Genomic DNA, 112,840 nt, shown 5'->3' with positions numbered 1-112,840 from the left:
CGATCAGGGTCGAAGGCATGAAATGCCCCGGACGGTGGGCCACGCGATCGGCGGCCACTTGTGGTGTCAATTGCAGGAAAACGAAGCCCAGGCCGGGCGTGGCGCTGCGCAGGCGGTCGCGGTACTTGCGCTTGAGCGCCGAGCAGGTCAGCACCGGACGTTGTCCGGCGGCCAGGGCGCGACGCAACTCGTCGCACAGGCTGTCGAGCCAGCCGGCACGGTCGTCATCGTTCAGGGGAATACCGGCACTCATCTTGGCGATATTGGCGGCAGGGTGGAACGTATCGCCTTCAATGGCCGTGGCGCCGCTGCGCTGGCACAGCGCTTCACTGACGCTGGACTTGCCGCAGCCGGCAACGCCCATGATGACCAGGGCGGTGATGGGTTGACTCATGAAACACCTCAGCGCGCAGACAGCGCTACCTTCGCTCTTCGAAACTCTAGTGCAAAAATAGTTTCTGCCGACGCCTTCTTGTCATTTTTGTGGGTTGCCGCGTATATAGGCCGCGAAACCAAAGAGTGCGGGTCAGGCCGACCGCGCTCACGCATTGCAGCTGTTTCGAGACAGCGCTACCTTAGTGACTTGAATTTTGTTTGGCAAGCCGTCTGATGACCTCCTCCAAGAACGATAAAAATACCCGCACCACGGGGCGCCCTACCCTCAACGAAGTCGCGCGCCTGGCCGGCGTCAGCCCGATCACCGCCTCGCGAGCCCTGCGCGGCATCGACACGGTGGCCACTGAACTGGTGGAAAAGGTGCAGAAGGCCGCCCGCGAACTCAACTACGTGGTCAACCCCGCCGCCCGCGCCCTGGCCTCGGCCCAGAGCCATTCGGTGGTGGTGCTGGTGCCGTCGCTGTCCAACCTGCTGTTCATCGATACCCTGGAAGCCATTCATCAGGTTCTGCGGCCCAAGGGCTTCGAAGTGCTGATCGGCAACTTCCACTATTCCCCCGACGAAGAAGAAAACCTGCTGCGCAACTACATGGCCTACCAGCCCCGCGGCCTGCTGCTGACCGGCTTCGACCGGACCGAAAGCGCCCGACGGATGGTCGAAGCCAGCAACGTTCCCTGCGTCTACATGATGGACCTCAACCCCGAGGCCGGCCTGAACTGCGTGGGTTTCTCCCAGCACAACGCCGGGGAAACCGCCGCCGAGCACCTGATCTCCCGCGGCCGCAAGCGCCTGGCCTATATCGGTGCCCAGCTCGACCAGCGCACCCTGATGCGCGGCGAAGGTTTCCGCCGCGGCCTGGAGAAAGCCGGCCTCTACGACCCGAAACTGGAAGTCCTCACCCCGCGCCCCTCGTCGGTGGGCCTGGGCGGCGAACTCTTCCTGCAGTTGATGCACAGCCACCCGGACGTGGACGCGATCTTCTTCGGCAACGATGACCTGGCCCACGGCGCCCTGCTGGAAGCCATGCGTTGCGGCATCAGGATCCCCGAGCAAGTGGCGGTGATGGGCTTCAACGACCTGCCCGCCTCGGCGCACATGGTGCCGCGCCTGAGCAGCATTAGCACCCCGCGCGAAGCCATCGGCCGCCGCGCCGCGGAACAGCTGCTGACCCTGATGGCCGGCAACAGCGTGGCCAAGCCGGTGGTGGACATGGGCTTCGAGCTGATGGTGCGCGAGAGCACCTGAGCCGCGCTCAGGAACGCAGGCTCAGGGCGCTGAGCAGCACGCCGAAGCCCACCAGCAGAACGCCGAACAACTGGTCGATACGCCGTTTGTAAGCCATGAGCCGGGCCCGGATGCCCGGCGCCGAAAAGAACAGCGCCACCGCCACGAACCACAGCACATGGGCCAGGACAATGATCGCGCCATAGCCGATCTGCACACCCGGCGCGGTACCTGGCTGCATCACCTGCATGAACAGGCTGACCACGAAAATCATGGTCTTGGGGTTCAGCGCATTGGTCAAAAACCCCGTACGCAATGCCACCCACGCCGAGACCCGCGGCGCATCGACCGCTACCTCTTCCTCGACCGCGCGGCTGCGCAGCATGCCGATACCGAGATAAACCAGGTACAGCGCCCCGGCGATTTTCAGCACGCTGAACAGCAGCAGCGATTCCTTGACCAGCAGGCCGACGCCCAACAGCGTGTAGCCGATATGCAGCATCACCCCGAGCCCGATCCCCAGCGCCGTGAACACCCCATGCCGACGCGACAGCACCAGGCTGTTACGCGTGACCATGGCGAAATCCGGCCCCGGGCTGAGCACCGCCAGGATGGTGATGGTGATTACTACTAACAGTTCAGTCATTTTCAAGCGCCTTCGCTATAGAATCCGGCCCATACTTTATGGGCACGAACCGTCACAGAGCGAACGATGAAAACTGACATTCCCGGTGATAAAAACTCACAGACAACCCATCGCCGCCTGCCGCCCCTGAGCGCCCTGCGCTGTTTCGAGGCCGCCGCTCGCCTGGAAAGCTTCACCCGCGCCGGCGAAGCCCTGCACCTGACCCACGGCGCCATCAGCCGTGCCGTCCGCACCCTGGAAGAAGACCTCGGCACACGGCTGTTCGAGCGTCGCAGCCATCGGGTCTTTCTCACCGAGGCCGGCCGCGAATTGCTGCACAGCGTGGAGCATGCCTTCGACCTGATCGACGCCACCGCACGCAAACTGCGAACGCCCGACAAGGCCGCGGCCCTGGTGCTGTCCTGCGAACCGACTCTGCTGATGCGCTGGCTGATTCCACGGATCCCGGCCTTCTTCGCCGCTCATCCGGATATCCCCCTGCAACTGGTGGCCGGCGGCGGGCCCTTCGCCTTTGCTCAAGGCATCGACCTGGCGATCCGCCGCAACGACTTTCCCTGGCCGCCCCACACCCATGCGCAGTGGCTGTTCGATGAAGCCATCGGCCCGGTGTGTCGCCCGGACCAGGCCGTCGGCTGGACCCGCGACGCAAGCGGCAGAGTGCGGCTATCGGATACGGCGCCACGCCTGCACAGCGCGACCCGGGCAGCGGCCTGGGAGCAATGGTTGAACCTCAAGGGAATGCAACAGGCGCCGGGCACGGAGCAGGTCTTCGAGCATTTCTACTTCAGCCTACAAGCGGCGGTGGCTGGGTTGGGGCTGGCCATCGCGCCCTGGCAACTGGTGCGCGACGACCTGGAGTCGGGCCTGCTGGTCGCGCCTTTCGGTTTTATCGCCGACGGCAGCGCCTACTACCTGTTGTCGCCCGAGGCAGTCGACCCGGACTCGCCCGTCGCCCGCTTGCTCGACTGGCTGCGTCACCAGGCGCTGGGCAGCGAGCAGCACGACGCCACCCGCCCGGCCCCATAAGCGGACAGGCTTACGGCCTCACCTCGGCATGAACCTGCGGGGCCAGCGCCGGGTCCTGCCCACCCAGCAACTGCACAAAAGCCTGGGCGGCCTTTTGCAGGGGCTGGTTCTTCAGCCATACCGCGTGCACCGGCAGCAGCAGGCCGTTGTCGATGTTCTTGAAGGTCAGGCGCTTGAGCCGCCCGGCCTTGAGCAAGGGCGCGATCACCGACAGCGGGAAATTGCCCCAGCCAATGCCGGACTCGACCATGTCCAGGGCCATGGCCAGGCTGTCGGTGCGCCAGTAGGACTCGGCGATCAGCGGCCGGGTGTCGCGGATCGGCAGGTCGCGGCTGGCAACCACCACCTGACGCACGTTGACCAGCTCTTCCAGATAGAGGGTGGCGTCCGGCGCCTCGGGTAACGGATGGCGCGCGGAAATGCAGGCGATCATCCGCTCGCTGCCGACGTACTGGAAATACTCCAGGACATTCAGGCTGAGCCCGGCGAAGGCCACGCCGACCGCGATCCGGCCAGTGTGCAGCAGTTGCAACAGATCGTCCTGGGGCGCGCTCAGTACCTCGATGTCGAGCAACGGATGACGCTCGGCGATCAGCTTGATCGCCGCCAGCACCCGGGACTTGTCGATGTCCTCGACCACGCCGATGGACAGCCGGCTTTCCAGCCCCAGGGACAACTCCACCGCATGCACCTGCAGGTGCTTGAGCTGCTCGGCGATCAGCCGCGCGTGGGGCGCCAGGGCATTGGCCATGGCGGTGGGCTCCGGCTCGCGATGGCTGCGATCGAACAGGGGGTAGCCCAGCTCCGCCTCAAGGTTGGCGATACCCATGCTCACCGCCGAAGGCACCTTGCCCAGGGCCCGGGCCGCCGCGGAAAACGAACCGCGCTCGAGCACGGCGAGAAACAACTGGATGCTGTCGCTGGAGAAATTCATGCAGACGCCTGTCTAGAATGTCGACCTATCAATAAACCTGAAAGCTACTGACTTTTTCTGTCAGGGATATTGAAGCTATCTTGCGCCGCATTCGCCAGCCCTTCCTGCAAAAGGAGCGGCCCGGGCCAACGAACGCGGAGGAAAAAAAGCATGCAAGGCATCAAGCGCAAACTGGTTTACGTGTCACTGTTCGAGGTGTTCGGCATGACCTTCTCGGCCCTGGGCCTGGCCTTGCTGTCCGGCACCTCGCCGAGCAGCACCGGCCCGCTGGCAGTGGTGATCACCAGCATCGCGGTGACCTGGAACTTCATCTACACCAGCCTGTTCGAGCGTTGGGAAAGCCGCCAGGTCTCGCGGACCCGCACGGTCAAGCGGCGGATAGCCCATGCCGTGGGTTTCCAACTGACGCTGATCCTGTTCCTGATTCCGTTGATCGCCTGGTGGATGCACATCAGCCTGGTGCAGGCCTTCCTGCTCGACCTGGCACTGATCCTGTTCATCCCCTGCTACACCTTCGTCTTCAACTGGCTGTTCGACCGGGTCTTTGGCCTGCCGGCGTCGGCGCTGCCAGATCCTGTCTGAGGCCAGAGTGCAAATCGGTATCGCCTAAGACCGGCGCCGCTGTTAGATTTCCAGGGCCCTTCACCCGCCAAGGAAAGCTTGCATGGGAACCCTGAGAATTCTCGGTAAAGCCTCGTCGATCAACGTCCGAAAAGTGCTGTGGACCTGCGAGGAACTGGGCTTGCCCTACGAACGCGAGGATTGGGGCAGCGACTTCCAGTCGACCCACACACCGGAGTTTCTCAGGCTCAACCCCAACGCCCAGGTGCCGGTGCTGGTCGATGACGCTGGCGCGCTGTGGGAATCCAACAGCATCTGCCGGTACCTGACCGGCAAGGTCGCCGGGCAACGGCTACTGCCCAGTGAACCCCGAGCTCGGGCCTTGGTTGAACAATGGATGGACTGGCAGGCCACGGAGCTCAATCCGGCGTGGAGCTACGCCTTCGTCGCCCTGGTCCGGCAGAACCCGGACTTTCAGGACCCGCAGCGGATCGCCGCCGGCCTTCGCGGCTGGAACGCCAAGATGGCCCTGCTCGAACAGCAACTGGCGAGCAGCGGCGACTATGTGCTCGGCGAGCAGTTCAGCCTGGCCGATATCGTCCTCGGGCTGTCGGTGCATCGCTGGATGATGACGCCCATGGAGCGCCCCGACTTCCCCGCCATCGCCGCCTATTACGCACGGCTCAGCGAACGCCCGGCCTTCCTGCTGCATGGACGCAATGGCATTCCCTGAATCGTCCTTTTCTTCTGCAGGAGCGAGGCTTGCCCGCGATAAGGCCATGACAGGCGCCACCCAACTCGATCCCTGAATCGGTGTTGCGATCAAGGGCGCTTTCGCGGGCAAGCCTCGCTCCTACGGAAGCTGGATGCCGCTTCGGCTGCAGCAGCGGCATAAAACCGCAAGATGTAACGAAATACGACAATAAATCAGCGCACAGCCCGACTTCCGAGCCCGCATTCACAATCATTGATTTCCGTTAGCCAGCTAAGATTCCTCCTCACCGAAACCTGGAATCCCGCCCATGTCGTCCCTCGCCCCCACTGTCGCCACCGACGGCCTCGACCCGGTCCGCGCCGCCGATATCTCCGCCCGCATCGATCGCCTGCCCGCCGTCACCACGGTCTGGCGCCTGGTGGCGCTGCTGTCGATTGGCGGTTTCTTCGAGCTGTATGACCTGTTCCAGACTGCCTATATCAGCCCCGGCCTGATCCGCGACGGGATCTTCGCCACCGGCAGCCAGGGCGTGTTCGGTTTTTCCGACCAGGCGGCCTTCGCCTCGGCGACCTTTCTCGGGCTGTTCCTCGGCGCCAGCCTGCTGAGCCCGATCGCCGACCGCTTCGGGCGCCGGGCGATCTTCACCTTCGCCCTGATCTGGTACACCGTGGCCACGGTGCTGATGGGCGTGCAGACCTCGGCCCTGGGGATCATCGGCATGCGCTTTCTGGTGGGCATCGGCCTGGGCATCGAACTGGTGACCATCGACGCCTACCTCTCCGAGCTGGTGCCCAAGCACATGCGCAGCTCGGCCTTCGCCTTTGCCTTTTTCGTGCAGTTTCTCTCGGTGCCGGCGGTGGCGCTGATGTCCTGGTGGCTGGTGCCGCAGGACCCGTTCGGCATCGCCGGCTGGCGCTGGGTGGTGTTGGCCAGCGCGGTGTTCGCGCTGTTTATCTGGTGGTTGCGTTCACGCCTGCCCGAGTCGCCGCGCTGGCTGGCCCAGCATGGGCGCTTCGCCGAGGCCGAGCGGATCATGGACAGCATCGAGGCGCGCTGCGCCAAGGACCACGGCAAGCCGCTGGACACCCCGCAACCCGAGGCCCTCGGCGTCCAGGGCTCGGGGCGTTTCGCCGATATCTGGCAACCGCCCTATCGGCGCCGGGCGCTGATGCTGATCGTGTTCCATGTGTTCCAGGCCATCGGTTTCTTCGGTTTCGGCAACTGGCTACCGGCGCTGCTCTCGGGCCAGGGTGTGAGCGTCACCCACAGTCTGATGTACGCCTTTATCATCACCCTCGCCTATCCGCTGGGGCCGCTGCTGTTCGTCAAGTTCGCCAACCGCTTCGAGAACAAGTGGCAGATCGTCGGCTCGGCCCTCGGCGCCATGACCTTCGGCACCCTGTTCGCCTGGCAGAGCACGGCCCTGGGGCTGATCGTCTGCGGGGTAATGATCACCTTCTGCAACGCCTGGCTGAGCTTCAGTTACCACTCCTATCAAAGCGAGTTGTTCCCCACCAACATCCGCGCCCGGGCGGTGGGTTTCTGCTACTCGTTCAGCCGCCTGTCGACGGTGTTCAGCAGCCTGCTGATCGGCTTTTTCCTCGATCACTTCGGCACGCCCGGGGTCCTGGCGTTCATTGTCGGCAGCATGCTGATCGTGATGTTCACCATCGGCCGTTTCGGCCCGCGTACCCGCAACCTGGCCCTGGAGAACATCGCCCAGCGTTGACCGGTCGCCGCTGGCCGCAAGCGGCAAGGCTTATCCGCCGCGTGCCGCCAGCCTTGCCGGGTAATCGGCGCAACGCCCTGGCAAAGAGCCCCGTCCCGGGGCGCTGCGCGGTGGCGGCATGCAAATTGCTGCGCAGCCTTCGACAGCCCTTACACACAGGTACCCAATCATGTTGGTCAGTGCCCAGAAAACCACGGCGATCCAGCCCACCCAGCGGTCCGACATGGACCCGAGCACCGCGGCCGCCAGCGCGCTGTACAGCGGTTTGATGCAGAACGTGCAGAACACCGCGACCCTGCAAGCGTCCCAGGCCGTGCAGCAGGCCAGCAACACGGTCAGCGACAATGTCGCCGCAGCCTTCGCCAAGACCCGCGTGCTGTTGCAGGCCACCCCGCCGACCGCCAGCACCGCGCAGGCCAACAGCGCCACCCAGAGCTCGGCCCTGGATGAGTTCAAGGACTACATGAGCAAGTCCCCTGAGCAGCGCATGCGCGACCGCATCCTCGAAGAGATGGGCATTACCGAGGAAGACCTGAAAAACATGCCGCCGGAGAAACAGCAGGCGGTGGCTCAGGAAATTGCCCAGCGGGTCCAGGACAAACTGAAACTGGCGCAAGTCGAGAAGGACGCCAGCGGCGTCGATAAGCAAGTCACCGACAAGTTCCTCGCGGCGCTTTAAAAGCGGCCAGCCGAAACAGGGTTCCCCACGGGAACCCTTTTTTATGAGTCGGCTTGAGCGGCTGCGCTCAGCCCTGGGCCAGCATATCGAGCAAGGCCCGCAGCGCCGGCGACGGCTCGCTGCCCTCGGCCAGCACCAGGGCAAAGGTGCGCGGGATCGGCTCGCTCAATGGCAGTACGCACAACCCGTGGCGTTGCTCCGGCAAGGTCATCTGCGGCACCAGGGTCACCCCCACTTGCTCGCGAACCAGGGTGAAGGCGCTGCTCCACTCCCGCACCTCGACCCGCACATCCGCCAGCTCCAGGCCGGCATCCGCCGCCAGGCTGCGGGCATTCACCGAACAGCCGCCGGTGGCCAGTACGAAGGGTTGGCTCACCAGTTCCTGCAAGGTCACCCCCTGCTCCTGACCGCGGCGCGCCAGGGCATGCCCCGTCGGCAGCACCGCCACCCAGGTATCGCGTCCCAGCAGGCCGACGCTGCGCTCGGGCGCAGGGTTGAGCAGTACCCCGACATCGATCAAGCGCGCCTCGAGCAAGGCCTCGACCTCGTCGTCGCTGACCTCCAGCGCCACCACCTGGATGCCCGGATACAGCTGCTTGAAACGGCGCAGCAAGGGCGGCAGGAAAGTCGCCAGCACCATGGGGAAACTCGCCAGGCGAATGGTGCCGCGCTGAATGTCCCGGCAGGCGTCCGCGGTGTCGCGGATGTTCTGCAACGCCGCGAGCATCAGCCGCGCCTGTTCGACCACCTGTTCGCCAATGGCGGTGGGCAGGGTCTGGCGGTTCTCCCGGGTAAACAGCTGCACGCCCAGGTTGTCTTCGAGCAGCGCCAGGGCCTGGCTGGCGCCGGACTGGGTCATGCCGACCCGCTCGGCGGCGCGGGTGATGTTGCCGGTATCCGCCACGGCCACCAGCATGCGCCAGTGCATCAGGTTCATCATGGCAGTAGCTGTCCTTATGGGGTTTTTCTGAAAGATTAATTTTACTGAGAGCAGCGCGGACTATGACACTGATCTCCCCCCTCTGGAGAGCCCTCGATGAACCTGTATTTCTCGCCCCACGCCTGCTCGCTGGCCCCGCATATCGTGCTGCGCGAACTGGCCCTGCCGTTCAACCTGGTCCGGGTCGACAACCGCAATAAAACCACGGCCGACGGCGGCGACTTCCTGGCGATCAACCCCAAGGGTTATGTGGCAGCGCTGGAACTGGAGGACGGCCAGGTGCTGACCGAAGGCCCGGCGATCCTGCAATACCTGGCCGACCTCAAGCCGCAGGCGGGCCTGGCGCCGGCCAATGGCAGCTGGCAACGGGTGAGGTTGCAGGAGATGCTCAACTTCGTCTCCAGCGAGATCCATGGCGGCCTCGGCTGGCTGTTCAACCCTGAGTTTCCCGAAGCGACCCAGGCGCTGATCCGGCAGAAACTGTTCAAGCGCCTGGCGCTGCTGGACCGCACGCTGGAGCAGCAGAGTTACCTGCTGGGCGAATCCTTCGGTGTCGCCGACGCCTACCTGTTCACCGTGCTGCGCTGGACCGCCGGCTTCGCCATCGACCTGGAACAATGGCCGGCGCTGGCGCGCTTCCAGGCGCGAATCGCCCAGCGCGAAGCGGTGCAAGCGGCGCTCGCAGCCGAGATTGTTCTGTAGGAGCGGCCGACGCTCGATTGCCCGCGTCGCCAGCAAGCTTCTGTAGGAGCGAGCGGGCGGCGATCCGACTTGCCCGCGAAAGCGGTGCCCCTGACACACTGCACCGCCCGCATCGCCAGCAAGCTTGGCTCCTACAGAAGCCGCTCGCCTGCTCAGCCCAGCCCTCCCCGTTGAATAAATTCAGTCAGGGCCAGCACATCCACCGAGCCCGGCCGATCCTGATCGAGAAACGTCACCTGGCTGCGCACCGCGCGGTGGATGCGGGCGCTGCCGACACCCAGCCGCAAGGGCCCGCGCAGGTCGATGGACTGGGCCGCGACTATCAGCTCAATGCTCGCCAGCCAGGCCAGGCGCTGGCTCAGTTGCCGGGTTTTCTCGATCACCGCCAGGGCCTGGCCGGCGTAGTCTTCGACCCGATCGGCCACCGGCACGCAGACCGCCGGCAGCGGATTGGCCAGATGGCCGATCTCCGCCAGCAGCGCCGCGGCACTGCGTTGCAAGGCGGCCATGCCGACATGCCCGGGCCGCTCGATAAGAAAGCGCGGCAGCTCGCTGGAAGTTGGAGACAGCAGCTTGGCGATGCGCTCGGCGCAACAGGCCGCGACCCGGCTCAAAGCCAACCCCAGGCCTTCCCCGGCCAGTGCCAGATGCGTGCTGTCGAAATTGGCGGTGGCCAGGACCTGGCGCTGCTCGTCGATCAAGGCCGGGTTGTCGGCGCCGCTGGCCAGCTCCAGTTGCAGATATTCGCGCAGTTGTGCCCAGGCCTGTCGCGCCGCGCCCTGCACCACGCCGGCACAGCGAAAGCTCAAGGGATCCTGCAAGCGTTGGGCGCTGCCGGGCTGGCGCAACTGACCACCCTCCAGCAACTCCAGCAGCGCCGCCGATTGCTCGGCCTGGCCCGCCGCCGGCCGCAAGCGCGACGCCCAGGGCTGGAAGGGGCTGAGGTTGGCCCGATAGCCTTCGCAAGACAGCGCCAGCGCCGCCAGCAGGCTGTCCAGGGCCTGGTCGGCCTCGGCCAGCAACAGGACACCCAAACCAATGCTCGCGGCATTCGCCGAGACCAGCGCCAGACCGTCCTTGTCCACCAGCCGCGCCGGTTGCAGGCCGCTGCGCTGCAAGGCTTCCCCCGCCGGCAGCCGCTCGCCGCGCCAGTGCACCCAACCTTCGCCGATCAGCGCCAGGCTCAGGTGCGCCAATGGCGCCAGGTCGCTTTCCCCCAGGGAACCAAGCAACGGCACCTCGGGTTCGATCCCGGCGTTGAGCAAGGCCAGCAGGCTGTCGGCGCTGGCCAGGGAAATACCCGAGCGGCCCTGGGCCAGCCCGGCCAGGCGCGCGGCAATCATCGCCCGCAGTTCAGGCCGCGTGGCCAGGCGCCCAAGCCCAACGGCCCGGCCCAGGGGAATGCGCCGTTGCAGGTCGTCATCCGGCTGGGTCAGGGCCACATCCACCGCCGCGCCCAGGCCCGTGGTCACGCCGTAGATGGCATCGCCCGCAGCCATCCGCTCCCGCAACAGCCCATGGCCGGCGGCGATCCGTTGCCGGGTGGCCGGGGTGAATTGCAGCGCCGCCTCCTCGCGGGCAACGCGCAGCAGGTCAGTCAGCGCCAGGCCTTCCGGGCCCAGGCCGATCATGCGAAACGCAGCCGCTGGCCGATGCCCAGGCGCCGGGCTTTTTGCAGCAGGGCGTGGCCCAGGGCGATATCGCTGAGGCTCAGGCCGCGGTGCCAGAACAGGATGTTCTCCTCGGCGTGCTGCCGGCCGCTTCTATGGCCTGCGACTATCTGCCCAAGCTCGGCGTGCAGGGTCTGCTCACTGAGTTTGCCGGCCTCGACATGGGCCCGCAGCGAACCGAACAGGCCGCCCTTGCACTGGCCCCAGTCGTCCACCACCAGCTTGTCCATGATGTCGGTCAGCGACAGCTCCACCGCGCTCATGGTGCCGTAGGGCACGACAAAGGCGCCGGGCTTGATCCATTCGGTGCGCAGCAAAGGTTCGGGCTGGTTCAGCCGCGAGGCCTCGACCACGATGTCCGCGCCGCGCACCGCGCTCTCCCAGTCGTGGGCGACAATCACCGGCTTGCCCAGGTCGCGGCGCAGGCGTTCGGCAAAGGCCTCGCGGCTGTCCTCGCGGCGCGAGTGCACGCGGATTTCCTCGAAGTCGAACAGGTAGTCCAGCAGCCGCACGTTCCAATACGCCGTGCCGCGGGCGCCGATATGCGCCAGCACCTTGCTGTCCGGGCGCGCCAGGTACTTGGCGCCGATGGCGGTGATCGCGCCGGTGCGCATATCGGTGATCGCCGAGGCGTCGAGGATCGCCTGGGGTACGCCGGTGGCCGGGTCCAGCAGGTTGAGGATCGCCAGTTCCGAGGGCAGGCCCTGGCGGTAGTTGTCGACGAAGTCGCCCACCACCTTGACCCCGGCGTGGCCGATGTCGCCACCGAGCACCCCGCGCAGCACGTTGAAATGGCCGTTGATAACGCCCCCGGGAATCAGGTGGGTGCGCGGCTCGATCACCGCCTCGCCACGGCCCTGGAGCGCCAGGCTGGCTTCGATGGCGGTGAGGATTTCGTCGTTGCTCAGGGCCAGCTCGGCGATGTCCAGGCCGTTGAGAAAATCGATATAGATAGGTTGCATGGGGCTCACTCGCTCTTGAACACGATCTGCTCGATCCGCACGGCCTTGGGGATCAAGTGGTTGGCGAGGAACAGGTCGGCGGTGCGCTGCTGGCTGGCCACGACCCGGGCATCGATGCCCTGCAGCGGCGAGCGCGAACGATGGCTGAAGTAGCTTTCCACCACCGGCCGTTGCAGGCCGAGGATGCGCGCCATGCTGTCGATGCTGGCGTCGCGCTGGTCAAAGGACAGCTGCTGGGCCGCGCCGAAGGCCTTGAGGATGGGGGCGACGGCAGCGCCGTGCTGGCGCACGAAGGCACCGCTGGCGATGTAGAAGCTGCCGCCGGAATCCAGGCCCTGGCCATCGCTGAGCAGGCGGGCGCTGCCGTCGAGCAGGGCCGCCGAATAGTAAGGGTCCCAGATCACCCAGGCGTCCAGCTTGCCCTGCTCGAACGCCGCGCGGGCGTCGGCCGGCGACAGGTACACCAGGTTCAGGTCACTGAGTTTCAGGCCGGCGCGCTGCAGGCTCTTGAGGAAAAAATTGTGCGCACTGGAGCCCTTGAGCAACGCCACCCGCTTGCCCTTGAGGTCGGCCAGGCTCTGCGTCTGGCTGTTCCTGGGTAGCAGGATGGCTTCGGTCTTGCCGTCGCTGGGCTCGACGCCGATGTACTGCAAGTCGATCCCCGCGGCCTGGGCGAAGATCGGCGGGATGTCGCCGATATTGCCCACATCGACGCTGCCGCCGTTCAGCGCCTCGATCAGCTGTGGCCCGCCGGGGAATTCAATCCATTGCACCTGGGTGCCCGGCAAGGCTTTCTCCAGCAACTGGTGCTCGCGGGCCAGGACCATGCTCACCGAGCTTTTCTGATAGCCGATACGCAATTGCCCAGGCTCGGCGGCCAGGGCCAGCGCAGCGCAGAGCGTGAGACACAGGGTGACGATAAAACCTTTGAACATCGGTGACTCCCAAACGAATTGAAAACACTGTCGGCCATGACGGCCTCATCGCCGGCAAGCCTGGCTCCTACAGAAGCCAGAAACGCCGCCGGCCAATGTAGGAGCGAGGCTTGCCCGCGAAAGCGATCCCCCTGACACACCCCGCCGCCTGCATCGCGCGCAAGCTGCGCTCCTACAGAGGCGCTGCCGCGCCAGGCGCAAGCGACTTACAGCGCGGCGCTGACGCGGCTGGCGACTTCGCTCGGCACCCAGCCTTGCCAGACCTGCGGCTGCTCGCGCAGGAAGGCCTCGGCGACCTGGCGCGGTGGCTGGCGGGTTTCACTCATCCGGCCCAGGGTGCGGTTCAGCAGGTCGATCGGCAGGTCGACCTTTTCAAAGAAACTCACCAGTTCCGGGTACTGCGCCTTGAACGGCGCGGACACGCCGATGGCCAGATGCGCCGGCATCGACCGGGTACCCCGCGGATGGGGGTTGCCGGCATCGGCCAGGGTCTTCCAGGCCTCGGCATCGAAGGCCGGTTCTTCGAGCTTCACCAGCTTGAACTTGCCCAGCAGCGGCGTCGGCGACCAGTAGTAGAACAGCACCGGTTTGCCGCGGCGGATCGACGAGCTGACCTCGGCATCCAGGGCCGCGCCGGAACCGGTGCGGAAGTTCACGAAGCTGTCGCTCAGCCCATAGGCCTTGAGCTTCTGACTGTTGACGATTTCCGAGGTCCAGCCGGTGGGGCTGTTGAGAAAGCGCCCACGGCCCGGGTCTTCCGGATCGCGGAACACCTCCTTGTAGCGTGCCAGGTCGGCCACCGATTTCAGCTCCGGCGCCAACGGCTTGATACCGCGCTCGGCGTCGCCCTTGATCACGTATTCCGGCACCCACCAGCCTTCGGTGGCGCCCTTGACCGTATCGCCCAGGCCGAACACCTTGCCCTCGGCTTCGGCCTTGACCCAGGCCGGACTGCGCCCGGCCCATTCTTCGCCGATCACCTGGATATCGTTCTTGGCCAGCGCCGCTTCGAGGCTGACGGTGCTGCCGGGCAGGGTCTCGGTCGGATAGCCGTAGCCCTTCTCGACGATCAGCCGCAGCACCTCGGTGATCAGGCTGCCGCTTTCCCAGGTGATGTCGCCGAAGTGGATCGGCACCGGCTTGTCCGCCGCCGGTGCCTGCTGGGCCAGCAGGCTGAAGGTCAGCAGCGAGGTGCCGAGCAGGTGTTTGATGATCTTCATGGTGAGCCTCTTGCTGATTGTTCGTGGGTTTCAAGACCGCCCGCCGGGAAGGTCCTGCGGACCTTGGCGCAGCCTTCGGCAGCGGCTACAGGGTTAAAAGTCGTAGCTGAGCCTGGTGTAATAGAACGCCCCCTCCGGCGCCGACGGCGACAGGTAGCTGTACTGCTGCCCCGGGGTCTGGCGCAGGCGGCTGTTGAAGTCGTCGGGCTTGCTGTCGAACAGGTTGTTGGCGCCCACCGACAGGCGCAGTTGCCGCGTGAAGGCGTAGTTGACGTCCAGGTCGGTGTTCCACTGCGCGGAGAAGGTCTGGTCGTACTGCGCGTTGGCCGCCGACGCCGCGTATTTGCGGTACTCGCCGTAGCGGGTCTCGGACAGCGCGATGGTCCAGGGGCCGTAGCGATGGATCGCCCCCAGCACCAGCTTGTCCTCGGGGTAGCCATGTTCGAGGAAACCCTGGGCTTCGCGGGTCAGCACGTCGAAGCCGAACGGGTTGGAATGGATCTTCTCGATGGTGGTGCGCGCCTTGGTGTAGCCGGCCGACAGGCTCAGGGCGCCGTAGCGTTGCAGGTCGAGGTTGTACTTGCCGACGATGTCGACGCCGCGGGTGCGGGTGTCGGCGGCGTTGGTCATGAACTGCGCCCAGGTGTACTGGCCGAACCCGGCCTCGCTGAGAATCCGTTCGGCGTCCGGCCCGGAAATCCCACCGCTGTAGAGCAGGCGGTCGCGGATGGAGATCTGGTAGGCGTCGATGGTCAGCGACGCCTGCTCGCTCGGCCGCAGCACCAGGCCCAGGGAATAGTTGGTGGACTTCTCCGGCTTCAGCGACTGCGCGCCCAGGGCGCGGGCTGCCGGGTGGTCGGCCGGGAGCATGCGGGTCAGCACCGGGTTGCCGTTGATATCGACGTTGGTGGTGGTGGTCCAGGAAGTGCCGATCTGCCCCAGGGTCGGCGCGCGATAGGCGTTGTTGACCGTGGCCCGCAGGCCTACCTGCGGGGTGAAGTCGTAGCGCGCCGAGAGCTTGCCGGTGGTGGCCGAGCCGAAGTCGGAATAATGCTCGGTGCGCCCGGCAAGGCCGAGCTGGAACTTGTCGGTGACCTGGTTTTCCAGGCCGAAATACACCCCGCCGACATGCCGTTTGTAGGTCCCGGCATCGTCCGGGGTCAGGCCGGACGCCTGCACCGCGCCGACCTGCACGCCATCGATGCCGCCGAAGGAATAGGAGGCATAGTCGCCCTCCTCCAGCCGGTACTGCTCGTCACGATAGGCCACCCCCGCCGAGACGGTGAGCGGATGCTCCGACCAGGCGACGTCCAGGTCCTTGGCGTAATCCAGGGTCAGGTTGGTCTGTTCGTTGACCAGCGTCGCCACGTCGAACTTGGTCGGGCTGTTGGCGCCGTAACTCGGGTTGAGCGTGTTGAAGGCCAGTTCGTCGTGCTTGTCGCGGCCGTAGGTGGCGCTGAGGTCGAAGCGCCCGATGCGCTCGTCCTCGTAGCGGCTGCCCACGGTCAGCGCGCCATCCTCATAGCGGTAGCGGTACTTGGGAATGGTGCCGTTGGGGTAGATCGAGGCGACGTTGTTGGGGTTGCTGGCCAGCAGCGGCGGCGTGTTATTGACCGACTTGTCCTGGCCGAAGGTGGCAAAGCTGTAGAGCCGCCATTGATCGCTGAGGCCGACTTCGGCGTTGGCCGCCAGGTTGTATTTGTCGCGACTGGCGCCGCCCCAGCGCGGGTCCTGCAACTGGCCGCCGGCTTCATATTTGTCGCCGATGTCGGTGGGCTTGTTGTTCAGGCCATTGAAGCTCAGGGTCAGGAAACCATCCCCCGGCAGGCCCAGGCCATACCAGCCGTCGGCGCTCTTGCTGAAGCCGTCGCCCTGGGCGTACTGGCCCAATTGGCTGTTGAGCTGGCCACCGCTGTCACGTTCCTTGAGCACGATATTAACCACCCCGGCCACCGCGTCGGAACCGTACTGCGCCGAGGCGCCGTCGCGCAGCACTTCGACATGGTCGATGGCGCTGATGGGGATCATGTCCAGGTCCACCGGCTGCGCGCCAATGAACGGCACGCCGCCGGAGATGTTGACCACCGCCGAGGCATGCCGACGCTTGCCGTTGATCAGCACCAGGGTCTGGTCCGGCGACAGCCCGCGCAGGGAAGCGCCCTTGGGGTTCTGCCCGCGGGTGGCGCTCTGGTTCTGCGGAAAGTTGAACGACGGCAGCAGTTGGAACAGCGCCTGGTTGAGGCTGGTGGCGCCGGTCTGCACCAGCTCTTCGCTGTTGATCACGTCCACCGGCGCCGCGCTGGTCAGGGCCGTGGCGTCGCTGCGCCGGGTACCGATGGCCACCACCCGGTCGAGGGTCGGCGCCGCGGCTTCGCTGGCCTCGGCCTTGACCCTGCTGCCAGCCGAGCTCGCCGGTTGCGGGCCTTCCTTGATGATGAACGCGCCATCCGGGCTGACTTGCAGTTGCAGGCCGGTGCCGCGCAAGGCGGCCGCCACCGCCTGCTCGGCGGACAACGAACCGTCGACCGTGGCCGAAGAGTAGCTGCCCAGCTGCGGGGTAAAGGAAATCACCTGGCCGCTTTGCCGGCTGATGCTCAGCAGCACCTCGTCCAGCGGACCGGGTGCCAGGTGATATTGCTGCCGGGCGGCGTCGGCCCCCTGGGCGCCCGTGAAAAACACCGCGGCCAAGGGGCCGATGGCCAAGGCCAGGCGCGAACGACGCTGCACGGTTGTGGATATAGGCAACATGACTCTCTCCCCCAAAAGCATCCAACAACGCTGCTCCCCGCAGCGTTTACGGGAGTGATGTGCAACGGCCGGGGGAAAACTTGCAGATCGTTTGGTTATGGCCTTAGAACCACCGCAAGCGGCGCAGGCCAATGCTTCTGTAGGAGCGCAGCTTGCGCGCGATGCAGCCAATGCGGTGGGCCAGGAAAACCGCCATCGCGGGCAAGCCTCGCTCCTACAGAAGCAGGTTCAGGTGGCACTCAGGGTCACCCACAGCTCGGTATGGCGGGTGACGCGGATCGGCAAGGTGCGGGCCAGGCTGTCGAGGATCTGTTGCGGGTTGTCCAGGCGGAACAGGCCACTGACCCGCAACCCGGCGATGGCCGGATCCAGGCGCAACACCCCGCGTCGATACGGGCGCAGTGCCTCGACCACCTCCGACAGCGGCGTGTCGCGCAGCTCCAGCAAGCCGTCGACCCAGGCCGTGGCACTGCCACGGCTCGGGCGCACCGGGCCGAAATGCAAGGCGTCGTAGGCCACCTCATGGCCACCGGGCAATTGCAGGCGCTCGCCACCGCCCGCGGCGATGTCCAAGGGGCCGTTGAGGGCCGTGGCATGCCCCTGGCCATCGCGTTCGCGCACCAATAAGCGGTTGCCCGTGGCCTGGATCCGCGCCTGCGCGGTGTGGATGAAAAACGGTCGGGCCGGATCGCTGGCCAGGTTCAGCAGCACTTCGCCGTCCAGCAAATGCACTACCCGACGCTGGCGATCGAAATCGATGTTCGCCGCGCTCCGGGCATTCAGGCGCAACTCGCTGCCGTCCGGCAGGGTCAGCGACTGGCGCTGGCCGGTGCCGGTGTGCAGGTCCGCGGTCAGCTCGGCCAAAGGCAGGCCACGCTGGCTGACCAGCGCACCGGCGCCCAGGACCACCCCGGCGCCGAGCAAGGCCCGCTGCAGCACCTTGCGCCGACTGCTCGGCACGTTCAGCGCCCGCTGCAACAGCTCGCCATCGACGCCCTGGGCAATCGGCACCTGGAACACCCCAAGGCGGGTTTCCAGCTGGCGACACAGCTGCTCGTGCCGCGGATCCGCGTCGCGCCAGCGCTGGTAGGCACGACGCTCGGCCTCGCTGGCCTGCCCCGAATTCATCAGCACCCACCAGCGGGTGGCATCGTCGATCAGCTGTTCCCGACTCGGTTCGCGGCTCATGTCATTCCAGGCTCAGGCGCAGACAGCGCTGGACGGCCCGGGTCATGTAGTCGCTGACCGAACGTTGCGAAATGCCCAGTTGCTCGGCGATCTGCGAGTAGGTCAGGCCGTTGACCTGGGACAGCAGGAAGGTCGCCCTGACCTTGGCCGGCAGGCCGTCGAGCAGGCGGTCGATGGCTTCCAGCGCCTCGAGCATCTGCGCCAGGTCTTGGGGCGAGGGCTGCACGGTTTCCTCGTCATGCTGCAAGGCATCGAGGTAGGCCCGCTCCAGGTCGCGGCGGCGCCACAGCTGATACACCAGGCGTTGCGAAATGGTGGTCAGCAGGGCCCGTGGCTGACGGATCGGCAGCACTTCGGGCCTGCTCAACAGCTGGACGAAGGTATCGGCGGCAATGTCTTCGGCGCTGGCATCCAGGGAGTGGTGCAGGTGGTAACGCAGGCGGTTGCACAGCCAGTCGTAATGACTGCGGAACAGGCCGCCCACATAGTCGCTGTGGGTGGTGTCGGCGCCGGACATAGTGGCTCCAATGAAGAAGGTTGCGCGGTATGTCCGGTGTTCCGGTGCGGCGATCCTAACAAGGAAGGCTTATTCTTTAATAATATTTAAATTTCATTTTTATAGAATCTTAAGGAATTAAAAAAACATAGCGCCTGATGGTTTTTTTCGCGAGCAAGCTCGCTCCTACAGGGTATGCACAGACCGTAGGAGCGATTGCTCGCGATAGGGTCGAAGGCATCACCGTAGCCGCGCGTAACCCAGTTCTTCAGCTTCGCGCTGATAGTCGAGCAGGATCTGGTAGTCCGCCTCGGTGGCCGGCAGCACCTCGCGCAGCCCCAAGGTTTCGGCCACCGCGGGCAGTGCCACCAGCGCCTGGTTCATCGCCGCGCGAATGCCTTCGGCCTGTTCCTCGCCAAGGCCGGCCACCCCGATATAGGGCAGGGTCGGGCTGAAGGCGCTGCGGGCGATCACCCGCAGGCCGGCCACCTCCTCCTCGGCATAACGCGCCAGGTAGGCGAAGGTCACGCTGTCGATGGCGGCCAGGTCGGCCCATCCTTCGCGCAGCCAGCGCAGGCTTTCCCGGTGGCTGCCGCTGATGCCGACACTGGCGAAAAACCGGCCGTCGCGCTGCAGCGGCGCGAGGCGCTGGCGCAGCAGGTTCATGCCGCTGTTGGAGTCTTCGCCGTTGATCACCCCGCGACTGCCCCGCAGAGCCTGCAAGGTCCGGCGCAGGTCGTCGTCGCGACCGAGCAGCAGGCTGCAATGATTGCCGGCGGTGCTGTCCGGCAGCTCGTAACGTGGCCGGCCGATGACCCGGACCTGGCCGCGCAGGGCGGTCATCAGCGGGTAACCGCAGGTCTGGGTCAGCAGCAGGCGCGGCGACAGCCACAGCTGCATCAGGTCCAGTTCCCGGGCATCGAGCCGGTCACCTTCGAGGCGCTGCAGGATCGCCGCCAGCCACTGCTCATTGGCCTGGCGCACCGGCTCGGGGGCGACGTACATCAGCAGTTCGGCATAACAAGCGGTCATGGTTCAGGCTCTTCGGGCACGACTACAGGGCGAAGGGATGTTCCGGGCTATCAATCGGCTTGAGGGCATGGCGCCGCAACAGCTCGCCATACCCCTGCACCACAAAGCCACCGCTGCGCGCCTGCCATTGTTCGCGGCGCTGCCGATAGGCCCGTGGCAGGCAATACCACGGCAACCCGGGCAAATCATGGTGCACCAGGTGCAGGTTGAGGTGCAGGAACAGCCAGCTCCAGGGCCACGCCGCTTCGTTGAGCACCGTGCGCTGCTCCACCCGGGCATGGGGACGGTGTTCGTAGTAGGAACGGACCATCGCCACCGACAGCGCCGGCACGCTCACCAGCAGCAGGTAATGCCAGACCGGCAACACACTGTAGCGGGCAATAAAGGCCAGCATCAGCAGGGTCAGCGCACCATGGGTCAGCCACATCAGCCAGGCCTGGCGTTGCCCCTGGCGCAGGCGCGCCCCTTCCTCCCGCGCCAGCGCCAGCAAGGCCAGGGGCGCGCCGAGCAGCAGCCGCCCCAGCAGGGTCTTGTTCAGCCAGTGCAGGCCCTGCTCGAACAGCGAACGGCTGTGCCATTGCCGCTGGCCCAGGTAACGGCTCTCCGGGTCGCGACCGGGCAGGGTCAGGTCTTCATCACGGTGATGCTGCAGGTGGCTGTCGCGGTAGAGGGTATAGGGGTACCAGACGGCAAACGGCGCATAACCCAGCAGCTTGTTCAGCCACAGCCAGCGCGTGGGATGACCGTGCAGCAGCTCGTGCTGCACCGACAGCCACAGCACCAGGATCGGAATCAGCAACAAGGTACTGGGCCACAGCCCCAGCAGCGGGCTGGCCAGCAGCACGGCGAACCAGCTGGCGCTGGTGCCGATCAGCAACAGCCAGGTGGGCCATTCGGTGCGGGCGCTGAAGCTCTGGCGCAGGGTGTCGATTTGTTCGCGGTGCAGCGGATCAAAGTAATGGGCCATGGCGCTACTCAGGACAGGGGCTGGCCGAGGGGCGAACCTTCGGCGTCTTGCTGTTCTGTGCAACGAGAAGGGGAAAACTTGCAGATCGATGGGTTATTTACTTAGAAGCAAAAACAAAGAAGCCCGCGGGGCGGGCTTCGCAGGGGATCAATGACCGAAAATATTGTGCTCGATCTTCTTGGCTTTCTTGTCCGCGCGCTTTTCATCGGCGGTCCGGCTGGGTTTTTTCTTCGCCGTCTTTTTGGCATTCATACCTTTGGACATGATGCACACTCCACTCGCAGGGGATCGTTCATCTGGTATACACCTATCCCGCGCACTTCGTACTTTTATAATCACCGCCCCGGCCCACCCTGCGAAAACCCATGCCCGACACCCAATACCTGCTGCTTGCCGACACCCTGCGACCGCTGCTGAACAAGTTCTATCGCGCCCACAATTCGCCAATGCGCGCGGCCGGGGAAGGGCAATCATGGGTGGCGAAACGCGGAGCGATCATTGCCGGGCTGAACCTCACGCCCATCGCCCAGGGCCACTGGCTGACCGGGCTGTTCGTCGACCCGGCCCATCGCGGCCAGGGCATTGCCGCGATGCTGGTCGAACGGGCACGCGCGCAGCTGCCGGGGCCGCTGTGGCTGTTTTGTCATCCGGACCTGCAAGCCCTGTACGAACGCATGGGCTTTGCCACCGCCCCCGCTCTGCCCCAGGCCCTGGCGGATCGCCTGGAGCGTTATCGCAGGAGCAAGAGCCTGATCGCCATGGGCATCGATCCTTTGGTCAGCTCGACCCGCGACAGGGTGTGATCGCGGGCCCTGGAGCGCGTGCCCGCCTCGGCGACAAACCGGCCTCCGGCAGGTCTATGAAACCGACGCTTCAGGCTGTCTGTTTCAATCGTCGGCGTGGGGAGCGAGGTCGGGGAACATCACTTCGGTAAAACCGAACTTGCTGAAGTCGCGGATCCGCGACGGGTACAGGCGGCCGATCAGGTGATCGCATTCATGCTGCACCACCCGCGCATGGAAACCCGAGGCTACCCGCACGATCGGCTCGCCCCTGGGGTCGACGCCTTCGTAGCGAATGTGCTGATAGCGCTCGACCGCGCCGCGCAGCCCCGGCACCGACAGGCAGCCTTCCCAGCCTTCTTCCAGCACCGGGCTCAAGGGCGTGATCAGCGGATTGATCAGGATGGTCTGCGGCACGGCCTCGGCTTGCGGGTAACGCTCGCTGTGCTCGAAACCGAAGATCACCAGTTGCAGGTCGACGCCGATCTGCGGCGCGGCCAGGCCGACCCCGCCGACGCTTTCCATGGTCTGGAACATGTCGTCGATCAGTTGCCACAGCTCGGGGCTGTCGAACATCTCGGGCGGCACCGGTGGCGCGATGCGCAGCAGGCGCTCGTCACCCATTTTGAGGATTTCACGGATCATGATCAGACTTCGTCAGTGGTCGGCTTGAGCGAGTGGTCCCGGCCCAGTCCCGATACGTGTTGTTTGGGTTCGTCGTGCTCGCCGGGCCCCCTTTCTCCAGGGTTCTTGCCGTCGGACGACATGTGCTCGATCGCCGCATTCATCTCGGCCCCCAGCAACAGCACCGCCGAGGAAATATAGAAGTACAGCAGCAGGACGATGATCGCTCCGATACTGCCATACATGGCGTTGTAGTTGGCAAAGGTCTTCACGTAGAAGGCGAAGCCCAACGAGGCGATGATCCACACCACCACCGCCAGCACCGAGCCCGGGGTGATGAACCGGAACTCCTGCTTCACGTCGGGCATCACGTAGTAGATCAGCGCCACGGCGACCATCATCAGGATCACGATCACCGGCCAGCGCAGGATGGTCCAGACCGTGACGATGAAGTCTTCCAGGCCGACCTGCGCGGCGATCCAGCCCATCACCTGCGGCCCGAGCACCATCAAGGCCGCGGCCGCCAGGAGCATGCCGGCGATACCGATGGTGTAGAAAATCGACAGCGGAAAACGTTTCCACAACGGGCGCTTTTCCACCACGTCATAAGCGGCGTTCATCGCGCTCATCATCAGCCGCACGCCGGCCGAGGCGGTATACAGGGCAATCACGATACCCACCGACAGCAGGCCGCCCTTGGATTGCTGCAACTGGTCGATCACCGGGTTGACCTGCTCCAGCGCCTGGGGCGGCAACACCAGTTCCGATTGCAGGCGCAACCAGGAGAAGAAGTCCGGCAGGTGCAGGAAACCGATCAAGGCGATCAGGAACAGGATGAAGGGGAACAACGAAAACAGCATCTGATAGGCCAGTGCCGAGGCGTAGGTCGACATTTCATCGTCGATGAACTCAGTGACCGTGCGCACCAGCACACGATGCAGGGGCAGGCCTTTCAAATTCGGCAAGAACATAGCGTCTCCTTTCGCCGCAAGAATTCAGGGTCGGTGGCGACTCAGGGGCCGTTTTGTACAACAAACTAGCCTAGTTTGGCGATTTTGAACCGTTTCGTCCTGTTTTGGTGCCATGGCCGATGTAAAAACGGCCATCCGCGGATGGCCGTCGTGTCGCAGTGCGAGCCAGTGAATCAGGCCTTGTCGATGGTCTTTTTCAACGCATCCTTGGCCTTGCCGAGGGCTTGCTGCGCTTCGCCTTTCTTTTCCTGAATCTTGCCTTCGGTTTCCAACCGATCGTTATCAGTCGCTTTGCCGACACCTTGCTTGATATGACCAACGGCCTCGTTGGCCAGGCCTTTTGCCTTGTCCGCTGTGCTGCCCATGGTGTTTCTCCGTAGATCCATAAATCCGTAGAACAATCGAGGGTTGGGGGTCATGCCCTGAGGTTGACCCAAGGCCCTTGCGCGGAGTTTCAATTATTTTCGGCGGGGCATTTCATCGCCTTATTTGCCCGCCGCACGCAGGTTGCGCTTTATGTTTGGCGACCAACCCACGAGAATGCGCAACGTATTCAGGCACTGCGCTGAAGATCCAATCCCGTAGGAATGTTATGAAACTCGATAAAAAGCTGGCCATCGCCCGCCGGAACCAGGAACTGGGCGGTGCGGTGCTGGGCGTCAACAACTGCCACTTCGCGGAACTGAGCCGCAGCCGCAATATCTGGTGGTTCGATCTGCCGGTCGGCCGCCTGGCCATCGGGCAGTACGAATGGGTCCACCTGCTGCTGTACACCCCAAGCACCGACCAGTTGCTGCACCTGAAAGTGCCGACCCTGTTCCTGCGGGAGAAGCTCGAAGGCCTGGTGGTACGCAACGCCGGCAAGCGCAAGGCGGCCCTGAGCCTGGAACTGAGCGCCGACAAGGACTCGTTCCTCAAGGACGTACGCCCCGCCGGCACCGGTGTGAACTTCGCGCAGTTCCAGCAGTAAACAGGCCCTTGTAGGAGCGAGCTTGCTCGCGATTACGGTCTGTCAGCCATTGAGATGGCGACTGGAAGAACGCAATCGCGAGCAAGCTCGCTCCTACAGGGAATTGAGGCGATAGCGCCCAATAAAAAGCCCCGCGGATGCGGGGCTTTTTGTTTGCCTGGTGTGTTACTTCTTCACGCCCAGTTTCTTCAGCTCTTCGTCGCGCAATTCGCGACGCAGGATCTTGCCGACGTTGGTGGTCGGCAGCGCATCGCGGAACTCGACGGCCTTGGGCACCTTGTAGCCGGTGACGTTGGCGCGCATGTGCTCCATCACCTGCTCCTTGGTCAGGGTCACGCCCGGCTTGGCGACGATGAAGATCTTGATCGACTCGCCCGACTTCTCGTCCGGCACGCCGATCGCCGCGCACTGCAACACGCCCGGCAGGCCCGCCAGCACGTCTTCCAGCTCGTTCGGATAAACGTTGAAACCGGACACCAGGATCATGTCTTTCTTGCGATCGACAATGCGGATGTAGCCATCAGGCTGGATCAGCGCGATATCGCCGGTCTTCAGCCAGCCGTCGCTCATCACCTCGTCGGTGGCCTCCTGGCGCTGCCAGTAGCCCTTCATGACCTGCGGGCCCTTGACGCACAGCTCGCCGATTTCGCCCAGGGGCAGCTCGGTGCCAGCGTCATCAATGATCCGGCACAGGGTCGACGGCACCGGGATGCCGATAGTGCCGATCTGGATATTCTGGATCGGGTTGACGGTGGCCACCGGGCTGGTTTCGGTCATGCCGTAACCTTCGCAGATCGGGCAACCGGTCACGTCTTTCCAACGCTCGGCCGCCGCCAGTTGCAGCGCCATGCCGCCGGACAGGGTGACTTTCAGCGCCGAGAAATCCAGCTTGCGGAAGGCTTCGTTGTTGCACAGAGCGACGAACAGGGTGTTGAGGCCGACAAAACCGCTGAACTTCCACTTCGACAGTTCCTTGACCATCGCCGGCAGGTCGCGCGGGTTGCTGATCAGGATGTTGTGGTTGCCGATCAGCATCATCGCCATGCAATGAAAGGTGAAGGCATAGATGTGGTACAGCGGCAGCGGGGTGATCAGGATCTCGCAACCCTCATTGAGGTTGGAGCCCATCAGCGCCTTGCACTGCAGCATGTTCGACACCAGGTTGCGGTGGGTCAGCATCGCGCCCTTGGCCACGCCGGTGGTGCCGCCGGTGTATTGCAGCACGGCGACATCGCTGCTGGCCGGGTTGGCGTCCTTGACCGGCTGGCCGTGGCCCTGGCTCAGCACGTCGTTGAACTTGACGGCCTTGGGCAGGTGATAGGCCGGCACCATCTTCTTCACGTACTTGATGACGCTGTTGATCAGCAGGCGCTTGAGCGGTGGCAGCAGGTCCGCCACTTCGGTGACGATCACATGCTTGACGCCGGTCTTGGGCACCACGGCTTCGGCCAGGTGCGCCATGTTGGCCAGGCAGACCAGGGCCTTGGCGCCGGAGTCGTTGAACTGGTGTTCCATTTCCCGCGCGGTGTACAGCGGGTTGGTGTTGACCACGATCAGGCCGGCGCGGATGGCGCCGAATACCGCGACCGGGTACTGCAGGACGTTGGGCAGTTGCACGGCGATTCGATCGCCGGGTTGCAAATCGGTATGCTGTTGCAGGTACGCGGCAAAAGCACCGGACAGTTCGTACAGCTCACCGTAGGTGAGTGTCTTGCCGAGGTTGCTAAAGGCCGGTTTGTTGGCAAAACGTTGGCAGGACTGCTTCAACACCGCCTGAATATTCGGATACTCGTCTGGATTGATATCGGCAGCAATCCCAGCTGGGTACTTATCCTTCCAAAAGTCTTGGATCATGGAAGCCCACTCCTCAGCAACGCGAATTCGTCAGCGCATTTGATGCGATTATTATTTGTGTGTGTTTTTTATTGATGTCTATTGTTGGTGAGTCTGGCTGTCTACATAGGCCGAGAAGTCACAAAGCGCGCCGAGAGTAGCAGCTTTGCCAAAGGCCGCCTAGAGCCAAAATCGGCCTAAACAGTCACTTTAGTGACTCAAGAATATTCAATAGTCATTTTTAGAGTAAAAATTCTATCTAGCCATGCAAGGCTCTGGAATGGGCTTTTCGACCCTTCAAAAGCATCGCGAGCAAGCTCGCTCCTACAGGAAGTGTACGGATCCCTGTAGGAGCGAGCTTGCTCGCGATAGCCGCGCTATAGCGCGGGACTGTTACATGCGGTGAAACATCAGGCGATGTCGCGCAACTCCCGGCGCAGGATCTTGCCTACCGGCGTCATCGGCAACGACTCACGCAGCACGATGTGTTTCGGCACCTTGTAGCCAGTGAAGTTTTCCTTGCAGTAGGCCTTCAGCTCTTCGAGGCTGACCCCTGACTCGCGGGCCACCACGAACAGCTTCACCGCCTCCCCCGAACGCTCGTCCGGCACGCCGATCACCGCGCAGTTGGCGACTTTCGGGTGGGCCATCACCACGTCCTCGATTTCATTGGGGTACACGTTGAAACCCGAGACGATGATCATGTCCTTCTTGCGATCGACGATGCGCACGAAGCCATCCGGATCGATCACCGCGATATCGCCGGACTTGAACCAGCCCTCGGCATCCAGCACCTCCTCGGTGGCCTCCGGCTTCTGCCAGTAGCCTTTCATGATCTGCGGCCCCTTGATGCACAGTTCGCCGCGCTCGCCCAGCGGCTGCTCGACGCCCTCATCGTCGATGACCTTGAGGGTAGTGCCCGGCACCGGCAAGCCCACCGAGCCCAGGCGCGACTGGTCGCCGTAAGGGTTGGTGCAGGCCACGGGCGAGGTTTCGGTCAGGCCGTAGCCTTCGGTGATGCGGCAACCGGTCACCTGCGTCCAGCGCTCGGCGGTGGCCTTGACCAGCGCCGTGCCCCCGGAGTTGGTGAGCTTGAGATTGGAAAAGTCGAGGTTCTTGAACTCGGGATGATCCATCAGCGCGGTGAACAGCGTGTTCAGCCCCAGCAGCGCCGAGAAGCGCCACTGCTGCAGCTCCTTGATGAAACCGCCGATGTCCCGCGGGTTGGTGATCAGCACGTTGTGGTTGCCGGTGACCATCATGCACATGCAGTTCGCGGTGAAGGCATAGATGTGGTACAGCGGCAGCGGCGCGATCATCACCTCCTGGCCTTCACGCAGCAGCGGATGACCGTCCGGCCCCAGTTGCCCGAGGCAGGCACGGGCCTGCTGCATGTTGGCCACCAGGTTACCGTGGGTCAGCATCGCGCCCTTGGCCAGCCCCGTGGTGCCGCCGGTGTATTGCAGCACGGCGACGTCGTCCAGGCGGGCGCTCAAAGGCTTGATCGGCTGGCCACGGCCCAGGCGCAGCGCGCTCTTGAAGGAAACGGCCTGGGGCAAGCGATAGGCCGGCACCATCTTCTTGACCTTGTCGACCAGGGTATTGACCAGCCAGCCCTTGGCGGACGGCATCAGGTCGCCCATCTTCGCCTCGATCAGGAACTGGATATCGGTATCGGGCAGCACCTCCTCGACCTTCTGCCCGAACAGGTTCATGTACACCAGGGCCCGCGCTCCGGAATCCTTGAACTGGTGGCGCATTTCCCGGGTGGTGTACAGCGGGTTGGTGTTGACCACGATCAGCCCGGCGCGCAAGGCGCCGAACACGGCGATCGGGTAATGCAGGACATTGGGCATCTGCACCGCGATACGATCGCCCGGCACCAGGTCGGTGCTGCTCTGCAGATAACCGGCAAAGGCCGCGCTGTAGCGTTCCAGCTCGGCGTAAGTCATGGTCACGCCCATGTTGCTGAAGGCCGGGCGGTCGGCGAATTTCTTGCAGGAACGCTCGAACACCTCGATCACCGACTTGTAGGCACCCAGATCGATATCGGTGGGCACTCCGGCCGGGCGTTTGTCATTCCAGAAATCAGGCTGCATTGTTCTTGTCCTCTTTAACCTGAGCTGTCCGGGCCGCTTCTCTGACGCTACGAAAGGCGGGGCTCTGCGGACGTTAGCAGCTATGGCGGATAGGGCAAATAAGGCCGGGCGCGTCATTGATAACGTGAATCTTGCCGCCATGGCGCGCGCGGATCGGACGGGGCCGCGACGATGAGCTATACAATGCAACGACCCCGTGCAAAGACCCCGTGCAAAGGAATCGCCATGATCCACCACTCTTTCTGGCTGACCGCGAGCGACCACAGCCAGCTCTACGTCAACCAGTGGCTCCCGGCGGCCCCGCTCAAGGCCGTGATCCTGCTGGTCCACGGCATGGCCGAACACAGCGGGCGCTACGCCAGGCTGGCACAGGCGCTGTGCAATGAAGGCTACGGAGTCTATGCGCTGGACCTGCGCGGCCACGGCAAGACCGCCGAGCACGGGGTACTCGGGCACTTGGCCGACGATGACGGCTGGTGCAAGGTGGTCGGCGACCTGGCCAGCCTCAACCAGCACATCGGCCAGCAGCACCCGGGAACCCCGATCGTGCTGCTGGGCCACAGCATGGGCAGCTACATCGCCCAGGCCTACCTGCTGCACCACAGCGCCAGCCTCGACGGGGCGATCCTCAGCGGCTCGAATTTCCAGCCGGTGGCGCTGTACCGCGCGGCCCGCCAGATCGCCCGCTTCGAACGCTGGCGCCAGGGGCCCCTGGGACGCAGCGCGTTGATCGAATGGCTGTCCTTCGGCTCGTTCAACAAGGCCTTCAAGCCCAACCGCACCGCCTTCGACTGGCTCAGCCGCGACCCCGACGAAGTCGACAAATACGCCCATGACTCGCTCTGCGGCTTTCGCTGCAGCAACCAGCTGTGGGTCGACCTGCTGGGTGGCCTGCAGCAAATCAGCAAGGCCTCCAACCTGGCCCAGATCGATCCGGGCCTGCCATTGCTGGTGATCGGCGGGGAATGTGATCCGGTGAGCAATGGCATACGTCTCAAGGATCTGGCCGGTGCTCTGCGCGAGGCCGGCAGCCAGTGCCTGCAGCTCACTATCTATCCGCAGGCGCGGCACGAATTGTTCAATGAAAGCAACCGCGACGAAGTGACGGCCGATGTACTGGCCTGGCTCGACCAGGCCCTGCGGCATCGCCGACCGCCGAAGACTGAATGACCCTGTTTCAAATCGATATGCCAATCAACGCTCAGCACAGGACTTGAGAGAGATGACCCAGGTTACCAACACCCCGTATGAAGCCCTCGAAGTCGGCCAGACCGCCAGCTACAGCAAGCATGTGGAAGAGCGTGACATCCAACTGTTCGCCGCCATGTCCGGCGACCACAACCCGGTGCACCTGGACGCCGAATTCGCCGCCGCCAGCATGTTCAAGGAGCGTATCGCCCACGGCATGTTCAGCGGTGCGCTGATCAGCGCCGCGGTGGCCTGCGAGCTGCCTGGGCCGGGCACCATCTATATCGGCCAGCAGATGAGCTTCCAGAAGCCGGTGAAGATCGGCGACACCCTGACCGTGCGCCTGGAAATCCTCGAAAAACTGCCGAAGTTCCGCGTGCGTATCGCCACCCGCGTGTTCAACCAGCGCGATGAGCTGGTGGTGGACGGCGAAGCCGAAATCCTCGCCCCACGCAAACAGCAGACCGTCACCCTGCCGACCTTGCCGGCCATCAATATCGGCTGAACCGCCCTGTAGCCGCTGGCGCAGCCTCGCAGGCTCGGCAGCGGCTACAGACGGGATTAGCGCCCCCCCTCCTCCACCTGAACGCTCGCCGTCATCCCGGCGCTCAGGTTGACGCCTTCGGGCACCTTGTCGAGCCTGATGCGCACCGGAATCCGCTGCGCCAGGCGCACCCAGTTGAAGGTCGGTTCCACCTCCGCCAGCAGTTGCCCGTCCGGCGTGGCGTTGCGGTCGGTGATGCCGCGGCTGATGCTTTCCACATGCCCCTGCAAGGCTTCTCCAGCGCTCATCAGCCACACCTTGACCGGGTCGCCGACCTTGATCCGCGGCAGTTTGGTTTCCTCGAAATAGGCCTGCACGTAGAACGTCGAATCGTCGATCAGGGCCATCACCGATTGCCCGGCGTTCACATAGTTGCCTTCGGCCAGGCGCAGGTTGGTGATGTGCCCGCTGCGCGGTGCGCGGACCTGGCTGCGTGCCAGGTTGAGTTCGGCGACCTTGGCATCGGCCTGGGCCTGGCGCAGCTCGCCACGGGCCACCCCGGCATTGATCTGCGCGTTTTCCCGCAGCTCGGCGCTGATCGCCTGCGGGCCTAAGCTGGCCCGGCGGCTGGCTTCGTGCTCTTTCAGGCTGAGTTGCTGCTGGCGGGTCTGCACCACCGCCTGGGCCTTTTCCAGTGCCGCCTCGAAGCGGTCGCGGTCGATGCTCAGCAACAGGTCGCCGGCCTTCACCGCCTGGTTGTCATAGGCCTTGAGTTCACGCACCCAGCCCGACACATCGGGGGCGACTATCACCACGTCGGCGCGAATCCGCGCATCCCGGGTCCAGGGCGTGAGCATGTAGTACTGCCACAGATGAAAGCCGGCAAACAGCGCCGCAGCCACCAGGCACAAAGTAAAAGCGATACGCACGGAGGCACGCATGAACAACTCCTTATAAAGGTCCGAGTACGACAGTGACCAACGTCAGGACACAGACGTACAAGGCCACATCGAACAGTGCTTCGTGCCAGATCCAGCGCCCCAGAGGCGTTGCGCGCAACAGCATGCGCAACACCCCGGTCAGCACCAGCGCCAGCACCACATAAATCAGAAACGGGCTGAGCAACACTCCGCCCAGCGACCACTCACGCAGCCCCATGGTTTTCCTCCTGCTGCCGGCACCAGGTGCGCCAGCTCTTCTGCAACTGCACCACCGCACCCTGGGCCAGCTTCAACGCATCGCTCGGCGGTTGGCTGCCCAGGGCCTCGAGCAAGGCCGTGCTGGCGTCAGCCAGCGCATCGTCGCGACCGGCGGCCGGCCCTTGTTCCAGCACCTGTTCCAGATGCTCGAAATAACTTCGCTGCGAAGCATCCGCGGGCACCTGGGCTACCGCCAGGCTCAACCGCAAATGCATCAGTTCATCGCCGATATCCAGGCCCAGCAGGCCATCGTCCCAGCGGCTGCGCGCCTGTTCCGGCAATTCCGGGTAATGCCGCGCCAGTTGCAGCAGGCGATCGGCCATGCGCCCGCCGAACCAGCTTTCCGCGCCGCGCAGATTGCGCCGGGTCAAGCGCACCAGATCCTGCAGGGTCGCCGCCAGCAGGCGCCGCCCATGCCAGGCCGGGTCGCGCAGGATCAGCAGGTGAAACGCCAACACCGCGGCGCCTACGCCGAGCACCATCGCCTGGGCGCTGTTGAAGAAATTCGCGACGTCGAACGTCATCGGGTTCTGCGGTGAAATCAGCACCACGAAGTGCAGGCAGAACGAGGTCGCCGTGGCGCCGATCTGTGGTTTGGCCATGCCCAGCGCGCCGAAAAACAACGGCACGCCCATGGCCATCGCCAGCAGGGCGAAACTGCTCCACTGCGGCAGCAGGATCTGCCCGACCATGAAGGCCGCCGGAATCGCCAGGAAGATGCCGCGCATGAAACTCATGCCGATCTGCGCGCCGTTTTCGCGACTGGCGAACAGGCCGCACACCACGCAGGTCAGCAGCATCGCCCCGGAGGCCGCCGGCCAGGCCGTGGCCAGCCAGAAGCAGGCCACGGTGAGGAAAGCCAGGGCGCTGCGCGCGCCAAACAGCAGCGCCAGCGACAGATCGCGATGGGGGCTCAGGGTGGCGGGCTGCTCCACCGGCGCCTTGCCCTCCTCCACCGCCCGCAGCGCCTCGCCGGCGGCCAGGGCGGTATCCAGCAACAGGGTGAAACGGGCCAGGCAATAGCTTTGCGCCGAGCTGATCGCCGAGTCATGGGAAGCGTCCAGCAACTGCGGTCGCAACGCCTGCAAGGTCGGTTTGTCCATGGCCGCCAGGGCGTGCTGCACTTGCTCCATCCACGGCGCCAGTTGCTGCGCCTCGGCCTGGTCCAATTGCTTCCATTGCCGGCGTACCGAACGGGAGATCCGCAGCAGCATCAGCAGCTTTTGGCTCAGGCCGCTGATCGCCCGCGCCCGCTGCCGCCCCGACGGACCTTCGAACCAGGCATGTTCGCGCTGGGAGTCCACGGCGACGATGCGCCCGAGGATTTCCAGCAGGCCCTTGCGCGCCAGGGCATCGCCGGCCAGGGTCGCCCGCGCCGCCTGCATCCCGCTTTGCCAGGCGCTGCGCGCCTGGGCGGTCAACTGCCGCTCGACCCGCATCGGCCAGAGCAAGGCGCTGCTGGCGGTGGCGCAGATAATGCCCAGGGAAATTTCCGTGCAGCGCGCCACGGCCTGGTCGAAGATCGACAACGGATGGGAGATCGCCGGCAAGGCGATGATCGCCACGGTGTAGCCGGCCAGCACGAAGGAATAGGACCAGGCGCTGCGCAGCAGGGTCGAACTGGCGGTGCACAGCCCCAGCCACAGCGCCAGGGCCAGCAGGAACAGCCACGGTGTCTGGGCGAACAGCCCCATGAACAGCACCGACATGCAGGTTCCCACCAAAGTCCCCACCAGCCGTGCCATGCCCTTTTGCAGGACCATCCCGGACAGCGGCTGGGCGACGATGATCGCCGTCATCAGGGCCCAGGACGGCTGCTGCAGGCCCCAACGCATGGCCAACCACAACGCCAGCCCGGCGCCGAGCACGGTCTTGATCGCGAACTGCACGGCCGCAAGATTGGGGGCGAACAACGCCTGCAAAGTGATACGCACGGAAAGAACCCTGGGAAGGACAAAACAACGATAGATGCCCGGGAGCGAGAGATGACGCCCGCAAATTATTAGCTAGCTAACTATCAGTCGTCCAGCATTAATTTCAAGGCACAAAAAAACGCCAGGCAGGCTGGCGTTTTTGACAGGTTTAGCCCGCTATGAACGGGCGCGGGCCTGGTTGCGCAAGGCTTTGACCTGATCGTGGTTGCGCTGTACGCCATGGTACTGACGCTCCACCAGGTCACGAATGCCGACCAGGTTGTGTTTACTGATTTTCTCCAGCGCATCCTTGTAGGCCTTCAGGGCGTGGTCTTCGCCGCGCTCGGCTTCGTTGAGCACCGCTTCTTCGTCCTTGCCGGTCACCAGGGACTTGAGGTCGACCCAACGGCGGTGCAGGTCGCCACTGACGCTGGTGGAGGTCTGCGGATCGCCGCCCATGGAACGCACGCTGGCCTGCAATTCGGCCGCGGCGGTGGCGCAGTCGGCGGAGCGCTTGACGAACAGCGCTTTGAGCTCAGGCTGCTTGATGTCTTCTGCGCAGGTCTTGAACCCCTCCTGACCGTCCTTACTGGTTTCGATCAGGTCGTTGAGGATCGAAATCGCTTCTTTGTTGATGTCAGTCATTTTCTATTCCTTCCAGGTTGAGGGAGTTGTCATAGGTGTTGCACCCTGCATGCCAGCCCTGGAGTTAAAATTTTTACATTATTTTCAAATAGTTAAGTTTTTTACCGCTTTCTGTATCCGCGTTATTTGCATGATCTGTCATTTGGCCTGCATGCAGAATGCCTGTATTTTCCAAGGTGTTCGTCACCTCTACAGACAGCCGCCATGAATCCCGAAAAACTTGAACTTCTGGTCACCCGCGAAATGCCCTACGGCAAGTACAAGGGCCGCATCCTCGCCGACCTGCCCGGCCCCTACCTGAACTGGTTCGCCCGCGAAGGTTTCCCCCACGGCGAGCTGGGCGGCCTGTTGGCATTGATGCAGGAAATCGATCACAACGGCCTTTCCGATCTACTGGACCCGCTGCGCGCCAAACACGGCAAACCCAAACCCCGTCATTAAGAAGACCGCCATGCCATGTAATGCCCAACTCGCCCGCGACGAAGATTACTGGCTGGCGATTGCCCGCCGATATGACGTCGAACCCGGGCCGATCAACCTGGAAAACGGCTATTTCGGGCGCATGAGCCGCGCCGTGGTCGAGGAATACCAGCGCCAGATCGACTTCGTGAACCGCAGCAACTCGGTGCATGTGCGCCAGCATTTCGAACAGATCGGTAATTTGCAGATTCGACAGCAATTGGCCGAGCTGGTTGGCGTCGACCGCCAGGCCATCGCCCTCACCCGCAGCGCTTCGGAGGCGCTGCAATCGCTGATTCGCAACTACAACCGCCTCCAGCCGGGCGATCAGGTGCTGATCAGCGACCTGGAATACGACAGCGTCAAGGGCGCCATGCGCTGGCTGGCGCGCCATCGCGGGGTCGAGGTCATCGAGATCGAGCATGCTCATCCGGCGAGTTTCGACAGCCTGCTGGGCAGCTATCGCGAGGCCTTCGAGCGCTACCCTCGGCTGAAGCTGATGGCCCTGACCCACGTCACCCACCGCACCGGGCTGGTACTGCCGGTCCAGGCCATCGCCCTGGATGCCCGCGAACGGGGAATCGACGTCATCCTCGACGGCGCCCACGCCCTGGCCCAGGTCGATTTCCAGCTCAGTGAACTGGGCGTGGCGTTCGCCGGCTATAACCTGCAGAAGTGGATTGGCGCGCCGCTGAGCCTGGGTTTTGTCTATATCGACCCGCAACGCCTGGCCGATATCGATCCGGACATGGGCGAGCAACGTTATGCCCTGGACGATATCCGCTCACGGGCGCCGTATGGCACGCCGAACATCCCGGCCTGGCTGACCTTGCCCCGGGTGTTCGAGGAGCACCGCGGCATGGGCGGCTCGGCCCTCAAGGGCGCACGCCTGAATTACCTGCGCGACCTGTGGGTGAGCCAGGTGCGCGACCTGCCCGGCATTGAAGTCATGACCCCGGACGATCCACGGCTGTATTGCGGCATCACCTCGTTTCGCTTCACCCGCCAGCCGGACCAGCAGGCGATGGCCGAGCGGCTGCTCCAGGAATACAACCTGTTCACCGTGGCGCGCAGCGGTTCGCGTTGCGGGCCCTGTATCCGGGTGACACCGGGCTTTACTACGCCGAGCGCGGATATCCAGATGCTGGTCGAGGCATTGACCGAACTGGCAGTTGAATGACCTGTAGCCGCTGCCGCAGGCTGCGACAGGTCCGAAGGACCTTCTGCGATCCAGATGACGCTACGGCCTTTCGGCCGATCGCAGCCTGCGGCAGCGGCTACAGGCAGTAACGGGCATCCCATCGCGTTGCCCGCCCCGGGCGTCATCGCGCGCAAGCTGCGCTCCTACAGAAGACCCAGCGTCGCCAGGTAGCTTTTCTCCAGGCAAAAAAAACGGTGCACCGACCAAGCGCACCGTAAAGCCGTAGAACACACCAACGAATCTTTGAAAAAAGCAGGAAAGCTGTCAGTCCAGCAGCGCCAGGGCCTCGGCCGTGCACTCCTGGATCCGCGCCCAGTCGCCGTTCTTGATCCACTCGGGATCGAGCATCCAGCTACCGCCGACGCACATCACGTTCTTCAACGCCATGTAGCTCTTGATATTGGCCGGGCCGACACCGCCGGTCGGGCAGAACTTCACCTCGCCGAACGGACCACCCAGGGCCTTGATCGCAGCCACGCCGCCGCTGACTTCCGCCGGGAACAGCTTGAAGCGGCGATAGCCCAGGCTGTAACCCTCCATGATCCCGGAGGCATTGCTGATCCCCGGCAACAGCGGAATCGGGCTGGCGACACTGGCTTCTAGCAGGTCGCGGGTAATGCCCGGGGTGACAATGAACTGCGAACCGGCGGCTTCGGCGGCGGCCAGCATCTGCCGATCGAGCACGGTGCCGGCACCGGTCACCAGCTCCGGACGCTGCTCGCGCAGGATCTGGATGGCCTTGAGGCCGAACTGCGAGCGCAAGGTCACTTCCAGCGCGGTCAGGCCACCGGCGGCCAGGGCGTCAGCCAGGGGCAGCACGTCCTGTTCGCGGGCGATGGTGATCACCGGCAGAATCCGCGCCTTGGCGCAGAGGCTGTCGATCAGGGCAACTTTGTCCGCCATGGAAACGGTCGGTTGTGGGATTGTCATAGCGGCTGATCCTTGGCTCATGGGCACCAGTAAATCTCTAACGGAGGTTGCAGGAAGGCACGAATCGGCATCGCGGCGACATCGTCACCGGCCAGTGCGGCACTCAGGGTGGTCAATTTGGATTGACCGGAAATCGACAGCACGCTGTACGTGGCCGAGGCCAGCAAGGCGCGGCTCATGCTCAGGCGCTGATGCGGCACGCTCGGCGCCAGCATCGGCCAGCAGCGCCGCTGGCCGTCGGCCCGCAGGGCTTGGGCCAGGTTCGGGCTGTTGGGGAACAGCGAGGCGGTGTGACCGTCGTCGCCCATGCCCAGGATCAGCACGTCGATGGCCGACAACTCGGCCAGCAGACGATCGGCCTGCACCGCGGCCTGTTCGAGGTTCGCCGCGGCGTTGTACAGGCTGAGGAACTTCGCCTTGGCCGCCGGCCCTTGGAGCAGGTAACGCTTGAGCAGGCCGGCGTTGCTGTCGGCATGTTCGACCGGGACCCAGCGCTCGTCCGCCAGGGTGATCAACACCTTGGACCAGTCCAGGTGCTGCTTGGCCAGGTGCTGGAAAAACGCCACCGGGCTGCGCCCGCCGGACACCACCAGCGTGGCTTCGCCGCGAACCTGGATCGCCTGGCTCAGTTGCCCGGCCACCTTCAGCGCCAGGCCTTCGGCCAACAGCGCCGGGCTATGGAACTCGTGGGCGTGCACGCCCGCGGGCAGTTTCAATTTAGATATCGCCATACCACGACCTCCCGTCCCGCGTGATCAGTGCGATGGAGCTCATCGGCCCCCACGACCCGGCCGCATACGGCTTGGGCGCATCGCCGGATTTCTTCCAACCGGCGATCAACTGGTCGCACCACTTCCACGCGGCTTCGATTTCATCTTTGCGGACAAACAGGTTCTGGTTGCCGCGCATCACTTCCAGCAACAACCGCTCGTAGGCATCGGGAATCCGCGCGCTGCGATAGGTATCGGAAAAATTCAGCTGCAACGGGCCGCTGCGCAGTTGCATGCCCTTGTCCAGGCCTTGTTCCTTGGTCATCACCCGCAGGGAGATACCTTCGTCCGGCTGCAGGCGGATGATCAGCTTGTTGCTGATCTGCAGGCGCTGCTCGGGGGCGAAGATATAGTGCGACGGCTCCTTGAAGTGAATGACGATCTGCGACAGCTTCTGCGGCATGCGCTTGCCGGTACGCAGGTAGAACGGCACCCCGGCCCAACGCCAGTTGCGGATGTCGGCCCGCAGGGCGACGAAGGTTTCGGTGTCGCTCTGGGTGTTGGAATTCTCTTCCTCCAGGTACCCCGGCACGGCCTTGCCTTCGCTGTGCCCGGCGATGTACTGGCCACGCACCACCTGGGTGGTCAGGCCTTCCGGGCTGATCGGCGCCAGGGCCTTGAGCACCTTGACCTTCTCGTCACGGATGCTGTCGGCCGAGAGGTCGGCGGGCGGGTCCATGGCGATCAGGCAGAGCAGTTGCAACAGGTGGTTCTGGATCATGTCCCGCAGCTGGCCGGCCTTGTCGAAATAGCCCCAGCGGCCTTCGATGCCGACCTTCTCGGCCACGGTGATTTCCACGTGGGAGATGTAGTTCTGGTTCCACTGGGTCTCGAACAGGCTGTTGGCGAAACGCAGGGCGATCAGGTTCTGCACCGTCTCTTTGCCCAGGTAGTGGTCGATGCGATAGATGCGGTTCTCCGGGAAGAACTGCGCCACCGCGTCGTTGACCTTGCGCGACGACTCCAGGTCCGAACCGATGGGCTTTTCCAGCACCACGCGGGTGTTTTCCGCCAGGCCAGCCTTCGACAGGTTCTCGCAGATCGCCCCGTACACCGCCGCCGGCGTGGCGAAATAGGCGATCAGGCGTTGCTCGCGCCCGGCCAGCTCGGCCAGGGCCTGGTAATCCTCGGCCTTGAGGAAGTCCACGTGCAGGTAGGTCAGGCGCGCCAGGAAGCGCTCCAGCACCGCTGCGTCGATCTCCTTGGCACCGACATACTTGCGCAATTGCGCTTCAATGAATGACAGGTGCTGCTGTTCGCTGCCCGGCTCGCGGGCCAGGGCCAGAATGCGCGTGTCGTCATGCAGCAGGCCGGCGCCATCGAGTTGGTAGAGGGCAGGAAACAATTTGCGAAGCGCCAGATCGCCCAGCGCGCCGAACAAGGCAAAGGTGCACGGTTCAACCGTTATCGAAGGCATGATGTTTGTTCTTTTATCAAGTTAAGCTACAAATACCTTTTTTCAAGGCATCACTCAAGGGAAAATGTAGTAATAACCACAACATTTTAGCAAAATATAGATTCGAAGTGGTGGTCCGTCGGAGCCATCAGTAGGATAGGCCACCGCCAAAGACCGGTTAAGACCGGCTTCCTTTGCATTGCCGAACCAGGAAAACCCTAATGGACCGCGTGCGAAATCTTCTGGAACAGATCCAGAATCGCCTTGAAGAATTGAACAAGGCGGAACGTAAAGTCGCCGAAGTCATCCTGCTCAACCCACAGCAGGCGACCCGCTTCAGTATTGCTGCCCTCGCCCAGGCCGCTTCGGTCAGCGAGCCGACGGTCAACCGTTTCTGCCGCTCGTTCGGCGTCAGCGGCTACCCCGAACTCAAGCTGCAACTGGCCCAGAGCCTGGCCAGCGGCGCGGCCTACGTCAGCCGCGCGGTGGAAGCCGACGACAACCCCGAAGCCTACACCCAGAAAATCTTCGGCAGCGCCATCGCCTCCCTGGACAGCGCCTGCCAGGCCCTGGACCCGAACCTGATCAGCCGCGCCGTCGACCTGCTGATCCAGGCCCGGCAGATCCACTTCTTCGGCCTCGGCGCCTCGGCCCCGGTGGCCCTAGATGCCCAGCACAAGTTCTTCCGCTTCAACCTGGCGGTGACCGCCCATGCCGATGTGCTGATGCAGCGGATGATCGCCTCGGTGGCGCACACCGGCGAGCTGTTCGTGATCATCTCCTACACCGGGCGCACCCGCGAGCTGGTGGAAGTGGCGCGCATCGCCCGGGAAAACGGCGCCTCGGTACTCGGCCTGACCGCCGCCGGCTCGCCGCTGGCCAAGGCCAGTACCCTGAGCCTGAACATCCCGCTGCCGGAAGACACCGACATCTACATGCCGATGACCTCGCGGATCATCCAGCTCACCGTGCTCGACGTCCTCGCCACCGGCATGACCCTGCGCCGCGGCGTGGACTTCCAGCCGCACCTGCGCAAGATCAAGGAAAGCCTCAACGCCAGCCGTTATCCGGTGGGCGACGAGTACAACTGAGTTTCGCCTGGCCGCTCCTACAGGAACACATCGAACTGTAGGAGCGGCCGGTCGACGCTCGATTGCCCGCGATGACGGCAGCAGCCACACCGCCAACCCGCCACTACGCCCCCGCTCGCGCCTGCAGGCTCAGATGCGCCCGCTCCCCCGGCGCCAGGCACAGGCTGTCGGTGCCGCCCGCCGCCGCCTCGACGCAGACGAACCCGGACACCTCGTTCCAGCTCACCCCCAGCAGCGGCCGGCTGCCCGGATGCCAGACCACGGTGTCGGCGGTGTCGCCGGTGTCGATGCGCAATTCGCGCTGCCAGGCATGGTCCTTGAGCTGCAATTCGCCCTCATGCTGGAACACCCGCTGGCAGCCGCCATCGACCCGTAGCTCGCCCGTTTGCCGGCACGCCTGGCGGCTCAACTGGTCGTAACCCTCGGCGCCATCAAGCCCAGACAGCGCTACCTCACCGACGTCGCCAATACGCCAGTAGGCGTGCAAAGCCTGGCTCAGCTGGCACGGCAGGCTGTCCTGGTGCTCGGTGCTCAGGCGCAGGTCCAGGCTTTCGCCCAGGTGCGCGTGCAGGTCGACCTGCCAGTCGCACAGTTGCAACTGCCAGTGCAAGTACACGCCCTCGTCATCGCTGCGGCTGTCGAGCAGCTTCCAGTCGATCAGCCGGGCCCAGCCATGGGACGGCCAGGCGTTTTCGCTCGGGTGACGGCCGTACCAGGGCCAGCACACCGGCACCCCGCCACGGATCGCCCCGACCTGCGGCCACTTCGCCGCGCACCACAGCCAGGGCTTCTGCCCGGTCGGCTGAAAGTGCAGGAGCTGCGCGCCCTGGCGACTGAACACCGCCTGGCACAGTGGATGGTCGATCACCAGCACATCGCGCATCTGATAGCGCTCCCAGGCGAAGGTCGGGCGTTCGCGCAAGGATTTGAAAAAGCGTTGTAGCGGATGCTCATGCATGGGCCACGGTCCTGAAGATCATTGCTGTCCTGATAGTCATCATGCTGCGCAAGCTCCTGTAGCCGCTGCCGCAGGCTGCGATCGGCCGGAACGGCCGTAGCGTCCTCAAGATCGCTGAAGGCCTGCGGCCTTATCGCAGCCTGCGGCAGCGGCTACAGGGGGCGAATTGTCCCGCAAAAAAAAGCGGATAGCCTGGGCCATCCGCAAAAATGCGCACATAGAGGAGGAGCTTATCGCAACAGCGTTAGAACACCGACTGAATTTTCAGGCCGGCCACCAGGGCGTTGTCGACTTCATCCACACCGCCTGGATGGGTGATGTACTGCAGGTTGGGACGCACGGTCAGCCAGTTGGTGACATGGAAGCCGTAGTTGATTTCGTAGTTGTACTCAGTCTCGCGGATCGGCGAGAACAGCGGATCGTCGTAGTTGCTGACGCCGTTGGTGTCATTGAGCAACTGGGCGTTTTTCTTCACATCGTCGTTGACATGGATACGGGCGAAACCAATGCCGACGTCATCCTTCGGACGTGCGTCGAACGGGCCCTTGTACACCAGCATCAGCGACTGGTAGTTGTCGATGAAGTTGGTGTCCTTGTCGTGGAACGTGGCATTGGCCGCGATGTTCAGACCGCGGGTCGCATCGCCGTTGTGGGTGGTGAGCTGCTGCTGCCCGACGAACCAGTAGCCGTGCTTGCTGCTGTGCACGCGATAGCTGTCGCCGGTGACCGCGGCGTCCTGGCCATTGACGTCCTCGCGCACGTCGCTGGCATCGGCGGTGCTCTTGTAGTAACCGACGCGGTACTCGCCCGGCAGGTTGTTGACCTTCGGCGACCAGACCAGCTCGACCGGCAGGACGGTGCCCTTGGTACCGCTGCCGCTGAGCTTGAAGCCGTTGCCGTGCTCCAGTTGCGACGGGTTCTGGTTGTACGCGCCGATCTGCGCGTACAGCTCAGGGGTGATGTGGTACTTCACCCGCAGTGCCGCCTGGCTGACCGGCCAGTTGTACCAGATGTTGGTCGCCCAGTTGCCCACCTGGGAGCCGCAGAACGCCAGGTTCTGGAAGTCGCAGGGGAAGGTGTTGAAGTCTTCGCCTTCGCCGAAGTAACCGGCCTTGACGTCGAGCTTGCCGTCGAGGAACTGGTGCTGGATCCACAATTGGGTCAGACGCACCATGTGGCCACGGCCGTAGACTTCCTGGGAAGAGCTCAGGGTGCCGGCACGCGGATCGCCGATACGGTCATTGGAGATGTTCTGGCCGTTACGGTTGGTCAACTGGATCTTCGCCTGGGTATTGTCCCAGCCCCAGAGTTTTTCCAGGTCCAGCGCCACGCCCAGGCCGAACTGGTCGCTGTAGCGCCCGGTCTTGTCGTCGTTGTAGCCGCCGTGCAGGTTGGCGCCCATTTCGCCAACGTAATCGGCCTTGATGTCGATCCCCTTCTCGAGCAGCTTGGTCCGCTCGCCACCCCAGTCGCCGGTCATCCATTTCGAATCGGCGCTGAACGCTTCGTCAGCGTGCGCGCTACCGGCCAGGGTCATTGCCGCAATCGCTGACAACTGGCAGATCAAGCGTGCATTGGTGCTCTTCTTTTTCATCCCTACATCCTCGTCTTTATTGTTATTAACTGTTTTTCTCTAACGCGGTTTACACCTGATGCGACGGATGACAGGCCATCCGCCGCGCATTCGGTATGTCCTTGCTCCAATAACGCGGGCTTCAACGCCCCTTGAACTGCGCCACGTTGCTGGCATGGGCTTCGGCCTGCGCAGGGGCCGCAACCCCCAGGCGCTCGCCACTCTTGGCATCGAACAGCAGAACCTTGGCCGGATCGAATTGCAGGGTCAGGGTTTCGCCGACCTGCGGCGCCACATCCGGCGCCAGGCGGCAGCAGACCTTGGTGCCGTTGAGGTTGACGAACACCAGGGTGTCGGGGCCGGTCGGCTCGGTAACCTGGACCTCGGCGCGCAGGGTCGGCAGGCCGTTGCCCTCGCCGTTCGCCAGGCCGATCTGCTCCGGGCGGATGCCGAGGATCACTTCACGGTCTTCCAGGCCGGCGTCCTGCATGCCCAAAGGCAGCTCGCAACGGGCCTGGCCGCTGTCCAGCAGGGCCAGCAGGCGGCCGTCCTTGCGCTGCAGGCGCAGGGGGATGAAGTTCATCGGCGGTGAGCCGATGAAGCTGGCCACGAACAGGTTGGCCGGGTCGTTGTAGATCTGTTTCGGAGTACCGAACTGCTGGATGATGCCGTCCTTCATCACCGCCACCTTGTCGCCCAGGGTCATGGCTTCGATCTGGTCGTGGGTGACGTAGACCGTGGTGGTTTTCAGGCGCTGGTGCATCAGTTTCATTTCGGTGCGCATCTCGACCCGCAGCTTGGCGTCGAGGTTGGACAGCGGTTCGTCGAACAGGTAGATCTTCGGCCGCCGCGCCAGGGCCCGGCCCATGGCCACGCGCTGTTGCTGGCCGCCGGACAGCTGGCCGGGTTTGCGGCTGAGCAGGTGTTCGATCTGCAGCAGCTTGGCCACCCGCGCCACTTCCTCGTCGATCTCGGCGGCCGGCATCTTGCGGATCTTCAGGCCGAAGGCGATGTTGTCGCGCACGCTCATGGTCGGGTACAGCGCGTAGGACTGGAACACCATGGCGATGTCGCGGTCTTTCGGGCTCATGCCGCTGATGTCGGCGTCGTCCACCAGGATCGCCCCGCCGCTGATGTTTTCCAGGCCGGCGATGCAGTTCATCAGGGTGGATTTACCGCAGCCCGAGGGCCCCACGAGAATCAGGAACTCACCGTCATCGATCTTCAGTTCGATGTTCTTCAGGGTGTCCGGCAAGCCGCTGCCGTAGGTCTTGTTGACGTTGCGTAATTCGAGAGTTGCCATCTTTTACCCCTTGACCGCGCCGGACGTCAGCCCACGCAGGAAATACTTGCCAGCGAATATGTAGACCAGCAGTGTCGGCAGCCCGGCGATCATCGCCGCCGCCATATCAACGTTGTATTCCTTGGTCCCGGTGCTGGTGTTGACCAGGTTGTTCAAGGCCACGGTGATCGGTTGCGCATCGCCGCTGGCGAACACCACGCCGAACAGGAAATCGTTCCAGATCTGGGTGAACTGCCAGATCAGGCAGACCATGACGATCGGCACCGACATCGGCAGCAGGATCTTGCCGAAGATGGTGAAGAAGCCCGCGCCGTCCAGGCGCGCGGCCTTGACCAGGGCGTCCGGGATGCTCACGTAGTAGTTGCGGAAGAACAACGTGGTGAACGCCAGCCCGTAGACCACGTGCACCAGCACCAGGCCGCTGGTGGTGTTGGCCAGGCCGAACTTGCCGAGGGTGAAGGACGCCGGCAGCAGCACGGTCTGGAACGGCAGGAAGCAGCCGAACAGCAGCAGGCCGAAGAACAGCTGCGAACCACGGAAGCGCCACATCGACAGCACGTAGCCGTTCATGGCACCGACGAAGGTCGAGATGATCACCGCCGGCACGGTGATCTTCACCGAGTTCCAGAAGTAGCCGCCCACGGTGTCCCAGGCCTTGATCCAGCCGATGCCGTCGATCACGGCCGGCCAGCTCAGCAGGTTGCCGGTGCGGATGTCTTCCGGGGTCTTGAAGCTGGTGAGCAGCATCACCACCAGCGGCACCAGGTACACCGCCGCGGCCAGCAGCAGGGTGGCGTAGATGGCGATGCGGCTGAAGTTCAGCGCAGGTTTTCCGAGCTGGTTAGTCATGGCGTTTGCCTCGCAGTTCGGAGTACAGGTACGGCACCAGGATGGTCAGCACCGCGCCCAGCATCAGCATGGCGCTGGCCGAACCTATGCCCATCTGCCCACGGCTGAAGGTGAAGGAATACATGAACATCGCCGGCAGGTCGGACGAGTAGCCAGGGCCACCGGCGGTCATTGCCGCCACCAGGTCGAAGCTCTTGATCGCGATGTGCGCGAGGATCATGAAGGCGCTGAAGAACACTGGGCGCAGGCTCGGCAGGACGATCTTCAGGTAGATGGTCGGCAGGCTCGCGCCATCGACCTGGGCGGCGCGGATGATCGACTGGTCGACGCCGCGCAAGCCGGCGAGGAACATCGCCATGACAAAGCCGGAGGCCTGCCACACGGCGGCGATCACCAGGCAGTACACCACGCGGTCCTGATCCACCAGCCAGTCCAGGCGAAAGCCTTCCCAGCCCCAGTCACGCAGCATCTTGTCCAGGCCCAGGCCAGGGTTGAGCAGCCACTTCCAGGCGGTGCCGGTGACGATCATCGACAGCGCCATCGGGTACAGGTAGACGGTGCGGATAAAGCCTTCCCTGCGGATGCGCTGGTCCAGCAGCACCGCCAGGAACACGCCGAGCACCAGGCTGATGCCGATGAACATGCCGCCGAACAGCGCCAGGTTCTTGCTCGCCACCCACCAGCGGTCGTTGTCCATCAGGCGCATGTATTGCTGCAGGCCGACCCACTTGTAGCTCGGCATGAAGCTGGAGTTGGTGAAGGACAGAATGAACGTCCAGATGATGTAACCGTAAAAACCGACCAGGACGATCAGCATGCTTGGCGCCAGGACCAACTTGGGGAGCCAGCGCTGCAGCGCGTCAAACGGTGAGGCTTTGCTGAAAACCGCCACAGAGCTCATCGGGATAATCCAATTGAAGAAGTGAGGTCCGACACGCCCTCTGTAGGAGCGAGCTTGCTCGCGATAGCGATCCGACTGCCGACACCTCTGTCGAATGTCATGCAGTCATCGCGAGCAAGCTTGCTCCTACAGGGGAAAGAGCCGTCAGATAAATCGCCGCAGGCAGGCCTGCGGCATTCGGCGTTACTGAGCAGCCTTGACCGCCGACGCCAGCTGCGCACTGGCCTTGGCCGGGTCCGCGTCCTTGTCGTTCATGAAATTGGTCACCACATCGAAGATCGCGCCCTGCACGGCCAGGGAGGTGGCCATGTTGTGCGCCATGCTCGGTTGCAGGCCGCCGGTCTTGTCGTCGGCCAGGAAGTCCTTGGCCGCCGCCTGGGCGCAGGAGTCGAAACCTTGCGCGGCCATGTCGTTGAGCATGTCGGTGCGCACCGGGATCGAACCCTTGTTGATGCTGAAGACCTTCTGGAAGTCCTTGCCCAGGGCGACCTTGGCCAGGTCCTGCTGCGCGGCGATATCGCCTTTGCGATCGGCCTTGAGCTTGAACACCGCCAGGGAGTCGATGTTGTAGGTGAAGGCTTTGTCGGTGCCCGGGAAAGCCACGCACTGGTAGTCCTTGCCGGCGACTTTCTTCGCCGCGGTCCACTCGCTCTTGGCCCAGTCGCCCATCATCTGCATGCCGGCCTTGCCGTTGATGACGTCGGCGGCAGCGATGTTCCAGTCACGCCCGGCGCGGTTCGGGTCCATGTAGCCGGTGACTTTCTTCAGCTCGGTGAAAGCCTTGGTCATCTCCGGGCCGGCGAGGGTTTTCTGGTCCAGGTCGACCAGGGCTTTCTTGTAGCCATCGGCGCCCATGACCGAGAGCACCACGTCTTCGAACACGGTGCTGTCCTGCCATGGCTGGCCGCCATGGGCCAGGGCGATGAAGCCGGCGGCCTTGAGCTTGTCGCCGGCGGCATAGAATTCTTCGAGGGTGGTCGGGGCCTTGTCGATCCCGGCCTTCTTGAAGACTTCCGGGTTGATCCACAGCCAGTTGACGCGGTGGATGTTCACCGGCACCGCGACATAGTCACCTTCGTACTTCACGGTGTCGGAGACTTTCTTGGAAAGCAGGCCGTCCCAGTTTTCCGACTTGGCCACATCTTTCAGCGCGTCGGTGCTGAGCAGGCCGGTGCTGCCCCACTCCTGGATGTCCGGGCCCTTGATCTGGGCAACGCCCGGCGGGTTGCCGGAAACGGCGCGGCTTTTCAGCACGGTCATGGCCGTGGCACCGCCACCGCCGGCGACTGCGCCGTCTTTCCAGGTGAAACCGTCTTTTTCGACTTGGGCCTTGAGCACATCGACCGCCGCTTTTTCACCGCCGGAAGTCCACCAATGGACGACTTCCACGGAGCCTTTGGCATCGGCGGCAACGGAAACGAGAGGGAATGCACTGAGGGGAAACAACGAGGCAACGGAAATGACAGCAGCTAGACGAGAAATCGCATTCATCTGAGGTGTACCTTTCTTGTTGTTATGCATGCAAGTCTGGTGCTTGCGCTGCATAGGATTCTAAACAGGGGACCCACCCGCGCAGGTAACGAAGGGATGCGCGAATGTCACCACATGGTTACACAATGCCCAGTCTAGACACTTCGGCCAGGGCTAACGCCATGCTCGGTGCCAGGGGCAGGCGCGGAATCAGCACCGCCTGCCAGGCGTGATACAGGTCCGGCTTGCCGGCCCAGATCTCGGCGCTGGGCCTGTTGTTGCTATCCAGCTCGTGATGCCAGCTGCCGTGCAGCGGGTCGATGAAATGCTCGGCAGTGAACTCCCAGAAGCGCCGATACCAGGTTTCGTACTGCGCCTCCCCGGTGCGTTGCAGCAAGGCACTGGCCGCCGCCGCGGCCTCGGCATGGGTCCAGTGCAGGCGCTGGCGCACCACGGGGCGCTGCTGCCAGTCCAGGGTGTAGACGATGCCCGGCGCGCCATCGACGTCCCAGGCGTCACGGCAGGCGTTCTCGAAGAGTTTCTGGGCATCCAGCAGCAGCCAGCCGGGGCTGAGCATGCCGGCCTGGCAGCGCGCGGCTTCCAGGTGCAGCAGCAGGCGGGCCCATTCGAAGGCGTGCCCGGGGGTGGTGCCATAGGGGCGGAAACCGTCGGCCGGATGTTCCTGGTTGTAATCCGGCAGCGGCTGCCACTGCCGGTCGAAATGCTCGATGACCCGGTAATCGCCGGCGGCGGCGTGCTCATGGATGACCCGCTCGACAATGTGCAGGGCACGGTTGAGCCAGCGCGGGTCCTGGGTGACATCGGCCAGGGCGAGGAACGCCTCGGTGGCGTGCATGTTGCTGTTGGCGCCGCGATAGGCCTCCTCGCCGCTCCAGTCGCGGTTGAAGGACTCGCGCATCGCGCCCTCCTCCTCGCTCCAGAAATGCGTTTCGATGACCCGGATCGCCTCCGCCAGCAAGGCCTCGGCGCCGGGGCGCGCGGCCACCACCGCGGAACTCGCCGCCAGGGCGACGAAGGCATGCAGGTAGGCGGCCTTGCCGCTATTGCCGTCGCCCTGTCCGGGGCTGGCGAACCAGCCGCCGTACTGGCCATCGTGCAGCGCACCGTTGAGCGCGGCGATGCCGTGGTCCACCAGCGCGGCGTAGCCGGGAATGCCCTGGATATGGGCCATGGCGAAACTGTGAGTCATGCGCGCGGTGTTCATGGTGCCGGCGCGGGCACCGCTCGGCAGGCGCCCGCGCTCGTCCAGGTCGCCGAAGCCTTCGGGCAGCCGTGCCGCGCGGGCGAACCCCAGCAGGCGCTGGCCTTCGGCGGCCAGCCATTGATGATGGGCAGGAGCGTTCAGCCAGCTGCTGAACGTCAGTGGAATAGTGTTCATGGCGAACCTGTTGTTGTTCTTATCAAGGCCTTGAGTCTAAACAACGGGTTCGCGCGGGCAGGTAACGAAGGTCACAGGAAATGTCACCAAGCCGTGACAAAACCCCTGTAGCCGCTGCCGCAGGTTGCGCTCGAGACCGCAGGGCTCGCAAAACCGGCGCCTCGGTCATACGACCAAGCGCGGCATAAAGTTTTACGACCGCTACGCGGCCGGGCGCAGGCTTCGCCAGCGGCTACGAAAGCATCAATCCATGGAGCGCGGCAGGTACAGGGTTACGCGCAAACCGCCTTCGCGCAGGTTCTGCAGGCTCACCTCGCCGCCATGGCTGTGGGCGATGTTGCGCGCGATGCCCAGGCCCAGGCCGTAGCCCTGCTGCTGGCCGGACAGGCGAAAGTGCGGCTCGAACACCTGCTCCAGGCGCTGCTCCGGCACGCCCGGGCCTTCGTCGTCGACATGCAGGATGAACGCATTGGCATCGTCGTCGATGTGCAGGTGGGCGTTCTGCCCGTACTTCAGCGCGTTGTCGATCAGGTTGCCCATGCAGCGCTTGAGCGCCAGGGGCTTGCCCGGATAAGGCGCCAGCGCCCGCCCCTGCTGGGTCACGCGGCCGTTGCCGTTGGGCGCCAGGTAAGGTTCCACCAGGCAGTCGAGCACCTGGTTGAGGTCCACCGGCTCGATGTTCTCGTGGATATCGGTGTCCTTGACGCATTGCAGCGCGCCCTTGACCAGCAATTCCAGCTCATCCAGGTCGCGGCCGAACTTGGTTTGCAACTGCTCGTCCTCCAGCAGTTCGACCCGCAGCCGCAGCCGGGTGATGGGCGTGCGCAGGTCGTGGGAAATCGCACTGAACAACTGGCTGCGCTCGGTCAGGTAACGGCTGATGCGCTCGCGCATGGCATTGAAGGCCCGGCCGACTTCCACCACTTCGCTGCCGCCGCCTTCGGCCACCGGCTGCACATCGGCGCCCAGGGACATGTCCCGCGCGGCCCGCGCCAGGCGCTTGAGCGGCCGGCTCTGCCAATGCACCAGCAGGCCGATGAACAACAGCAGGAAACCGCTGGTGAGCACGATGAACCACACCTGCTGCGCCGGCAGCCCCTGCTCTTCGAGGCTGGTGTAGGGCTCGGGCAACAGCGAGGCGATGTACAGCCACTCACCCGGCGCCATCTGGATCTGGGTGACCAGCACCGGCGGGTTCACCGGCTCCAGGGTCAGGGCGTAGTGGGCCCAGGAACGCGGCAACTCATCGAGTTTCAGACCGCCATTGAAAATCCGCAGATCCTCGGGGCTGACGAAGGTCACCGAGATGTAGGCGTCGTTGCCCAGGGACTGGCGCAGCACTTCCTCCACCGCCTTGAGCACCGCCTGCTTGCGTGGCGTGATGGGCAGCACTTCCATGCCCAGCGGCTTGTCGTTGAGGGTCACGACAAAACGGGTGCCGCCCATGCTGCGCAACTGGTCGAGCACCAGCGGCCGGTACGCCACCGGCAGCGAGCGAAAGTAGCTGACGCTGGCGGTCATCGAATGGGCCAGGCTGCGGGCGCTGGTGACCAGGCCTTCGAGCTGGGTGGCGCGCAATTGCGACACCCAGATCACACTGGACAAGGTTTGCGCGAACAACACCGCCAGCAGCGTCAGCAGCAACATCCGGCCCAGCAGCGAACGCGGCACCGGCACCCGCGCCAGCAACTTGCGCGGCCACTCAGTGAGCATTGCCGGCAACCACATTGGCTGCCAACTGGTAACCGCTGCCGCGCACGGTGCGGATCAGCCGCGGCGGCTTCTCGGTGTCGCGCAGGCGCTGGCGCAGGCGGCTGACCGCCATGTCGACGATACGGTCCAGGGGCATCAGCTCACGGCCGCGGGTGGCATTGCCGATGGTGTCGCGGTCGAGGATTTCCTGGGGGTGGTCGAGGAACAGCTTGAGCAGGGCGAAGTCGGCGCCAGAAAGGATCACTTCCTCGCCGTCGTTGTGGAACAGCCGGTGGCTAACCATGTCCAGGCGCCACTCGTCGAAGCACAGCACCTCGCCACCGGCGCGCTCCTGGCCGAACTGCGCACGGCGCAACAGGGCCTTGATCCGCGCCTGCAATTCCCGGGGGCTGAAGGGCTTGCCCAGGTAATCGTCGGCCCCCAACTCCAGGCCGATCACCCGGTCGGCTTCGTCGGAGCTGGCGGTGAGCATGATGATCGGCACCTGGCCGACCCGCGGATGCTGGCGAATCCAGCGGCACAGGCTGAAGCCGTCTTCGTCCGGCAGCATCACGTCGAGAATCACCAGGTCGCTCGGCGCCTCGTTCAGCGCCTGGCGAAAGCCGGCGCCGTTGGGCGTGCTGCGGACCTGGAAGCCGGCGCGACTGAGGTAGGTCTCCAGCAGCTCGCGGATTTCCTGATCGTCATCAACCAACAAGATCGACTTACTGACTGAACTCACGCGGGCCGTCCTTTGTTGTTATGGATGGGGCCGGATTATGCCTTACCGATCAACGAAACGTAGATACCAAGGCTCGGCAGCGGCTACAGAGGTAGAACTGGATCAGGCGAACGCCTGCTCCAGCGCCACCCCGGCACCGGTCAGGCCCGAGTACGGCGCCGTCACCAGCCACACAGGAATGCCCTTGAAGTAATCGCTCATGCAGCCCTTGTCGGCAAAACAACGGGCAAAACCGCTTTCGACGAAAAAGTCGGCGAACCGCGGGATCACCCCACCAACGATGTACACGCCACCGCGCCCACCCGTGGTCAACACGTTGTTGCCCGCCACCCGGCCCAGCCAGCAGCAGAACTGCTCGAGCACTTCCAGGGCGATGGGGTCGCCGGCCAGGCCCGCGGCGGTGATGGCTTCCGGGGTATCGAGCAACGGCTCGTGCCCGTCCACCGCGCAGATCGCCCGGTACACCCGGGGCAAGCCGCCGCCGCTGAGCGCGGTCTCGGCGCTGACGTGGCCGATCTCGCTGTAGAGGTGCTGCCACAACTGGGTTTCCCGCGGGCTGCTCAACGGCAGGTCGACATGCCCGCCCTCGCCCGGCAAGGCGGCCCAGCGGCCTTCGCCCAGATCCAGCAGGGTGCCGACGCCCAGGCCGGTGCCCGGCCCGATCACCACCGCCGGGCGCAACGGCTCGGCGGTGCCTTCGCAAACCACCCGGAACTCGCCGGGCTGCAGGCGGGTCATGCCCAGGGCCATGGCCGAGAAGTCATTGACCAGCAGCAGCTCATCGACCTGCAAGGTCTGGCAGAAGGCCTTGCGGCTCAGGCGCCAATGGTTGTTGGTAAAACGAAATTCGTCGCCGCCGACCGGGCCGGCCACCGACAGGCACACCGCACCGATCGCACCCGGCGCCAGGCCGAGGCCGCCCAGGTAGACGCCGATGGCTTCTTCCGGGCTGGCGTGGTCCGCCGTCGCCAGCACCTGGATCGACTCCAGGCGCTGGTCTTTCCACAACGCAAAACGCGCATTGGTTCCACCAATGTCACCGACCAGCGCTAACTTCACTTAAGGTTCTCCAGGGCAGAGGTAAAGGCGCTGGCGCCCTGCTCCGCCGAGCTGAAGGCCATGCGCATGAAACCGAACAATTCGCGGCCGCTGCCGACGTTGTTGCCCAGCAGGCCCTTGGCCGGCTCGCGGGCGGCGAATTCGTCGGCGTCTACCTTAAGCTCCAGCGTGCCCTTTACGCCATCCACGCGAATGATGTCGCCGTCGCGTACTCGCGCCAGCGCGCCGCCGACCTGGGCTTCCGGGCTGACGTGGATCGCCGCCGGGATCTTGCCCGAGGCCCCGGACATGCGCCCGTCGGTAACCAGCGCGACCTTGAAGCCGCGGTCCTGCAACACACCGAGGAACGGCGTCATCTTGTGCAGTTCCGGCATGCCGTTGGAGCGCGGGCCCTGGAAGCGCATCACCGCCACGAAGTCTTTTTCCAGCTCGCCGGCCTTGAACGCATCGGCCAGGTCCTGCTGGTCCTGGAACACCACCGCCGGCGCTTCGACGATCTGGTGCTGCAACGCCACGGCGGAGACTTTCATCACCCCGCGACCGAGGTTGCCTTCCATCACCCGCAGGCCGCCTTCCGGCGAGAACGCGCGGGCCACCGGGCGCAGGATGTTTTCGTCGAGGCTTTCGATCGGGCCGTCGCGCCACACCAGCTTGCCGTTGTCCAGGAACGGCTCCTGGGTGTAGCGGCTCAGGCCACGGCCGGCCACGGTATTGACGTCTTCGTGGAGCAGGCCGGCTTCCAGCAGTTCGCGGATCAGGAACGCCATGCCGCCCGCGGCCTGGAAGTGGTTGATGTCGGCCTTGCCGTTCGGATAGACGTGGGACAGGGTCGGCACCACCTCGGAGAGGTCGGCCATGTCCTGCCAGGTCAGCTGGATGCCCGCGGCCTGGGCAATCGCCGGCATGTGCAGGGTGTGGTTGGTCGAACCGCCGGTGGCGTGCAGGGCGACGATAGAGTTGACCAGCGAACGCTCGTCGACGATCTCGCCGATCGGCGTGAAGTTGCCGCTCTGCGCGGTCAGGCGGGTGACCTGCTGCGCCGCCTCATGGGTCAGGGCGTCACGCAGTGGTGTGTAAGGGTTGACGAAGGACGCGCCCGGCAAGTGCAGGCCCATGACTTCCATCAGCAGCTGGTTGGTGTTGGCGGTGCCGTAGAAGGTGCAGGTGCCCGGGCTGTGGTAGGACTTCATCTCCGATTCCAGCAGCTCTTCGCGGCTCGCCTTGCCCTCGGCGTAACGCTGGCGCACGTCGGCCTTTTCCTTGTTGGAAATGCCCGAAGGCATCGGCCCGCCCGGGACGAAGATGGTCGGCAGGTGGCCGAAGCGCAACGCGCCCATCATCAGGCCCGGGACGATCTTGTCGCAGATGCCGAGCATCAGCGCGGCGTCGAACATGTTGTGGGACAAGGCCACCGCGGTGGACAGTGCGATCACCTCGCGGCTCGGCAGGCTCAGCTCCATGCCGGCCTCGCCCTGGGTCACGCCATCGCACATGGCGGGCGTGCCGCCGGCGAACTGGCCGACCGAGCCCATCTCGCGCAGGGCCTTCTTGATCTGTTCGGGAAAGTGCTCGTACGGCTGGTGCGCCGAGAGCATGTCGTTATATGACGAAACAATTGCCACGTTGGCGGCATTCATCATGCGCAGGCTGTGCTTGTCTTCCGAGCCGCAGCCGGCAACGCCGTGGGCGAAGTTCGCACACTGCAGCTTGCCCCGTTGCGGGCCATCGCTGGCGGCGCCGCGGATCAGGGCGAGGTAAGCCTCGCGAGTGGCGCGACTGCGGGCGACAAGCCGTTCGGTGACCTCAAGAACGCGGGGATGCATGTGTAGAACTCCAGGCTAACGGATGTGGCGACCTGTTTGTCTATGCTGGTCAAAACGCCCGCGGCACAGGGGATGGCAGAGGGTTTCTTGACCATTTGGACCAGTTGATTCAGGTCACTCGTTGTAGATAAAACAAAATATTGCCATCAAAAAGGCTTGTTTTCTATTTTTTTGCGAATAATCTTGTAATTCCAACAACAAAACTACGGCGGGCGCTTTTCTAATGACTCTACGAATCGCAATCAATGGTTTTGGCCGCATCGGCCGCAACGTCCTGCGCGCACTTTATACCCAAGGCTATCGTCAGGATCTGCAGATCGTCGCCATCAACGATCTGGGTGATAGCTCGATCAATGCCCACCTGCTCAAATACGACACCGTCCACGGCACCTTCGATGCCGAGGTGCAGCACGATCAGGAAAGCCTGACCGTCAACGGCGACCGGATCGCCGTCAGCGCCATCCGCAATCCGGCCGAACTGCCCTGGGCCGCCGAGAAGATTGACGTAGTATTCGAATGCACCGGTCTGTTTACCGACCGTGCCAAGGCCGCCGCCCATCTCAGCGCCGGCGCCCGCAAAGTGATTATTTCCGCCCCGGCCAAAGGCGCCGACGCCACCGTGGTGTATGGCGTGAACCACGACATTCTGCGCCAGTCGCACCAGATCATTTCCAACGCTTCGTGCACCACCAACTGCCTGGCGCCGGTGGCCCAGGTGCTGAACCGCGAGCTGGGCATCGAAAGCGGGCTGATGACCACCATCCACGCCTACACCAACGACCAGAACCTGACCGACGTCTACCACAGCGATCCGTACCGCGCCCGTTCGGCCACCCAGAACATGATCCCGAGCAAGACCGGCGCGGCCGAAGCCGTGGGCCTGGTGCTGCCGGAGCTGGCGGGCAAGCTGACCGGCATGGCGGTGCGCGTCCCGGTGATCAACGTATCGCTGGTGGACCTGACCGTGCAGCTCAAGCGCAACACCACCGCCGAGGAGGTCAACGCCCTGCTCAAGAGCGCCAGCCAGCACTCGAAGATCCTCGGCTACAACAGCCTGCCGCTGGTCTCCAGCGACTTCAACCACAACCCGCTGTCGTCGATCTTCGACGCCAATCACACCAAGGTCAGCGGCGGCAAGCTGCTCAAGGTCCTGGCCTGGTACGACAACGAGTGGGGCTTCTCCAACCGCATGCTGGATAACTGCCTGGCCCTGTGCAGCGCCGAGTAAACCCACGGCCTGCGGCGCGGGAGCTGCCGCAGGCTGCGATCTTTTGATCTTCACATTCGAGGTTCAAGCGCGCAAAGATCGCAGCCTCGGCAGCTCCTGCAGACTCTCTCCCTCCCGGAGCCACCACCGATGATCGGTATCAGCTTCACCCAGGCCAGCATGGCGGCGCGCAAGCGCATCGCCCTGGTGGCCCACGACCATTGCAAGAGTTTCCTCCTCGACTGGGCCGAGCGGCAGAAAGACCGGCTCGCCGAGCACGATCTGCTGGCCACCGGCACCACCGGCCAGTTGCTGCACAAACGTCTCGGCCTGCCGGTGGAAAGCATGATCAGCGGCCCCCTGGGCGGCGACCAGCAACTCGGCGCGCGGATCGCCGAGCAGCGGGTGGACATGCTGGTGTTCTTCTGGGACCCCTTCGAACCCCAGCCCCACGATCCGGACATCAAGGCCCTGCTACGGGTCGCGGCGGTCTGGAACATTCCCGTGGCCTGCAACGAATGCAGCGCCGACTACCTGCTCAGCAGCCCGCTGATGGAGCAGGCGCACAGCTACCGGATTCCGGACTACCCGGCCTACCTCTCCGGGCGTCGATGATTCACTCAGGGCTTGACCTTCGACGTAGATGATAAGCATTATCATCTACTGAAAAAAATCAGCCAGGTCCTGTTGTGAGCCAATCCCGCTTCAATCACGTCTTTCTCACCCAGCGCGTTTCGCTGCTGCGCACGCTGGAGCGGATGGTCAACAACCACAGCACCGCCGAGGACCTGCTGCAGGAAACCTACCTGCGGGTGACCCGGGCCCTGAGCGAACGGGCCATCGACCACCTCGAACCCTTCGTCTTCCAGACCGCCCGCAACCTGGCGCTCGACCACCTGCGTGCGCGACGCATCCAGGCCCGCACCCTGCTCGAAGACGTGCCGGTGGACGTGGTCGAAAGCGTGGCCGCGCCCCTGAGCAGCGCCGAGGATGCCGCCCATGCCGAACAGTTGCTGGAACGCCTGAACATGAGCCTTGCCCAACTCAGCCCGCGCCAACAGCAGATCTTCATCCTCAGCCGCCTGCACGGCCACAGCTACCTGGAAATCGCCGAGAAACTCGAGGTCTCCCAAAGCACGGTACAAAAAGAACTGAAGCTGATCATGGCCATCTGCATCGGCGTCGCCGAGCGCTTGAACGGTCATTGAGGCCCAGCCGGGCGAGCGTCAGCCGCGGCCCTTTGCTACCCTTGACCGCCCTGCGCTCTCCATCTAAAAAACAGCCGTGCACAGACACAGCCGAGGAACACCCGTGACGGACATCCACCGCACCCAGCCGACCGCCCAGGACGGGGAAACAGCCACTCGCCGTACTGCGGATCAGGCCATGGACCAGGCCCTGGACTGGCTGATCCTGCTGGAGAACCCGAGCCCCGAGCAGACCCGGCAATTCCACGACTGGCTGAACGCCTCGCCCCTGCACAGCGCAGCCTTCGACAAGGCCCAGGCGATCTGGAACGGCCCGCAAGTGGTGCGCTGCGCGCAAAACCTGGACACGCAAAAAACCAAGCTCAGCCTGCTGTCGCGCCTGCGTCCGCACTGGCGGCCCCTGGCGACCGCGGCGGTGCTGATCCTCGGCCTGTTCAGTTTCAGCAACCTGCCCCTGCGCCTGCAGGCCGACCACCTGACCGTGGTCGGCGAGCGCCAGCGCCTGCAACTGGAGGACGGCTCGAAAGTCCTGCTCAACACCAACTCGGCCTTCTCCAGCAGCATCGACGAGCGCCAGCGCGTGGCCCGCCTGTACCAGGGCGAAGCCTTCTTCGAGATCCCCGCCAGCCGCGGCCAGCCACTGGAACTCGACGCCGGCCCGGTACGCGCCAGCGTGCGCGACACCGCCTTCGCCGTGCGTTACCTGGACGGCGTGGCCCAGGTGCGGGTGCAGCGCGGCGATGTCGATCTGCGCGCCACCCACGACGATGCCCGGGTGCGCCTGTCGGCCGGCGAAAGCATCCGCATCGGCCCCAACGGTTTCGACCGCCCGGCCAAGCTCGACCTCGACAAGGACCTGGCCTGGGTCCAGGGCCGGCTGGTGTTCGAGAACTGCCCGCTGAACCAGGTGCTGGCCGAATTGCGTCGGTATTACCCGGGCTGGATCGTCAACAACAACGAGCGCCTGGCCGATGTCGCGGTCACCGGCAATTACCGCCTCGACCAGCCGCTGGACGTGGTGCGCTCCCTGGCTCACATCACCTCGGCGCGCCTGCAGGAATTCCCGGCGCTGGTCATCCTCAACTAAAGCGCATTTATTTTTACGCGATCGCTGTCGGTCGTTCGTCTCGTTATAGCCAATGCAATTGATTCGCATTAAAAATGACGAATCAGCACCTATAAAGATTCGTGCGACACGGAGCGCTATCGATGTCCTCTCGCCTCAACAGCCGGTCCTCTTCATCCTCCCGCCAGGTCCGCCTGCAGAACTGCACGCTGTCCCTGCTGACCGCCGCCATCCTGCTGGCCGGGGCCGCGCCAGTCCTGGCCGCCACCGCCGGGGCCAAGGCCCTGCCGGCGCGCAACATGGGCGACTACAGCTTCGCCATCGACCAGCAGCCGCTGGTGTCGGCGCTGAACGCCTTTACCGCCGTCACCGGCTGGCAGGTCGGCCTGCCGGCGGAACTGGGCGAAGGCATCGCTTCCCCGGGCGTGCGCGGTTCGCTGCCACCGGAAAAAGCCCTGGACCGCCTGCTGATGGGCACCAACCTGAGCTACCGCAAGCTGGGCGCCAACAACATCGTCCTGGGAAAACGCGCCAGCGGCGGCGCCCTGAACCTGCAACAGGTGACCATCAGCGCCACGCGCCAGGAACAGGACGTCAGCAGCGTGCCCAGCACCGTGACCGTGCATGACCGCCAGGACCTGGACCGCAACAACGTCAACACCATCAAGGATCTGGTGCGCTACGAGCCGGGCGTTTCGGTCGGCGGCGCCGGCCAGCGCGGCGGTGGCATCAGCGGCTACAACATCCGCGGCATCGACGGCGACCGTGTCCTGACCCAGGTCGACGGCGTGGAGATTCCCAACGGCTTCTTCAACGGCCCCTATGCCAAGACCCAGCGCAATTACGTCGACCCGGAAATCATCAAGCGCGTGGAGATCCTCCGCGGCCCGGCCTCGGTGCTGTATGGCAGCAACGCCATCGGCGGCGCGGTCAGCTACTTCACCCTCGACCCGGACGACATCATCAAGCCCGGTAAAGACGTCGGCGCCCGCCTGAAGACCGGCTACAGCTCGGCCGACGACAGCTGGCTGAAATCCGCCACTGTGGCTGGACGCAGTGGTCAGTTCGACGGCCTGCTGCACTTCAGCCAGCGCGACGGCCACGAGACCGACTCCTATGGCAGCCACAACGGCACCGGCCTGGCGCGTACCGCCGCCAACCCGGAAGACGTGCGCACCAGCAACGTGCTGGCCAAGGCCGGCTGGAACTATGCCGACGACGCGCGCCTGGGCCTGACCTACGAGAAGTACAAGGACGACCGCGACACCAACCAGAAGAGCGCCGTGGGCGGCCCGTTCAACGCCGGCCAACCGCTGGGCATGTACCGCTCGCGCACCGGTAACGACACCATCACCCGCGAACGCTTCGGCCTGGACAACAACTTCGCCCTCGACAGCCTTCTGGCCGACCACGTGAAGTGGAGCCTGAACTACCAGATCGCCAAGACCGACCAGAGCACCCTGGAAAACTACTTCCCGTTCAGCCGCAACGTCATGCGCAGCCGCGAAACCCTCTACCAGGAAAAACAGTGGGTCTTCGACGCCCAGGCCGACAAGGCCTTCGCCATCGGTGAAACCGAGCACCTGCTGACCTACGGCACCACCATCAAGCAGGAAAAGGTCACCGGCTCGCGCAGTGGCAGCGGCACCTGCCTGGCGGTCGGTCGCGGTTGCACAGCGGTCGGCGCCATCAGCCCCTCCGACGTGCTGAAGAAGTCCAGCGACTTCCCCGACCCGACCATCAACACCTACAGCCTGTTCGCCCAGGACCAGATCAGCTGGAACCAGTGGACCTTCCTGCCGGGCCTGCGCTACGACTACACCCAGCTCAAACCGCACATCACCCAGGAGTTCCTCAACACCGTGGCCGCCGATGGCAATGGTGAGGTGAGCGACCAGAACAAGACCTGGCACCGGGTATCGCCCAAGTTCGGCCTGACCTATGCCCTGAGCGACCAGTACACCTGGTACGGCCAGTACGCCGAAGGGTTCCGCACCCCGACCGCCAAGGCGCTGTACGGCCGCTTCGAGAACACCACCACCGGTTACCGCGTGGCGCCGAACTCGAACCTCAAGCCGGAGAAAAGCCAGAGCTATGAAACCGGCCTGCGCGGCAACTTCGAGTCCGGCAACTTCGACGTGGCGGTGTTCTATAACAAGTACCGCGACTTCATCAACGAAGACGCGGTGACCCCGGGCTACGACGAACTGACATTCCAGAGCAACAACATCAAGCACGCCACCATCAAGGGCGTGGAAGTCAAAGGCCGGCTCAACCTCGACGCCCTGGGCGCGCCGCAGGGCCTGTACACCCAGGGTTCGGTGGCCTATGCCTACGGTCGCAACAACGACACCGGCGAACCCTTGAACGCGGTCAACCCGCTAACCGGCGTGTTCGGCCTGGGCTACGACCAAGACCACTACGGCGCCCTGCTCAGCTGGACCCTGGTGAAGAAAAAGGACCGCGTCGACAGCAGCAGCTTCAAGACCCCGGATGGCACCAGCAGCCAGTTCAAGACCCCGGGCTACGGCGTGCTCGACCTGACCGGCTTCTACAAGGTCAGCGACGACGTCACCGTCAGCGCCGGTATCTACAACCTGGCCGACAAGAAGTACTGGCTGTGGGATGACGTGCGCGGCTACGACAGCGTCGGCGAAGCCGCCGTGCTGAGCCCGGCCAACCTCGACCGCCTGACCCAGCCGGGCCGCAACTTCGCGGTCAACCTGATCTGGGACATCTGATCCGGTCTGCCTCACTGCGCTTTTCGATGGGGCGCAGTGAGGATTTTTTACTGTGCCGCGTCTACTTGTTCGTCTAGTTAGCAAGTGCTTCTCATTTCAAGCCGCTCTTATTTTTAAGCAGCTCTCATTTCCATTGACCAAGGACATCGTCATGACCACCCAGGATTCCCCACAGCGCCCGAGCCTGCGCTCCCAGCGCCTGAACCAGATCACCCACGAACCCCATGCCAGGCTCGACGCCCTGGTCAAGGCCCACGCGCCATTCGAAAGCGCCAGCAGCTTTGCCCGTTTCGTCGTCGCCCAGTACCTGTTCCAGTCCGAACTGGTCGCCCTGTACAACGACCCCGCGCTGATCGCCATCGTCCCGGACCTGGCAGAACGTTGCCGCGCCGAAGCGGCCAAGGCCGACCTGGCGGACCTGGACACCGAAGTCCCGGCCCCGGTGGCGGGCGCGGTGCAGAACCCGAGCAAGGCCGAGGCCCTGGGCTGGCTGTTCGTCTCCGAGGGCTCCAAGCTCGGCGCGGCGTTCCTGATCAAGCGCGCGGTGGGCCTGGGCCTCGGCGAAACCTTCGGTGCCCGGCACCTGGGCGAGCCGGCCGGCGGTCGCGCCGAAGGCTGGAAAACCTTCACCCGCACCCTCGATGGCCTGGCGTTCAGTGCCGAAGAGGAAGCCGCGGCGGAAAAAGGCGCGCTGGATGCCTTCAACCGCTTTACCGTGCTGCTGGAAAAGGCCTACGACACGGCGCCTGAACTGGCCTGATTTTTTCGCCGGCACCCTCGTTCCTGTATTGAAGGCGTAGACTCACGCCCGCTGCAGGAACGAACCCGCTGGCGTCAGCCGTTATTCCCACCTTTTGTGGATTGAGCCCCATGCTCGTCACCTCATCATCGAACCCATGACCGGCACAACCCGATCCCCGTCCAAGGCCTCCCGCCTGTTCTTCGGCTGCCTGGCTTACATCAGCCTGGCCATCGGCCTGATCGCCATCGTCGTCCCCGGCCTGCCGACCACCGAGTTCGTGCTCCTCGCCGCCTGGGCCGCGACCAAGAGCTCGCCACGCCTGAGCGCCTGGATGGAAAACCATCGCCTGTTCGGCCCCATCCTGAGCAACTGGCGCAACGGCCGGATCGTCAGCCGCCGGGCCAAGGTCAGCGCCACCGTCAGCATGCTGCTGTGCGCCGGCCTGATGCTGAGCCTGCTCAACCATCACTGGACCCTGTACCTGGCACTGGCCGGCATGGGCCTGGGCAACCTGTGGATCTGGTCGCGCCCGGAGGCTCTGGCCCAGGCCTCTTGATTCCTCTGCAAGAGCAGCCGGTCGACGTTCGGCTGCTCGCGACATGCCCTCCAGCGAAATCGCCCTGTTCCTCGTTTATGTCAAACACATGACCGCTCGTCGGCTTTTTCTCAGACAAATGCCGCCCAAGCCGATGTTCCGGGCATGGCGCTGAATGGACTTGGCGACCGGAGTCATCCGACTCACCGCTCCCCCCTATCCATTCGCGAGATCGCCCCATGTTCGACTCTCTGTCCATTCGCCTGAAAATCGTGCTGTTGTCCGGACTCTGCCTGCTCGGCGTGGTGGGCCTGATCGTCGGGATGAACATCTACCAGACCAACCAGAACGATCAATTGGTCAGCAGCTCCAGCTCGCGAATGCTCACCGACAGCGTGCAGAACCTGCTGCAGGCCAGGGCTGCGGAGCAGGCGGTGCGGGTACAGAAAACCTTTGGCGAGAGCCTGCTGGTGATCACCGCCCTGGCCGACCAGATCAACGACCTGCGGGCCATGGCCGGCAAGCGTTCGCTGGACGCCGCGGCGCTGCGTGAAGAGCTCAACCACAGCCTGAAAACCGCCTTCGAACGCAACACCAAGGTGCTGGGCATCTGGCTCGCCTATGAGCCCAACGCCCTCGACGGCAAGGACAGCGAGTTCGCCAACGACGCCGGCCACGCCTCCAACGAAGCCGGGCGCTTCGCCAGTTACTGGAGCCGTGCCGGCGGCACCGGGCTGAACACGGTGATGGTCGAAGAGGACATGAACAAGACCACCCTGAGCGTCAGCGGCACCCCCTACAACAGCTGGTACACCTGCCCGCGCGACAGCAAGCGCACCTGCTTGCTGGACCCGTACGCCGATACCGTGGGCGGCAAGCTGATGCTGATGACCACCATTTCCCTGCCGCTGATCGTCGACGGCAAAGTCATAGGCGTAGTCGGCGTGGACATCGCCCTGGATGCCCTGCAGGCCGCGGCCGCCGACTCCCAGCGCGGGCTGTTCGACGGGGCCGGGCACATGTTGATCGTCGCCGGCAGCGGCATCCTCGCGGCCTACAGCAACGATACGGCCAAGGTCGGCAAAGGCATCGCCGACACCCTTGGCGCCGAAGGCAGGGATGTGCTGCAACTGCTGGCCGGCAATACCCCGAAAATCCTCAAGCAGGGCGACCTGATCCGCGCCGTGTATCCGGTCAGCCCGATCGCCGACGCCCGTCCCTGGGGCGTGGTGATTGACCTGCCGGAGCAAGTGCTGCTGGCCGACACCGTGAAACTCCAGGGCGTGCTCGACGACGCCCAGGCCCAGGGCACCCTGGTGTCGCTGCTGGTGGCGGCGGTCGCCGGCGTGATCGGCCTGCTGCTGATCTGGCTGACCGCCTCCGGCGTGACCCGGCCAATCAACAGCGTCGCGCAGATGCTCAAGGAAATCGCCAGCGGCGACGGCGACCTGACCCAGCGCCTGAAGTACAGCAAGCAAGACGAACTGGGCGAGCTGGTGGGCTGGTTCAACCGCTTCCTCGACAAGCTGCAACCGACCATCGCGCAGATCAAGCAGAGCATCACCGACGCCCGCGGCACCGCCGACCAGTCCTCGGAGATCGCCCGCCAGACCAGCGAAGGCATGCAGGTGCAGTTCCGCGAAATAGACCAGGTGGCCACCGCTTCCAACGAAATGAGCGCCACCGCCCACGATGTCGCCAACAGTGCCTCGAACGCCGCCAACGCCGCCCGTGGCGCCGACCAGTCGGCCAGGGACGGCATGACCATCATCGAACGCAGCACCCGCGACATCAGCACCCTGGCCGAGGAAGTCAGCAAGGCGGTGGTCGAGGTCGAGGCCCTGGCGGTCAACAGCGAACAAATCGGCTCGGTGCTGGAAGTGATCCGCAGCATTGCCGAACAGACCAACCTGCTGGCCCTCAACGCCGCCATCGAAGCGGCGCGCGCCGGGGAAAGCGGCCGCGGCTTCGCGGTGGTCGCCGACGAGGTGCGCAACCTGGCCAAGCGCACCCAGGATTCGGTGGAAGAAATCCGCCTGGTGATCGAGCGCATCCAGAGCGGCACCCGGGGCGTGGTGGCGACCATGCATTCGAGCCAGGCCCAGGCCCAGAGCAACGCCGGGCAGATCCAGCAAGCGGTGCAGGCCCTGGGCAAGATCAGCGACGCGGTCACGGTGATCAGCGACATGAACCTGCAGATCGCCAGCGCCGCCGAACAGCAGAGCGCGGTGGCCGAAGAGGTCAACCGCAACGTTTCAGCGATCCGCAGCGTGACCGAATCCCTCACCGAGCAGGCCACCGAATCGGCCCAGGTCAGCAGCCAGCTCAACGCCCTGACCACCCAGCAGATGAAGCTGATGGACCAGTTCCGCGTTTGACCTTGCCCCTGATTCTGTAGGAGCGAAGCTTGCTCGCGATGGTCGCCAACGATGACGCGCACTCACTGGCTCAACGCGGCGCTCTCCGGTTCATCGCGAGCAAGCTTCGCTCCTACGGGGCGGGGGGCTGCGGCGCTTCACTTTTTTGATCTATGCTGCCCCCTCTCTTGCGGAGGGCCTGCAATGACCGATGTGCTGTCGTCTGTTCAAGCCGCGCTGGGCTTGCCTCTTACCCCGATTGCCTTGACCTCGGGCGGCGCCCTGCCCTCGGCCTTCGCCGTGACCGAACTGGCCAGCGCCAGCATCGCCGCGGCCGGCCAGGCGGCGGCCGGGCTGTTGTTCAGCCAGACCGGGCGCATGCCCACCCTGAGCGTCGACCGACGCCTGGCCTCCTTCTGGTTCGCCACCTCCCTGCGTCCGCTGGGCTGGAGCGTGCCGCCGCTGTGGGACCCGGTCGCCGGCGACTACGCCACCCAGGACGGCTGGATTCGCCTGCACACCAACGCGCCCCATCATCGCCAGGCGGCCGAACAGGTACTCGACCGGGTCGCGGACCGTCCGGCCATGGCCGCCAAGGTTGCGCAGTGGAACAAGAGCGACCTGGAGCAGGCGGTGGTCGAGGCAGGCGGCTGTGCTGCGGAAATGCGCAGCTGGGCCGAGTGGCAAGCCCATCCCCAGGGGCAGGCCGTGAATGCCGAGCCCCTGGTGCATTACGTGAAGCAAGGTGCAGACGCCGCGCAGCCCTGGCGCGGATCACTGTCACGCCCCCTGGCCGGGATCAAGGTGCTGGACCTGACCCGGGTACTGGCCGGTCCCATCGCCAGCCGCTTTCTGGCCGGGCTGGGCGCCGATGTGCTGCGCATCGACCCACCGGAGTGGAACGAGCCCGGCGTGGTCCCGGAAGTCACCCTGGGCAAACGCTGCGCCCGCCTGAATCTGCACGACGCCGCCGATCGCCAGGTCTTCGAAAGCCTGCTAAGCGAAGCCGACCTGCTGCTGCACGGCTACCGCGCCGATGCCCTGGAACGCCTGGGCTATGGTGCGGCCGAGCGCCAGCACCTCGCCCCGGGGTTGATCGACGTGTGCCTGAACGCCTATGGCTGGAGCGGCCCCTGGCAGAACCGCCGTGGCTTCGACAGCCTGGTGCAGATGAGCAGCGGCATTGCCGAGGCCGGCCAGCGCTGGCAGCAGGCGGATAAACCCGTACCGCTGCCGGTGCAGGCCCTGGACCACGCCACCGGCTACCTGATGGCCGCCGCCGCGATCCGCACCCTGAACGAACGACTGAAAACCGGGGCCGTCGGCAGCGCACGGTTGTCGCTGGCACGGACCGCCAAGCTGTTGATCGAGCGCCCCCCTGGCAACGCCGAGCCCGCCTTGCGCACCGAAGACCAGGACGATCAGGGGTTGCTGGTGGAGCAGACCTCCTGGGGCCCGGCCCATCGCCTGCAAGTACCCTTGCAGATCAGCGGCACGCCCCTGCAATGGGCCTACCCCGCCAGCGACCTGGGCGCGCATCGCCCAAAATGGTGAGCCCTGTGGCGCGTAACCCTGTAGCCGCTGCCGAGCAACGCGAGGCTGCGATCGGCCGCAAAGCGGACGTAAATCAGGCCGCGCGTTACGTCATTCATACCGCGTGCGCAGGGTTGGCGAGGACTGCGTCCTCGAGCGCAGCCTCGCAGGCTCGGCAGCGGCTACAGGTGCTGGGGAGATTACAAAGCCGTCCACAAATGCTGCGCCGCGTAACCGCGCCATGGCCGCCAGGCCTCGGCGCGGGCCAGCAACTGGCTGGCGCTGACCGGTCCGCCTTCGAGCGCCGCCAGGGCGTTGAGCAGGCCCACGTCCGCCGCGGGAAAGGCGTCCGCTTCACGGAACTGGCGCAGGGCCACGTAATGCGCGGTCCAGTCGCCGACACCCCACAGCGCCCGCAAGGCCGACAGGCTGTGTTCGAGGCTGGCCTTGGGGGCAAACAGCTGCGGATCGTCGAGTAGCGCCTGCGCCACGCCGGACAGGGTTCGGCCCCGACTGCGCGGCATGCCCAGGCTCGCCAGATCGGCGCCCGCCATCCGCCCCGGCTCGGGAAACACATGGCTCAACCCCGCTGGCGCCTCCCTGCAGCTCAATGGCTGGCCATACTGCGCCACCAGTTTGCCCGCCAGGCGGATGGCCGCCACCACCGTGATCTGCTGCCCCAGCACCGCGCGCACCGCCAGCTCGAAACCGTCCCAGGCACCGGGTACGCGCAGCCCCGGCCGCGAGGCGATCAAGCGAGCCATCAACGGATCGGCGGACAGTTGCCGGTGAATCGGCGCCAGATCGGTATCCAGGTCCAGCAGGCGGCGGATGCGCGCAGCGATCCGCGCGTGGGCCTGCGGATCGGGAAAGTGCAGGGTCAGCGCCAGCGCATCGCTGTCGCCCGGGCTCACACTGAACCAGCCGTGTACGCCATCGAGGCTGATGCTGCGCGAGTAGCGGTCGCCACTGACAGTCTCCAACCCCTCGATGGCCCGCGCCCGGAGAAAGGCCAGCATCGCCGGCCAGTCATAGGGCGGCTGGTAAACCAGCCTCACAGCGACAGCACACCGCTGTACAGGCCATAGGCGGCCAGGCTGGCCCCGGCGACCACGCAAGCGAAAATGCCCTTCTCGATACCGGTGAACAACGGCTCGCCCTGCTCGCGCTTGGCCTTGGCGAACAGGATCACCCCGGGGGCATACAGCAGGGCCGACAGCAGCAGGTACTTGACCCCACCGGCGTACAACAGCCAGACCGCGTAACACAGGGCCACGCCACCGATGCACAGGTCTTTCATGCGCTCGGCCGAGGCCCGCTCGTAGGTTTCGCCGCGGCCGCTGAGCAACACCGCATAGGCCGCCGACCACAGGTAAGGCACCAGGATCATCGACGACGCGAGGTAGATCAGGCTGGTGTAGGTCCCGGCGGAGAACAGGGTAATCAGCAGGAACACCTGGATCATGCTGTTGGTCAGCCACAGGGCGTTGACCGGCACATGGTTGGCGTTTTCCTTTTTCAGGAAGGCCGGCATGGTCCGGTCGCGGGCCGTGGCGAACAGGATCTCGGCACACAGCAGCGCCCACGACAACAAGGCACCGAGCAGGGAAACCGCCAGGCCGACGCTGATCAGCAACGCGCCCCAGGGACCGACGATGCGCTCCAGCACCGCCGCCAGCGACGGGTTCTGCAAGGTCGCCAGTTCCGGCTGGCTCATGATCCCCAGGGACAACACGTTGACCAGCACCAGCAGGGCCAGAACGCCGATAAAGCCGATCACCGTGGCCCGGCCGACGTCCGCACGCTTCTCGGCCCGGGCCGAATAGACGCTGGCGCCTTCGATGCCGATGAACACGAAGACCGTGACCAGCATCATGTTGCGCACCTGGTCCATCACCCCGCCAAAGTTCGGGTTGCCACGGCCCCAGATGTCGCGGGTGAAGATGTCCGCCTTGAACGCCACCGCGGCAATCACGATGAACATCACCAGCGGCACGATCTTGGCCACGGTGGTCAGCAGGTTGATGAACGCCGCTTCCTTGATCCCGCGCAGCACCAGAAAGTGCACCGCCCACAGCAGGACCGAAGCGCAGGCGATCGCCACCGGGGTGTTGCCCTGGCCAAACACCGGGAAGAAATAACCCAGGGTGCTGAACAGCAGCACGAAGTAGCCGACGTTGCCCAGCCAGGCACTGATCCAGTAGCCCCAGGCCGAAGAAAAGCCCATGTAGTCGCCAAACCCGGCCTTGGCGTAGGCGTACACCCCAGAGTCGAGTTCAGGCTTGCGGTTGGCCAGGGTCTGGAACACGAAGGCCAGGGTCAGCATGCCCACGGCGGTGATCGCCCAACCGATAAGGATCGCCCCGGCGTCGGCCCGGGCCGCCATGTTCTGCGGCAAGGAAAAGATCCCGCCGCCAATCATCGAACCCACCACCAGGGCGATCAAGGCGCCGAGTCGCAGTTTTTGTGTGGTTTGTGGCATGCCTACCTCTGCGTCCGGTCCAATTGTCCGACAACAAACTATATGAAATTAATTAACTTCCACAGATTGGAAACGGACTAAAAGAGTCAATTATTGATCTTTTTTGGATCAATCGACATGACGAGGATCAGAACATATTGAATAGTTTGGCTTTTTATTATGCATAAAACCTAAATGCCATCAGCGCGCCGGGCAGCCTTATAACTTTTTAATGAGTTGCGCATTCTTGAAAGCGGGCTAGCTTCAACCTGGCGCCAATGAGAAGACCTTTCATCTGGAACCCGAGGCCTTATGGAGTGGCGCTTTCAGGCTTCCCACCGGTTTCCGCAAAGACAGCTTAAGTCGTTCATTCACAATGGAATGTAGCAATGACCTGATCTAAATCAGCTGTTCGGATTTCTCGCAGATTTACTCTGACGTCTCTCTTCTCCTGCAATGGAGTCACGCAATGTCTGACACTCCCGGAAAACTACGGCTTGGTGCGTTAGTCGCCTTGGTAGTCGGCTCGATGATTGGCGGCGGGATCTTTTCCTTGCCACAAAACATGGCGGCAAGTGCCGATGTAGGCGCCGTTCTTATTGGCTGGGCTATTACCGCTGTCGGTATGTTGACACTGGCTTTCGTGTTTCAAACCCTGGCCAACCGCAAGCCTGATCTGGACGGTGGTGTCTACGCCTATGCCAAGGCCGGTTTCGGCGATTACATGGGCTTTTCTTCGGCCTGGGGCTACTGGATCAGCGCCTGGCTGGGCAACGTGGGGTACTTCGTACTCTTGTTCAGCACCCTGGGCTACTTCTTCCCGCTATTTGGGGAGGGGAATACTCCGGCCGCGGTGATCGGCGCCTCGCTGCTGCTGTGGGCCGTGCACTTTCTGGTACTGCGCGGGATCAAGGAAGCGGCGTTCATCAACCTGGTGACCACGGTCGCCAAGGTGGTGCCGCTGCTGCTGTTCGTACTGATCGCCCTGTTCGCCTTCAAGCTGGACATCTTCACCGCGGACATCTGGGGCGTGAAGAACCCTGACCTGGGCAGCGTGATGAACCAGGTGCGCAACATGATGCTGGTCACCGTGTGGGTGTTCATCGGCATCGAAGGCGCGAGCATCTTCTCCGCCCGCGCGGAAAAACGCTCGGACGTGGGCAAGGCCACCGTGATCGGCTTCATCACCGTGCTGCTGTTCCTGGTGCTGGTGAACGTGCTGTCGCTGGGCATCATGACCCAGCCGGAGCTGGCGAAGCTGCAGAACCCGTCGATGGCGGCGGTGCTCGAGCATGTGGTCGGCCACTGGGGCGCGGTGTTGATCAGCGTCGGCCTGATCATCTCGCTGCTGGGGGCACTGCTGTCGTGGGTGCTGCTGTGCGCGGAGATCATGTTCGCCGCGGCCAAGGACCACACCATGCCGGAGTTCCTGCGCCGCGAGAACGCCAACCACGTGCCGGTCAACGCCCTGTGGCTGACCAATGCCATGGTGCAGATCTTCCTGGTCATCACCCTGTTCTCGGCCAGTACCTACCTGTCGCTGATCTACCTCGCCACCTCGATGATCCTGGTGCCCTACCTGTGGTCGGCGGCCTATGCCGTGCTGCTGGCGGTGCGCAGCGAAACCTACGAAGCGGCCCTGGCCGAACGCAAGAAAGACCTGCTGATCGGCTCCATCGCCCTGTTCTACGCGATCTGGCTGCTGTACGCCGGCGGGGTCAAGTACCTGCTGCTCTCCGCCCTGCTCTACGCCCCCGGCGCGATCCTGTTCGCCAAGGCCAAGCGGGAGTTGGGCAAACCGATTTTCACCAACGTCGAGAAGCTGATTTTCGCCGCAGTGGTCATAGGCGCCCTGTTGGCCGCCTACGGGCTCTACGACGGCTTCCTGACCCTGTAACCGCACGATTGTTTCTACCTCTGGAGGATCACGGTAATGACCACGGAAAAAGTTAAGTACGGCGTCCATTCCGAAGCCGGCAAACTGCGCAAAGTCATGGTTTGCTCCCCAGGCCTGGCCCATCAGCGGCTGACCCCGAACAACTGCGATGAACTGCTGTTCGATGATGTGATCTGGGTCAACCAGGCCAAGCGCGACCATTTCGACTTCGTCACCAAAATGCGCGAGCGTGGGATCGAAGTCCTGGAAATGCACAACCTGCTGACCGATACGGTGCACAACCCCGAAGCCCTGAAGTGGATTCTGGATCGCAAGATCACCCCCGACACCGTCGGTGTCGGCCTGACCAACGAAGTGCGCAGCTGGCTCGAAAGCCTGGAGCCACGCAAGCTGGCCGAATTCCTGATCGGCGGCGTGGCCGGCGAGGACCTGCCGGAAAGCGAAGGCGCCAGTGTGATCAAGATGTACCGCGATTACCTGGGCCACTCCAGCTTCCTGCTGCCGCCGCTGCCCAACACCCAGTTCACCCGCGACACCACCTGCTGGATCTACGGCGGCGTGACGCTCAACCCGATGTACTGGCCGGCCCGGCGCCAGGAAACCCTGCTGGCCAGCGCCATCTACAAATTCCACCCCGAGTTCGCCAACGTCGACTTCGAAGTCTGGTACGGCGACCCGGACAAGGATCACGGCCAGGCCACCCTCGAAGGCGGCGACGTCATGCCGATCGGCAATGGCGTGGTGCTGATCGGCATGGGCGAGCGGACCTCGCGCCAGGCCATCGGCCAGCTTGCGCAATCCCTGTTCGCCAAGGGTGCGGTGGAAAAAGTCGTGGTCGCCGGCCTGCCGAAATCCCGCGCGGCGATGCACCTGGACACCGTGTTCAGCTTCTGCGACCGCGACCTGGTCACGGTCTTCCCGGAAGTGGTCAAGGAAATCGTGCCGTTCGTCATCCGCCCCGACACCAGCAAGCCCTATGGCATGGACGTGCGACGGGAGAACAAATCGTTCATCGAGGTGGTGGCCGAGTCCCTGAACCTCAAGCAACTGCGCGTGGTGGAAACCGGCGGCAACAGCTTCGCCGCCGAACGCGAGCAGTGGGACGACGGCAACAACGTGGTGGCCCTGGAACCGGGCGTGGTCATCGGCTATGACCGCAACACCTACACCAACACCCTGCTGCGCAAGGCCGGCGTGGAAGTGATCACCATCAGCGCCAGCGAACTCGGCCGCGGCCGTGGCGGCGGCCACTGCATGACCTGCCCGATCGTGCGCGACCCGATCGATTACTAAACGACTTTCCCCCGGCCGCACCTCTGCGGTGCTGGCCGGGCCGATTACAGAATCCCTGGAGAATCATCATGGCGTTCAATATCCACAACCGTAACCTGCTCAGCCTCGAACACCACACCGAGCGCGAGCTGCGCTACCTGCTCGACCTGTCCCGCGACCTCAAGCGCGCCAAGTACACCGGCACCGAGCAGCAGCACCTCAAGGGCAACAACATCGCCCTGATCTTCGAGAAAACCTCGACCCGTACCCGCTGCGCCTTCGAGGTCGCTGCCTATGACCAGGGCGCCAACGTCACCTACATCGACCCGAACTCGTCGCAGATCGGCCACAAGGAAAGCATGAAGGACACCGCCCGCGTGCTCGGGCGCATGTACGACGCCATCGAGTACCGCGGCTTCAAGCAGGAAATCGTCGAAGAACTGGCGAAGTTCGCCGGCGTGCCGGTGTTCAACGGCCTGACCGACGAATACCACCCGACCCAGATGATCGCCGACGTGCTGACCATGCGTGAGCACGCCGACAAGCCGATCCACGACATCAGCTACGCCTACCTGGGCGATGCCCGCAACAACATGGGCAACTCCCTGCTGCTGGTGGGCGCCAAGCTCGGCATGGACGTGCGCATCTGCGCGCCAAAGGCCCTGTGGCCCCATGACGACCTGGTCAGCCGCTGCAAGCAGTACGCGCAAGAAAGCGGTGCCCGCATCACCCTGACCGAAGACACGAAAGCCGCGGTCAAGGGCGTCGACTTCATCCACACCGATGTCTGGGTATCGATGGGCGAGCCGGTGGAAGCCTGGGCCGAACGTATCCAGCAACTGCTGCCGTACCAGGTCAACGCCGAGCTGATGAAGGCCACCGGCAACCCACGGACCAAGTTCATGCACTGCCTGCCGGCGTTCCACAACAGCGATACCAAGGTCGGCAAGCAGATCGCCGAGCAGTATCCGCACCTGGCCAACGGCATCGAAGTGACCGACGACGTGTTCGAGTCGCCGGCCTGCATCGCCTTCGAGCAAGCGGAAAACCGCATGCACACCATCAAGGCGATCCTGGTCTCGACCCTGGCCGACCTGTAACCCCGACGTCCGTGGCCGACCGCCTGGCGGTCGGCCCTCGACCTGTAGGCGCGAGGCTCGCCCACGAAGGCGTCCAACCTGACACCCCACCATCGCAGGCAAGCCACGCGCCCACGGGATCACCGAATTCTGGAAGGAATGCATTATGCGTATCGTCGTCGCACTGGGCGGCAACGCCCTGCTCCGCCGGGGCGAACCCATGACCGCGGACAATCAACGCGCCAATATCCGCATCGCCACCGAACAGATCGCCAAGATCCATCCCGGCAACCAGCTGGTGATCGCCCACGGCAATGGTCCGCAGGTCGGCCTGCTGTCGCTGCAGGCGGCGGCCTACACCTCGGTGTCGCCTTACCCGCTGGACGTGCTCGGCGCCGAAACCGAAGGCATGATCGGCTACATCATCGAACAGGAACTGGGCAACCTGCTGGATTTCGAAGTGCCCTTCGCCACCCTGCTGACCCAGGTCGAGGTCGATGCCAAGGACCCGGCGTTCCAGAACCCGAGCAAGCCCATCGGCCCGGTCTACAGCAAGGACGAAGCAGAAAAACTGGCCAAGGAAAAAGGCTGGGCCATCGCCCCCGATGGCGACAAGTACCGCCGCGTGGTGGCCAGTCCGAAACCCAAGCGCATCTTTGAAATCCGCCCGATCAAATGGCTGCTGGAAAAGAGCAGCATCGTGATCTGCGCCGGCGGTGGCGGCATTCCAACCATGTACGGTGAGGATGGCAAGCTCCGGGGCATCGAGGCGGTGATCGACAAGGACCTGTGCTCGGCACTGCTGGCCGAACAGCTGGAGGCCGATCTGCTGGTGATCGCCACCGACGTCAACGCGGCCTTTATCGACTGGGGCAAGCCGTCGCAGAAAGCCATTGCCCAGGCGCACCCGGACGAAATGGAAAAGCTCGGCTTCGCCGCCGGCTCCATGGGACCGAAGGTCCAGGCGGCCTGCGAGTTCGCCCGCCATACTGGAAAAGTCGCGGTGATCGGTTCACTCTCGGACATCGAAGCGATCGTCCAGGGCAAGGCCGGTACGCGCATCAGCACGGCCCAGCCGGGCATCACTTACCGATAAGAGCAACTCAGGGTGCAGGCCGCTGGCCTGCACCGCTCCCCATGCCTTGTAAAGGAGAGAGCCATGGCCCAGTTCGAACCCGGTCATTTACACATCGAGCGACACGCACTGACCAAGGACGATGTCAGCTACAACATCTGTATCGACTATGAAGTCGCGCAGGACCCCAAGGAAGGCAAAGGGATGCAGTTCAAGATGCATGGAACGATTCAGGGCAAGGAGCTCGATGAACCGTTCTTTCTGCCCAAGGATCAGGCTTACAACTTCGCCAGCAACGTGACGAAAATCGCCGAGAAGTATGGGATTCCCAAGGCACTGAGCAGCATCGGCTCGCTGCACAAATATTACGACGCGATGTTTGAGGATGTGCGGGTGCAGTTGAATATGAAATCCGGGGATCCAGTCAACCCCGAACACCTCGAGTAACCGCAGCCCGTGGGTCGCGGGCTTCCCCTGCCCGCTTAACCTGTAGGAGCGAGGCTTGCCCGCGATGAACTCAAGGACGCCGCTGCGTATCAGGCCAGGCTTCCCGCGTCATCGTTGAGGCTATCGCGAGCAAGCTTCGCTCCTATAGAAGCCCGTGGCCACGGCGAATTTCACCAAACAGCGTCCGCCAAGGCATACTTGCCACCCTCCGTTTTCCAGAACCCTTGACCGCCCCATGCGCATCCACGTCAGCTTTATCGACCGCGTCGGTATCACCCAGGAAGTCCTGGCCCTGCTCGGTGGGCGCAACCTCAACCTGGATGCGGTGGAGATGGTGCCGCCCAACGTCTACATCGACGCCCCGACCCTCAGCCCGCAAGTACTGGAAGAGCTGCGCGACGCACTGTTCAGCGTGCGCGGCGTGCAGGCGGTGACGGTGGTCGACATCTTGCCCGGCCAGCGCCGCCACCTGCAGCTCGACGCCCTGCTGGCGGCGATGACCGACCCGGTGCTGGCCCTGGACAGCGCCGGCAAGGTGCTGCTGGCCAACCCGGCGCTGATTGCCCTCTATGGCCGCGAGCCGGCCGGGGAAAGCGTGGCCGAGCTGTTCGACGACCCGGCGTTGCTGGAAACCTTGCTGGAACAGGGCTTTCGCTTGCCCCTGCGGGAAATCACTCTCAATGGCCAGACCCTGCTGCTGGACGCCACGCCGATCACCGACGCCGGCGCGCTGCTGACCCTGTATCAGCCCAATCGCATCGGCGAACGCCTGTCGGCCCTGCACCACGACCATGCCGAAGGCTTCGATGCGCTGCTCGGCGACTCCCCGGCCATCCGCACCCTCAAGGCCCGCGCCCAGCGCGTCGCCGCGCTGGATGCGCCGCTGCTGATCCAGGGCGAAACCGGTACCGGCAAGGAGCTGGTGGCGCGGGCCTGCCACGCCATCAGTGCGCGGCACGGCGCGCCGTTTCTGGCGCTGAACTGCGCCGCCCTGCCGGAAAACCTCGCCGAGAGCGAGCTGTTCGGCTACGCCCCCGGCGCCTTCACCGGCGCCCAGCGCGGCGGCAAGCCGGGGCTGATGGAGCTGGCCAACCAGGGCACGGTGTTTCTCGACGAGATCGGCGAAATGTCGCCCTACTTGCAGGCCAAGCTGCTGCGTTTTCTCAACGACGGCAGCTTTCGCCGGGTGGGTGGCGACCGTGAGGTCAAGGTCAATGTGCGGATCCTCAGCGCCACCCATCGCGACCTGGAAAAGATGGTCGCCGAGGGCAGCTTTCGCGAAGACCTGTTCTATCGCCTCAACGTGCTGAATGTGGAAGTCCCGCCCCTGCGCGAGCGCGGCCAGGACATCCTGTTGCTGGCGCGCTACTTCATGCAGCAGGCCTGCGCGCAGATCCAGCGCCCGGTCTGCCGCCTGGCGCCCGGCACCTATCCGGCGCTGCTGGGCAACCGCTGGCCCGGCAACGTGCGCCAGTTGCAGAACGTGATCTTCCGCGCGGCGGCGATCTGCGAAAGCAGCCTGGTGGACATCGGCGACCTGGATATCGCCGGCACCTCGGTGGCGCGCCAGAACGACACCGAAGTCGAAAGCCTGGAACAGGCCGTCGAGGAGTTCGAGAAGGCACTGCTCGAAGGCCTCTACGTCAACTACCCCTCGACTCGCCAGTTGGCCAGCCGCCTGCAGACCTCCCACACCGCCATCGCCCATCGCCTGCGCAAATACGGTATCCCCAGCAAGCCCTGAGCCGCCGCGGCTTTTGATGTTGTAGCCGCTGCCGCAGGCTGCGATCGCTCCCGCAGGGAGCGCAAGCTCTCAAGATCGCCGAAGGCCTTCGGCCTTATCGCAGCCTGCGGCAACGGCTACAGGTGGTGTAGTCGCATCTGAAAGCGACCTCCACCTGTACTGAAAGCGCTACAGCGGAACGATATCGCTACAGCCGGTTGTAATCGGCGCTACGCAAGGCTTTGATCCCCATAGGCTTTTCCCTGGCCCTCCAGCTGTAGCGTTTTCGCTACAGCCGTTAGCTTCCGGTCATCACCAAAAACTCATAACTCATTGATTAATAACAATTAAAAAACATTGGCCGCATTTTTGCTAAGGGCTTATCCATTCCGCTCGGCCCTGCACGAGCATTCAATCGCGTCCACCAGACGAATCTGGCCCCTTGAGGAGTTTCCATGAGCGAGTTGCGTTTTACTGAAGATCACGAATGGCTGCGTACCGAAGCCGATGGCAGCGTTACCGTCGGCATCACGGCTTTCGCGCAAAACGCCCTGGGCGATGTGGTATTCGTGCAATTGCCGGAACTGCAGGCCTACGACAAGGGCGCCGAAGCCGCCACCGTGGAATCGGTAAAAGCCGCCAGCGGCGTGTACATGCCCCTGGACGGGGAAGTGGTGGAAACCAACCCGGCCCTGGAAACCAGCCCCGAGCTGGTCAACGAAGACCCGCTGGGCGAAGGCTGGTTCTTCCGCTTCATTCCCGCGGACGCCGCCGCTGTCGGCCAACTGCTGGATCAGGACGCCTACGACCGCCTGATCAAAGCCAACGCCGACGCCTGAGGAACCGCCATGACTCAAGTCAACCTGAGCACCGCCAACGAATTCATCGCGCGCCACATCGGCCCGCGCCAAGGCGACGAGCAAGCCATGCTCAACAGCCTGGGCTTCGACTCCCTGGAAGCCCTGAGCGCCAGCGTGATCCCCGACAGCATCAAGGGCACCAGCGTCCTCGACCTGCCCGCCGGGCAGAGCGAAGCCGACGCACTGGCCTCGATCAAGGCCATCGCCGCCAAGAACCAGCTGTTCAAGACCTACATCGGCCAGGGCTACTACAACTGCCACACGCCGTCGCCGATCCTGCGCAACCTCCTGGAAAACCCGGCCTGGTACACCGCCTACACCCCGTACCAGCCGGAAATTTCCCAGGGCCGCCTGGAAGCGCTGCTGAACTTCCAGACCCTGATCAGCGACCTCACCGGCCTGCCGATCGCCAACGCCTCCCTGCTCGACGAAGCCACCGCCGCCGCCGAAGCCATGACCTTCTGCAAGCGCCTGAGCAAGAACAAGGGCAGCCACGCCTTCTTCGCCTCCAGCCATTGCCACCCGCAGACCCTCGACGTGCTGCGCACCCGTGCCGAGCCGCTGGGCATCGACGTGGTGGTCGGCGACGAGCGCAAGCTGACCGACGTCAGCCCGTTCTTCGGCGCCCTGCTGCAATACCCGGCGAGCAACGGCGACCTGTTCGACTACCGCGAGCTGACCGAGCGCTTCCATGCCGCCAACGGCCTGGTGGCGGTCGCCGCCGACCTGCTGGCGCTGACCGTGCTGACCCCACCGGGTGAATTCGGCGCCGACGTGGCCATCGGCAGCGCCCAGCGCTTCGGTGTGCCGCTGGGCTTCGGTGGCCCGCATGCGGCCTACTTCTCCACCAAGGACGCGTTCAAGCGCGACATGCCGGGCCGTCTGGTCGGAGTGTCCGTGGACCGTTTCGGCAAGCCGGCGCTGCGCCTGGCCATGCAGACCCGCGAGCAACATATCCGTCGCGAGAAAGCCACCAGCAACATCTGCACCGCCCAGGTGCTGCTGGCCAACATCGCCAGCATGTACGCCGTGTACCACGGCCCCCAAGGCCTGAGCCGGATTGCCCGGCGCATCCACCAGCTGACCGCGATCCTGGCCCAGGGCCTGAGCAAGCTGGGGATCAAGGTCGAGCAGGAAAACTTCTTCGACACCCTGACCCTGCACACCGGCGCGCGCACCGCGGCGCTGCACGACAAGGCCCGCGCCCAGCGCCTCAACCTGCGGGTGATCGACACCGAACGCCTGGGTCTGTCGCTGGACGAAACCACCGGCCAGGCCGATGTACAAGCGCTGTGGAGCCTGCTGGCCGACGATCAGGCGCTGCCGGACTTCGCCGCGCTGGCCAGCACGGTACAGAGCCGTATCCCGGCGCCGCTGGTGCGTCAGTCGGCGATCCTCAGCCACCCGGTGTTCAACCGCTATCACTCGGAAACCGAGCTGATGCGCTACCTGCGCAAGCTGGCCGACAAGGACCTGGCCCTGGACCGCACCATGATCCCGCTGGGCTCGTGCACCATGAAGCTCAACGCCGCCAGCGAAATGATCCCGATCACCTGGGCCGAATTCGGCGCCCTGCACCCGTTCGCCCCGGCCGAGCAAAGCGCCGGCTACCAGCAACTGACCAGCGAACTGGAAGCCATGCTCTGCGCCGCCACCGGCTACGACGCGGTGTCCCTGCAGCCGAACGCCGGCTCCCAGGGCGAATACGCGGGCCTGCTGGCCATTCGTGCCTATCACCAGAGCCGTGGCGACGACCGTCGCGACATCTGCCTGATCCCTTCGTCCGCCCACGGCACCAACCCGGCCACCGCCAACATGGCCGGCATGCGCGTGGTGGTCACCGCCTGCGACACCCGTGGCAACGTCGATATCGAAGACCTGCGGACCAAGGCCATCGAGCACCGCGAGCACCTCGCGGCGCTGATGATCACCTACCCGTCGACCCATGGCGTGTTCGAGGAAGGCATCCGCGAAATCTGCGGCATCATCCATGACAACGGCGGCCAGGTGTACATCGACGGCGCCAACATGAACGCCATGGTCGGCCTCTGCGCCCCGGGCAAGTTCGGCGGCGACGTGTCGCACCTGAACCTGCACAAGACCTTCTGCATTCCCCACGGCGGTGGCGGCCCGGGCGTCGGCCCGATCGGCGTCAAGTCGCACCTGGCGCCGTTCCTGCCTGGCCACGCGGCCATGGAACGCAAGGAAGGCGCGGTCTGCGCCGCGCCGTTCGGCAGCGCGAGCATCCTGCCGATCACCTGGATGTACATCCGCATGATGGGCGGCGAAGGCCTCAAGCGTGCCTCGCAGCTGGCGATCCTCAATGCCAACTACATCTCCCGTCGCCTGGAAGAACACTACCCAGTGCTCTACACCGGCAGCAACGGCCTGGTGGCCCACGAGTGCATCCTCGACCTGCGCCCGCTCAAGGACAGCAGCGGCATCAGCGTCGACGACGTCGCCAAGCGCCTGATCGACTTCGGCTTCCACGCCCCGACCATGTCGTTCCCGGTGGCAGGCACCCTGATGATCGAGCCGACCGAAAGCGAATCCAAGGAAGAACTGGACCGTTTCTGCGACGCCATGATCCGCATCCGCGAAGAAATCCGCGCGGTGGAAAACGGCAGCCTGGACAAGGACGACAACCCGCTGAAAAACGCCCCGCACACCGCAGCGGAAATCGTTGGCGAGTGGTCGCACCCCTACAGCCGTGAACAGGCGGTGTACCCCGTGGTCTCGCTGATCGAAGGCAAGTATTGGCCTCCGGTCGGCCGCGTCGACAACGTGTTCGGCGACCGCAACCTGGTGTGCGCCTGCCCGTCGATCGAAAGCTATCAGGACGCCTAAGACGGCATCGCCGTCCATCGCGGGCAAGCCTCGCTCCTACGGTTTCTGCGTATACCTGTAGGAGCGAGGCGGCTGGCGACGAATACCGGCCAGACCGAACCGCAATACCCGCTTCCCCCGTGCGTGCCGATCAACACAATAAGAAACCGGAGAACCAACATGTCCTTGAGCGTGTTCGACCTGTTCAAGATTGGCATCGGCCCCTCCAGCTCCCACACCGTTGGCCCGATGCGCGCGGCCGCGCGCTTCGTCGAAGGCCTGCGGCGCGACGGACTGCTGGGCGCCACCACCTGCGTCAAGGTCGAGCTGTACGGCTCGCTCGGCGCCACCGGCAAGGGCCATGGCAGCGACAAGGCCGTACTCCTGGGCCTGGAAGGTGAACACCCGGATACCGTGAATACCGAAAACATCGCCGCTCGCCTGCAGGAAATACGCAGCAGCGGACGCTTGAACCTGCTCGGCGAACACCTCATCGCGTTCAACGAGAAAGAACACCTGGCCATGATCCGCAAGCCCCTGGCCTACCACCCCAACGGCATGATCTTTCGTGCCTTCGATGCCGCCGGATTGCAGATCCGCAGCCGCGAGTACTACTCGGTGGGTGGCGGCTTCGTGGTCGACGAGGACGCCGCCGGTGCCGACCGCATCGTCGAAGACACCACCAAGCTGACCTTCCCCTTCAAAAGCGCCAAGGACTTGCTCGGTCACTGCACCACCTATGGGCTGTCCATCAGCCAGGTGATGCTGACCAACGAAAGTGCCTGGCGACCGGAAGCGGAAACCCGTGCCGGCCTGCTGAAGATCTGGCAAGTGATGCAGGACTGCGTGGATGCCGGCTGCCGCAACGAAGGGATCCTGCCGGGTGGCCTGAAGGTCAAGCGCCGTGCCGCCGCCCTCCACCGCCAGCTGTGCAAGCACCCCGAGGCGGCCCTGCGCGACGCCTTGTCGGTACTGGACTGGGTCAACCTGTATGCCCTGGCGGTCAACGAAGAAAACGCCAACGGCGGGCGCGTCGTCACCGCGCCCACCAATGGCGCCGCCGGCATCATCCCGGCAGTGCTGCACTACTACATGCGCTTCATCCCCGGCGCCAACGAAGACGGGGTGGTGCGTTTCCTGCTGACCGCCGCCGCCATCGGCATTCTCTACAAGGAAAACGCCTCCATCTCCGGCGCCGAAGTCGGCTGCCAGGGCGAGGTCGGCGTGGCCTGCTCGATGGCGGCCGGGGCCTTGTGCGAAGTGCTCGGCGGTACGGTGCAACAAGTGGAAAACGCCGCCGAGATTGGCATGGAACATAACCTCGGCCTGACCTGCGACCCGATCGGCGGTCTGGTGCAGGTGCCCTGCATCGAGCGCAACGCCATGGGCTCGGTCAAGGCGATCAACGCCGTGCGCATGGCCTTGCGTGGCGACGGGCAACACTTCGTCTCCCTCGACAAGGTGATCCGCACCATGCGCCAGACCGGCGCCGACATGAAAAGCAAATACAAGGAAACCGCCCGCGGCGGTTTGGCCGTCAACATCATCGAGTGCTGATGTACGCACATACGCATCTCACGTTTACCCAGGAGCTGAACATGTCCACCGAAACACTGTTGAAGACCCCGCTGCATTCGCTGCACCTCGAACTCGGCGCGCGCATGGTGCCGTTCGCCGGTTACGACATGCCCGTGCAATACCCGCTGGGCGTGATGAAAGAACACCAGCACACCCGCGAGCAGGCCGGCCTGTTCGATGTCTCGCACATGGGCCAGATCCGCCTGACCGGCGCCAAGGCCACCCAGGCCCTGGAAACCCTGGTGCCGGTGGACATCATCGACCTGCCCGTGGGTATGCAGCGCTACGCCATGTTCACCAATGAAAACGGCGGCATCCTCGACGACCTGATGGTCGCCAACCTGGGCAACGACGAGCTGTTCCTGGTGGTCAACGCCGCCTGCAAGGACCAGGACCTGGCTCATCTGCGCCAGCACATCGGCCATTTGTGCAGCATCGAGCCGCTGTTCGAGGAGCGCGCCCTGCTCGCCCTGCAAGGCCCGGCGGCCGTCACCGTGCTGGCGCGCCTGGCGCCGGAAGTGGCGAAGATGACCTTCATGCAATTCACCCGCGTGAAGCTGCTGGGCGTGGACTGCTTTGTTAGCCGTTCGGGCTACACCGGCGAAGACGGTTTCGAAATCTCGGTACCGGCGGCTGACGCCGAAACCCTGGCCCGCGCCCTGCTGGCCGAACCGGAAGTGGCCGCCATCGGCCTCGGCGCCCGGGATTCGCTGCGCCTGGAAGCCGGCCTGTGCCTGTATGGCCATGACATGAACAGCCAGACCACGCCGATCGAAGCCAGCCTGCTGTGGGCCATCTCCAAGCCACGGCGCGCCGATGGCGCGCGGGCTGGCGGCTTCCCTGGCGCGGAACAGGTGTTCGCCCAACAGCTCAATGGCGTGAAGCGCAAACGCGTGGGCCTGCTGCCCCAGGAACGCACACCGGTGCGTGAAGGTGCGGAGATCGTCAACGCAGCGGGCGAGGTGATCGGCAGCGTCTGCAGCGGCGGTTTTGGCCCGACCCTGGGTGGTCCGTTGGCCATGGGTTACATCGATAGCGCTTATGTCGCACTCGATACGCCAGTTTGGGCAATTGTTCGTGGGAAAAAGGTGCCAATGCTTGTAAGCAAAATGCCATTCGTTGCACAACGCTACTATCGTGGTTGATCAACTGTTTCTATAAGTAACGCGGTTGCGTTAAAAGTGCACTAATCTGTAACGCAACCGCCATAAAATAGTGCATATCTTCGATATTGAACTTGCCTTATAACAGTTGAAAACAATTGAACGACCCTATCGAATAAGCCCAGATGCCTAGTTCCGGCAAACAGCCACCAAACTGAGGAAAACCGGGGTTTCGCAGGGCTTGTTTTTTCTCCCATAGTTGGCGTAGAGTTTCCCCACTGTGTTTGCATGGGTCGCTTGGAATCGTGACCTGGGCAGTAGCTAACAAGTTTGCTACAACCCGTTCGACGTCTCTTACTTTCCTGCAACCCAGCCCAGTACTCCTTCATGAGAAAGAGACTGTCATTAATTTTTTAGCGTCAAAGGAAATAAGAAATGTCCCAACGTCAGAGCGGTACCGTCAAGTGGTTTAACGACGAGAAAGGTTTTGGTTTTATCACTCCAGAAAGCGGTCCGGATCTGTTCGTGCATTTCCGCGCTATTCAGGGCAACGGCTTCAAGAGCCTGAAAGAAGGCCAGAAAGTGACCTTCATCGCTGTGCAAGGCCAAAAAGGCATGCAGGCTGACGAAGTTCAAGCCGAAGGCTGATCGTCTGTAACGAAAAAGCCCCTGATGCTGACATCAGGGGCTTTTTTGTGCGCGCAATTCCGTAAAATGGCTTCTTTCTTTCGATCGAGAGGCCTGTGATGCCGAAGCACCTGCTAACCCCCCAGGGCGATTTCCCCGCCGCTGGCCTGGGCCGTCGTCTGGCAGCGATGTTCTACGATTTCCTGCTGTGCACCGCACTGCTGATCGTCACGGGCGGCGTCTACAAGTTCATCCAGTTGCAGATCCTCGGTGAAACCCGGATGCGCACCCTGACCGAATCCGGCGCCCTGGACGGCGATCCGCTCTACTCCACCGTCCTGCTGTTCGTGCTGTTTGCCTTCTTCGCCAAGTTCTGGACCCATTCCGGCCAGACCCTGGGCATGCAGGTCTGGGGCATTCGTGTGCAGAACGCCGACGGCAGCCGCATCAGCCTGTGGCAGGCCCTCCTGCGCTTCATGGTCTCGATCGCTTCCTGGCTGTGCGCCGGGCTGGGTTTCATCTGGATCCTGGTAGACAAGCAGAAGCGCAGCTGGCACGACATCTACTCTTCCAGCCAGATCGTGCGCATTCCCAAGCAGAAAAAATAATCCGCCGCACAGAAAAACGCCCCGAATCTCGGGGCGTTTTTCTGTGCGCTTGTCGAAGGCGATCAGGCATTGCCCGCCAGCTTCATCCGCGCCGCCTGAGTGAAATCCAGCATGCGCTTGAGCGGGCGAATGGCCTGGGGAATCAGCGCCGGGTCGACGAATATCTCGTTGCTGCCCTCACGCAGGCTCTGCAAGGTGCGCTCCAGGGTGTTCATGGCCATCCACGGGCAGTGGGCACAGCTGCGGCAAGCCGCACCGTTGCCGGCCGTTGGCGCCTCGATGAACACCTTGTCCGGGCACAGCTGCTGCATCTTGTAGAAGATGCCGCGGTCGGTCGCCACGATCAGCGTCTTGTTCGGCAAGCGTTGCGCGGCGGCAATCAGCTGGCTGGTGGAACCCACCGCATCGGCCAGCTCGATCACCGACGTCGGCGACTCCGGGTGGACCAGAATGGCCGCATCGGGATACAGCGCCTTCATGTCCTCCAGCTGCTTGGACTTGAACTCTTCGTGGACGATGCAGGCACCATCCCACAGCAACATATCGGCACCAGTCTGGCGCTGAATGTAGGTGCCCAGATGCTTGTCCGGCCCCCAGATGATGGTTTCGCCGTTATCCATCAGGCTTTCGACGATTTCCAGGGCGCAACTGGAGGTCACCACCCAGTCAGCACGGGCTTTGACCGCCGCCGACGTGTTGGCATAGACCACCACGGTGCGTTCCGGATGCTGGTCGCAGAACGCCGAGAACTCTTCCACCGGGCACCCCAGGTCGAGGGAGCAGGTGGCTTCCAGGGTGGGCATCAGCACCCGCTTTTCGGGGTTGAGGATCTTCGCCGTCTCGCCCATGAACCTGACACCGGCGACCACCACGGTCTTGGCCGGGTGAGCGTTGCCGAAACGGGCCATTTCCAGGGAGTCGGACACACAGCCGCCGGTCTCTTCGGCCAGGGCCTGAATCACCGGGTCACAGTAGAAGTGAGCCACCAGCACGGCGTCCTGAGCCTTGAGCTCGGCAGCAATCGCGGCACGGTAATGGGCTTCCTCTGCGGCCGTCAGCGGCTTGGGCTGTTTGGCGTCAAGGTGGGCCTGAACCAGAAGGCGTTCGGAAATGTGCGTCATGATCGCAAGACCTGCGGGCGCTTATGCGCGAAAGTCGAGTATACACCCGGCTCCGGACCCGTTGAGGGCACCGCCGGGAGAGTGAGTATTCATCAGGTGGTGCAGCGTTGAAACTGCGCAAGGCTACAGAATATCCCCTTGATGTAAAAGATGATTCTGACCTGTGTCACAAGGCTCGCCCCGGCACGGAGCAGGTATCGGTCAAGGGGCACGAAAGCCTGCCAATTGCAGCCCCGACAGCGCAAACGGTTCAGTGACGCGCAACGCGCACTTGCACCATTTATGCGCATTGCATGCAGGCGAGTCTCGGCCTGGCGGTGAATCCCCTCGATCGACCAAGCGTTTTTTTACACTTCATAGCAATTTTACCTTTCTGCGCTAACGTCAGTTACAGAAACAGCTAACTGCTGGTTGGTTGCAGCAACACTTGGCGGGCTCTGGTTCAGATGACGGAGAAATGATCCCTGCTGACCGGCCCTTGCGGTTTCCCCCAGCCCAAACAAGGATGCAGTGCATGAACAGTGATTGTGTACAGGTGCTCAGGAGAGTGGCGTGGACATTGATTGTCGCTGGCCTTCCCACAGGGATGGCCATGGCGGCGTCAAATAACTGCGCTGGATTGCAGCCACTGCCGTCGACGGTGGAAGTGGGAGAGGGTCAGCAGACGATAATGCACTCCCCCGTCGCCATTACCCGGTTGGCCGTGGGCGACCCGAAAATTGCCGATGTGTACCTCAATGGGCGAGATTCATACCTGCTGACGGGTATTGCGCCCGGCGCCACCAGCCTGATGGTCTGGACAGCCTGCGACAAGGAACCTCGCCAGAGCATGGTGTTCGTCCAGGGCAAAGGCCCGCATTCAATGGTGAGTTCGCTATTGCCCCCCTCCGAAGATCCGTCTCTGCCCAGCCAGGTGCAGACCGATATCCGCTTTGTCGAAGTCAGCCGCACCAAGCTAAAAGAGGCCGGCACCTCGATCTTCGGCAAGAGCGGTAACTTCCTGTTCAGCTCCCCAGGCACCGCCCCGGTGGGGACGACGGTGACGCCCGGCAATATCGGTGGCGTCAGGCCGAACATACCGCTCAACAACGGCATGTTTAATATCGGCATTGGCGGCGGTAACGTCCTTGGGCTGATCAACGCCCTGGAGGGCAGTGGGTTTGCCTATACCCTGGCGCGTCCGAGCCTGGTGGCACTGAGCGGACAGAGCGCAAGCTTCCTGGCCGGTGGTGAAGTGCCGATCCCGGTCCCCAGCAGCGGCAGCGACAGTATTACCATCCAGTACAAGGAATTCGGTATTCGCCTGACCCTGACCCCCACAATCGTCGGAAATAACCGCATCGCCTTGAAAGTCGCCCCGGAAGTCAGCGAGTTGGACTTCACCAACGGGATTACCGTCAACGATATCTCGGTGCCAGCCTTGGTTGTGCGTCGCACCGACACCAGCATCTCCCTGGCCGACGGCGAGAGTTTCGTGATCAGCGGCCTGATCAGCACCACCAATACCACGGCCGTGAGCAAGTTCCCCGGCCTGGGAGATATTCCGATCCTCGGTGCATTCTTCCGTGATTCTTCGATCAGACGCGAAGAGAAGGAACTGCTGATGATCGTCACCCCTCATCTGGTGCAACCGCTGGCGGTCAACGCCAAGCTGCCAGTATTGCCTGGCGAGCCACTGCGCAACTACGACCCGAACTGGTTCCGTCTGTACTTCCTGGAAAACGGCAACTATGACCAGGCCGCCAGCGGGCTTTCGCAATGACCCAAGGTTCTGACTCGTCGCTTACCGCGCTCAAGCTCAATGGCACCGGACTCGGCAAGTCCGGTGCCGGCCATTCCTCGACAATCGGATTGTTCCAGGAGGGAAAAATGAAAGTAGTCATTGCTGCCTTAGGGCTGCTCATGCTCGGCGGTTGCGCCACGAACGGCGGCGGTGCCTGGTCGAAACAGGCATGCAGCAAGCTGGATTCGGATCAGGAACTGTCGCTGAGCCTGGCCGACGACATGATCGGCGAAGGCAAGCTGCATGCCGGCCTGGCCAATCTGCAACGCCTGCCGGATGACCTGGCACAGGTTCGCATGCGCAAGGCCAAGGTCTATCGCCAGCTCGGCCAAAGCGAGGCCGAACCCCTGTACCGCAGCCTGCTCAGCACCTGCCTGGCCGCCGAAGGCGAGCATGGCCTGGGCCAACTGGCAGCGTCACGCAACGATAACGCTCTGGCCCTGGAACATCTGACGCGAGCGGCACGCCTGTCCCCCACCGACGAGAAAATCCGCAACGATCTGGGGGTGGTCTACCTCAACCAGGGGAATACCAACCAGGCCCGCTTTGAGTTCCTCACGGCCATGGAGCTGAAACAGGACAACCAGCTGGCAACCCTCAACCTGGTGACCTTGCTGATTTATCAAGGCAACTGGAAACAGGCCTCGGACCTGGTCAATCGTGCCGGCCTGAAACCCGAACAAGTCACCAGTGCCAAGGAGCGGGCCGAAAAACTCAGAAACGCGACGAAGAAGTCAGCTAAGGATCAGGCAGTCACTGCAACGGATTCGTCGCCATCGAGTGTCAATCAACCAATAACGCAGAGGTAGTGATGAAATACCAAACGCTTAGCTGCCTGGGACTCTTGCTTCTTCCGCTGGTGACCCAGGCTATCGAACCCGGCCCGGCCTCCCTGTCACAACAGTCGACCGAAACCTGGCTGCTGCTGCAGAGTCGTAACCAGGTCAAGTCGCTCATCCCGCAGAACGCCTCGCCCAGCGAACGGGAACTGACCCTGCAGCGCTGGCTGGACAACTACAAACACCCGATCCCCGAGTACTACAAGGAGTACGTAGGTTCGGGTGGGTCAGGTGGTTCGAAGTGACAGCAAGTCACGATGGCGTTCAGTTCAGAGGGGGCAATGCCATCCATACCGATGGCCCTTGCCCCTCCCCTCTTTCATAACTTCCCGAATACTTTGAAGACGCCGATGATCGCCGGTCCTATGGCTACCAGAAAGAAGCTTGGCCACAGGCAGAAGATCAGCGGAAACACCAGCTTGGTGCCGATTTTCGCGGCTTTCTCTTCGGCCTGCTGGGTGCGCCGGTCACGAAACTCCTCGGCATAGACACGCAGGGTCGTCCCCACGCTGGTCCCGAAGCGAATGCTCTGCGCCAGCAGACTCACCAGCCCGCGAATGTCTTCCAGCCCAGTACGCTCGGCCAGATGCTTGAGCGCTTCGGTACTGGGAATCCCGGCCCGGATCTCGGAGTTGACCAGTGCCAGCTCCATGGCCAGCTCAGGCTGGCTGACCGCTATCTCTTCCGATACCCGCTCGATCGCCTGGGGCAAGGCAAGGCCTGACTCCACGCAGACCACCATCAAGTCCAGCGCATCCGGAAAGGCGACGAGCAAACGGGTCATCCGCGCGTTCCTGCGGCTGTCGACATAGATGGCCGGTACCAGCCAGCCTACCCCCAACGCCAGGATCACCAGCCCCGTCCCCAGAAGCAGCGATACCTTCGGTATCAGCGGCAGCGCCAGGACCGCCAGCGCCACCAATGCCAACGGTGTCAGCAGGCGCACCGCCCAGTACATCTGGACAGCGGCCGGGGAGCGAAAGCCCGCATGGATCAGCAAGGTCCGGGTCGCCGAGGCTTGCTCCTGTTCACCGGAGGCAAAACGCTGGCCGACCTGCTCCAGCATCAATTGCAGGTTGCTCGGCGCGCCCTGCTGCCGGTGACCATCGCCGCCATGACCGCGCTTGATCAGCAGAAGACGGCGGTGCACCGGGTCCTGCAACCCCTGCACCAGCAATATCAGGGTCGCCACGGCCAGCACCACGCTCAGGCCGATGGCCCCGGCGAACAGCAGGCGGGCCAGTTGCTCGCTACCGACCACACTTTTAATCAGACTCAGCAGATACTCCATGACCTCACCCCCTACGAGTGATTGTGCTCACACCTGGATCCGGATGATCTTGCGTATCCAGAAGATTCCCACCAGCATCGCCACAAACGCGCCAAGCACCATCTTCTGCCCCAGTGGCTCATTGATGAGCAGAGGCAGATAGGTCGGGCTCGAAAGCACAATCCCCGCCGCCAGTACAAAAGGCATCGCCACCAGGATCCAGCCCGACATGCGCCCTTCGGCCGAGAGCGTCTTGACCTTGCGCTGAAAGCGAAAGCGGCCGCGAATCAGGCTGCTCAAACGATCCAGTACCTCGGTCAGGTTGCCGCCCGTCTCGCGATGGATCAGCACAGTGGTCACCAGCATCATCACCGTCATGCTCGGCATACGTTCCAGCAGGCCAAGCATGGCCCGACGCACATCGTTGCCGTAGTTGATGTCGGCAAAGGTCAGGCCGAATTCGTGGGCAACCGGCCCCTTGTGCTCGTCGGCCACCAACTGCAGGGTTTCGTTGAACGGATGTCCGGCACGCAGCGCCCGGCATATGGCATCCAGCGCATCCGGCAATTGCTCCTCGAACAGGGCAAAGCGTTTGTTACGGTCCCGGGAGATTTTCAACACCGGCAGCCAGAAGGCCATAGCAGCAGCCGGGAGCGCCGCCCACCACAGCTGCGTGAACAGCCACGTCCCCATGCCAGCCACCATCATCAGGACCAGGCTGAGCATCAGCACCCGATAGGCGCGGTACTCATGCCCGGCCTGCTCGATCATTTGCGCCAGGGCCTCCATCGCTGGCAATTGCTCCAGACGCGCCTCCAGCGGGGACAGGCGACGCAGGTATTTCTGGCGCAGTACCGACTGCATGTTCTCCAGGTTACTGGCCCGTTCCAGCAGGTCGAGGCGACTGCGGATACGCTTGCGCACCTTGCCGGCCTCGCCGAACACCGGCACCGCCACGCTCTGGCTGAGCAGGAATATGGCGGTGAACACCATGCCGAGAAACGCCAGGATGAACTCGCTGGGGATCTGATGCATGACTAGCCCTCCATCCAGTCTGGCCGGAACAGGCTGAGCGGCAGCTCGATGCCCCGTTTGGCCAGCACATCGCGAAACGCCGGAACCATGCCGGTGGGGCGGAATTCGCCCAGGACCTCGCCTTTCTCGCCCAGACCACTGCGCACGAAAGAGAAGATCTCGGTCATGGTGATGATTTCCCCTTCCATGCCGTTGATTTCCTGCACGCTGACCAGCCGCCGCGTGCCGTCCTCCTGCCGCTCCAACTGGATGACCACACCGATGGCCGAAGCGATCTGCTGACGCAAGGCCTTGATCGGAAAGGTCGCCCCCGTCATCGACACCATGTTCTCGATCCGTCCCAGGGCATCGCGGGCGGTGTTGGCGTGGATGGTGGTCAGCGAGCCGTCGTGGCCGGTATTCATCGCCGTCAACATGTCCAGCGCCTCGGCGCCACGCACCTCACCGATGACGATGCGGTCCGGGCGCATACGCAGGCTGTTGCGCACCAGCTCCCGCTGACCCACCTCGCCACGGCCCTCGATGTTCGACGGACGGGTTTCCAGACGTACCACATGGGGCTGCTGCAGTTGCAGCTCGGCCGAGTCTTCGATGGTCACGATCCGCTCGTTGTGCGGAATGAAACTGGACAACACGTTGAGCATGGTGGTCTTGCCGCTGCCGGTCCCTCCAGAGATCAGGACATTCAGCCGGCCGCGGACGATGGCCTTGAGCATCAGGGCGATGCCCGGGGTCAGGGTGCCCATCTGCACCAGGCTCTCGGTGTTGAGCAAGTCCACGGCGAAGCGGCGGATCGACATGCTCGGCCCGTCGATGGCCAGCGGTGGAATGATGGCGTTGACCCGCGAACCGTCCTTCAGGCGAGCGTCCACCAGCGGCGAGGACTCATCGATGCGCCGCCCCAGGCTGGAAACGATGCGATCGATGATATTCAGCAGGTGCTGGTCGTCGCGAAAACGCACATCCGTTCTTTGCAGCTTGCCGAAGCGCTCGACGTACACCGAGGCGTGACCGTTGACCAGGATGTCGGACACACTCGCATCGTTCAGCAGCGGCTCCAAAGGTCCGAGGCCAAGCACCTCGTCGGCGATCTGCTTGAGGATCAACTGACGGCTGCTGGAATTGACCGGCGCCGAATGCTCGTCGAGCAGGCGCTGGCAGATGTCGCGGATCTGCCGCCCGGCTTCGGCCGGCTCCAGGGAATCAAGGAGCGACAGGTCCATGACCTTGAGCAACTGCTGGTAGATCTTTTCCCGCCACTCGGCCTCCATCGGGCCAAGCTTGGTCCTGGTTTCATAGAGCAGGTCCGGCACACTGGCCTCCCAGGCCATGAGCACGCTGGCGCACTCTTTGCCATCGAGGGACGCGTCCTGCGTTTCTGCCGGTGCCTGTTTACCGGGTTGCTGACGCAGGCGATTACGAAAGTCGCTGAGCATGGCCTAGCCTCCGAACAGACGATTGAAGGTACGTTTGAACAAACTCTTCTCGGCGACCTCGATTCCGATCAGGTTCTGGGTCAGCTCACGCAGGGCCAGGGTCACCCCCGAACGTGACGCATGCAGCTCAAGCGGCACACCGGTGTTCTGACTCTCGCTGACCACCGCATAGTCATTGGGCACGGCTTGCAGGGTCGTGCAGCGCAGGGCATCGGAAATATCCTTGAGGCTCACTGGCGAGGCCTTGTTGTAGCGGTTGACCACCACCTGTATCCGGTTGCTCTGCACATTCAGGTCGTCGCGCAGGATGCGGGTCAGGCGGGTACCGTCCTTCAGGTGGCTCAGGCTCTGCTGCAGCACGACGTAGATGCGATCGGCCTGTTCGAGCGTGACGCCGGTGAGGTGATCGATCTGTCGTGGCAGATCCACCACGACCCAGTCGTAGGTCCCACGGGCCAGGCGCAACAGTTTTTCCAGCTGATCCAGGTGCACATCCTGCGTCAGGCACAGCTCCCCGGTACGCCCGCCCAGCACATGCAGGGTCGGGCTGAAGTGGTTGCAATAGCCACGCAAGGCGATGCTGTCCAGGGACTCGACCTGCTTCAGTACATCCACATGGCTGTGGGTAGGCACCACATCCAGGCAATGCGCCACGCTGCCGAACTGCAGGTCCAGGTCCAGCAGCAGGGTCCTGCCACCACGGATGGAGAGCTGATGCGCCAGGTTGCAAGCCAGCATCGAGGCTCCCGAACCACCTTTGGCGTTCATCACCGCAATCAGCTTGCCACCGGTCCCCTGCTCCGCATTGGCCTCCATGAGCATACGGCCGATGGCCGCCTGCAACTCTTCTGCCGCTACCGGCTCGGGGAGAAAGTCCCGGGCGCCGGCCTGCATCGCCAGGCGCATGCCCTCGCGCTCATCCAGCGGGCCGCAGACCAATAGCGGTGGGCGCTCCTTGAGTGGGTGCTGCAACAAGGCCGCCAGCTCTTCGCGCCACAGATGGCTGACGCGCAACAGCAGGAAGTCGGGCATCTGCTCCAGCCCATACAGCGGATCGGTATGACCGTTGCTCACCAGGCGAGTGGTTACCTGCAAGTTCGGCAACCCTTGGCTCAACGCTTTCAGATGATTCAAGGTGGTCACGTCGCGCCCACTGATCAGCAGGCGTTTGCCTTGCTTTTCAGTAGCGGCAGCGACGGGCGCTTCTCGGGTACTCAACATGGCGTGATCTCCGGTGTGACTGCTGCCTGGGGCTGCCGACCGAGGCTTTCACGTGGCACGGTCGACCTGAATACCGGTAGGACAAACACCCCGTTGAACCCAGGAATCAGCAGATTGAAACTGAAATTGGATACCTGTAGCTGGACATAACGAATGGCGACAAAGCCGTTGGTACCGGTCAGATCGTTGGGGCTGGCGACGACCGCGCCGTTGGCGTCCAGATAAACCAGGTTCAGGTTGGCGGTCGTCAGGTTATTGAGCAGGCTGCTCGGACCGCCGTTGGTCGAAGCGTTGAACATCGCCCGACGCAGGATCACCGGATCTTGGATATCGCACACTGCCGCCAGACGCGCACCGCGGCGCACGGTTTCATTCAGGGCATTGACCGTGAAGTACAGCCGGCCCATTTCCAGCACACCGAACAGCACGGTGAACAGCACCAGGCTGGTGATCGCGAACTCGACGGTGTACAGCCCACGCATACCTTTGACGTTCATCACAAGGCCCTCATGACGACAGTGGAAGTCAAGGCCAGGCCCAGCGGTACGTTGCTGCCGTACAAGGCGGGCAAGGCACTGCCGATCACCGGCACATAGGTGTAGGTAATGCTGACCTGGATATGCTCGGCCCCCACCGCGGTGACCGTGACATTCGCCGGCGTCAGCCCCGACACCGCCGCTGGGTAGCCATTGGGATTGGCGGGCACGCCATAGACAGCGATGTTCTTGGCCTGGGTCTGCAGCGTACCGCTCAGTTCGAGCTTGCCGAGGGTGGAGTTCCACGCCTTGTCAGCGACATAACGCCCGGCGTCGCGACTGGCCTGCATCAGGCTGTTGTACTGGAACAACATGCGGCCGAACTCAGCGAAGGTCAGCATCAGCAACAGCAGCAGTGGCAGCGTCAACACCAGCTCCACCATCGCCAATCCGCTCTGGTTGCGCGGCGACCTGAATCCTCTGCGTCCCATAAAGCCTCCTAAGAGTCGGTACTTGGCGTCTGGCTGTTGTCGATATAGGTCTTGTACAGCTGGATGATCTGCGGCCCGGTGGTATTGGCCGGGTTGGGACCTGGCACGTTGTCGCCTTCGCACACCTTCTCGAACTGACCGAATATCTGCGACTCATTGCCCTTTTGCGACGCCGGTTGCAGGACGAAGTAGCAGGCGAAACCCAGCACCGGTATCGAGGACGCCCCGTCGTTCTTGCCCGTGCAGTTACCGATCACGATCTTGATGATCCGCCGTTCGAACGCCCCGCTGCTCTGGCAGCCACCACCGCTACCGGCAACGCAGTTGGCGGAGTCCTGCACCCAGTTGTTGTAGTCGTACAAGGCGCTGCCGCCCGCGGACAAATTGCCGCTGCTCGAGGTAACCGCCTGACTGTTGTACTGAATCTGCTTGAGCGTATCGTCGTAAGTGAATGACTTGGAGTTGGTTGTGATCACCAGGTCCGGTGGATAGTCCGCCGCCTTGAGACCGCCGGAATACTGGTTGAAGCGTGTATTGAGGCCCTGCGAGGCAGGCCCGACAGTGTTCCCCGGCTTGGTCTGGACATTCGAACCGACGTTGTTGCACTGCTTGATCCCGCCAGCCAACCCCTGCCTGACCGTGCTGCCACCCGAACCGAAATCGAGCAGTTGGAAGTTGCCGGGGCCAATCGGCGAGCTGTTGCCTGCAGCGGTTTTCAACACCTGCGCATCGCCGAACTGGAACCCCCAGAACATCCCGGTGGACGGGCTGTTTTTTGTCGGGTCGCCGCACACCATCAGCGGCGTGAGGTCGCAAGGGCTGGCGGGGCTTGGCCCGGCGGTAGCGACCGCACTTACAAACTTGTTACCGACCCCATTGCCCAAGGTCTGAAAGACGCCCCAGAAGAATCCGGCCAGGGAATAGTTGGTGACCGTCACCCGCACATAGCTCGCATTGGCCGGCCCCGGGAAAGAGAAAGGCCCATAGACAGTGGACGCCAACTCCACCGTGGCAAAGTCGCCGACATTGTTGGCGATGGCGGCGGCCAGTTCCTGATTGCCGCTGGCATTGGCATTCAGGGTCAGGGTATTGAGCGCGGCGGTCTGCGCCAGGGTCGCGGCTCCCGTGGTACCCATTACCGTACTGAGGGTCTTGGCACCGCTCAGCGCCGCGGCATCCACCGCATTTTGCAGGCGGGACTTGTTCACCAGCATATGGCCGCCATCCAGCGCCAGGGCCCCCATCAGCAGCATCGAGGCCAGGGCTATCACGACCAGGACGAGCATGGCTCCACGCTGTTGCCGTGGAAATGCACTCAATGGCTGTTGGATACGCGCGCTCATCATCAAGCCCTCATCGTTGGTTTATGTCGTACCCGATCATTTACAGCTGGGACTTCACAACGTTGACCTCGATCCCACGAATCACCGTGATCCCGCTGTCGCCGCTGGCACGACGCCGGACAATCGGCCGAACCACTGGCGGGGCAGGCACGTCCTGGATCATGGCGACGGGCTCAGCGATCACCGGTTGCTTCTGGTTGTCCAGCGGGTTGCGCAGGGCCAGTTGCAGCTTGCCGGCGGTCATCCCCTTGACCAGTTCCTCGGCCTGCAGGGGGGTCATTTCCAGAGTCACGGCGCGCACAACCACCGGTTGGGTCTTGTCGGTACTGGCCGTCTGGTCCACTGCCAGCACCCGCAGGTCTTCCAGGATGGTCTTGGATTCGGCGTCGCCGGTATTGCCGGTCTGCCGGGTAGCCAGCACATCGACCCGGTTACCTGGCAACAGGAACCCACCCACGCCGACCACGTCGTCCACCCGGACCGAGATCGCACGCTTGGTAGGCTCGATCAGCGACGCCAGGGTGCTGCCGCCCAAGTGTTCGGCCAGACGCGCACCGCGCAGGATGTCGCCGCGCAACATGGAGAAGGTGGCGATCTTGCCCACGACCTTCTCGGTCGCGTCGAAAGCATCCTCGGGCACTGTCTCCTTGGGCATACGGACCAGCGCGACCTGCTGTGGCTCGACCATTTGCCCGAAAGCGATTTCCACGGTCGCCACCACCACGTTCTGCTGGTTATCGTCGGGGGTGGCATTGAGCCTTGCATTGAGCCAGGTGTTGGCCATCCATGCCGCGCCCAGGCCCAGAACCACGGACAGGGTCACCAGAGTGAAAGTACGAGAACTCATGTCGAAATCTCCTTACTCAAAGAAAGTCGAGCTGGACGAAGTAGCTGTGCCATGCCCACTCCAGTTCCAGGGTTGACAGGGGTCCGCTGGCGCCCAGATAACGCTGGCGATCGAGCGCCATGCTCAAGAGATCCCGTGGGTGGCAAGGCACCAGCGGCATGTTTTCAGCGCCATAGAGTTCATCCAGGACGTAGCGCAACAGCAGCGGGTCGTATTGGATGTTCAGGCGCTCTGTCTCTTGAATCCAGATACGTTCGTACTCCTCAGGCTTGAGGTAGCCGAACTGCAGCTTGTAGCCAATCCGCCGCAGGAACGCCTCGTCGGCCAGTTCCAATGGGTTCAGGTTGGTGGAAAACACCAGGATCAGGTCGAACGGCAACTCGCAGTGCCGCCCGCCGCCGAGGTTGAGGAAATCGCGTTTCTCCTCCATCGGTACGATCCAGCGATTGAGCAATTCCGCGGGCGCCATGCGCTGGCGCCCCATGTCGTCGATGACGAACAGGCCATTGCTGGCCTTGAGCTGCAACGGTGCCTGGTATTGGCGAGTGAAGGGGTCGTAGCGGATATCCAGCTGTTCCATGGTCAGCTCGCCGCCGGTGATGACGATCGGCCGTTCGCAGCACAGGAGCCGGCGGTCGATCCCTTCATTGAGCATCAGGCTGTACTGCGGATCGCCGACATCCAGGCGCCGGTGTACCTGGGGGTCGTAGATCTCGATCACCGCATCGTTGATCGCAATCGCATGGGGCACCCAGACGGACTCGGAAAACAGCCGGATCAAGCGACTGCTGACATAGGTCTTGCCCGTCCCCGCCGGCCCGTAAATCATGATGGCGCGCCCGGAATTCAGGGCCACGCCCAACTGATCGAGCATGTTCTGCGCCAGCACCATGGAGCCGAAGGAAGCCTGCATGTCCCGGGCGCTGATACGGCCATGGTGAATGGTCTGTACCTTGAGCAGCGAGCGATAGGCGCTCACCGGAAAGGGCGCCGCGCCGATATAACCACTGCGCGACAAGGCATCGCGGGCAGCATTGCGGCCGCGCTCGGTCAGCCCGTAGCGCAAGCCCTGGCCACCGGCTTGGCCGAGGATCTCGACCCGGTGATCCTGACGCAGGAAGGTCAGGACTTCTTCAATCACTGCTCCCGTCAGCGCCAGGCGCTCTACCAGTCGGGGCATGTCCAGTACACCCGCATCGTGCAAATGCTTGCAGACCAGGTCTCCCAGGAAATTGTCGGCCAGCCCGGTCTCAAGGATCGTGCGTGGCTGTGGAGCCAGTCGCTGCACTGCTTCCCGGTCATTGCCGGTCGGACGGCTGTTACTGATGGCGTACATAATGTTCTCCTGAGCTACTGGCCAAGGGGCAACCAGAGAAAGCTGGCCAATGTGCCGAGCAGGATCGCAACCGAATAGGGAAAGGGTTTGCCGGCCACTTCATCGTCCGCCGGCGAAAAATAGGCCCTGGCTCTCAAAATCTGCCAGTAGCGCCCCATGGTCTGTTGAACTTGACCACGTACCAACACAATCAGTACCCCGCACGCACCGCCGGCGATCAGGCTGAAAAACGCAGCCCAGAGGGCGTGCTGCGGAGTGAGAAAAGTGCCAACCATGGCCATGAGCTTGACGTCGCCGGCCGCCATCCCGCCAAAGGCGTACAGGGGGAGAAAAACGGCGAAACCGATCAACATGCCCAGCAGTCCATAACCAAACCCGATGACGCCTGAGGAGTAGGCCTGGCCGGCAATCCCCAGTCCCAGCCCCAACAGCACCAAGAGGTTGGGAATACGGTGGCGACGAAGATCGCTCACCACCGCAATCCCCAGCAGTCCCAGCATCAATGCAACAACGAATAATTGCTCTTTGCCCATGACTGCAGCCCTCGGTGGAAGTTGGCGTTAGCAGACTTGCCCCTGGACAGCGCATCCCAGGCTGGTGATGGCAGTGGCCACGTTGCCGCCCAGGGTGATAAATGCAGCAACAGCGCCCAAAGTGATCAGGCCGCCGGCCACTGCATATTCCACAATGGTCAGGCCGTCTTCGTCTTTGGCGAACTTGATGATCGAAGTCTTGATCGTTTGCAGATTCATTTTCCCACCTCACTCAAGTGTTTTTATGTAAGGGCAGCACTGTCGTACTGCCTGGTTGAACATTAGTCAGGGAAGCATTGGAAGGGTTAGGAGATTTTTGCTGATCGTTAGGACTTTATTGCTGTTGTTGAAAGATGCAAAAAAGCACCAGGAACAACACAAGGAACAGATGATTTATCTAAGGAAGGAATAATTGAAGAGTCGCCTTGAAACAATCTCGCCGTCGATGCAAGACCGGCCTGAGCACTGGCCGACAAAGACAAAAGCCCCGACCATATTCGCTGCACCCAAACCATAGTGCGAAACGAAGTAAACCGGGGCTTCCATATCAGGATTTGATCTTCACGCGAGCAATACAGCGACGATACTCCTGAAGCTGGAAAGAGAATTTGCAGGCTGCGGCAGAGCGATGGAGCGGTGCTCGGCCAAAGGTCACTTTGACGATTTGAACTCGCTCGATAGCAAGACGGGAGCCATCCGTCATCTACTGTGCGCTGACTGCACATACCGATTGAGAAGGCTCCATCCTGTCCAGGCGGGTGCAGACAGAACAACGGCGGAAACACACATGCACCACAGGTACGGCCTCAGCCCGAGGGAAACCGCTCGTCGCAGCCAGACCCGAGAAGTCTGGCCGCGTACGAGCGACAAGCAGCTCCAGCCCAGGGCCGAGGATCCGGCACAACGGCTGTCGTCAGCACACCTGGCCCTGAACGGCACAACCCAGGCTGGTAATGGCGGTGGCCACGTTGCCCCCCAGAGTCACGAACGCGGCAACGGCGCCCAGGGTGATCAGGCCTCCGGCCACGGCATATTCCACGATGGTCAGACCCTCTTCGTCCTTGATGAATGCCAGCACCGAGGTTTTGATTGTTTGCAGATTCATCTTGTTCACCTCATATAAGAAAAGTTGCTTTAAGGCGATCAGTATTTGTGCCGCCTGACTGAATCCTAGTCAGGGGCTAACACAAAGAGTTAGGAGTTTATTGTCGGTTTCTAGGACTTTTTTGCGCCTCTTGGCAAGACAGCAAAGAAACTCCAGTGAAACTAAACCTGGCAGATGGAGTTTTTCAGAAAGGGAACTGTTCTCATATAACACTAAATTGATTCAGCTGTGCCCAGTGCTGCAAGAAAAGGCGATCGCAACAGCAAGGAGCTGCCTGTGACTCTTATCTCGCTGTCAGACATAGAAGGTAATCAAGAAAATCCATGAAGCGTTATCAGAACTTGATCCTTTGCCCGCAAAGCCCAGTGGCGATACTGACAGCCCAGGAAGTGACAGCGAGACACCAGGAAGGAATAAGGAAATGAAACCTGAGTCGGCCCAAAAACCCTTTCTTTTATGGTTCGACCTCACGCGCGACCGGTCCTCTGAAGAACTGATCGCGCTGTTTCGCCCAACCTGCGATTGCCGGGTGTCGACAGATGCGTCCCTGCCCGAAAAGGACACCCATCCTCTACCGGACATGATCTGCATGCACTATGACCGCCCGGACATGCCGGGGCTCAATCTGTTGCTGGAGATCAAACACAAGATTCCCTCCATTCCCATCGCCATGTTCACGGTGCAACACTCCGAAGAACTCGCCGTCTGGGCCATGCGCTCGCGTGTCTGGGAATACATGGTGCTCCCTCTCTCGAGTGCCGAGATCCGGCGCTTCCTGCATGCGCTGAAGCAACTCTACGAACTGCGCCACAGCAGCGGCCCCGGCAACAAGACGCTACAGATCGAACACGGCCCGTCCCTGCCGGACAGCATCCGACTGACCGTAGAGCACCAGAAACATCAGGCACTCAGCGATGTGCTGCTGTACATCGAGCAGAATTTTCGTGAAAGCATCGACCAGAAAGAGCTGGCTAAGCGTTGCGGCATGACCACGTTTCGCTTCAGCCGGCTGTTCAAGGAGGTCCATGGCCTGGGATTCATGGACTACATCCTGAGCAAACGCATGGATTGCGCCAAGAATCTGCTCGACAACAGCCAGATGCCCATCACCAGCATCGGCTATGAAGTCGGCTTCAAGGACCCGTCCTACTTTGCCCGCGCCTTCAAGCAATTCGCGGGCGCCAGCCCCAGCGAATACCGACAACGCCGAAGAATCCCGGAACGGGTAAAAAAAGAAGAGGTGGAACTGGAGCAAACGCTGTCACAGGTGATCGACAGCCTGCCGCTGCGTATCGAAGGTCGCTGAACAGGCCAATCCAGTGCGCCATTACATTTTCTGCAGGCAAAAAAAAACCCGAAAATCCTCACTTTCGTGGGCCTTTCGGATTTTAAATACTGCTAGAAAATGGTGGGTCGTGTGGGATTCGAACCTACGACCAATTGGTTAAAAGCCAACTGCTCTACCAACTGAGCTAACGACCCGCTGTGTGGTGGCGCGTATAATACTGATTTATAAAAAGAATTCAACACCCAATATGAAAAAAATCAAAAATAAGGTGTTGGATCGCTAACACCGGCCGCGGCAAAACCTTCTGCACGCAGACGGCAGCTGTCGCATTTGCCGCAGGCACGCCCTTGATCATCGGCCTGGTAGCAGGACACGGTCAGGCCGTAATCAACCCCGAGCTTGACGCCCGCCTTGACGATATCGGCTTTGCTCAGGTTCTGCAGCGGTGCCTGGATACGGAACCCCTGCCCCTCTACCCCGGCCTTGGTCGCCAGGTTGGCCATGCGCTCGAAGGCCTCGACAAACTCCGGACGGCAATCCGGATACCCCGAATAGTCCACGGCGTTGACGCCAATGAAGATGTCCCGCGCGCCCAGCACTTCCGCCCAGCCCAGTGCCAGGGACAGGAACACGGTGTTACGCGCCGGAACGTAGGTGACGGGGATCCCTTCGCTCGGAGCCTCGGGCACATCGATGGAGCTGTCAGTCAGCGCGGAGCCGCCGATACCGTTGAGGTTGAGGCCGATCACCTTGTGCTCCACCACACCCAGGTCGTGAGCGACACGTTCAGCCGCCTGCAACTCGGCGCGATGACGCTGGCCGTAATCGAAGCTCATGGTGTAGCAGCGATACCCTTCGGCGCGGGCCATGGCCACTACGGTGGCCGAGTCCAGACCGCCGGACAGCAGGATTACTGCACGCTTTTCAGTGGCAACTTGTTCATTCATATCAGCGCCCCGGCTCGTCATTCCAAAGGTATTTATGCAGCTGCAATTGCAGGCGCACCGGCAGGTTGTCCGCAACGATCCAGTCCGCCAGATCGCGCGCATTCAGGTCGTGATGGCTCGGCGAGAACAGCACCTCGCCCGCCCGCCGTTCCAGACCATACTGGATCAGCTTGGAAACCGCCCAGTCATAGTCCTCGCGGGAACAGATGACAAACTTGACCTGGTCGTTCGGCGTCAGCAGTTCGATGTTTTCGTAACGATTGCGCTGAGCTTCCTGCGACCCCGGCGTCTTCAGGTCGAGCACTCGACTGACACGCGGATCGACCGCAGAAATATCCAGGGCTCCGCTGGTTTCCAGCGAGACTTCGTAACCGGCGTCACACAGCTGCTTGAGCAAGGGAATGGCATTAGGCTGCGCCAGAGGCTCGCCACCGGTCACACAGACGTAACGCGGGCGGAAACCGGCAACCTGCTCGAGAATGCTCTCGAGGGTGCGGATGCTGCCACCGCTGAAGGCGTAGGCACTGTCGCAGTATTGGCAACGCAGCGGACAACCGGTCAGGCGCACAAATACCGTGGGCAGGCCGGCAGTCCGAGTTTCACCCTGCAACGAGTAGAAAACTTCGGTAATTCTCAATGTGTCTTGCATAGTCGCCACGGGCGTAACAGCTAAACAGGCTGTCCGCCTCCGTCAGGCACCTCGAGGAATCCCGCAAACACGGTAATCCCAGGAAGCGTGTTTCATAAAAAGGGCATGGATTCTAACGAAAAAACCCGCGGCAAGCGCGGGTTTCTTCAAAACAGCTCAAACTCGATTACATACGTTGCAGATCGCGCTGAGCCAGCTGGGCGGCGGAAGTACCCGGATATTGGGCCACCACCTGCTGCAGAATGCCCTTGACCTTGTCAGTGTGGCCCAGGCGGCGCTCTACGTCAGCCAGCTTGTACAGCGAGTCCGGCACCTTGGCATGCTTCGGATACAGCTGGGAGACCTTGGCAAATGCCTGGCCGGCACCTTGCAGGTCACCTTTGGCCAGGTTCACTTCGCCCAACCAGTACTGGGCATTACCCGCGTATTGGCTGTTTGGGTATTTGCGCAGGAACGCGGCGAAAGCCTGGCTGGCCTTGTCGAAATCCTTGGCCTTGATCAGGTCGAAGGCTGCTTCGTAATACAGCTTTTCCTTCGCTGGATCGCCCGGTTCACTGCTTGCCGCTGGAGCTTGCGAGGCAGCCCCAGCAGCTGCACCGGCGGCACTTGCATCGCCACCGGCAGAAGAATTATCAGGAGTCGCGGCAGGTGCACCGCCCGCTCCAATGCGTCGATCAAGATCCTGGTAACGCTCCAGGCTTTCCTGCTTCATACGCGCAATATCGTTTTGCAGTACTTCAATCACACCTTGCTGCCGAGCGATTTGATCCTGCATTTGCTGCAGTTGCTGGAACAGCTCGCCCTGTGCCGAGACAGGGGTCGAAACCCCTCCCCCGGCATAGGCGCCGTTCGTGCCATAACCCGCTGGCGGATAACTGCCTCCGCTATTGTTATAGCCCGAGTTGTTATCGACCACAGGAACCGCAGCCCACACCGAAAGCGGCGCGAGGCTGAGAGCCAAGACAGTTAGAGCACGACGGCACGTTCGCATGACGAATTACTTACGCAGTTCGACGCGACGGTTTTGAGCCCAGGACTGCTCGTCGTTGCCGGTAGCAACTGGACGCTCTTCGCCGTAGGAAACCAGTTCCAGCTGAGCTGGGGAAACGCCTTGCAGCACCAGGTAGCGCTGAACGGCTTTCGCACGACGCTCGCCCAGAGCCATGTTGTACTCACGAGTACCACGTTCGTCGGTGTTGCCTTCCAGAACAACGCGAGCGCCGTTTGCTTTCAGGTCTTTGGCGTGAACGTCCAGAGCGCGCATGGCTTCTGGCTTCAGGTCCGAGCTGTCGTATTCGAAGTAGAAGGTGGTGATTGCGCGCAGAGCAGCTTCTTCGCTCAGGGAGCCGTCAACTGCACCGGTATTAGCGCCGTAACCAGCGTTTGGATCAACAGCGCCTTCACCAGCGTTGTCGCCGCCTTTGGAGGAGCAACCTACAGCTACAGCCATGGCCAGAGCCAGCGCAGCAAACTTACCAAACTTCAGCATTTCCATCGTGAAACTCCTAATGAACCCCAGTGTGTTAAGTAAAACGTAAAGCGCCGCGTCAGTTCAGGTAAGGGGACCAGGACGGTTCTCTGACTTCGCCTTGAGCGGTAGGAAGCGGGAGCCTCACGCGTCCATTAATGGACACGAGCATCAAGACTCCCCGGCCCTGCTGGCGGGTGGCGTAGATTACCATGGTGCCGTTGGGCGCAACAGTAGGCGACTCATCAAGTGTGCTGTCGGTAAGGATTTTTACGTTGCCACGCTGCAAATCCTGAGCAGCTACCTTGAAGTTTGTGAAGCCGTCCTGCCGGTGAATCATGACCAGGGTTTTTTCATCCGCGGACAGTTTCGGGTTGGCGTTGTAGTTGCCCACGAAAGTCACCCGTTCCGCACCGCCACCACCGGCACTGGTCTTGTAGATCTGTGGCTTGCCACCACGGTCCGAGGTGAAGTAGATGGTCGAACCATCCTTGCCCCAGAACGGTTCGGTGTTGATGCCAGGCCCCGCGGTCACACGCGAGATCTGACGCGAACCCAGGTTCATCACATAGATGTCCGGGTTGCCGTCCTTGGACAGCACGAACGCCAGGCGCTGGCCGTCCGGCGACCAGGCAGGCGCGCCGTTCAGGCCTTCGAAGTTGGTGATCTGCTCGCGACGGCCAGTGTCGATGTGCTGAACGAAGATGCGCGGGCGCTTCTGTTCGAACGACACATAGGCAATGCGCTTGCCATCCGGCGCGAAACGCGGCGACAGGATCGGCTCACGGGATTGCAGCAGGGTCACCGCGCGCGCGCCGTCATAGTCGGAGCGTTGCAGGGTGTAGCGCGTGTTCTTCTCGGAGAAACGCTCTGCCGTGACGTACAGCATGCGGGTCGAGAAGGCGCCCTTGATACCGGTGAGCTTTTCGAACGACTGGTCGGAGATGTAGTGAGCCATGTCGCGCAACTGGTCGACGCTGCCCGAGACGCTGCCGGTCAGCACTTGCTGTTCGGTGGCGACGTTGAACAGGGCGTATTGCACCTGCAGGCGACCGCCCGCCGGGACAATGCTGCCGACCATGATGTACTGGGCGCCCAGGGCCTTCCAGTCACGGTAGATGACTTCGCTGGCCTGGGTCGGCAGGCTGATCATGTTCTGCTTTGGAATCGGCGAGTAGTAACCCGAATTGCGCAGGTCGTTGCCGATGATTTCCGCCATGTCGTCGGGCAGCACGCTGCCCCCTTGCCAACCGAATGGCACTACGGCGATTGGCGTGGCCCGGTCACTGCCACTGGTGACCAGAATGTTCTTTTCATCCGCTGTCGCTATCCCTGCCATACAGCAAATAACGACAAGCAATCCTCGAAGAAGGTTTCTCACAAGGCTAGATCCTCAGGTGTGAATGTCATCTTGAATGAACGATACGGAGCGAAATCGCTCGGCTTCATTCCCTGCATTTCTGTCAAACGTCCAATGTTCTTGACCGCAGCTACCGCCGAGGCATCGAACGGACCATCGCCGCTGGACTTGGCCACCGACACGGAAGTCACCGTACCATCCGGCAACATGCCGATTTGCAGCACGACAGTCATGTTGTTGCGCGCCGAAGGAGGACGAGCCCAGCCTTCCGCCGCACGAGCACGAATCAGATCGTCGAAACTGCCCGCGACTTCATCGCCCTGCTCGTCCGCCAAGGCCTGCTGACGCTGCGGCGTGTCGGAAAGCAAATCAGCCAGGGCCTGGGCCTTTTTATCTTCGGCGGATTTACGCGCTGCTTCCTGAGCCTTTTTCTTGGCTGCGTCGGCGGCGGCTTTCTTCTTCGCGTCCTCGGCGACCTTCTTCTTCGCCTCGTCCGCTTCAGCTTTCTTCTTGGCGTCTTCCGCGGCTTTCTTCTTCGCGTCTTCGACTATCTTTTTCTTCGCCTCTTCAGCGGCCTTTTTCTTGGCCTCTTCTTCGGCGGCTTTCTTGGCTTCTTCTTCGGCTTTCTTTTTGGCTATATCAGCCAATTGTTTCTCTTCAGCCTTTTTCGCTTCCGCAGCCTTCTTCGCGTCGTCGGCTTTCTTGGCTTCATCAGCCTTCTTCGCCTCATCCGCTTTCTTGGCTTCGTCGGCCTTTTTCGCTTCCTCGGCTTTTTGAGCAGCCTCTTCTTTCTTTTGTTCCGCAGCCTTGACCGCTTCCTGCTCGACCTTTTTCTGCTCCATCTGCTCGACTTCGGTCTGGCGCGCGGCGGATTTCTTCGCCTCACCCGCAATCTTCTGATTGGTCTGGGTGGTCGCCTGACTTTTCGATTTCAGCTGATACAGGGTCGCCTGGACGATCGGCTTGGACGGCGGCAACTCCGGCGTCATGGCAAAACTGACGAACAGCATGCCGAACACCAGAACGTGCAGGGCAATTGCCCACACGCTAGGCCAGAAGTAGCTTTCCGAGGCGGACGGCTCTCGCTGTTGCTGCATCAGGGCGCCTCGGTAATCAAGCCAACGTTACCGACGCCGGCCTTCTGCAGTCCGCCCATGGCGCCCATGACGGCGCCGTAGTCGACGGACTTGTCGCCGCGAATGAACACCTGGGTATGTTTGCCGCCTTCATTGCCGGCGCGAATGATCTTGGTCACGGCGTCGGTCATCTGCGGCAAGGTCATGGCCTTGTCCATCTGCTTGTCGGTGTCGACTTCGCTGCCAAGGTTCCAGTAGTAGGTCTTGTCAGCCTTGATCGAAATGGTCAGGACCTGGGTGTTGTTGTCCTGCGGCAAGGCTTCGCTGGAAACCTTGGGCAGATCGACTTTCACGCCCTGATTGAGCATCGGCGCGGTCACCATGAAGATAACCAGCAGTACCAACATCACGTCGATGTAGGGCACCACGTTCATCTCGGCAACCGGCTTGCGTTTGTGGCGAACTCGGGCCATGGGGATTTACCTGCTCACTCTTCGCTGGTGTGCACTTTACGGTGCAGGATCGCCTGGAACTCGTCGGCGAAGGTGTAGTAACGGCTGATCAGGGTCTCGCCACGGGCCGCAAAGCGGTTGTAGGCGATAACGGCCGGGATCGCGGCAAACAGGCCGATCGCGGTGGCGATCAGGGCTTCGGCGATACCCGGCGCAACGGTCGCCAGGGTCGCCTGCTGGGCGCTGGCCAGGCCGCGGAAGGAGTTCATGATCCCCCAAACGGTACCGAACAGACCGATATACGGGCTGACCGAGCCGACAGTGGCGAGGAATGGCAGGCTCTGCTCGAGCTTCTCTTCTTCGCGGGAGATGGCGACACGCATGGCACGCGCGACACCTTCCATGACCGCCTCGGGATCAACGCCCGACTGCTGGCGCAGGCGCGAGAATTCCTTGAAGCCGGCACGGAAGATCTGCTCCACGCCCGAATCAGGGTCCGGGTTGCTGCCCGCCTGACGGTACAGCTTGGACAAGTCGATACCCGACCAGAAGCGCTCTTCGAAGCTCTCCAGCGCGCGTCGACCGGCACGCAGCAGGTTGCTGCGCTGAAAGATCATGATCCATGAGGTCACCGATGCGGCTACCAGGGTCAGCATTACCAACTGCACAACGATGCTGGCATTGCTGACCAGGCTCCACATGGAGGAATGGTCGACGACGTTAGCTTCCACGCTTTATCTCCTGCTCTGAGTGTGTACCCGCGCCGCTCACGCCGGCAAAGGCCGCACGTAGAGCTTCGGGAATGGCCCGGGGTTTCAAATTGTCGGTGCGCACACAGGCCACCAGAAACTGCCCTTCGCAGAGCAGTGCATTATCCGTGGCTCGCCTGACCTGCTGTTTGAAGCGCAGGCTGGCCCGGTTCAATTCGATGACTTCTGCACTTACCAGAAGCTCGTCGTCCAGTCGCGCCGGCGCGTGGTAGCGCGCTTCGCTGGAATGCACGACGAACAACAGGTTCTCCCCTGCCAGCTGCGATTGGGCAAAGCCCAGATCTCGTAGCCGTTCGGTTCGAGCCCGTTCCATAAACTTAAGGTAATTAACGTAATACACGATGCCGCCGGCATCGGTGTCTTCGTAATAAACGCGACAACGATGTGCGAACGACTCAAGCCCGTTTTGCGCGCGCATACTCTAGTGCTTACTCCTCAGGTTGCCAATCCGGCCGGGCAACTGTTTTTCATTCTCGAACGGCTTTCTGGCGAAATAACGGCAATGCCAGCCCCCTAGGACCGCACAAGCTGCGAATAAATCGCTGCCCAAGCGGTTATTAATCGTCCATGGCATCGAGGAATTCGTCTACCACGGGCATCTCCCCCAATCGTGACGGGATGTTTAGACCGAAATGCAGATAGGCATGCCGGGTCACCACACGCCCGCGCGGCGTACGCATGATATAGCCTTGCTGGATCAGATAGGGTTCGAGCACGTCCTCGATGGTATGCCGCTCTTCGCTGATGGCGGCCGCCAGACTGTCGACCCCCACCGGCCCGCCGTCGAACTTCTCGATCATGGTCAGCAGCAGGCGCCGGTCCTGGTGGTCGAAGCCACGCTCGTCGACATCCAGCAGGTTCAGCGCCAGATCGGCGATGGGCTTGGTGATATGCCCCTTGGCGCGAACCTCGGCAAAGTCCCGCACCCGACGCAACAAACGGTTGGCGATACGCGGCGTCCCGCGGGCACGCCGGGCGATTTCAAAGGCGCCGTCCGGGTCCAGCGGCAAGCCGAGAATACCGGCGGAGCGCCCGACAATGGTCGCCAGGTCGGCGGTGCTGTAGAACTCCAGGCGCTGGACGATACCGAAGCGATCGCGCAGCGGGTTGGTCAGCATACCCGCGCGGGTCGTCGCCCCCACCAGGGTGAACGGCGGCAAGTCGAGCTTGATCGAACGGGCCGCCGGCCCTTCGCCTATCATGATGTCCAGCTGGAAATCTTCCATGGCCGGGTACAGCACTTCCTCGACGATCGGCGACAAGCGATGGATTTCATCGATAAACAGCACGTCGTGCGGTTCGAGATTGGTCAGCAGCGCCGCCAGGTCCCCTGGGCGCTCCAGCACCGGCCCCGAGGTGCTCTTGATCGACACCCCCATTTCCTGGGCGATGATGTTGGCCAGCGTGGTCTTACCCAGGCCCGGCGGGCCGAAGATCAGGGTGTGGTCCAACGACTCGTTGCGCCCGCGGGCAGCCTGGATGAACAGCTCCATTTGCTCGCGCACCGTCGGCTGGCCGATGTATTCGGCCAGGCTGACGGGGCGAATCGCACGGTCCTGGACTTCCTCGCGCTCACGGGGGCCCGTGGCGGCGATCAGACGATCTGCTTCTATCACTTAAATCATTCCCTTCAGGGCGCGGCGAATCATGTCTTCACTGCTCAGGCCTTTTTCCTTGATCGCGGAAACGGCCTTGCTGGCTTCCTGCGGCTTGTAGCCCAGGGAGATCAGGGCGCTGACCGCATCGGTCTCGGCACTGGCCACCGGCATCGGCGCATCCGGCTGGTTCGGCACCAGGGCAAACATGCTCGGTACGGTTTCCCAGGCCTTGAAGCGGTCCTTGAGCTCGACCAGCAGGCGCTCCGCGGTCTTTTTACCGACCCCCGGCACCTTGGTCAGCGCCGAGGTGTCCTGCGCTTGCACGCAACGCACCAGCTCGTCGACCTCCAGGCTGGACATCAGCGCCAGCGCCAGTTTCGGCCCCACGCCATTGAGGCGAATCAGTTCGCGAAAGAAGTCCCGCTCGCGCTTGCTGGCAAAGCCATAGAGTAACTGGGCATCTTCACGCACGACCAAATGGGTGTGCAGGGTGAGCGGTTCACCGACCGACGGCAGGCGGTACAGGGTGGTCATGGGGACTTCCACCTCGTAACCCAGGCCGTTTACATCGAGAATCAGGTACGGCGGCTGTTTTTCAGCCAAGGTGCCGCGCAAGCGTCCAATCACGTTTCAGATCCTTAGCTCAGGCCAGATCAGCGGCCGGCGAGTCATAGAGCGAAGATCCGGGCCGGGCAGACAGGCGCGGGATGCTCCACTCATCAAATGTTTGCGCAGATGCTATCAGAGACGCAGGCGACCGCCACGACTGCGTGCGGTACCCAGGCCGTGGGGCAGCAGACTGGAACGGGTGTGGGCATGACAGATGGCAATCGCCAGGGCGTCCGAGGCGTCGATCTGCGGCTTGCTGGTCAACTTGAGCAAGTGCATGACCATCATTTGCACTTGTTCCTTGTTGGCCCCACCGGTGCCCGCCACGGCCTGCTTGACCTGAGTGGCGGTGTATTCGGCGATTTCCAGGCTCTCCTCGGCTCCCGCCACGATCGCGGCGCCACGGGCCTGACCCAGTTTCAGGGCCGAATCGGCATTACGCGCCATGAACACCTTTTCAATGCCCATGGTCACCGGACCGTAGGTCTGAATGACCTCGCGAACCCCGCGATAAACGATTTGCAACCGCTCATGCAGCTCGCCGGCGCCCGTGCGAATACAGCCCGAAGCCACGTACACGCAGCCACGCCCGGTATCACGTACCACGCCGTAACCGGTGATGCGCGAACCCGGGTCGATACCAAGAATAAGAGTCATAACGCCTGCAAAGAGAAAATTCGGTTGCCTAAGGTAACGCCGGGAGAAGCCGGAAAAACAAAAAATCGCAGCCTTCGACAGCTCCCCTACAGGTACAGCGTAACCCTGTGTGTAAAGGGGGGAAACCGCCGAAGGCTGCGATCTTTTATCGCGCTATCAGCCGAGTTGCTCGGCAACCGACTGGGGAATATCCGCGTTGGAGTAGACGTTCTGCACGTCGTCCAGGTCTTCGAGCATGTCGATCAGCTTGAGGATCTTCTCGGCGCCTTCCAAATCCAGCTCGGCACTGGTGGTCGGCTGCATGACGATTTCCGCGTCATCGCCCTTGAAACCGGCCTCTTCGAGCGCGTTGCGTACTGCATAGAAGCCAGTGAACGAGGTAAACACATCGATCGAGCCGTCTTCGTGAACGACCACGTCATCGGCGTCGGCTTCCAGAGCCGCATCGGTCAGTGCGTCCTCATTGACGCCCGGCGCGAAGCTGATCTGCCCCTTGCGTTCGAACAGATACGCCACCGAACCATCGGTGCCAAGGTTGCCGCCACATTTGCTGAACGCATGGCGCACGGCCGCTGCGGTACGGTTGCGGTTGTCGGTCATGCACTCGACCAGCACCGCCACGCCGCCCGGGCCATAACCCTCATAGGTCAGCTCTTCGACGTTGTCGGCCTCGGTCGCACCCGCGCCACGGGCGATGGCGCGATCGATGATGTCGCGGCTCATGTTGGCGCCCAGGGCCTTGTCCAGGGCCAGGCGCAGACGCGGGTTGGAACCCGGCTCGCCACCGCCCTGGCGAGCGGCGACCGTCAGCTCACGAATCCACTTGGTGAAGATCTTGCCTCTCTTGGCATCCTGACGCTCTTTGCGGTGCTTGATGTTCGCCCACTTGGAATGACCTGCCATAACGCGCTCCAAATTCTCTTTGAAACATTGCCCGCAACGCCTGTAACAGCGGGCGGGCAACAAATATCTCGACCCAATAGAAAAAGGCGCATCCGCAGATGCGCCTTCAGGTCGGCCTTACTCAGCCTTTGGCTGTTCGCGCAAACGGATGTGCAGTTCGCGCAGCGCCTTGGCATCGACCAGGCCAGGAGCCTGGGTCATCACGCAAGCGGCGCTCTGGGTTTTCGGGAAGGCGATCACTTCACGGATCGACTGGGCGCCGGTCATCAGCATCACCAGACGATCCAGGCCGAACGCCAGGCCACCGTGCGGCGGCGCGCCGTACTTCAGGGCGTCCAGCAGGAAGCCGAACTTCTCTTCCTGTTCCGCTTCATCGATGCCCAGCAGACGGAAGACCGCCTGTTGCATTTCCTTGCGGTGGATACGGATCGAACCGCCACCCAGCTCGGTGCCGTTGAGCACCATGTCGTAGGCGCGCGACAGAGCGGTCGCCGGGTTGGCTTCCAGTTCTTCCGGCGAGCATTTCGGCGCGGTGAACGGGTGGTGCAAGGCGGTGAAGCTGCCGTCGTCGTTCTCTTCGAACATCGGGAAATCGACAACCCACATCGGCGCCCATTCGCAGGTCAGCAGGTTCAGGTCGTGACCGAGCTTGATCCGCAGCGCGCCCAGGGCCTCGCTGACGATCTTGGCCTTGTCGGCACCGAAGAACACGATGTCGCCGTCGACCGCACCCACGCGATCGAGGATCACATTCAGGTTGGCTTCCGGGATGTTCTTGACGATTGGCGACTGCAGACCGTCAACGCCATTGGCGCGCTCGTTGACCTTGATGTAGGCCAGGCCCTTGGCACCGTAGATGCCGACGAACTTGGTGTAATCGTCGATCTGCTTGCGCGGCATGCTCGCCCCGCCAGGAACGCGCAAGGCGGCGATACGGCATTTCGGATCGTTGGCCGGACCGCTGAACACCTTGAATTCCACGTCCTTGAGCTGGTCGGCAACATCCACCAGCTCCAGCGGGTTACGCAGGTCCGGCTTGTCGGAACCGTAGCGACGCATGGCTTCTTCAAAGGTCATGTGCGGGAATTCGCCGAATTCCAGATCCAGCACTTCCTTGAACAGGTTGCGGATCATGCCTTCGGTCAGGCCCATGATGTCTTTTTCATCGAGGAAGCTGGTTTCGATGTCGATCTGAGTGAACTCAGGCTGACGGTCGGCACGCAGGTCTTCGTCGCGGAAGCATTTGGCGATCTGGTAGTAGCGGTCGAAGCCGGCGACCATCAGCAGCTGCTTGAACAGCTGTGGCGATTGCGGCAGAGCGAAGAAGCTGCCGGCGTGGGTACGGCTCGGCACCAGATAGTCACGCGCGCCTTCAGGGGTGGCACGGGTCAGGATCGGGGTTTCGACGTCGAGGAAACCGTTCTCGTCCAGGTAGCGACGGATGCTGGTGGTCATGCGCGAGCGCAGACGCAGCTTCTCGGCCATTTCCGGACGGCGCAGGTCGATGAAGCGATAGCGCAGGCGGGTTTCTTCGCCCACGTCGGAGTATTCGTTGAGCGGGAACGGTGGGGTTTCCGCTTCGTTCAACACTTCCAGCTGGTAGCCCAGGACTTCGATCATGCCCGAAGCCATGTTGGCGTTGCCGGCACCGGCCGGACGCAGGCGCACCTTGCCGGTGATCTTGACCACGTATTCGCTGCGCACGCGGTCGGCGGCGGCGAAGGTTTCAGCGCGGTCCGGGTCGAACACCACCTGGGCCAGACCTTCACGATCACGGATATCGAGGAAGATCACCCCGCCATGGTCGCGACGACGGTGGACCCATCCGCAAAGGGTGACTTCCTGACCTTCCAGGCTTTCGTTCAGTTGGCCGCAATAATGGCTGCGCATCATGGTAGTGGTTTCACTTCTCGTAATTCGAAATTCGATGGGAGGCCTTGCGCACCTCGGGGTACCGGATAATGCAAGAGCTCGCGCGTGTCGTTCAACTTAATCAGCTTTGTCGCCACCGGCCAGGTTCTTCTTGGCGCCGGTTTTGAAGTCGGTCTCATACCAGCCCGAACCGCTGAGGCGGAAACCTGGCATGGACAGCATTTTTTTCAGCTCGGGCGCCTGGCAGGCAGGGCAATCGACCAACGCAGGCGCGCTGATCTTTTGAATGGCTTCCAGCTGATGACCACAGGAAGCACATTGGTAGTCGTACATGGGCATGAGAGCGTCTCGGCGTACTTAACGTCTGGCTTAACCCGTGCCGAGGCCCGGGTTATATAGCAAAGGGCGGGATTATATCCATTAAATCGGCCCTGTGCAGCCGTATGACGGCGCCGATAGACCACCGCCCGCCGAAACAAAGCCAGCTTCCCGCTGCCATACCCCACTCATCGGCCTGAGGACGAACAGCCATGATCGGACGACAAGTCGCGCCCCATAAAGGCAAATGGCACCGATAACGGCGCCATTCGGTCTGCGGGACTATTGCTCGCTCAACAGCGAGCGCAGCATCCACGCGGTTTTCTCATGCACCTGCATCCGCTGGGTCAGCAAGTCTGCGGTGGGCTCGTCGCTGACCTTGTCGATGATCGGGAAAATGCCACGGGCAGTACGGGTCACAGCTTCCTGCCCCGCCACCAGTTGCTTGATCATCTCATCGGCGCTTGGCACACCCTCTTCTTCCTTGATCGAAGAAAGACGCGCGTAGATGGAATAGGCACCCGGCGCCGGGAACCCCAGGGCGCGGATACGCTCGGCAATCAGGTCCACCGCCAGCGCCAGTTCGTTGTACTGCTCCTCGAACATCAGATGCAGCGTGCGGAATTGCGGCCCCGTGACGTTCCAGTGGAAATTATGGGTCTTCAGATAAAGCACATAAGTATCTGAAAGCAGGCGAGAGAGCCCCTCCACGATGGATTTGCGATCTTCTGCGCCGATACCGATATCGATTGCCATGTCTATCTCCGTTAGCACATTGAATTCAACAGGTCAGGTACCGGACCACTCTAGCAAGACTGCTCTGCACCCGCAGCCCGGGATTGCCCGAGGCACTGCGACAGATTGCCCACCAAGCGGGCGACCAGTACCTGCAAGAAGGCCCTGGACAGTTGTGACCCGCCTGAAAAGCCGCCGTTCTACTTTTTTGGGGGCTGGCTCTCTAGAACAAGGCTTTGCCCGATAGTCCGGTATTCCCTCAGGACAATCAGGGCTTTCTCCCTCCTCCCGGCCACAGCGCCTGATTTGAGAAGGCCTGGGCTTTGCTGTTAAATAGAGGCCGTGTCGTTGTTGCCTATTTCTCGGCCTCAGCGCATAGGCTGATCCCGCGCACGTGCTCACCGCCTCCCATTGTTCAGAAGCGAACCGTGCACGCTCAGCTCTTCCTTGTGATCCGTCTTAACGTGAGTTCATTAAAATGTTGAAAATCGTCCACCTGCTAACGGGCGCAGCAGCCTTGCTGCTGTCCTTTATCCCTAGCCTGCGATCTGAAGCCGTTCCCTTCCTGCAACAACCCGATGCTCTTTACCTGGCCTTTTTCGGCCTGCTCAACCTGACACTGGCTCCGGTTATCCCCTACTGGAACAAAGGCCCGCGTCACCAACTGCAAAACCTGGTCAGCGCGCTCCTGGTGCTGGCGGTGGTCTTGCAGACCTTGACCCTGCTGGCACCAATGCCGGTTATCGCAGGTCAACCGGCTGTGCTGTTCAGCCTGCTGACCGCGGCGATCGCCGTTCTTCTGCACCTGGCCGTCAGCTTCTACAAATCGTCTCCCTCGGCCAATACCTCGCAAACCTATGACATGAGCAATCGCGATACCGGCACCGTCAAGTGGTTCAACACTTCGAAGGGTTTCGGCTTCATCTCTCGCGACTCCGGCGATGATATCTTCGTGCACTTCCGCGCCATCCGTGGCGAAGGTCACCGCGTCCTGGTGGAAGGCCAGCGCGTGGAGTTCTCCGTCATGAATCGCGACAAGGGCCTGCAAGCCGAAGACGTGATTGCGGCATTGCCGCGGCGCTGATTCACGCCCATAAAAAAACCGCGACGCAGCCATGCTGCTCGCGGTTTTTTATTGCCTGAACGGCAGGCCGCCCGATGCTCAGTAATGTGGTGGCGGAGCCTCTTCTTCGAATGACTCGAACTGCCCCACCATTTCCTCCTGACGCTTGAGCAAGGCGGCCATCTGCAATTGCAGACGTT

General features: G+C 62.9%; 108 protein-coding genes, 1 tRNA gene and 1 pseudogene (2 of these 110 only partly in view). 41 read left to right on the top strand and 69 right to left on the bottom strand.

Annotated elements, in window-relative coordinates:
* On the bottom strand, positions 1 to 394 hold the 5' portion of the coding sequence (locus AC07PQ_RS19830) for a gluconokinase (RefSeq protein ID WP_007925131.1). It extends 140 nt beyond the left edge of the window; 394 of the gene's 534 nt are visible here — the first part of the coding sequence; the start codon lies at positions 392 to 394; the stop codon falls past the left edge of the window.
* A 215-nt stretch (positions 395 to 609) separates the two neighbouring features.
* Between AC07PQ_RS19830 and gntR the strand changes: the two genes are divergently transcribed.
* Positions 610 to 1,641 carry an HTH-type transcriptional regulator GntR gene (gene gntR, locus AC07PQ_RS19825; RefSeq protein WP_007925129.1) on the top strand — a complete coding sequence of 344 codons (1,032 nt, stop codon included), beginning with the start codon at positions 610 to 612 and terminating at the stop codon, positions 1,639 to 1,641.
* Between the two features lie 7 nt (positions 1,642 to 1,648).
* On the opposite strand, the gene AC07PQ_RS19820 is transcribed toward gntR, so the two are convergent.
* Positions 1,649 to 2,266, bottom strand: coding sequence for a LysE family transporter (locus tag AC07PQ_RS19820; RefSeq protein ID WP_007925126.1), 618 nt, complete (start codon positions 2,264 to 2,266; stop codon positions 1,649 to 1,651).
* 66 nt (positions 2,267 to 2,332) lie between these two features.
* Between AC07PQ_RS19820 and AC07PQ_RS19815 the strand changes: the two genes are divergently transcribed.
* Entirely contained in the window at positions 2,333 to 3,292 is a 960-nt protein-coding gene (locus tag AC07PQ_RS19815) for a LysR family transcriptional regulator (protein WP_493186059.1), read from the top strand.
* 10 nt (positions 3,293 to 3,302) lie between these two features.
* Here the strand turns inward: AC07PQ_RS19815 and AC07PQ_RS19810 are convergent, their stop codons facing one another.
* Positions 3,303 to 4,226, bottom strand: a complete 924-nt coding sequence (locus AC07PQ_RS19810; RefSeq protein ID WP_493186060.1) for a LysR family transcriptional regulator — start codon at positions 4,224 to 4,226, stop codon at positions 3,303 to 3,305.
* Between the two features lie 150 nt (positions 4,227 to 4,376).
* Between AC07PQ_RS19810 and AC07PQ_RS19805 the strand changes: the two genes are divergently transcribed.
* The 4 genes from AC07PQ_RS19805 (at position 4,377) to AC07PQ_RS19790 (ending at position 7,910) form a co-directional block, all read left to right on the top strand.
* Positions 4,377 to 4,808 (top strand): PACE efflux transporter, encoded by a 432-nt coding sequence (locus AC07PQ_RS19805; protein WP_009045208.1) that lies wholly within the window; start codon positions 4,377 to 4,379, stop codon positions 4,806 to 4,808.
* 82 nt (positions 4,809 to 4,890) lie between these two features.
* Positions 4,891 to 5,520 carry a glutathione S-transferase family protein gene (locus AC07PQ_RS19800; protein WP_493186061.1) on the top strand — a complete coding sequence of 210 codons (630 nt, stop codon included), beginning with the start codon at positions 4,891 to 4,893 and terminating at the stop codon, positions 5,518 to 5,520.
* A 289-nt stretch (positions 5,521 to 5,809) separates the two neighbouring features.
* Complete coding sequence (locus AC07PQ_RS19795) at positions 5,810 to 7,231, top strand: MFS transporter (protein ID WP_493186062.1); 1,422 nt, start codon at positions 5,810 to 5,812, stop codon at positions 7,229 to 7,231.
* 169 nt (positions 7,232 to 7,400) lie between these two features.
* On the top strand, positions 7,401 to 7,910 hold the full coding sequence (locus AC07PQ_RS19790; RefSeq protein ID WP_493186063.1) for a hypothetical protein: 510 nt from the start codon (positions 7,401 to 7,403) through the stop codon (positions 7,908 to 7,910).
* A 67-nt stretch (positions 7,911 to 7,977) separates the two neighbouring features.
* Here AC07PQ_RS19790 and AC07PQ_RS19785 read toward each other — a convergent pair whose 3' ends face one another.
* Positions 7,978 to 8,850 (bottom strand): LysR family transcriptional regulator, encoded by an 873-nt coding sequence (locus tag AC07PQ_RS19785; protein ID WP_007925112.1) that lies wholly within the window; start codon positions 8,848 to 8,850, stop codon positions 7,978 to 7,980.
* A gap of 96 nt (positions 8,851 to 8,946) precedes the next feature.
* Here AC07PQ_RS19785 and gstA point away from each other — a divergent pair, with 96 nt between their 5' ends.
* Positions 8,947 to 9,552, top strand: a complete 606-nt coding sequence (gstA, locus tag AC07PQ_RS19780) for a glutathione transferase GstA (RefSeq protein ID WP_493186064.1) — start codon at positions 8,947 to 8,949, stop codon at positions 9,550 to 9,552.
* 152 nt (positions 9,553 to 9,704) lie between these two features.
* Here gstA and AC07PQ_RS19775 read toward each other — a convergent pair whose 3' ends face one another.
* From AC07PQ_RS19775 to AC07PQ_RS19735, 9 genes are all read right to left on the bottom strand, one after another.
* Entirely contained in the window at positions 9,705 to 11,183 is a 1,479-nt protein-coding gene (locus AC07PQ_RS19775) for an HAL/PAL/TAL family ammonia-lyase (RefSeq protein WP_493186065.1), read from the bottom strand.
* Complete coding sequence (locus tag AC07PQ_RS19770; RefSeq protein WP_493186066.1) at positions 11,180 to 12,184, bottom strand: ornithine cyclodeaminase family protein; 1,005 nt, start codon at positions 12,182 to 12,184, stop codon at positions 11,180 to 11,182. The genes AC07PQ_RS19775 and AC07PQ_RS19770 overlap by 4 nt, the downstream gene beginning before the upstream one ends.
* A gap of 5 nt (positions 12,185 to 12,189) precedes the next feature.
* A complete protein-coding gene (locus AC07PQ_RS19765; RefSeq protein WP_493186067.1) occupies positions 12,190 to 13,119 on the bottom strand; it encodes an aliphatic sulfonate ABC transporter substrate-binding protein in 930 nt (309 codons plus the stop codon).
* Between the two features lie 206 nt (positions 13,120 to 13,325).
* Positions 13,326 to 14,339, bottom strand: a complete 1,014-nt coding sequence (locus AC07PQ_RS19760; RefSeq protein ID WP_493186068.1) for an ABC transporter substrate-binding protein — start codon at positions 14,337 to 14,339, stop codon at positions 13,326 to 13,328.
* 93 nt (positions 14,340 to 14,432) lie between these two features.
* Positions 14,433 to 17,087, bottom strand: a complete 2,655-nt coding sequence (locus AC07PQ_RS19755) for a TonB-dependent receptor (protein WP_007925103.1) — start codon at positions 17,085 to 17,087, stop codon at positions 14,433 to 14,435.
* 228 nt (positions 17,088 to 17,315) lie between these two features.
* Positions 17,316 to 18,275, bottom strand: a complete 960-nt coding sequence (locus tag AC07PQ_RS19750; protein ID WP_101338860.1) for a FecR domain-containing protein — start codon at positions 18,273 to 18,275, stop codon at positions 17,316 to 17,318.
* Between the two features lies 1 nt (position 18,276).
* Entirely contained in the window at positions 18,277 to 18,792 is a 516-nt protein-coding gene (locus AC07PQ_RS19745) for a sigma-70 family RNA polymerase sigma factor (RefSeq protein ID WP_493186069.1), read from the bottom strand.
* Between the two features lie 219 nt (positions 18,793 to 19,011).
* Positions 19,012 to 19,803, bottom strand: coding sequence for a phosphate/phosphite/phosphonate ABC transporter substrate-binding protein (locus tag AC07PQ_RS19740; protein ID WP_493186070.1), 792 nt, complete (start codon positions 19,801 to 19,803; stop codon positions 19,012 to 19,014).
* 22 nt (positions 19,804 to 19,825) lie between these two features.
* Positions 19,826 to 20,770, bottom strand: coding sequence for a fatty acid desaturase (locus tag AC07PQ_RS19735; RefSeq protein ID WP_007925099.1), 945 nt, complete (start codon positions 20,768 to 20,770; stop codon positions 19,826 to 19,828).
* 365 nt (positions 20,771 to 21,135) lie between these two features.
* On the opposite strand from AC07PQ_RS19735, the gene AC07PQ_RS19730 reads away from it, so the two are divergent.
* Positions 21,136 to 21,573, top strand: a complete 438-nt coding sequence (locus tag AC07PQ_RS19730) for a GNAT family N-acetyltransferase (RefSeq protein ID WP_007925097.1) — start codon at positions 21,136 to 21,138, stop codon at positions 21,571 to 21,573.
* An 84-nt stretch (positions 21,574 to 21,657) separates the two neighbouring features.
* Here AC07PQ_RS19730 and def read toward each other — a convergent pair whose 3' ends face one another.
* The 3 genes from def to AC07PQ_RS19715 form a co-directional block, all read right to left on the bottom strand.
* Complete coding sequence (gene def, locus AC07PQ_RS19725; protein ID WP_493186071.1) at positions 21,658 to 22,197, bottom strand: peptide deformylase; 540 nt, start codon at positions 22,195 to 22,197, stop codon at positions 21,658 to 21,660.
* A 2-nt stretch (positions 22,198 to 22,199) separates the two neighbouring features.
* Positions 22,200 to 23,147 (bottom strand): YihY/virulence factor BrkB family protein, encoded by a 948-nt coding sequence (locus AC07PQ_RS19720; protein ID WP_493186072.1) that lies wholly within the window; start codon positions 23,145 to 23,147, stop codon positions 22,200 to 22,202.
* Between the two features lie 173 nt (positions 23,148 to 23,320).
* On the bottom strand, positions 23,321 to 23,512 hold the full coding sequence (locus tag AC07PQ_RS19715; protein WP_053262347.1) for a CsbD family protein: 192 nt from the start codon (positions 23,510 to 23,512) through the stop codon (positions 23,321 to 23,323).
* A 227-nt stretch (positions 23,513 to 23,739) separates the two neighbouring features.
* On the opposite strand from AC07PQ_RS19715, the gene AC07PQ_RS19710 reads away from it, so the two are divergent.
* Positions 23,740 to 24,117 (top strand): hypothetical protein, encoded by a 378-nt coding sequence (locus AC07PQ_RS19710; protein ID WP_007925090.1) that lies wholly within the window; start codon positions 23,740 to 23,742, stop codon positions 24,115 to 24,117.
* Positions 24,118 to 24,282: 165 nt separating this feature from the next.
* Here AC07PQ_RS19710 and fadD1 read toward each other — a convergent pair whose 3' ends face one another.
* Together fadD1 and fadD2 are read right to left on the bottom strand one after the other, a co-directional pair.
* Entirely contained in the window at positions 24,283 to 25,971 is a 1,689-nt protein-coding gene (fadD1, locus tag AC07PQ_RS19705) for a long-chain-fatty-acid--CoA ligase FadD1 (protein WP_007925088.1), read from the bottom strand.
* Between the two features lie 389 nt (positions 25,972 to 26,360).
* On the bottom strand, positions 26,361 to 28,049 hold the full coding sequence (gene fadD2, locus AC07PQ_RS19700) for a long-chain-fatty-acid--CoA ligase FadD2 (protein WP_493186073.1): 1,689 nt from the start codon (positions 28,047 to 28,049) through the stop codon (positions 26,361 to 26,363).
* 225 nt (positions 28,050 to 28,274) lie between these two features.
* On the opposite strand from fadD2, the gene AC07PQ_RS19695 reads away from it, so the two are divergent.
* Positions 28,275 to 29,219, top strand: coding sequence for an alpha/beta hydrolase (locus AC07PQ_RS19695; RefSeq protein ID WP_493186074.1), 945 nt, complete (start codon positions 28,275 to 28,277; stop codon positions 29,217 to 29,219).
* Between the two features lie 52 nt (positions 29,220 to 29,271).
* A complete protein-coding gene (locus AC07PQ_RS19690; RefSeq protein WP_007925083.1) occupies positions 29,272 to 29,742 on the top strand; it encodes a MaoC family dehydratase in 471 nt (156 codons plus the stop codon).
* A 56-nt stretch (positions 29,743 to 29,798) separates the two neighbouring features.
* Here AC07PQ_RS19690 and AC07PQ_RS19685 read toward each other — a convergent pair whose 3' ends face one another.
* The 4 genes from AC07PQ_RS19685 to AC07PQ_RS19670 form a co-directional block, all read right to left on the bottom strand.
* Positions 29,799 to 30,662: an efflux RND transporter periplasmic adaptor subunit gene (locus tag AC07PQ_RS19685; RefSeq protein WP_053262350.1), complete on the bottom strand. Its 864-nt coding sequence runs from the start codon at positions 30,660 to 30,662 to the stop codon at positions 29,799 to 29,801.
* Positions 30,663 to 30,672: 10 nt separating this feature from the next.
* Entirely contained in the window at positions 30,673 to 30,879 is a 207-nt protein-coding gene (locus tag AC07PQ_RS19680; RefSeq protein ID WP_007925079.1) for a DUF1656 domain-containing protein, read from the bottom strand.
* The gene (locus AC07PQ_RS19675; protein ID WP_493186075.1) at positions 30,866 to 32,854 is read right to left on the bottom strand and encodes an FUSC family protein; all 1,989 of its coding nucleotides are present in this window, start codon (positions 32,852 to 32,854) and stop codon (positions 30,866 to 30,868) included. The genes AC07PQ_RS19680 and AC07PQ_RS19675 overlap by 14 nt, the downstream gene beginning before the upstream one ends.
* A 156-nt stretch (positions 32,855 to 33,010) precedes the next feature.
* A complete protein-coding gene (locus AC07PQ_RS19670) occupies positions 33,011 to 33,478 on the bottom strand; it encodes a ferritin-like domain-containing protein (RefSeq protein ID WP_101338867.1) in 468 nt (155 codons plus the stop codon).
* A 204-nt stretch (positions 33,479 to 33,682) separates the two neighbouring features.
* On the opposite strand from AC07PQ_RS19670, the gene AC07PQ_RS19665 reads away from it, so the two are divergent.
* Both AC07PQ_RS19665 and AC07PQ_RS19660 read left to right on the top strand, forming a co-directional pair.
* Entirely contained in the window at positions 33,683 to 33,919 is a 237-nt protein-coding gene (locus AC07PQ_RS19665) for a DUF3820 family protein (RefSeq protein ID WP_007925076.1), read from the top strand.
* 10 nt (positions 33,920 to 33,929) lie between these two features.
* On the top strand, positions 33,930 to 35,117 hold the full coding sequence (locus AC07PQ_RS19660) for an aminotransferase class V-fold PLP-dependent enzyme (protein ID WP_493186076.1): 1,188 nt from the start codon (positions 33,930 to 33,932) through the stop codon (positions 35,115 to 35,117).
* A 285-nt stretch (positions 35,118 to 35,402) separates the two neighbouring features.
* Here AC07PQ_RS19660 and AC07PQ_RS19655 read toward each other — a convergent pair whose 3' ends face one another.
* Genes AC07PQ_RS19655 through zwf form a run of 3 tightly spaced genes read right to left on the bottom strand, consistent with a single transcriptional unit; the run spans position 35,403 to position 38,255 of the window.
* Positions 35,403 to 36,068: a bifunctional 4-hydroxy-2-oxoglutarate aldolase/2-dehydro-3-deoxy-phosphogluconate aldolase gene (locus AC07PQ_RS19655; protein WP_007921959.1), complete on the bottom strand. Its 666-nt coding sequence runs from the start codon at positions 36,066 to 36,068 to the stop codon at positions 35,403 to 35,405.
* Between the two features lie 17 nt (positions 36,069 to 36,085).
* Positions 36,086 to 36,799 carry a 6-phosphogluconolactonase gene (gene pgl / locus AC07PQ_RS19650; RefSeq protein WP_493186077.1) on the bottom strand — a complete coding sequence of 238 codons (714 nt, stop codon included), beginning with the start codon at positions 36,797 to 36,799 and terminating at the stop codon, positions 36,086 to 36,088.
* On the bottom strand, positions 36,786 to 38,255 hold the full coding sequence (zwf, locus tag AC07PQ_RS19645) for a glucose-6-phosphate dehydrogenase (protein ID WP_007921955.1): 1,470 nt from the start codon (positions 38,253 to 38,255) through the stop codon (positions 36,786 to 36,788). Before zwf ends, pgl begins: the two co-directional genes overlap by 14 nt.
* Before the next feature lie 209 nt (positions 38,256 to 38,464).
* On the opposite strand from zwf, the gene AC07PQ_RS19640 reads away from it, so the two are divergent.
* The gene (locus AC07PQ_RS19640; protein ID WP_169914959.1) at positions 38,465 to 39,325 is read left to right on the top strand and encodes a MurR/RpiR family transcriptional regulator; all 861 of its coding nucleotides are present in this window, start codon (positions 38,465 to 38,467) and stop codon (positions 39,323 to 39,325) included.
* A gap of 103 nt (positions 39,326 to 39,428) precedes the next feature.
* Here AC07PQ_RS19640 and AC07PQ_RS19635 read toward each other — a convergent pair whose 3' ends face one another.
* From AC07PQ_RS19635 to edd, 11 genes are all read right to left on the bottom strand, one after another.
* Entirely contained in the window at positions 39,429 to 40,283 is an 855-nt protein-coding gene (locus tag AC07PQ_RS19635) for a D-hexose-6-phosphate mutarotase (RefSeq protein ID WP_007921951.1), read from the bottom strand.
* A 244-nt stretch (positions 40,284 to 40,527) separates the two neighbouring features.
* On the bottom strand, positions 40,528 to 41,877 hold the full coding sequence (locus AC07PQ_RS19630) for a carbohydrate porin (protein WP_007926337.1): 1,350 nt from the start codon (positions 41,875 to 41,877) through the stop codon (positions 40,528 to 40,530).
* A 121-nt stretch (positions 41,878 to 41,998) separates the two neighbouring features.
* Positions 41,999 to 43,159, bottom strand: coding sequence for an ABC transporter ATP-binding protein (locus AC07PQ_RS19625; RefSeq protein ID WP_053262357.1), 1,161 nt, complete (start codon positions 43,157 to 43,159; stop codon positions 41,999 to 42,001).
* A gap of 3 nt (positions 43,160 to 43,162) precedes the next feature.
* Positions 43,163 to 44,008, bottom strand: a complete 846-nt coding sequence (locus AC07PQ_RS19620; protein ID WP_007926331.1) for a carbohydrate ABC transporter permease — start codon at positions 44,006 to 44,008, stop codon at positions 43,163 to 43,165.
* Positions 44,001 to 44,909 carry a carbohydrate ABC transporter permease gene (locus AC07PQ_RS19615; RefSeq protein WP_007926330.1) on the bottom strand — a complete coding sequence of 303 codons (909 nt, stop codon included), beginning with the start codon at positions 44,907 to 44,909 and terminating at the stop codon, positions 44,001 to 44,003. The genes AC07PQ_RS19620 and AC07PQ_RS19615 overlap by 8 nt, the downstream gene beginning before the upstream one ends.
* A 183-nt stretch (positions 44,910 to 45,092) precedes the next feature.
* Positions 45,093 to 46,400: an ABC transporter substrate-binding protein gene (locus AC07PQ_RS19610; protein WP_007926323.1), complete on the bottom strand. Its 1,308-nt coding sequence runs from the start codon at positions 46,398 to 46,400 to the stop codon at positions 45,093 to 45,095.
* A 118-nt stretch (positions 46,401 to 46,518) separates the two neighbouring features.
* Positions 46,519 to 47,778 carry a D-mannose isomerase gene (locus AC07PQ_RS19605; RefSeq protein WP_493186078.1) on the bottom strand — a complete coding sequence of 420 codons (1,260 nt, stop codon included), beginning with the start codon at positions 47,776 to 47,778 and terminating at the stop codon, positions 46,519 to 46,521.
* Positions 47,779 to 48,021: 243 nt separating this feature from the next.
* A complete protein-coding gene (locus tag AC07PQ_RS19600; protein ID WP_202949040.1) occupies positions 48,022 to 49,449 on the bottom strand; it encodes an ATP-binding protein in 1,428 nt (475 codons plus the stop codon).
* A 31-nt stretch (positions 49,450 to 49,480) separates the two neighbouring features.
* A complete protein-coding gene (locus AC07PQ_RS19595) occupies positions 49,481 to 50,212 on the bottom strand; it encodes a response regulator (RefSeq protein WP_007926317.1) in 732 nt (243 codons plus the stop codon).
* A 102-nt stretch (positions 50,213 to 50,314) separates the two neighbouring features.
* A complete protein-coding gene (locus AC07PQ_RS19590; protein WP_102678987.1) occupies positions 50,315 to 51,271 on the bottom strand; it encodes a glucokinase in 957 nt (318 codons plus the stop codon).
* Positions 51,268 to 53,094, bottom strand: coding sequence for a phosphogluconate dehydratase (gene edd, locus AC07PQ_RS19585; protein WP_007926313.1), 1,827 nt, complete (start codon positions 53,092 to 53,094; stop codon positions 51,268 to 51,270). Before edd ends, AC07PQ_RS19590 begins: the two co-directional genes overlap by 4 nt.
* Positions 53,095 to 53,317: 223 nt before the next feature.
* Here edd and gap point away from each other — a divergent pair, with 223 nt between their 5' ends.
* The 10 genes and pseudogenes from gap (at position 53,318) to AC07PQ_RS19535 (ending at position 64,504) form a co-directional block, all read left to right on the top strand.
* On the top strand, positions 53,318 to 54,322 hold the full coding sequence (gene gap / locus AC07PQ_RS19580; RefSeq protein ID WP_007926310.1) for a type I glyceraldehyde-3-phosphate dehydrogenase: 1,005 nt from the start codon (positions 53,318 to 53,320) through the stop codon (positions 54,320 to 54,322).
* Between the two features lie 129 nt (positions 54,323 to 54,451).
* Positions 54,452 to 54,916 carry a methylglyoxal synthase gene (locus AC07PQ_RS19575; protein WP_007926308.1) on the top strand — a complete coding sequence of 155 codons (465 nt, stop codon included), beginning with the start codon at positions 54,452 to 54,454 and terminating at the stop codon, positions 54,914 to 54,916.
* 74 nt (positions 54,917 to 54,990) lie between these two features.
* Positions 54,991 to 55,509 carry an RNA polymerase sigma factor gene (locus tag AC07PQ_RS19570; RefSeq protein WP_007926306.1) on the top strand — a complete coding sequence of 173 codons (519 nt, stop codon included), beginning with the start codon at positions 54,991 to 54,993 and terminating at the stop codon, positions 55,507 to 55,509.
* Between the two features lie 103 nt (positions 55,510 to 55,612).
* Complete coding sequence (locus tag AC07PQ_RS19565) at positions 55,613 to 56,596, top strand: FecR family protein (protein WP_007926304.1); 984 nt, start codon at positions 55,613 to 55,615, stop codon at positions 56,594 to 56,596.
* A 122-nt stretch (positions 56,597 to 56,718) separates the two neighbouring features.
* A complete protein-coding gene (locus AC07PQ_RS19560) occupies positions 56,719 to 59,316 on the top strand; it encodes a TonB-dependent receptor (RefSeq protein ID WP_493186079.1) in 2,598 nt (865 codons plus the stop codon).
* A 151-nt stretch (positions 59,317 to 59,467) separates the two neighbouring features.
* Complete coding sequence (locus AC07PQ_RS19555) at positions 59,468 to 60,076, top strand: biliverdin-producing heme oxygenase (protein ID WP_007926298.1); 609 nt, start codon at positions 59,468 to 59,470, stop codon at positions 60,074 to 60,076.
* 136 nt (positions 60,077 to 60,212) lie between these two features.
* On the top strand, positions 60,213 to 60,614 hold the full coding sequence (locus tag AC07PQ_RS19550; RefSeq protein WP_007926296.1) for a YbaN family protein: 402 nt from the start codon (positions 60,213 to 60,215) through the stop codon (positions 60,612 to 60,614).
* A gap of 218 nt (positions 60,615 to 60,832) precedes the next feature.
* A pseudogene (locus tag AC07PQ_RS19545) lies at positions 60,833 to 62,113 on the top strand (methyl-accepting chemotaxis protein); the annotation flags it as partial.
* Positions 62,114 to 62,215: 102 nt separating this feature from the next.
* A complete protein-coding gene (locus AC07PQ_RS19540; protein WP_371925243.1) occupies positions 62,216 to 62,971 on the top strand; it encodes a methyl-accepting chemotaxis protein in 756 nt (251 codons plus the stop codon).
* A 183-nt stretch (positions 62,972 to 63,154) separates the two neighbouring features.
* Positions 63,155 to 64,504, top strand: coding sequence for a CoA transferase (locus AC07PQ_RS19535; protein WP_493186080.1), 1,350 nt, complete (start codon positions 63,155 to 63,157; stop codon positions 64,502 to 64,504).
* Between the two features lie 179 nt (positions 64,505 to 64,683).
* Here the strand turns inward: AC07PQ_RS19535 and AC07PQ_RS19530 are convergent, their stop codons facing one another.
* Positions 64,684 to 65,541: a DNA-3-methyladenine glycosylase family protein gene (locus AC07PQ_RS19530; protein WP_493186081.1), complete on the bottom strand. Its 858-nt coding sequence runs from the start codon at positions 65,539 to 65,541 to the stop codon at positions 64,684 to 64,686.
* Positions 65,538 to 66,965 (bottom strand): arginine-ornithine antiporter, encoded by a 1,428-nt coding sequence (arcD, locus tag AC07PQ_RS19525; protein WP_087090282.1) that lies wholly within the window; start codon positions 66,963 to 66,965, stop codon positions 65,538 to 65,540. The genes AC07PQ_RS19530 and arcD (AC07PQ_RS19525) overlap by 4 nt, the downstream gene beginning before the upstream one ends.
* A gap of 448 nt (positions 66,966 to 67,413) precedes the next feature.
* Here arcD (AC07PQ_RS19525) and arcD (AC07PQ_RS19520) point away from each other — a divergent pair, with 448 nt between their 5' ends.
* The 12 genes from arcD (AC07PQ_RS19520) (at position 67,414) to AC07PQ_RS19465 (ending at position 82,039) form a co-directional block, all read left to right on the top strand.
* The gene (arcD, locus tag AC07PQ_RS19520; protein ID WP_493186082.1) at positions 67,414 to 68,841 is read left to right on the top strand and encodes an arginine-ornithine antiporter; all 1,428 of its coding nucleotides are present in this window, start codon (positions 67,414 to 67,416) and stop codon (positions 68,839 to 68,841) included.
* 36 nt (positions 68,842 to 68,877) lie between these two features.
* Positions 68,878 to 70,134, top strand: coding sequence for an arginine deiminase (gene arcA, locus AC07PQ_RS19515; RefSeq protein WP_493186083.1), 1,257 nt, complete (start codon positions 68,878 to 68,880; stop codon positions 70,132 to 70,134).
* Positions 70,135 to 70,202: 68 nt separating this feature from the next.
* The gene (locus AC07PQ_RS19510) at positions 70,203 to 71,213 is read left to right on the top strand and encodes an ornithine carbamoyltransferase (protein ID WP_493186084.1); all 1,011 of its coding nucleotides are present in this window, start codon (positions 70,203 to 70,205) and stop codon (positions 71,211 to 71,213) included.
* Positions 71,214 to 71,358: 145 nt separating this feature from the next.
* The gene (arcC, locus tag AC07PQ_RS19505) at positions 71,359 to 72,288 is read left to right on the top strand and encodes a carbamate kinase (protein WP_007926268.1); all 930 of its coding nucleotides are present in this window, start codon (positions 71,359 to 71,361) and stop codon (positions 72,286 to 72,288) included.
* 63 nt (positions 72,289 to 72,351) lie between these two features.
* Complete coding sequence (locus tag AC07PQ_RS19500; protein ID WP_053262373.1) at positions 72,352 to 72,714, top strand: DUF5064 family protein; 363 nt, start codon at positions 72,352 to 72,354, stop codon at positions 72,712 to 72,714.
* 235 nt (positions 72,715 to 72,949) lie between these two features.
* The gene (gene gcsR / locus AC07PQ_RS19495; RefSeq protein WP_101338877.1) at positions 72,950 to 74,458 is read left to right on the top strand and encodes a transcriptional regulator GcsR; all 1,509 of its coding nucleotides are present in this window, start codon (positions 72,950 to 72,952) and stop codon (positions 74,456 to 74,458) included.
* Between the two features lie 434 nt (positions 74,459 to 74,892).
* A complete protein-coding gene (gene gcvH / locus AC07PQ_RS19490; RefSeq protein WP_007931060.1) occupies positions 74,893 to 75,276 on the top strand; it encodes a glycine cleavage system protein GcvH in 384 nt (127 codons plus the stop codon).
* Positions 75,277 to 75,285: 9 nt separating this feature from the next.
* Positions 75,286 to 78,144, top strand: a complete 2,859-nt coding sequence (gcvP, locus tag AC07PQ_RS19485; RefSeq protein WP_493186085.1) for an aminomethyl-transferring glycine dehydrogenase — start codon at positions 75,286 to 75,288, stop codon at positions 78,142 to 78,144.
* A 159-nt stretch (positions 78,145 to 78,303) separates the two neighbouring features.
* Positions 78,304 to 79,680: an L-serine ammonia-lyase gene (locus AC07PQ_RS19480; RefSeq protein ID WP_007931066.1), complete on the top strand. Its 1,377-nt coding sequence runs from the start codon at positions 78,304 to 78,306 to the stop codon at positions 79,678 to 79,680.
* Between the two features lie 41 nt (positions 79,681 to 79,721).
* A complete protein-coding gene (gene gcvT, locus AC07PQ_RS19475; RefSeq protein ID WP_493186086.1) occupies positions 79,722 to 80,846 on the top strand; it encodes a glycine cleavage system aminomethyltransferase GcvT in 1,125 nt (374 codons plus the stop codon).
* A 393-nt stretch (positions 80,847 to 81,239) separates the two neighbouring features.
* Positions 81,240 to 81,452: a cold-shock protein gene (locus tag AC07PQ_RS19470; RefSeq protein ID WP_007931076.1), complete on the top strand. Its 213-nt coding sequence runs from the start codon at positions 81,240 to 81,242 to the stop codon at positions 81,450 to 81,452.
* Positions 81,453 to 81,550: 98 nt separating this feature from the next.
* A complete protein-coding gene (locus tag AC07PQ_RS19465) occupies positions 81,551 to 82,039 on the top strand; it encodes an RDD family protein (protein ID WP_007931077.1) in 489 nt (162 codons plus the stop codon).
* Positions 82,040 to 82,101: 62 nt separating this feature from the next.
* Here AC07PQ_RS19465 and nadA read toward each other — a convergent pair whose 3' ends face one another.
* Positions 82,102 to 83,160, bottom strand: coding sequence for a quinolinate synthase NadA (nadA, locus tag AC07PQ_RS19460; RefSeq protein ID WP_007931079.1), 1,059 nt, complete (start codon positions 83,158 to 83,160; stop codon positions 82,102 to 82,104).
* Between the two features lie 514 nt (positions 83,161 to 83,674).
* On the opposite strand from nadA, the gene AC07PQ_RS19455 reads away from it, so the two are divergent.
* The 3 genes from AC07PQ_RS19455 to AC07PQ_RS19445 all read left to right on the top strand — a co-directional run bounded on the left by AC07PQ_RS19455 (position 83,675) and on the right by AC07PQ_RS19445 (position 86,027).
* Positions 83,675 to 84,922, top strand: a complete 1,248-nt coding sequence (locus AC07PQ_RS19455; protein WP_493186087.1) for a type II and III secretion system protein family protein — start codon at positions 83,675 to 83,677, stop codon at positions 84,920 to 84,922.
* A 107-nt stretch (positions 84,923 to 85,029) separates the two neighbouring features.
* The gene (locus tag AC07PQ_RS19450; RefSeq protein ID WP_007931081.1) at positions 85,030 to 85,752 is read left to right on the top strand and encodes a tetratricopeptide repeat protein; all 723 of its coding nucleotides are present in this window, start codon (positions 85,030 to 85,032) and stop codon (positions 85,750 to 85,752) included.
* A 2-nt stretch (positions 85,753 to 85,754) separates the two neighbouring features.
* The gene (locus AC07PQ_RS19445) at positions 85,755 to 86,027 is read left to right on the top strand and encodes a DUF3613 domain-containing protein (RefSeq protein ID WP_007931082.1); all 273 of its coding nucleotides are present in this window, start codon (positions 85,755 to 85,757) and stop codon (positions 86,025 to 86,027) included.
* A gap of 74 nt (positions 86,028 to 86,101) precedes the next feature.
* Here AC07PQ_RS19445 and AC07PQ_RS19440 read toward each other — a convergent pair whose 3' ends face one another.
* The 12 genes from AC07PQ_RS19440 to AC07PQ_RS19385 all read right to left on the bottom strand — a co-directional run bounded on the left by AC07PQ_RS19440 (position 86,102) and on the right by AC07PQ_RS19385 (position 96,875).
* Complete coding sequence (locus AC07PQ_RS19440; protein WP_007931083.1) at positions 86,102 to 87,073, bottom strand: type II secretion system F family protein; 972 nt, start codon at positions 87,071 to 87,073, stop codon at positions 86,102 to 86,104.
* A gap of 27 nt (positions 87,074 to 87,100) precedes the next feature.
* Complete coding sequence (locus AC07PQ_RS19435) at positions 87,101 to 88,087, bottom strand: type II secretion system F family protein (RefSeq protein WP_007931084.1); 987 nt, start codon at positions 88,085 to 88,087, stop codon at positions 87,101 to 87,103.
* A 2-nt stretch (positions 88,088 to 88,089) separates the two neighbouring features.
* Positions 88,090 to 89,523: a TadA family conjugal transfer-associated ATPase gene (locus tag AC07PQ_RS19430; protein WP_007931085.1), complete on the bottom strand. Its 1,434-nt coding sequence runs from the start codon at positions 89,521 to 89,523 to the stop codon at positions 88,090 to 88,092.
* Between the two features lie 3 nt (positions 89,524 to 89,526).
* Positions 89,527 to 90,744, bottom strand: coding sequence for an AAA family ATPase (locus AC07PQ_RS19425; protein ID WP_493186088.1), 1,218 nt, complete (start codon positions 90,742 to 90,744; stop codon positions 89,527 to 89,529).
* On the bottom strand, positions 90,738 to 91,241 hold the full coding sequence (locus tag AC07PQ_RS19420; RefSeq protein ID WP_007931090.1) for a TadE/TadG family type IV pilus assembly protein: 504 nt from the start codon (positions 91,239 to 91,241) through the stop codon (positions 90,738 to 90,740). Before AC07PQ_RS19420 ends, AC07PQ_RS19425 begins: the two co-directional genes overlap by 7 nt.
* Positions 91,241 to 91,711 carry a TadE/TadG family type IV pilus assembly protein gene (locus tag AC07PQ_RS19415; RefSeq protein WP_007931091.1) on the bottom strand — a complete coding sequence of 157 codons (471 nt, stop codon included), beginning with the start codon at positions 91,709 to 91,711 and terminating at the stop codon, positions 91,241 to 91,243. Before AC07PQ_RS19415 ends, AC07PQ_RS19420 begins: the two co-directional genes overlap by 1 nt.
* An 8-nt stretch (positions 91,712 to 91,719) precedes the next feature.
* Entirely contained in the window at positions 91,720 to 93,057 is a 1,338-nt protein-coding gene (locus AC07PQ_RS19410) for a TadE/TadG family type IV pilus assembly protein (protein ID WP_493186089.1), read from the bottom strand.
* Positions 93,058 to 93,094: 37 nt separating this feature from the next.
* Positions 93,095 to 93,901: a Flp pilus assembly protein CpaB gene (gene cpaB / locus AC07PQ_RS19405; RefSeq protein ID WP_493186090.1), complete on the bottom strand. Its 807-nt coding sequence runs from the start codon at positions 93,899 to 93,901 to the stop codon at positions 93,095 to 93,097.
* A gap of 16 nt (positions 93,902 to 93,917) precedes the next feature.
* Positions 93,918 to 95,237, bottom strand: coding sequence for a DUF8689 domain-containing protein (locus AC07PQ_RS19400; protein WP_493186091.1), 1,320 nt, complete (start codon positions 95,235 to 95,237; stop codon positions 93,918 to 93,920).
* A 14-nt stretch (positions 95,238 to 95,251) separates the two neighbouring features.
* A complete protein-coding gene (locus AC07PQ_RS19395) occupies positions 95,252 to 95,770 on the bottom strand; it encodes an A24 family peptidase (protein WP_493186092.1) in 519 nt (172 codons plus the stop codon).
* 27 nt (positions 95,771 to 95,797) lie between these two features.
* Entirely contained in the window at positions 95,798 to 95,989 is a 192-nt protein-coding gene (locus AC07PQ_RS19390; RefSeq protein ID WP_007931101.1) for a Flp family type IVb pilin, read from the bottom strand.
* A 694-nt stretch (positions 95,990 to 96,683) separates the two neighbouring features.
* Positions 96,684 to 96,875, bottom strand: coding sequence for a Flp family type IVb pilin (locus tag AC07PQ_RS19385; RefSeq protein WP_007931102.1), 192 nt, complete (start codon positions 96,873 to 96,875; stop codon positions 96,684 to 96,686).
* A 421-nt stretch (positions 96,876 to 97,296) separates the two neighbouring features.
* On the opposite strand from AC07PQ_RS19385, the gene AC07PQ_RS19380 reads away from it, so the two are divergent.
* Positions 97,297 to 98,181: a helix-turn-helix domain-containing protein gene (locus AC07PQ_RS19380; RefSeq protein WP_007931103.1), complete on the top strand. Its 885-nt coding sequence runs from the start codon at positions 97,297 to 97,299 to the stop codon at positions 98,179 to 98,181.
* A gap of 100 nt (positions 98,182 to 98,281) precedes the next feature.
* Here the strand turns inward: AC07PQ_RS19380 and AC07PQ_RS19375 are convergent.
* The 17 genes from AC07PQ_RS19375 to AC07PQ_RS19295 all read right to left on the bottom strand — a co-directional run bounded on the left by AC07PQ_RS19375 (position 98,282) and on the right by AC07PQ_RS19295 (position 111,598).
* Positions 98,282 to 98,357: transfer RNA gene (locus AC07PQ_RS19375), tRNA-Lys, on the bottom strand.
* Between the two features lie 63 nt (positions 98,358 to 98,420).
* Entirely contained in the window at positions 98,421 to 99,110 is a 690-nt protein-coding gene (gene queC, locus AC07PQ_RS19370) for a 7-cyano-7-deazaguanine synthase QueC (protein WP_492570804.1), read from the bottom strand.
* 1 nt (position 99,111) lies between these two features.
* The gene (gene queE / locus AC07PQ_RS19365; RefSeq protein ID WP_007931105.1) at positions 99,112 to 99,759 is read right to left on the bottom strand and encodes a 7-carboxy-7-deazaguanine synthase QueE; all 648 of its coding nucleotides are present in this window, start codon (positions 99,757 to 99,759) and stop codon (positions 99,112 to 99,114) included.
* A gap of 166 nt (positions 99,760 to 99,925) precedes the next feature.
* The gene (gene ybgF / locus AC07PQ_RS19360) at positions 99,926 to 100,750 is read right to left on the bottom strand and encodes a tol-pal system protein YbgF (RefSeq protein ID WP_007931106.1); all 825 of its coding nucleotides are present in this window, start codon (positions 100,748 to 100,750) and stop codon (positions 99,926 to 99,928) included.
* Between the two features lie 6 nt (positions 100,751 to 100,756).
* On the bottom strand, positions 100,757 to 101,254 hold the full coding sequence (gene pal / locus AC07PQ_RS19355) for a peptidoglycan-associated lipoprotein Pal (protein ID WP_003178634.1): 498 nt from the start codon (positions 101,252 to 101,254) through the stop codon (positions 100,757 to 100,759).
* Positions 101,255 to 101,306: 52 nt separating this feature from the next.
* Positions 101,307 to 102,566 carry a Tol-Pal system beta propeller repeat protein TolB gene (gene tolB / locus AC07PQ_RS19350; protein ID WP_007931107.1) on the bottom strand — a complete coding sequence of 420 codons (1,260 nt, stop codon included), beginning with the start codon at positions 102,564 to 102,566 and terminating at the stop codon, positions 101,307 to 101,309.
* 38 nt (positions 102,567 to 102,604) lie between these two features.
* Positions 102,605 to 103,684, bottom strand: a complete 1,080-nt coding sequence (tolA, locus tag AC07PQ_RS19345; protein WP_007931108.1) for a cell envelope integrity protein TolA — start codon at positions 103,682 to 103,684, stop codon at positions 102,605 to 102,607.
* Positions 103,684 to 104,136, bottom strand: coding sequence for a protein TolR (tolR, locus tag AC07PQ_RS19340; RefSeq protein ID WP_007931110.1), 453 nt, complete (start codon positions 104,134 to 104,136; stop codon positions 103,684 to 103,686). Before tolR ends, tolA begins: the two co-directional genes overlap by 1 nt.
* Positions 104,137 to 104,150: 14 nt before the next feature.
* On the bottom strand, positions 104,151 to 104,846 hold the full coding sequence (gene tolQ, locus AC07PQ_RS19335; protein WP_007931111.1) for a protein TolQ: 696 nt from the start codon (positions 104,844 to 104,846) through the stop codon (positions 104,151 to 104,153).
* Positions 104,836 to 105,303: a tol-pal system-associated acyl-CoA thioesterase gene (ybgC, locus tag AC07PQ_RS19330; RefSeq protein ID WP_007931113.1), complete on the bottom strand. Its 468-nt coding sequence runs from the start codon at positions 105,301 to 105,303 to the stop codon at positions 104,836 to 104,838. Before ybgC ends, tolQ begins: the two co-directional genes overlap by 11 nt.
* Positions 105,304 to 105,442: 139 nt before the next feature.
* Complete coding sequence (gene ruvB, locus AC07PQ_RS19325; protein ID WP_007931115.1) at positions 105,443 to 106,501, bottom strand: Holliday junction branch migration DNA helicase RuvB; 1,059 nt, start codon at positions 106,499 to 106,501, stop codon at positions 105,443 to 105,445.
* Positions 106,502 to 107,110 (bottom strand): Holliday junction branch migration protein RuvA, encoded by a 609-nt coding sequence (gene ruvA / locus AC07PQ_RS19320; protein ID WP_007931117.1) that lies wholly within the window; start codon positions 107,108 to 107,110, stop codon positions 106,502 to 106,504. It abuts the gene before it with no gap.
* Positions 107,111 to 107,224: 114 nt separating this feature from the next.
* The gene (ruvC, locus tag AC07PQ_RS19315) at positions 107,225 to 107,749 is read right to left on the bottom strand and encodes a crossover junction endodeoxyribonuclease RuvC (RefSeq protein ID WP_007931118.1); all 525 of its coding nucleotides are present in this window, start codon (positions 107,747 to 107,749) and stop codon (positions 107,225 to 107,227) included.
* Positions 107,750 to 107,905: 156 nt separating this feature from the next.
* Positions 107,906 to 108,652, bottom strand: coding sequence for a YebC/PmpR family DNA-binding transcriptional regulator (locus tag AC07PQ_RS19310; RefSeq protein WP_493186093.1), 747 nt, complete (start codon positions 108,650 to 108,652; stop codon positions 107,906 to 107,908).
* Positions 108,653 to 108,769: 117 nt separating this feature from the next.
* On the bottom strand, positions 108,770 to 110,545 hold the full coding sequence (gene aspS / locus AC07PQ_RS19305; protein WP_007931129.1) for an aspartate--tRNA ligase: 1,776 nt from the start codon (positions 110,543 to 110,545) through the stop codon (positions 108,770 to 108,772).
* Between the two features lie 96 nt (positions 110,546 to 110,641).
* Positions 110,642 to 110,863, bottom strand: coding sequence for an FmdB family zinc ribbon protein (locus AC07PQ_RS19300; RefSeq protein ID WP_007931131.1), 222 nt, complete (start codon positions 110,861 to 110,863; stop codon positions 110,642 to 110,644).
* A gap of 261 nt (positions 110,864 to 111,124) precedes the next feature.
* Positions 111,125 to 111,598: a Dps family protein gene (locus AC07PQ_RS19295; RefSeq protein ID WP_007931133.1), complete on the bottom strand. Its 474-nt coding sequence runs from the start codon at positions 111,596 to 111,598 to the stop codon at positions 111,125 to 111,127.
* A 457-nt stretch (positions 111,599 to 112,055) separates the two neighbouring features.
* On the opposite strand from AC07PQ_RS19295, the gene AC07PQ_RS19290 reads away from it, so the two are divergent.
* Positions 112,056 to 112,661 carry a cold-shock protein gene (locus tag AC07PQ_RS19290; protein ID WP_007931134.1) on the top strand — a complete coding sequence of 202 codons (606 nt, stop codon included), beginning with the start codon at positions 112,056 to 112,058 and terminating at the stop codon, positions 112,659 to 112,661.
* A 78-nt stretch (positions 112,662 to 112,739) separates the two neighbouring features.
* Here AC07PQ_RS19290 and AC07PQ_RS19285 read toward each other — a convergent pair whose 3' ends face one another.
* Positions 112,740 to 112,840 carry the 3' portion of a SlyX family protein gene (locus AC07PQ_RS19285; protein ID WP_007931136.1) on the bottom strand. 106 nt of this gene lie beyond the right edge of the window, so only the last 101 of its 207 coding nucleotides appear in the window; its start codon lies beyond the right edge, outside the window — the gene reads right to left on this strand; its stop codon occupies positions 112,740 to 112,742.

It is taken from the genome of Pseudomonas sp. GW821-FHT09E12, assembly GCF_059416085.1.
Note: the sequence above shows the minus strand (reverse complement) of the source record. Positions and strands in the feature narration are given on the sequence as shown.

Bases quoted from the DNA above. Each gene is read 5' to 3' on its own strand.
- gap (WP_007926310.1), top strand. From the start codon at position 53,318: ATGACTCTACGAATCGCAATCAATGGTTTTGGCCGCATCGGCCGCAAC.
- AC07PQ_RS19400 (WP_493186091.1), bottom strand. From the start codon at position 95,237: ATGTACGCCATCAGTAACAGCCGTCCGACCGGCAATGACCGGGAAGCA.
- AC07PQ_RS19540 (WP_371925243.1), top strand. From the start codon at position 62,216: ATGCAGGTGCAGTTCCGCGAAATAGACCAGGTGGCCACCGCTTCCAAC.
- AC07PQ_RS19810 (WP_493186060.1), bottom strand. From the start codon at position 4,226: ATGAATTTCTCCAGCGACAGCATCCAGTTGTTTCTCGCCGTGCTCGAG.
- arcD (WP_493186082.1), top strand. From the start codon at position 67,414: ATGTCTGACACTCCCGGAAAACTACGGCTTGGTGCGTTAGTCGCCTTG.
- def (WP_493186071.1), bottom strand. From the start codon at position 22,197: ATGATCCGTGAAATCCTCAAAATGGGTGACGAGCGCCTGCTGCGCATC.
- tolR (WP_007931110.1), bottom strand. From the start codon at position 104,136: ATGGCCCGAGTTCGCCACAAACGCAAGCCGGTTGCCGAGATGAACGTG.
- ybgC (WP_007931113.1), bottom strand. From the start codon at position 105,303: ATGCGCGCGCAAAACGGGCTTGAGTCGTTCGCACATCGTTGTCGCGTT.
- AC07PQ_RS19635 (WP_007921951.1), bottom strand. From the start codon at position 40,283: ATGCATGAGCATCCGCTACAACGCTTTTTCAAATCCTTGCGCGAACGC.
- fadD1 (WP_007925088.1), bottom strand. From the start codon at position 25,971: ATGATCCAAGACTTTTGGAAGGATAAGTACCCAGCTGGGATTGCTGCC.
- AC07PQ_RS19695 (WP_493186074.1), top strand. From the start codon at position 28,275: ATGATCCACCACTCTTTCTGGCTGACCGCGAGCGACCACAGCCAGCTC.
- AC07PQ_RS19690 (WP_007925083.1), top strand. From the start codon at position 29,272: ATGACCCAGGTTACCAACACCCCGTATGAAGCCCTCGAAGTCGGCCAG.
- pal (WP_003178634.1), bottom strand. From the start codon at position 101,254: ATGGAAATGCTGAAGTTTGGTAAGTTTGCTGCGCTGGCTCTGGCCATG.
- AC07PQ_RS19445 (WP_007931082.1), top strand. From the start codon at position 85,755: ATGAAATACCAAACGCTTAGCTGCCTGGGACTCTTGCTTCTTCCGCTG.
- AC07PQ_RS19605 (WP_493186078.1), bottom strand. From the start codon at position 47,778: ATGAACACTATTCCACTGACGTTCAGCAGCTGGCTGAACGCTCCTGCC.
- AC07PQ_RS19745 (WP_493186069.1), bottom strand. From the start codon at position 18,792: ATGTCCGGCGCCGACACCACCCACAGCGACTATGTGGGCGGCCTGTTC.
- ybgF (WP_007931106.1), bottom strand. From the start codon at position 100,750: ATGCGAACGTGCCGTCGTGCTCTAACTGTCTTGGCTCTCAGCCTCGCG.
- zwf (WP_007921955.1), bottom strand. From the start codon at position 38,255: ATGCCTTCGATAACGGTTGAACCGTGCACCTTTGCCTTGTTCGGCGCG.
- AC07PQ_RS19795 (WP_493186062.1), top strand. From the start codon at position 5,810: ATGTCGTCCCTCGCCCCCACTGTCGCCACCGACGGCCTCGACCCGGTC.
- AC07PQ_RS19715 (WP_053262347.1), bottom strand. From the start codon at position 23,512: ATGGGCAGCACAGCGGACAAGGCAAAAGGCCTGGCCAACGAGGCCGTT.
- AC07PQ_RS19455 (WP_493186087.1), top strand. From the start codon at position 83,675: ATGAACAGTGATTGTGTACAGGTGCTCAGGAGAGTGGCGTGGACATTG.
- AC07PQ_RS19735 (WP_007925099.1), bottom strand. From the start codon at position 20,770: ATGGCCCATTACTTTGATCCGCTGCACCGCGAACAAATCGACACCCTG.
- AC07PQ_RS19710 (WP_007925090.1), top strand. From the start codon at position 23,740: ATGAAACTCGATAAAAAGCTGGCCATCGCCCGCCGGAACCAGGAACTG.
- AC07PQ_RS19435 (WP_007931084.1), bottom strand. From the start codon at position 88,087: ATGCATCAGATCCCCAGCGAGTTCATCCTGGCGTTTCTCGGCATGGTG.
- AC07PQ_RS19620 (WP_007926331.1), bottom strand. From the start codon at position 44,008: ATGACTAACCAGCTCGGAAAACCTGCGCTGAACTTCAGCCGCATCGCC.
- AC07PQ_RS19685 (WP_053262350.1), bottom strand. From the start codon at position 30,662: ATGCGTGCCTCCGTGCGTATCGCTTTTACTTTGTGCCTGGTGGCTGCG.
- AC07PQ_RS19575 (WP_007926308.1), top strand. From the start codon at position 54,452: ATGATCGGTATCAGCTTCACCCAGGCCAGCATGGCGGCGCGCAAGCGC.
- tolA (WP_007931108.1), bottom strand. From the start codon at position 103,684: ATGCAGCAACAGCGAGAGCCGTCCGCCTCGGAAAGCTACTTCTGGCCT.
- AC07PQ_RS19770 (WP_493186066.1), bottom strand. From the start codon at position 12,184: ATGCAACCTATCTATATCGATTTTCTCAACGGCCTGGACATCGCCGAG.
- fadD2 (WP_493186073.1), bottom strand. From the start codon at position 28,049: ATGCAGCCTGATTTCTGGAATGACAAACGCCCGGCCGGAGTGCCCACC.
- AC07PQ_RS19470 (WP_007931076.1), top strand. From the start codon at position 81,240: ATGTCCCAACGTCAGAGCGGTACCGTCAAGTGGTTTAACGACGAGAAA.
- arcD (WP_087090282.1), bottom strand. From the start codon at position 66,965: ATGCCACAAACCACACAAAAACTGCGACTCGGCGCCTTGATCGCCCTG.
- AC07PQ_RS19560 (WP_493186079.1), top strand. From the start codon at position 56,719: ATGTCCTCTCGCCTCAACAGCCGGTCCTCTTCATCCTCCCGCCAGGTC.
- AC07PQ_RS19415 (WP_007931091.1), bottom strand. From the start codon at position 91,711: ATGGGACGCAGAGGATTCAGGTCGCCGCGCAACCAGAGCGGATTGGCG.
- AC07PQ_RS19480 (WP_007931066.1), top strand. From the start codon at position 78,304: ATGTCCTTGAGCGTGTTCGACCTGTTCAAGATTGGCATCGGCCCCTCC.
- AC07PQ_RS19615 (WP_007926330.1), bottom strand. From the start codon at position 44,909: ATGAGCTCTGTGGCGGTTTTCAGCAAAGCCTCACCGTTTGACGCGCTG.
- aspS (WP_007931129.1), bottom strand. From the start codon at position 110,545: ATGATGCGCAGCCATTATTGCGGCCAACTGAACGAAAGCCTGGAAGGT.
- ruvC (WP_007931118.1), bottom strand. From the start codon at position 107,749: ATGACTCTTATTCTTGGTATCGACCCGGGTTCGCGCATCACCGGTTAC.
- cpaB (WP_493186090.1), bottom strand. From the start codon at position 93,901: ATGAGTTCTCGTACTTTCACTCTGGTGACCCTGTCCGTGGTTCTGGGC.
- AC07PQ_RS19425 (WP_493186088.1), bottom strand. From the start codon at position 90,744: ATGTTGAGTACCCGAGAAGCGCCCGTCGCTGCCGCTACTGAAAAGCAA.
- AC07PQ_RS19740 (WP_493186070.1), bottom strand. From the start codon at position 19,803: ATGACCGCTTGTTATGCCGAACTGCTGATGTACGTCGCCCCCGAGCCG.
- AC07PQ_RS19290 (WP_007931134.1), top strand. From the start codon at position 112,056: ATGTTGAAAATCGTCCACCTGCTAACGGGCGCAGCAGCCTTGCTGCTG.
- queC (WP_492570804.1), bottom strand. From the start codon at position 99,110: ATGAATGAACAAGTTGCCACTGAAAAGCGTGCAGTAATCCTGCTGTCC.
- queE (WP_007931105.1), bottom strand. From the start codon at position 99,759: ATGCAAGACACATTGAGAATTACCGAAGTTTTCTACTCGTTGCAGGGT.
- AC07PQ_RS19310 (WP_493186093.1), bottom strand. From the start codon at position 108,652: ATGGCAGGTCATTCCAAGTGGGCGAACATCAAGCACCGCAAAGAGCGT.
- gcvT (WP_493186086.1), top strand. From the start codon at position 79,722: ATGTCCACCGAAACACTGTTGAAGACCCCGCTGCATTCGCTGCACCTC.
- AC07PQ_RS19430 (WP_007931085.1), bottom strand. From the start codon at position 89,523: ATGCTCAGCGACTTTCGTAATCGCCTGCGTCAGCAACCCGGTAAACAG.
- AC07PQ_RS19800 (WP_493186061.1), top strand. From the start codon at position 4,891: ATGGGAACCCTGAGAATTCTCGGTAAAGCCTCGTCGATCAACGTCCGA.
- AC07PQ_RS19380 (WP_007931103.1), top strand. From the start codon at position 97,297: ATGAAACCTGAGTCGGCCCAAAAACCCTTTCTTTTATGGTTCGACCTC.
- AC07PQ_RS19385 (WP_007931102.1), bottom strand. From the start codon at position 96,875: ATGAATCTGCAAACAATCAAAACCTCGGTGCTGGCATTCATCAAGGAC.
- AC07PQ_RS19535 (WP_493186080.1), top strand. From the start codon at position 63,155: ATGACCGATGTGCTGTCGTCTGTTCAAGCCGCGCTGGGCTTGCCTCTT.
- AC07PQ_RS19610 (WP_007926323.1), bottom strand. From the start codon at position 46,400: ATGAATGCGATTTCTCGTCTAGCTGCTGTCATTTCCGTTGCCTCGTTG.
- edd (WP_007926313.1), bottom strand. From the start codon at position 53,094: ATGCATCCCCGCGTTCTTGAGGTCACCGAACGGCTTGTCGCCCGCAGT.
- AC07PQ_RS19805 (WP_009045208.1), top strand. From the start codon at position 4,377: ATGCAAGGCATCAAGCGCAAACTGGTTTACGTGTCACTGTTCGAGGTG.
- nadA (WP_007931079.1), bottom strand. From the start codon at position 83,160: ATGACGCACATTTCCGAACGCCTTCTGGTTCAGGCCCACCTTGACGCC.
- AC07PQ_RS19660 (WP_493186076.1), top strand. From the start codon at position 33,930: ATGCCATGTAATGCCCAACTCGCCCGCGACGAAGATTACTGGCTGGCG.
- pgl (WP_493186077.1), bottom strand. From the start codon at position 36,799: ATGGCGATATCTAAATTGAAACTGCCCGCGGGCGTGCACGCCCACGAG.
- gstA (WP_493186064.1), top strand. From the start codon at position 8,947: ATGAACCTGTATTTCTCGCCCCACGCCTGCTCGCTGGCCCCGCATATC.
- AC07PQ_RS19665 (WP_007925076.1), top strand. From the start codon at position 33,683: ATGAATCCCGAAAAACTTGAACTTCTGGTCACCCGCGAAATGCCCTAC.
- AC07PQ_RS19790 (WP_493186063.1), top strand. From the start codon at position 7,401: ATGTTGGTCAGTGCCCAGAAAACCACGGCGATCCAGCCCACCCAGCGG.
- AC07PQ_RS19730 (WP_007925097.1), top strand. From the start codon at position 21,136: ATGCCCGACACCCAATACCTGCTGCTTGCCGACACCCTGCGACCGCTG.
- AC07PQ_RS19440 (WP_007931083.1), bottom strand. From the start codon at position 87,073: ATGGAGTATCTGCTGAGTCTGATTAAAAGTGTGGTCGGTAGCGAGCAA.
- AC07PQ_RS19395 (WP_493186092.1), bottom strand. From the start codon at position 95,770: ATGGGCAAAGAGCAATTATTCGTTGTTGCATTGATGCTGGGACTGCTG.
- AC07PQ_RS19820 (WP_007925126.1), bottom strand. From the start codon at position 2,266: ATGACTGAACTGTTAGTAGTAATCACCATCACCATCCTGGCGGTGCTC.
- gntR (WP_007925129.1), top strand. From the start codon at position 610: ATGACCTCCTCCAAGAACGATAAAAATACCCGCACCACGGGGCGCCCT.
- AC07PQ_RS19300 (WP_007931131.1), bottom strand. From the start codon at position 110,863: ATGCCCATGTACGACTACCAATGTGCTTCCTGTGGTCATCAGCTGGAA.
- AC07PQ_RS19775 (WP_493186065.1), bottom strand. From the start codon at position 11,183: ATGATCGGCCTGGGCCCGGAAGGCCTGGCGCTGACTGACCTGCTGCGC.
- AC07PQ_RS19555 (WP_007926298.1), top strand. From the start codon at position 59,468: ATGACCACCCAGGATTCCCCACAGCGCCCGAGCCTGCGCTCCCAGCGC.
- gcsR (WP_101338877.1), top strand. From the start codon at position 72,950: ATGCGCATCCACGTCAGCTTTATCGACCGCGTCGGTATCACCCAGGAA.
- AC07PQ_RS19510 (WP_493186084.1), top strand. From the start codon at position 70,203: ATGGCGTTCAATATCCACAACCGTAACCTGCTCAGCCTCGAACACCAC.
- gcvP (WP_493186085.1), top strand. From the start codon at position 75,286: ATGACTCAAGTCAACCTGAGCACCGCCAACGAATTCATCGCGCGCCAC.
- AC07PQ_RS19500 (WP_053262373.1), top strand. From the start codon at position 72,352: ATGGCCCAGTTCGAACCCGGTCATTTACACATCGAGCGACACGCACTG.
- AC07PQ_RS19550 (WP_007926296.1), top strand. From the start codon at position 60,213: ATGACCGGCACAACCCGATCCCCGTCCAAGGCCTCCCGCCTGTTCTTC.
- AC07PQ_RS19720 (WP_493186072.1), bottom strand. From the start codon at position 23,147: ATGTTCTTGCCGAATTTGAAAGGCCTGCCCCTGCATCGTGTGCTGGTG.
- gcvH (WP_007931060.1), top strand. From the start codon at position 74,893: ATGAGCGAGTTGCGTTTTACTGAAGATCACGAATGGCTGCGTACCGAA.
- AC07PQ_RS19410 (WP_493186089.1), bottom strand. From the start codon at position 93,057: ATGATGAGCGCGCGTATCCAACAGCCATTGAGTGCATTTCCACGGCAA.
- AC07PQ_RS19755 (WP_007925103.1), bottom strand. From the start codon at position 17,087: ATGTTGCCTATATCCACAACCGTGCAGCGTCGTTCGCGCCTGGCCTTG.
- AC07PQ_RS19670 (WP_101338867.1), bottom strand. From the start codon at position 33,478: ATGACTGACATCAACAAAGAAGCGATTTCGATCCTCAACGACCTGATC.
- AC07PQ_RS19750 (WP_101338860.1), bottom strand. From the start codon at position 18,275: ATGAGCCGCGAACCGAGTCGGGAACAGCTGATCGACGATGCCACCCGC.
- AC07PQ_RS19295 (WP_007931133.1), bottom strand. From the start codon at position 111,598: ATGGCAATCGATATCGGTATCGGCGCAGAAGATCGCAAATCCATCGTG.
- AC07PQ_RS19680 (WP_007925079.1), bottom strand. From the start codon at position 30,879: ATGGGGCTGCGTGAGTGGTCGCTGGGCGGAGTGTTGCTCAGCCCGTTT.
- AC07PQ_RS19815 (WP_493186059.1), top strand. From the start codon at position 2,333: ATGAAAACTGACATTCCCGGTGATAAAAACTCACAGACAACCCATCGC.
- AC07PQ_RS19655 (WP_007921959.1), bottom strand. From the start codon at position 36,068: ATGACAATCCCACAACCGACCGTTTCCATGGCGGACAAAGTTGCCCTG.
- AC07PQ_RS19465 (WP_007931077.1), top strand. From the start codon at position 81,551: ATGCCGAAGCACCTGCTAACCCCCCAGGGCGATTTCCCCGCCGCTGGC.
- AC07PQ_RS19630 (WP_007926337.1), bottom strand. From the start codon at position 41,877: ATGAAAAAGAAGAGCACCAATGCACGCTTGATCTGCCAGTTGTCAGCG.
- AC07PQ_RS19760 (WP_493186068.1), bottom strand. From the start codon at position 14,339: ATGAAGATCATCAAACACCTGCTCGGCACCTCGCTGCTGACCTTCAGC.
- AC07PQ_RS19785 (WP_007925112.1), bottom strand. From the start codon at position 8,850: ATGATGAACCTGATGCACTGGCGCATGCTGGTGGCCGTGGCGGATACC.
- tolB (WP_007931107.1), bottom strand. From the start codon at position 102,566: ATGGCAGGGATAGCGACAGCGGATGAAAAGAACATTCTGGTCACCAGT.
- AC07PQ_RS19450 (WP_007931081.1), top strand. From the start codon at position 85,030: ATGAAAGTAGTCATTGCTGCCTTAGGGCTGCTCATGCTCGGCGGTTGC.
- AC07PQ_RS19625 (WP_053262357.1), bottom strand. From the start codon at position 43,159: ATGGCAACTCTCGAATTACGCAACGTCAACAAGACCTACGGCAGCGGC.
- AC07PQ_RS19390 (WP_007931101.1), bottom strand. From the start codon at position 95,989: ATGAATCTGCAAACGATCAAGACTTCGATCATCAAGTTCGCCAAAGAC.
- arcC (WP_007926268.1), top strand. From the start codon at position 71,359: ATGCGTATCGTCGTCGCACTGGGCGGCAACGCCCTGCTCCGCCGGGGC.
- AC07PQ_RS19420 (WP_007931090.1), bottom strand. From the start codon at position 91,241: ATGAACGTCAAAGGTATGCGTGGGCTGTACACCGTCGAGTTCGCGATC.
- arcA (WP_493186083.1), top strand. From the start codon at position 68,878: ATGACCACGGAAAAAGTTAAGTACGGCGTCCATTCCGAAGCCGGCAAA.
- AC07PQ_RS19765 (WP_493186067.1), bottom strand. From the start codon at position 13,119: ATGTTCAAAGGTTTTATCGTCACCCTGTGTCTCACGCTCTGCGCTGCG.